Raw genomic sequence first — 94,706 nt, forward strand, 5'->3', positions numbered from 1 at the left:
ACGGACTTGTCGGCGAGCGCGGGCCGGAACCCGCCGAGCCACTCGCCGCGCTCCTGGGCCCGGACGAAGTCGGGGATGCCGCGCAGGGAGGAGAGGACCAGGGTCAGCGTCAGCTCGGCGGTGCTCGCCTCGTGCACCCCGCGCGCATTGCACAGCCGCACGCCCGGCCGCAGGTGGTGCAGGCCCGGCTGCACATGGTCGATCCCGGCCGACAGCGTCTGTACGACCTCGACGGAGACCATCTCCGGCAGCGGGCGCACACCGATGCCGGAGGGCTTCATGTAGGGCACGACGTAGAAGCAGCAGTCGGCCGGGTCGCCGGGAAAGGGCTGGTCACCGTCCTCGCCGCCGTCCCAGAACAGGTACCGGAGCCCCTCGGGAAGCCCCTCGATCTCCTCCGGCGCGATGGGAAGCCACACGTCTGCAGTCATGGTTGGAGGCTATGTCAGGCGGCTGTGTCAGGTACGCGCGCGTGCAGAGGTTAGGTTGGGGGCCGGGCAGAGGGAGGTTCACGAGCAGGTGGAGCGCAGGACGATCGGCGCGGGGGCACTCGCGATGGGGGCCGTCGGACTCGGGTGCATGCCGATGAGCTGGGCGTACAGCGGGTCGCGGCAGCGGGGCGACGAATCGCTCAGGACCGTGCACCGGGCGCTGGACCTGGGCTCGACCCTCCTGGACACGGCGGACATGTACGGCCCGTTCACCAATGAGCTGCTGCTGGGCCGGGTGCTGAAGGATCGGCGCGCGGACGCCTTCGTGTCCACGAAGGTGGGGCTGCTGGTGGGCGAGCAGCACATCGTGGCCAACGGCCGCCCCGGGTATGTGAGGCGGGCCTGCGACGCCTCCCTGCGCCGGCTCCAGACGGACGTGATCGACCTCTACCAGCTGCACCGCGCCGACCCCGAGGTCCCCGTCGAGGAGACCTGGGGCGCGATGGCCGAGCTGGTCCGGGCCGGCAAGGTGCGGGCGCTGGGCCTGTGCGCGGTGGGCGCGCGCGGCGGCCGCCGCTCCGGGTCGGGGCTGCACGACGGCACGCTGCGCCAGCTGCAGCGGGTGCAGCAGGTGTTCCCGGTGGCCGCGGTGGAGGCGGAGCTGTCGGTGTGGTCGCCGGAGGCGCTCCGGGCGCTGCTGCCGTGGTGCGAGGCGCGGGGCGTGGGTTTCCTCGCCGCGATGCCGCTGGGCAACGGCTTTCTGACCGGCACGCTGACTCCGGGCGAGGGCTTCGAACCCGACGACGTCCGCGCCCGGCATCCCCGTTTCACGGCGGAGATGATGGCGGCCAACCAGCCGATCGTCGCGGGCCTGCGCCGCATCGCGCGCCGCCACGGCGAGCACGTCACCCCGGCCCAGGTGGCCCTGGCCTGGGTCCTGGCCCGGGGCCGCCATGTGATCGCCCTTCCCGGTACCAAGCAGGAGCGGTGGGCCGTGGAGAACGCGGCGGCGACCGGCCTGCGGCTGACCGAGGCCGACCTGGCGGAGGCGGCGGGCCTGCCGGCGGCTCAGGGGTCGTGGGACTGAGGGGCTCCGGGAGGCGGAGACGGTGATCGGCGGATCGGTTCCGGGAACGCGCCCCCGGTCGGCCGACCGGGGCGGCCGAGCCGCCGGGGCGGGTGGCGAGACCGCCGGCCGCCCCGTTCGTCTTCCTGACCTGCCCGGGAGCGGCTCGGCGGGCAGGTGTGCGCGTTCGGTTCCGGCAGAGGGGGCACCCGGGCGGGGCGGGCAGTGTATGAGAAGTGGCACGTGCCGCTGGATGACCGCCTCGAAGGGACCGTGATCGTGCAACGACGAGCTGTGTCGGCCGTGTTGGCCGCGGCCGCCCTCCTGCTGACGGCCGGCTGCTCCTCCGACGGGGCAGGACCCCCTGGCGCCCCCGGGGGGGCGACGGCCACGGGTACGGCACCGGGCACGGCCCCCTCCGGCCACGCCACCGAGACGGCACCGCCGGCCAAGGGCTCGGTGAAGGTGCTGCGCACCGTGACCGAGGGCCTGCGGACACCGTGGGGCCTGGCCCCGCTGCCCGGCGGCGATCTGCTGGTCTCCTCCCGTGACGACGGCACGATCATCCGGATCGACGAGAAGACGGGCCGCAAGACCGAACTGGGCACGGTCTCCGGGGTCTCCCCGGCGGGCGAGGGCGGCCTGCTGGGCATCGCCCTCTCCCCCGGCTACGCCTCGGACCACATGATCTACGCTTACTTCACCTCGGCCTCGGACAACCGCATCGTCCGCATGCTGTACGACGAGCGGAAGCCGCCCGGTGAGCAACTGGGCGCTCCGGACACGGTGTTCAAGGGCATACCCATGGGCCTGATCCACAACGGCGGCCGGATCGCGTTCGGCCCGGACGGCATGCTGTACGCGGGCACCGGCGAGAGCGGCACGGGCGGTCTGGCCCAGGACAGGAAGTCCCTGGGCGGCAAGATCCTGCGCCTGACCCCGGAGGGCGAGGCGGCCCCAGGCAACCCGTTCCCCGGCTCCCCGGTGTATTCCTACGGCCACCGCAACGTCCAGGGCCTGGCCTGGGACGACAGACAGCGCCTGTTCGCCTCGGAGTTCGGCCAGGACACCTGGGACGAGCTGAACGCGATCAAGCCGGGCGCGAACTACGGCTGGCCGAAGGCCGAGGGCAGGTCCTCCGATCCCGCCTTCCAGAACCCGATAGCCCAGTGGCACACCGACGTCGCCTCCCCCAGCGGCATCGCCTACGTCAAGGGCGTGATCTGGATGGCGGGCCTCAGGGGTCAGCGCCTGTGGCGCATCCCGCTCAAGGGCGCGGAGGCCTCGGCGGCACCGCAGGCCTTTCTCACCGGCACGTACGGCCGGCTGCGCACGGTGGTCGCGGCGGGCGGCGACAAGGTGTGGCTGGTGACGAGCAACACGGACGGCCGCGGCCACCCGAAGAAGGGGGACGACCGGGTGCTGGAGGTGGAGGTGAGCTAGGGCCCACCCGACGGCTCAGCCCGTTCGGTGCCCTCGTCCGGGCTCTCCTCCGGCTCCGTCTCGGCGGGCGGTGGCTCCGGCAGGCGGATGACCGCCTTCCCGGAGGCCAGGTCTATCGGGCCCCGGCCGGGGTCGTTGTCGCCCACGTCCTCGCGGGTCAGCTCCAGGCGGTTCTGTTCGTCCCGGGTGTGTTTGCGACCGGGTGCGAACAGTTCCTCGAAGGCGTTGAACACAGCCCCCCCGCTTTCTCCCCCTTGTGGCTTTTCTCCAGCGTAGGTCTCAGCCCGCCGATCCGGCAGTGAGCGTGTCGGCCGGGAACAGCCCCAGCCGGTGCGCCACCGCCGCCGCCTCGCCCCGGCCGGAGACGCCGAGCTTGCTCAGGATGTTGGACACGTGGACGCTCGCGGTCTTCGGGGAGATGAACAGCTCCTCGGCGATCTGACGGTTGGTGCGGCCGGCGGAGACCAGGCGCAGCACGTCCCGCTCCCGGCTGGTGAGGCCGAGGGCCGCGGCCGGATCGGTGGAGCCGAGGGCCTGCCGGGGCGCCCGGGTCAGCGTGAGGCGGGCCCGCTGGGCGAGCCGGGCGACGGCGTCGGCGAGGGACCGGGCGTCGAGGTGGGCGGCGACCGCCGCGGCCAGCCGGAGCAGCTCCACCGCGCGGTCGCGTTCGTCGTCGCCGCCGTCGGCCAGGAGTGCTCCGGCGAGGCGGTGGCGGACCCGGGCGAGCTCGTAGGGGCGGTCCAGGCACTCGAAGGCGGTGACGACCGGCGACCAGTCGTCGGCGGTGTCCATGCCCTCCGCACGGCGCAGCTCGGCGCGGGTCCACCGGTCGTAGGCCTGCCAGAGCGGGGCGCCGGTGGTGAGACCGCGTACGGCTGCGCGCAGCCGGTCGAGGATCTCGGCGCGCCCGGGCTCGGCGGCGGGCAGGGTGCGGGCCTCGGCCTCCGCGGTGGCGGCGGCGCGCAGCAGCGGCCAGCCGTAGCGCTGGGTGCCGGGTGGGAAGCCGTCGTCCAGGGCCCGGAGCAGTTCGGCGCGGGCGTCGGCGATACGGCCCTCCTCGGCGGCGACGCCGAGGGCTACCCGGGCCAGCGGCAGGTAGTGCTGGGGCATGGGGTCGTGGGTGCCGTAGTGGGCGCGGGCGGCGGCGAGTTGGCGGCCCGCCTCGGCGAGGTCACCGCGGGCCAGGGCGAGGTGCGCGAGCCGCAGGGCGCCCTGTCCGCGAGGCTTGGCGCTGTGGCCCACCCGGGTCGCGTCGGCGGCGGTCTCGGCGGCCTCCGCCCAGTCGCCGAGCGCGTAGAGCGCCTCGGACAGGTTGCCCCGTATCCAGGACTCGGAGTCCAGCAGTCCGTGGGTGCGGGCGAAGGCGATGCCCTCGCGCAGGAGGGGAACGGCCTCCCGGTCCTGGCCGATGCTCTGCAGCTGGGAGGGCAGGTTCACATACGCCCGGCCCGCGACCTGGTGCACGCCCTCCGCGAGGGTGTCGTGCAGCACCCGCCGCAACTCCGCCAATCCGGTCTCGGTGTCGCCCGCGTCCACCTCGAGGCAGCCGAGGGTGAGCCGGGCGTGCAGTTCGATGTCACGGGCGCCGACCATGCGCGCGTACTCCACGGCACGCTCGGCGGCGGCGAAGGCGTCGGGTCCGGGCCGGTGCAGCATGGACCAGTTGGCGGCGAGGGCCAGCACCTCGGCGTGCACCTCGGACGGCGGCAGGCCCCGCACCAGGTCCTGCGCGGTGGCCAGTTCCTGCCGGCCGTCGCCGCGGCCCTGGGCCTGCACCAGCCGGGAGCGCTGGATCCAGAACCAGGCGGCGCGCAGGGGGTCGGGCTCCTCCTCCAGGAGGCGCAGTGCCCGCTTGGTGATCTTCAGCGCGCGTTCGCGTTCCCCGCCGAACCGGCCCGCCACCGCCGCCTCGGCCATCAGGTCGAGGTAGCGCAACGGGGCGGTGGCCGGGTCGCAGCCGCACGGAGGGTAGACCTCCGTGTAGTCCACCGGGCGCAGGGCGGAGCGCACCTCCTCCGGGACGCCGTCCCACACCTCCATCGCCCGCTCCAGGAGCCCGAGTTGCTCGGTGTAGGCGTGCCTGCGGCGGGCCACGACGGAGGCGTCCAGGACGGCGGGCAGGGCCTTGGCGGCGTCGTGGGCGTGGTACCAGTAGCTGGCGAGGCGCATCACGCGCGCGTCGGCCGGGACGAGCGTGGGGTCGGCCTCCAGGGCTTGGGCGTAGCGGCGGTTGAGCCGGGAGCGTTCGCCGGGCAGCAGGTCGTCGGCGACGGCCTCGCGGACCAGGGAGTGCCGGAAGCGGTAGCCGTCGCCGGCCGGGGTGACGGTGAGCATGTTGGCGCCGACGGCGGCCCGCAGCGCCTCGATGAGGTCGTCCTCGCCGAGCTGGGCGACGGCGGCGATCAGCCGGTACTCCACGGTGGAGCCGCCCTCGGCGACGACCCGGGCGACCCGCTGGGCGCTCTCGGGCAGCGCCTCGACCCGGACCAGGAGCAGGTCGCGCAGGGAGTCGGTGAGGCCGGTGCAGCAGCCGTCGCAGGCGGCGACGGCGAGTTCCTCGACGAAGAAGGCGTTGCCGTCGGAGCGTTCGAAGATCTCGTCCACCTGCGCGGGGTCCGGTTCGGCGGCGAGGATGCCGGCGATCTGGCGGCCCACCTCCTCGCGGGTGAAGCGGGCGAGTTCGATACGGCGGACGGTGCGCAGCCGGTCGAGTTCGGCGAGCAGGGGGCGCAGCGGGTGGCGGCGGTGGATGTCGTCGGAGCGGTAGCTGGCGAGGACGACGAGCCTGCCTGCGCGCAGGGTACGGAAGAGGTAGGCGAGGAGATGGCGGGTGGAGGCGTCGGCCCAGTGCAGGTCCTCCAGGACGAGCACCACCGGCCGCTGGTCGGCGACCCGTTCCAGCAGCCGGGCGGTGAGTTCGAACAGGCGGGCCATGCCCTGCTCGTCGTGGCGGCCGGCGCCGGCCTCGCCCAGGTCGGGCAGGAGGCGGGCCAGTTCCTCCTCCTGGCCCTGGGCGGCGGCGGCGAACTCCTCGGGCAGGGCGTCGCGCAGGGCGCGCAGCGCGGTGGAGAAGGGCGCGAACGGCAGCCCGTCGGCGCCGATCTCCACGCAGCCGCCGACGGCCACGACCGCGTGCCGGCCGGCGGCCGTGGCGAACTCCTCGACGAGGCGGGTCTTGCCGACCCCGGCCTCACCGCCGAGCAGCAGCGCCTGGGGCTCGCCGGCGCGGGCGCGGGCGAGCGCGTCGTTCAAGGTGTCCAGCTCGTCGGTGCGGCCGACGAACACGGGGCTCACGGACCTGGTCTCCACGGGCCCGAGCATCGCACGAGGCCCGGACGACAGGGCAGCGGTTTTCCACAGGTTCGGTCTGATCGTCGTACCGGTGGCCGGGGCGGTCGCGGCACCGGACGGAAGGGTCGTACGACTGGGATGGGCAGTCGTACGACCCTGGTCCGGCAGGTCCTCCCTAAGGCGGCCGGCCCCCGTACGGTCACCTTCCGGCCCGGCCCCGTCCGTAGGTCCGGTGGTCACGCGGTGCGCGGGGTCCGGTGCGGGCGGGGCCGGTCGGTATGGGACTCGGCGAGCGCGCCGGCGTGGCCGGCGGAGCCCTCGCGGCGGGCGGCGCGGCGGGCCCGGGCGACCTCGCGGGCCAGGCGCGCACGCTCGGCCTCGTGGATCAGCTCGGCGGAGCGCACCTTGTGGTACTCGAACTCGATCATGACGTGTCCTTCGGGGAGAGCCGGTGTCGTGCGTCGCCTTCTGCGATGCCTCCACCTTCGTCTCCCAGGGGGTGCGCCACATCGGGAGAGTTCCGCATCTTGGGGCGGCGTACGGGCCGCACGCACGCGTAAGGGGGCCTCAGGGAGTCCGTAAGGTGCTCTCGGATTCCCTAAGGCCCCTGGGACCTGCGGGTTGTCAGCTTGTCGAGGGCAGGGCGAGCAGGGCGTCGGAGTACTTCAGGACGGCCAGCAGCAGGCCGATGACACCGAGCGAGACGCCGGCCCAGGCGACCGACTTGATCCAGGGCGCCTGCGGGCGGCCGGGCGTGCCGAAAGCGGGCCGGGCGAGCACGACGACACCGGTGAGCAGCGCGGCCAGCGCGAACAGGCCGGCCCACAGGGCGGTGCTGTGCCAGGCGTCGCCGTAGACCGCCTTGATCTGTTTGGCGACGGTCGCCGTGGAGGAGGTGTGCAGCTGGCCGACGAGCTGCTGGCGGGCGCCCGCGACGGTGCCGATCCAGCCGCCGCTGAGCGAGACGAATCCCAGCGCGGCCGAGACGACGGCACCGGCGCCCTGCCCGACTCCGGAGGGCACCTTCTCCTGCGCGGGCTCCTGCTCCTCGGCGGTCTCCTCCTCGGCGGTCTCCCCCTCGACGGCGTCATCCTCGACGGCGTCCGCCTGCCCGGTGCCGTCCGCACGGGCCTCCGCCTGCGCGGCTTCCTCCTCGGTGCCGGCGGCCTCCACCGCCGTCTCGTCGCCCTGCGCCTCGGTGCCGGCCTTGGCGCCTTGCTCTGTCTTCGTAGCCATGCCCGGCACCGTACGGACCCTCTCTGAGAAGTCCCTTAATGATCGTTGTGTGCGGCACGCGCGCGTGCCGCACGCCATTCGGGGGCCAGCACCGCCCAGATCTCGGTGCTGGTGCGCACGCCCCGGTGCGGATAGTTCTCGCGGAGCACGCCCTCGCGGGTCATGCCGAGCCGGCGGGCCACGTTGATGCTGGGCTCGTTGGCGGAGGACACCTGCCACTCCACCCGGTGCATGCCGCGCTCCTCGAAGGCCCAGTCCAGCAGCACACGCATGCCCCGCGTGACCAGCCCGCGCCCCGCCGCCGCCGGTTCCAGCCAGCAGCCCGCCTCGCAGACCCCGCTCGGGGTGTCCCACACCCGGAACAGCAGGCCGCCGACCAGCTTCCCGTCCAGCCAGATGCCGTGCAGACCGCCGGCGTCGGCGGCGCGCTTGTCGGCGTAGGACTTCAGCCAGGAACGCGCGCCCTCCAGGTCGGACACCACGTCCGGCAGTCCGACGTGCCGGCCGATGAACTCCCGCCCCCGGTCGACGTTGGCGAGGACCTCCTCGGCGTGCCAGACCTCCAGGGGCCGCAGCTCGGCGCCGTCGTCACCCAGGGATATCGCGTACATCGCGCTGCTCTTCCTTCCGCAGTTCCGCCACCGAGACCTTCCCGAGCCTCTCATGCGCGGCGCGGCACTCGGGCGGCTCGATGCTGACGTGGGGCAGGCGGCGCTCCAGCCAGGCCGGCAGCCACCAGTTGGCGGCGCCGAGCAGATGCATCAGCGCGGGCACGAGGAGGGTGCGCAGGACGAAGGCGTCCAGGGCGACGGCGGAGGCGAGCCCGATGCCGAACATGGCGATCACGCGGTCGCCGCTGAGGACGAAGGCCAGGAAGACCGAGATCATGATGACCGCGGCGGAGTTGATGACCCGGCTGGTCTCGGCGAGGCCGACGCGGACGGCACGCCGGTTGTCGCCGGTCTCCAGCCACTCCTCGTACATCCGGCTGACCAGGAAGACCTGGTAGTCCATGGAGAGGCCGAAGAGGACGGAGACCATGATCACGGGGAGGAAGGGCTCGATGGGGCCGGCCCGGCCGAGGCCGAGGAGTTCGCTGCCCCAGCCCCACTGGAAGACGGCGACGACGATGCCGAACGCGGCGGCCACGGCGGCGATGTTCATCACGGCGGCCTTCAGCGGGATGCCGAGCGAGCGGAACGCGACGAGCAGCAGCAGACAGCCGAGTCCGATGACCGCGGCGACGAACAGCGGCAGTTTGCCGATGATCACACCCGCGAAGTCGTCGTAGCCGGCGGTGACCCCGCCGACCTGGATGTCGAGCGAGGTGCCGGTCTCCGCGCGCGGCAGCACCTTCGTGCGCAGCCGGTCCACGAGGTCGCTGGTGTCCTGGGACTGCGGTGCGGAGTCGGGGACGACGGTGAGGTAGGCGGTGCCGCCGCCGGTGTCGTAGGTGGCCGGGGTGACGGAGGCGACGCCCGGGGTCGCGCGCAGGGTGGTGTCGAGGTTGTCCAGGGCCAGCCGGTCCTCGGCGCCGCCCACGCGCGTCACCAGCGTGAGTGGCCCGTTGACGCCCGGCCCGAAGCCGTCGGCAAGCAGGTCGTAGGCCTTGCGGGTGGTGGAGGTGCGCGGGTCGTTGCCCTGGTCGGAGGTGCCGAGGTGGAGCGAGAGGGTGGGCAGCGCGAGCAGCGCGATGACGGCGACGGCGAGCGAGCCGAGCAGCTTGGGGTGGCGTTCGACGAACGCCGACCAGCGGGCGGCGAGACCGGTGGGCAGTTCCGGGCGCGGCCCGTGCTCGGCGAGCCGGCGCCGCTCGCGGCGGCTGAGGGCCCGCGGGCCGATGTACGACAGCAGGGCGGGCAGCAGGGTGACGGAGGCCGCGACCGTGAGCAGGACCGTCAGCGAGGCGGCCACGGCGACCCCGTTGAGGAAGCTCAGCCGCAGTATCAACATCCCCAGCAGGGCGATGCACACCGTCGCACCCGCGAAGACGACCGCGCGTCCGGTGGTGGCCACAGCGTTCACGGCGGCCTCGGTGACGCTCAGGCCGCGTTTCAGTCCGCGCCGGTGTCTGGTCACGATGAACAGCGCGTAGTCGATGCCGACGCCGAGGCCGATGAGCATGCCGAGCATGGGCGCGAAGTCGGCGACCGTCATGGCGTGTCCGAGCAGCCCGATGCCGGAGTAGGCGGTGCCGACGCCGACCAGGGCGGTGGCGATGGGCAGGGCCGAGGCGGCGAGCGAGCCGAAGGCGAGGAACAGCACGACGGCCGCGACGAGCACGCCGACCACCTCGGCGGTGTGCTCGCGCGGGGACGCGGTGAGCCCTATGGCGCTGCCGCCCAGTTCCACCTGGAGCCGGTCGCCCTCGGCGGCCCTGGCGGTGCGCACCACGGCCTGCGCCTCGGCCTTGCCGATGTGCTCGGCCTCCTGGGTGAAGGTGACGGTGGCGTAGGCCGTATGCCCGTCGTCGCTGATCCGGTGCGCGCCCTGACGGCCGTAGGGGCTCGTCACGGTGGCCACGCCGGGCAGCGAGGCGATCCGGTCCAGCGTGCGGGTCATGGTCTGTTCGACGTCGGCGGACCGGACGGTGCCGGTCCCGGTGTGCCAGACGACGGTGTCGCTGTCGCCGCCCAGGCCCGGGAAGCTCTCCTTGAGCAGATGCGTGGCGCGGCCGGCCTCGGTTCCGGGGACGTCGTAGGCGTTCGAGTACGACGAACCGGCCACGGCGGCGGCCGAGGTGACCCCGCCGAAGGCCACGAGCCACAGCAGCACGACGATCAGCCGATGCCGGACACACCAACGGGCGAGGTCTGCCACGGACGTGCTCCCAGAAGTGTGATTTGTGGATCTTTGACCGGGAACGATCGTCCATAAACTGAACAGCCCGCAAAGAACGTATGAGTAATTGAAGGACACTCTTTCAGGCGAATGTGATCGTTTGCCGTGATGGTGGGCTTATTCACAGGACTGGGAGAGACATCACAGGAAACTCCGGCGAACTCTGCAGCGTCATAAGGTTCTTGTAAGCGAACGAGGGGCAGCACACCGGGTTCGGCGTGCTGCCCCTCGGGATCGTTCCGCGGTGTCGCTCAGCCCTCGCCGACGCCCAGCTTCTCCAGGATCAGCTGCTTGACGCGGGCCGCGTCGGCCTGACCCCGGGTCGCCTTCATGACCGCGCCGACCAGGGCGCCGGCGGCGGCCACCTTGCCGCCGCGGATCTTGTCCGCGACGCCCGGGTTGCCGGCGATGGCCTCGTCGACGGCGGCGGTCAGCGCGCCCTCGTCGGAGACGACCTTCAGACCGCGCTTGTCGACGACCTCGTCCGGGGTGCCCTCGCCCGCGAGGACGCCCTCGATGACCTGACGGGCCAGCTTGTCGTTCAGGTCGCCCTTCGCGACCAGCTCGGTGACCCGGGCCACCTGCGCGGGCGTGATCGCCAGCTCGTCCAGCGCCTTGCCGGACTCGTTGGCGCTGCGCGCCAGTTCGCCCATCCACCACTTGCGGGCGGAGGCCGCGTCGGCGCCGACGTCGATCGTGGCCACGATCGGGTCCAGCGCGCCGGCGTTGACGATCGCCTGCATGTCGGTGGCCGAGATGCCCCACTCGGCGAGCAGCCGGGTACGGCGGACCAGCGGCAGCTCGGGCAGGGCCGCGCGGATCTCCTCGACCCACTCGCGCGAGGGCGCGACGGGCACGAGGTCGGGCTCCGGGAAGTACCGGTAGTCCTCGGCCTCCTCCTTCGTACGACCGGAGGTGGTGCTGCCGGTGTCCTCGTGGAAGTGGCGGGTCTCCTGGACGACCTTGCCGCCGTCGTTCAGCACGGCGGCGTGCCGCATGACCTCGAAGCGGACCGCGCGCTCCACCGAACGCAGCGAGTTGACGTTCTTGGTCTCGCTGCGGGTACCGAACTTGTCCGCGCCCTTGGGCATCAGCGACAGGTTCACGTCGCAGCGCATCTGGCCCATCTCCATGCGGGCCTCGGACACGCCGAGGGCACGGATGACCTCGCGCAGCTCACGGACGTACGCCTTCGCGACCTCGGGAGCACGCTCGCCGGCGCCGACGATCGGCTTGGTGACGATCTCGATCAGCGGGATGCCGGCGCGGTTGTAGTCGAGCAGCGAGTGCTGCGCGCCGTGGATGCGGCCGGTCGCGCCGCCCACGTGGGTGGACTTGCCGGTGTCCTCCTCCATGTGGGCGCGCTCGATCTCCACGCGGAAGGTCTCGCCGTCCTCCAGCTGCACGTCGAGGTAGCCGTTGAAGGCGATCGGCTCGTCGTACTGGGAGGTCTGGAAGTTCTTCGGCATGTCCGGATAGAAGTAGTTCTTCCGGGCGAAGCGGCACCACTCGGCGATCTCGCAGTTCAGCGCGAGACCGATCCTGATCGCGGACTCGACGCCGGTCTTGTTCATGACCGGGAGCGCGCCGGGCAGGCCGAGGCAGACGGGGCAGGTCTGGGTGTTCGGGTCGGCGCCGAGCGCCGTCGAACAGCCGCAGAACATCTTGGTCTTGGTGCCGAGTTCGACATGGACCTCGAGGCCCATGACGGGGTCGTACGACGCCAGAGCGTCCTCGTACGACACCAGGTCGGTCGTGGTGGTCACGGTGAAAACTTCCCTCTCAGCCCAGCAGGACGTCGTCGTCGCCCAGCCGCTTCAGCTCGCGGTAGAGGATCGCGAGGCCGGTCACGATGGCCACGGCGGAGACCGTGGCGTCGATCAGCCGCAGCGTGTCGTGCTCGGCGCGGGCCTTCTTGATCTGCTTGGCGACACCGACCGCGCCGAACGCGGTGGTGGCCATGGACAGGTACGTACCGGACTTGGACTTCTTGAAGCCCTTGGCCTTGGACAGTGCCTTGCTCACAGCGACGGAGCCTCCTCCAGCAGCGGGTGACCCCACTGTTCCACGAAGGCGGCCTCGACGGCGGCGCCGACCTTGTACAGGCGGTCGTCCTGCATCGCGGGGGCGATGATCTGCAGGCCCACCGGGAGGTTGTCCTCCGGGGCGAGGCCGCAGGGCAGGGACATGGCCGCGTTGCCCGCCAGGTTGGTCGGGATGGTGCACAGGTCCGCGAGGTACATCGCCATCGGGTCGTCGGCTCGCTCGCCGATCGCGAAGGCGGTGGTGGGCGTCGTCGGCGAGACGATGACGTCCACCTGCTCGAAGGCCTTCTCGAAGTCGCGCGTGATGAGCGTGCGGACCTTCTGCGCGGAGCCGTAGTACGCGTCGTAGTAGCCGCTCGACAGGGCGTACGTGCCCAGCATGATGCGGCGCTTCACCTCGGGGCCGAAGCCGGCCTCGCGGGTGAAGGAGGTGACCTCCTCGGCCGAGTGGCTGCCGTCGTCGCCGGTCCGCAGGCCGTAGCGCAGGCCGTCGAAGCGGGCGAGGTTGGAGGAGCACTCGGACGGCGCGATCAGGTAGTACGCCGACAGCGCGAGGTCGAAGGACGGGCAGTCCAGCTCGACGATCTCCGCGCCCAGCTCCTTCAGCAGCTCGACCGACTCGTCGAAGCGCTGGATGACACCGGCCTGGTAGCCCTCGCCGCGGAACTGCTTGACCACGCCGACCCGCATGCCCTGCACGCTGCCGTTGCGGGCGGCCTCGACGACCGGCGGGACCGGGGCGTCGATGGAGGTGGAGTCCATCGGGTCGTGCCCGGCGATGACCTCGTGCAGCAGCGCCGCGTCCAGGACCGTACGGGCACAGGGGCCGCCCTGGTCGAGGGAGGAGGAGAACGCCACCATGCCGTAACGGGACACCGCGCCGTACGTCGGCTTCACGCCGACCGTGCCGGTGACGGCGGCCGGCTGACGGATGGAGCCGCCGGTGTCGGTGCCGATGGCGAGCGGGGCCTGGAAGGAGGCGAGCGCCGCGGAGGAACCGCCGCCGGAGCCGCCGGGGATCTTGGTGAGGTCCCAGGGGTTGCCGGTCGGTCCGTACGCGCTGTTCTCGGTGCTGGACCCCATGGCGAACTCGTCCATGTTGGTCTTGCCGAGGATGACGACGTCGGCGGCCTTGAGCCTCTTGGTCAGGGTCGCGTCGTACGGCGGGATCCACCCCTCAAGGATCTTCGAACCGACGGTCGTGGGCACGCCCTCGGTGGTGAAGATGTCCTTGAGCGCGAGCGGCACGCCGGCGAGGGGGCCGAGCTTCTCCCCTCGCGCCCGCTTCTCGTCCACGGCACGGGCCTGCGCGAGGGCGCCCTCGCGGTCGATGTGCAGGAAGGCGTGCACCTTCTCGTCGACGGCCTCGATCCGGGCGAGGTGGGCCTCGGTGACCTCGACGGCCGTGAGCTCGCCGGCGGCGATCTTCTCGGCGATCTGCGCGGCGGTGAGCTTGATGATGTTGCTGTCCGTCATGACGGTCACTCCTCCCCCAGGATCTGCGGCACCTTGAAACGCTGCTGCTCCTGGGCCGGGGCGCCGGAGAGCGCCTGCTCGGGGGTGAGCGAGGGACGGACCTCGTCCGGGCGCATGACGTTCGTCAGCGGGAGCGGGTGCGAGGTCGGCGGTACGTCTTGGTCGGCGACCTCGCTGACGCGGGCGACCGCGCCGATGATGTCGTCCAGCTGTCCCGCGAAGTGATCGAGCTCTTCGGGCTTCAGCTCCAGACGCGCCAGCCGGGCGAGGTGGGCGACCTCCTCGCGCGTGATGCCAGGCATGCAGCGTTCCTCTGGGGTGAGTGTGTGTGGTTTGGGCGGGGGCTGGTCGTCTCATTCCCGTCGTTCGCCCGAAGGGCGGGTCGCGCGGCGTCTGGTGCGTGCGATCGCAAGGCGCCGGAGCGTCCTCGTGGCGGAGCCACGTGGACGATTCGGCAACGCGGCGAGCGTGCGTGCCAGGCGTCGCGCGACAGACGGGAATGGGACGACTAGCCCCAATCCTATGGGGCGGGGGCGGGTGGCCGTGAAACGGTTTCCCGCGCCCCGCCGCTCACCGGTGCCGGCCCTCCCAGGCCGCGCTCTTCAGGAAGTGGTTGTCGTACAGATCCTGGACCTCGAGGATGCTCTCCGGGGTGGCCTCGCCCAGGCGGATGCGCTGGAGGTGGCGGAAGTACTCGAAGCGCTCCACGCCGGGTGTGATCACGATGAGCAGGTCGGCGTCGGCTCCCGGCACGGCGGCGAAGGCGTGCGGCCGTCCAGGCGGGACGATGACGAGGTCGCCGCGCTCGGCGGTGACGACGTCCTCGCCGGAGAGGATCTCGGCGGCGCCGTCGAGCAGGAAGAACATCTCGGCGGAGTTGTCGTGCCAGTGCGGCTTGGCGCCGTCGGCGCCCGCCTGCAGGGTGACGCGCTGGGTGGACAGGGCGCCGCCGGTCGCGCTGCTGTCGGCCAGCAGACGGACGGTGGTGGGGGCGCGCCCGACGACTTCGGCCTCGGCCTCGCGGACGAGCACGGACTCTTCGAACTTCGGTACGAACAGTGACATGGCTGGTCTCCCCCTGTCGGATGCCGGTCAGACCGCGAAGAGAAGACCGGCGCTGATCAGTACAACGATCGCGGTGGCGAGGTGGATCCCGAACGCGACGGCTTTCGTGCCGCCGTGGCGCAGGACTATCACGGTGTCCACGAGCGGGACGAGCGCCACGCAGACCATGAACCACGCCTCGGCCCGGGCACCGGCGGCGGCCAGCAGGACCAGGCCCAGCAGCCCGAAGGTGCCGTCCCTGAGGCCCTTGATCGACAGGTAGGCGCCGGCGTCACCGCGAGGGTCGGCCGGGACGCCGTAGCCGGCCGCGGCCGGGCCCGGCTGGAACCAGAACCGGTAGCCGAGGAACACACAGAACAGGTCGAGCAGGACAGCCAGGGTGTACGCGGTGACGGTCATGACCCCTCCGGTTTTCTAGCAACGCTATCGGCGAGAGCCAAGCTAGCAGAGCGTCGACAGTTTGGCTAGCACTGCTAGAATTTGACCATGGCGATCCAGAAGCGCCGGGAGCGCGAACGAGCGGAGCGTGAGCGGCTGATCGTGACGGCCGCGCGCGAACTGGCCGAGGCGGAGGGCTGGGACGCGGTGACCACACGCCGGCTGGCCGCCGAGATCGAGTACAGCCAGCCGGTCCTCTACAGCCACTTCAAGGGCAAGGACGCGATCATGGCCGCGGTCGCGGTGCAGGGCTGCACCGACCTGGCGACGGAGCTACGGCAGGCGCGGACGGCGGCGCCGGGCACGCGGGCGGCGCTGATGGCGGTGGCGGAGACGTACACGTCCTTCGCGCGGCGCCGGCCCGCCCTCTACGACGCGATGTTCACCCACCTGGTGGACCTGCCCTTCGCGACGGAACAGGCCCCGGCCCGGCTGCGGGAGGCCTTCGGCGAGCTGCTGGTCGTGGTCGAGCCGATCACGGCCGAGGGCGAGGACCCGGGCTTGCTGACGGAGACATTCTGGGCGGGGTTGCACGGGTTGGTGACGTTGACGAGGAGCGGGCGGTTGCCGGAGCACGCTCACGAGCGACGCCTGGCACTGCTGATCGGCCACTTCGCAGGAGCCTGAGCGCGCTGAAACTACTCGGCGGCCGGCAGAGCCGCACGCGGCCTCTGCCACCCACGGGACCCACGGGCCCGCAGCCAGGCAGTGGTCTCCTCCGGAGGCATGGCGGCAGCGACCAGCCACCCCTGCACGGCATCACACCCCAGATCCCGCAACCGCTCCCACGTCTCGTCGTCCTCCACCCCCTCGGCGACGACGAGCAACCCCAGCGAGTGCGCGAGATCCACCGTGCACCGCACGATCTCCGCGTCCTCGGCGTCCACGGCCAGCCGCGCCACGAACGACCGGTCGATCTTCAGCTCGCTCACCGGCAGCCGCCGCAGATGCACCAGCGACGAGTACCCGGTGCCGAAGTCGTCCAGGGACATCTTCACGCCGTGCCCGGTCAGCGCCGCCAGCGTGTCCGCGGCCCGCTGCGGATCCTCCAGCAGCACATGCTCGGTGATCTCCAGCTGCAAGGCCCCCGGGGGGACCCCGTGCCGGGCCAGCCGCGCGGCGACCGAGCCCGCGAAGCCGGGCGTGTGGACGTCGCGCGGGGAGACGTTGACGGCGACCGGGACCCGCAGCCCCTGCGCCCGCCACTTGGCGACCTGCCCGAGCGCGGTCTCCAGGACGTACTCCGTCAGAAGGGGCATCAGCCCGGAGGACTCGGCGATCGCTATGAACTCGTCCGGCGGGACCTTCCCGCGCTCGGGGTGCACCCAGCGCACCAGCGCCTCCAGGCCGGCGACCTGACCGTCGAAGCGGACCTTGGGCTGGTAGTGCAGCTGCACCTCGCGCGCGTCCAGCGCCCGGCGCAGATCGCCCAGCAGACCGAGCCGGTCCGGGGTGTTGGAGTCCCGCTTGGACTCGTACACCTCGACGCCCGTACGGTCCCTTTTCGCCTGGTACATCGCCACATCGGCCCGCCGCAGCAGCCCTTCGGCGTCCAGGGCGTGGTCGGGGAAGACGGCGACGCCGGCGCTGGCCTCCAGGACGAGGGTGAGCCCGTCGAGGTCCAGCGGGGAGCCCAGCGCGGCGACGAGGCCGCGGGCGATGCGGGTGGCCGAGGTCGTGGAGTCGGCGACGGGCAGTAACACGGCGAACTCGTCGCCGCCGAGCCGCGCGGCCTCCGCTCCGCGCGGCAGGGCGAGCCGCAGCCGGTCTGCTATCTGGAGCAGCAGCCGGTCACCGGCGAGATGGCCGAGGGTGTCGTTCACCGAACGGAAACGGTCGAGGTCGATCAGCATGAGGGCGGAACGGGCGCCGATGCGTTCGGCGTCGTCGAGGGCCGTCCAGATTCGCTCCAGCAGCCACTGCCGGTTGGGCAGCCCGGTCAGCGGGTCGCGCAGCTGCTCCTCGGCACGCGCGCGTGCCATCCACAGAGTGGAGTCCAGGGCGATGAGCGGGATGGCGAACAGCGGGAGCAGCACCGGCTGGGCCTCGGCGACGACGCACAGCAGGGGTGCGATGCCGAGCAGCGCCACGGCGACCAGGCCGTGTCTCACCACGGCGGTGCGGGCCACGGTGGGCACTCCGCCGCCGCGCGGGACGAACAGGTACCACTGCAGGCCGCGGCTGACCGCGAGGTAGGCGCCGGCGGCGAGGACCACCTCGGGTGCGGTGGCGAAGCTCCAGCTGTCGGGGCGCCAGGGCGTCTCGACGCTCGGGACGCGGCCGAACGCGCCGAGCAGCAGCGCCCCGGCGCCGATGCCGAGGATGTCCACCGCACCGTGCAGCACGCCCTGCCGCCAGTGGTGGCGCCGGGCGATGCCGACCAGGACGACGACGGTGAGGCTGACCATGCCGGCCGGCACCCAGCCGTAGAGCAGCAGCACGGCGAGGGTGAGCGCGGCGCCGGAGCCGGTTCCGCGCCACCAGCGGGCGCGGCCCAACATCACGAGGTGGCCGACGATGACACCGGTGAGCAGGGCCAGCGCCCAGCCGACGGCGCCGCTCGGGAAGAGGGCGTGGTGGCCGGAGAAGGCGCGGTAGAAGCCGGCACCGAGGACGAACGCGGCGGCGGCCACGACGGCCGCGGGCAGGGTGGGCCAGGACAGGTGCCGTTCGGGGTCGGCGCCGGTCGGGTCGGGGGCGGGCGCGATGGCCACGGGTATGGGCGGGTGGGCGTCGTTGGCGGCGCCCGGTCCGGCCGCGCGGACGCGACCGCCCGTGCGCCCGTGCGCCCGCCCCGTCCATCGGGGCGCCCGCCAGGTACCCGCGCGCCGGCGCAGGCGCAGCCGTGAGTCGGGGGCGACGCTCTCGGTCGGTTCCATTCCCGTCCCTCTCACAGCCGGCGGTGCCCACGCCACGCGGCCCGATGTCCGACAGCCATCAGCAGCTCCGCGTTGAAGAAACCTTCCTCGCACGCCGGGAGCGCACGGGGATGCCCCCAACCGCAGCTGGGCACGGCAGGTGCACATCTCAACAGTAGGCCGCGGAAGGCTTCCACGGGCACCGGTCGTCGACGGTTGCCCGAAAGCGCCCGGGCCACCCGTATGCAACTGATATGCGCCGATCGGGTGGCCTTCAACCGCTCCTACTCGGCCGGAAGCGCGACTTCGGCCGCCGCTTCGGGACCCCGCTCCAAGAGGACGCCGAAACCGTCCTCGTTCAGGACCGGAACCTTCAATTGCATGGCCTTGTCGTACTTCGATCCCGGGTTGTCACCCACGACGACGAACGAGGTCTTCTTCGACACCGATCCGGTCACCTTGGCGCCCCGGCTCTGCAGGGCCTCCTTGGCGCCGTCGCGGGTGAAGTTCTCCAGCGTGCCGGTGACGACGACCGTGAGCCCCTCCAGCGGGCGCGGGCCCTCGTCCTCGCCGGTCGAGGCGTCCTCCAGCGGGACTCCGGCGGCCTTCCACTTGCGGACGATCTCGCGGTGCCAGTCCTCGGCGAACCACTCCTTGAGCGCGGCGGCGATGATCGGGCCGACGCCGTCGGTGGTGGCGAGCTCTTCCTCGGTGGCCTGTTCGATGCGGTCGACGGAGCGGAACTCGCGGGCGAGAGCCTGCGCGGCGACCGGTCCGACATGCCGGATGGACAGGCCGTTCAGGAAGCGGGCGAGCGGGCGGGACTTGGCGGCCTCGATGTTCTCCAGCAGGGCGAGGGTGTTCTTCTTCGGCTCGCCCTTCTGGTTGGCGAAGACCGTGACGACCTTCTCCTCGCCCGTCTTGGGGTCCCGCTTGGGCAGACCGCTGTCGGGGTCGAGGACGTAGGCCTTGATGGGCAGCAGCCTCTCCACCGTCAGGTCGAACAGGTCGCCCTCGTCCACCAGCGGCGGGTCGGCCGGCTCCAGCGGACGGGTGAGCGCGGCGGCGGCCACCGCGCCGAAGTGCTCGATGTCCAGGCACTCACGGCCCGCGAGATAGGAGACCCGCTCGCGCAACTGGGCCGGGCAGGCACGGGCGTTGGGGCAGCGGAGGTCGATGTCGCCCTCCTTCATGGGCCGGAGCGGGGTGCCGCACTCGGGGCACTCGCCGGGCATCACGAACTCCCGCTCGCTGCCGTCCCTGAGGTCGACCACCGGGCCGAGGATCTCCGGGATGACGTCACCGGCCTTGCGCAGGACGACCGTGTCCCCGATGAGGACGCCCTTGGCCTTGACGACCTCCTGGTTGTGCAGGGTGGCGAACTCGACCTCGCTGCCCGCGACCGTGACCGGCTCGACCTGGGCGTACGGCGTGACCCGGCCGGTGCGGCCGACGCCCACCTTGATGTCGACGAGCTTGGTGTTGACCTCTTCCGGCGCGTACTTGTAGGCGATCGCCCAGCGCGGCGCACGCGCGGTGGAGCCGAGGCGGCCCTGCAGACGGATCTCGTCCAGTTTGACGACGACACCGTCGATCTCGTGCTCCACGGAGTGGCGGTTCTCACCGTAGTGGGCGATGAACGCGCGTACGCCGTCGAGGTCGTCGACCACGCGGTTGTGCGGGGAGGTGGGCAGGCCCCAGGTCTTCAGCAGGTCGTAGGCCTGGGAGAGGCGGGTCAGGCCCGTGAAGCCCTCCAGGGCGCCGATGCCGTGGACGACCATGTGCAGCGGGCGGGTGGCGGTGACCCGCGGGTCCTTCTGGCGCAGCGAACCGGCGGCGGCGTTGCGTGGGTTGGCGAACGGCTTGTCTCCGGCGGCGACCAGGCGTTCGTTCAGTTCGAGGAACTTCTCCATCGGGAAGTAGACCTCGCCGCGGATCTCCACCAGGTCGGGCACCTTGTCGCCCTTGAGGCGGTCCGGGATATCCGTGATCGTGCGGACGTTCTGGGTGATGTCCTCGCCGGTGCGGCCGTCGCCGCGCGTGGCCGCGCGGGTGAGCCGGCCCTTCTCGTAGGTGAGGTTGACCGCGAGGCCGTCCACCTTGAGCTCGCACAGGAAGTGGTAGTCCTGGTCGCCGAGTTCGCGCGCGATGCGCTCGGCCCAGGCGGCCAGCTCCTCGTCGTTGAAGGTGTTGTCCAGCGACAGCATCCGCTGGCGGTGCTCGACCGCGGTGAACTCCGTCGCGTACGACCCCGCGACCTTCTGGGTCGGCGAGTCCGGGGTGCGCAGCTCCGGATACTGCTCCTCCATGGCCTCCAGGGACTTCAGGAGCCTGTCGAACTCGGCGTCGCTGATGACGGGAGCGTCCTTCACGTAGTAACGGAAGCGGTGCTCCTCGATCTGCTCAGCGAGCTGCGCGTGCTTGTCACGTGCCTCGGCGGGCACTGCCGTCTCCGCCTGCTGCTTGTCGCCGGCCACCGTGTTGTCCTCCCGTTACTCTGGGTTGTCCGCGAGGGATCTCGCCGCCCGGACGCAGTGGGCGAGCGCCTGGCGTGCGTAGGCGGGGGACGCCCCCGCCAGACCGCACGCCGGGGTGACCGTGACCGCCTCCGCGAGCAGCCCTGGACGCAGCCCCAGCCTGCGCCACAGCGTCCTGACACCCATGACGCTACCGGCAGGGTCTGACAATGGGCCGTCCGTGCCCGGGACGACACCGGTGAACAGCCGGGTGCCGCCCTCGACGGCCTCGCCGATCGCGTCGTCGTCACGTTCGGTGAGCAGCGAGAAGTCGAAGGAGACGCCGGCCGCGCCCGCCCGCCGCAGCAGGGCGAACGGCACGTCGGGTGCGCAGGAGTGGACGACCACGGGCCCGCCGCCGTGCGCGCCGATGACGTCCCGCAGGGTGGCCTCCACGATCTGCCGGTCCACGGCCCGGTGCGTGCGGTAGCCGCTGGCGGTACGGACCTGTCCGCGCAGGACGGCGGTGAGGGAGGGCTCGTCGAGCTGGAGTACGAGCCGGGCGCCGGGGACGCGTCGCTGAACCTCGGCCAGGTGCAGTCGCAGGCCCTCGGCGAGGGAGGCGGCGAGGTCACGGCAGGCGCCGAGGTCGGAGAGGGCGGCCTCGCCGTTCTTCAGCTCCAGCGCGGCGGCGAGCGTCCACGGGCCCACCGCCTGCACCTTCAGGTCACCCTCGTGCCCCTGGGTGAACTCCTCCAGCGCGTCCAGGTCCTCCCCGAGCCAGGACCGCGCCCGCTTGGTGTCCCGGCCCGGCCGGTCACCGAGGCGCCAGCCGCTGGGCTCCACGCGCGCGTACAGCTCGACGAGCATCCCGGCGGTACGGCCGATCATGTCGGCGCCGGGGCCGCGGGCGGGCAGCTCCGGCAGGAAGGGGAAGTCCTCGAAGCTGCCGGTGACGGTCTTGGCGGCCTCCCGTGCGTCGCCGCCCGGCATGGACCCCACTCCCGTGGCTGGGGCGAACCTGATCTCGCTGTTCTCACTCACCTCGGCAGGGTATGCCGAACACCCAGGGGGCTCCGCCCTCTGGACCCCGATCGCCCCTGGACCCCGATCGCCACGGGCAGCCTCCACGGCGGCCACGACATCTCCTGGGAGAAGTCGCCGTCGGAGTCCAGCAGCGCCACCGTGGGGCTGCCGGGGCAGCGGCGGATGTCGCCGGTGAACTCGCCCGTGGTGGTCAGCGCACGCAGTTCCGCCAGGTCCGGCGGATCGAAGATCTCGCCCACGATCGGCCGCCGGCCGGCGGAGTGCCAAGATCCAGGCTGCCCAGGATCGACGCGCCCTCGGTCCTCGACCGGGCCTCCGCCGGCCGGTCCCGGATCTCGGCACCGCTTGCCGCATTCACCGCCCCGGGCGCACCGTCAGGTCGTTGACCTCCGCGTCCCCGGGCAGGTCCAGGGCCATCAGGATCGTCGTGGCGACCGACTCGGGGTCGATCCACCGCGCGGCGTCGTACTCCTTGCCCTCCTGCTGGTGGACCTTGGCCTGCATGGGGCTGGCCGTGCGGCCGGGGTAGACCGAGGTGACGCGGACGCCGTTGGCGTGCTCCTCGTGGCGCAGGGAGTCGGCGAGGGCCTTCAGGCCGTGCTTGGAGGCGGCGTACGCGGCCCAGCCGGCGTGGGCGCTGAGGCCGGCACCGGAGTTGACGAAGATCACATGGCCGCGGGCCGCACGCAGCTGGGGCAGGAAGTGCCGGGTCAGCTCGGCGGGGGCGATCAGGTTGACGTTGAGCTGGTGGTGCCAGGACTTGGGGGTCAGGTCGCCGACCTCACCCAGGTCGACGACACCGGCGATGTGGAGGAGGGAGTCCACCCGGTCCGGGAGACTCTGGTGCGAGAAGGCCCAGGAGAGCCGGTCGGGGTCGGCCAGGTCGCCTACCAGGGTGCGGGCGCCGGGGAACTCCGCCGCCAGTTCCTTCGCGCGGCCCGCGTCACGCGCGTGCAGGACGAGTTCCGCCCCGCGCGCGTGCAGCCGGCGGGCGACGGCCGCGCCGATGCCGGACCCGGCCCCGGTGATCACATGAGTAGCCATGACCGTCATGCTCGCATCAGCGGATGCCGAGCGACTCCTCCAGGTACGCCAGCGCGCCGACCGGCTCCTCGGCGAAGAACACCAGCTCGGACAGCGGACGGGGCAGGAAACCCTCGTCGTCCATGCGGCGGAACTGCTGCTTGAGGCCGTCGTAGAAGCCCGCGGTGTTCAGCAGGACGACCGGCTTGTCGGTGCGGCCGTGCTTCTTCAGCTCGAGGATCTCGGTGGCCTCGTCCAGCGTGCCGGTGCCGCCCACCATGATCACCACGGCGTCGGCCTTCTCCAGCAGCAGTCTCTTGCGTTCGGCGAGGTCGGCGGCGATGACCATCTCGTCGGCGCCGGGCCGCGCCTTGGTGGCGAGGAACTCCACGGACACGCCCAGCAGCCTGCCGCCGGCCTCGTGCACCCCGTCCGCGACGACCTTCATCAGACCGACGTTGGAACCGCCCCACACCAGGGTGTGACCGGCCTTGCCGAGGAGTTCGGCGAACTCGCGCGCGGGGCGTGTGTAACGCTCGTCGAGATCGGCGGCGGACAGGAAGACACAGATGTTCATGGCCCCCACCGTACGGCCCTCACCGTATGCGGGAAGAAGCACGGGCCCGCCGGTGCTCTTCTGGTATGGCTGAAGGACACACGATCACCATCGACAAGAGCGAGCAGCACGTGCGCGTGGTGCACGGCGACCAGGTGCTCGCGGAGACCGACCGACCGCTGGTGCTGCGCGAGACGGGCTCCCCCGTGCGGTACTACATCCCCGCCGAGGACGTACGCCTCGATCTGCTGACCCCCTCCGAGACGCACACCGTGTGCCCCTTCAAGGGCACGGCGTCCTACTGGTCGCTGCCGGACGCGCCGGACCTGGTGTGGGCGTACCCGGCGCCGAAGCCGGGGGTGGCGGAGATCAAGGATCACTTCTGCTTCTACGACGTCGACGTGTCGTGAGCGATGAGTCCCTGCCGGTACGGCAGTCTGCACCGACATGGACAAGAAGACGACTTCGCGGGACGGAACGGCCCTCGCGTACCAAGTGACCGGTCAGGGACCGACGGTGATCCTGGTGAGCGGCGCGATGTCCACCGGTGGCACCGTGGCGCCCCTGGCGCAGCGACTCGCGGACCGCTGCAGGGCCGTCGTCTACGACCGCCGGGGCCGCGGCGGCAGCGGGGACACGAAGCCGTACGCGGTCGAGCGCGAGGTCGAGGACCTGGCCGCGCTGATCGACGCCGTGGGAGGCGAGGCGGCGCTGTTCGGGGTCTCCTCGGGCGGCGCGCTGGTGCTCGAGGCGGTGGCGAGCGGGCTGCCGGTCGGCAGGGCCGCCGTGTACGAGGTGCCGTACGCGGACTTTCTGGAGGGCGGCGCCGAGCAGGAGGCCACGTACAAGGAACAGCTGAACAAGGCGCTCTCGGAGGGCCGGCACGGGGACGCCGTGGAGCTGTTCCTGCGGCTGACGGGTCTGGCCGAGGAGATGATCCAGCGCGCCCGCCAGTCGCCCATGTGGGCCGGCATGGAGGCCGTCGCGCCGAGCCTCGCCCACGACGACACGGTCATGGGCGACGGGCTGCTCCCCCGGGACCGGCTCGCCGCGATCACCGTACCCGTGCTGGCGGTAGCGGGCGGCGCGAGCCCGGAGTGGATGCGCAAGGCGTCCAGGGAGGTCTCCAGGGCGGTGCCCGACAGCGCGTACCGCGAGTTGGCGGGCCAGACGCACATGGTGGAGCCGGACGTCCTGGGGCCGGTGCTGGCGGAGTTCTTCGCGGGCCGGGCCGGCTAGGGCCGCTCTTCCGGCCAGGACCGCTCTTTCGGATCTGGTCTTTCGGACCCCGCCGGGTCGCGGGGCTACACCGCCGCGGCCGTCGCGCGCGTGGTCGACGCGATCGTCGCCGAACCGACCACGCGCGTGCCGTCGTAGAGCACGATCGCCTGGCCGGGGGCGACGCCGCGGACCGGCTCGGTGAAGCGCACGCGCAGCGCGCCGTCGACGAGTTCCGCGGTGACCTCGGTCTCGCCGCCGTGGGCACGCAGCTGGGCGGTGTAGGTGCCGGGGCCGGTGGGTGCGGTGCCGCACCAGCGGGGCTTGATCGCGGTGAGGGCGGTGACGTCCAGGGCGTCGGCGGGGCCGACGGTGACCGTGTTGGTGACCGGGGAGATGTCCAGGACGTAGCGGGGCTTGCCGTCGGGGGCCGGGGTGCCGATCCTGAGGCCCTTGCGCTGACCGATGGTGAAGCCGTAGGCGCCCTCGTGCGTGCCCAGCCTGGCGCCGGTCTCGTCGACGATGTCGCCCTCGGCCTTGCCGAGCCGCTTCGCGAGGAAGCCCTGGGTGTCGCCGTCGGCGATGAAGCAGATGTCGTGCGAGTCGGGCTTCTTGGCGACCGCGAGACCGCGGCGCTCGGCCTCGGCGCGGATCTCCTCCTTGGTGGTGACCGTGTCGCCGAGCGGGAACATCGCGTGGGCGAGCTGCTTCTCGTCCAGGACACCGAGGACGTACGACTGGTCCTTCGCCATGTCGGAGGCGCGGTGCAGCTCGCGGGTGCTGTCCGGGTTCACGATCACCTTGGCGTAGTGGCCGGTGCAGACCGCGTCGAAGCCGAGGGCCAGCGCCTTGTCGAGCAGCGCGGCGAACTTGATCTTCTCGTTGCAGCGCAGGCACGGGTTGGGGGTGCGGCCGGCCTCGTACTCGGCGATGAAGTCCTCGACCACGTCCTCACGGAAGCGGTCGGCGAGGTCCCAGACGTAGAAGGGGATCCCGATCACGTCGGCCGCGCGGCGGGCGTCACGCGAGTCCTCGATGGTGCAACAGCCCCGCGCGCCCGTCCGGAACGACTGCGGGTTCGCGGAGAGCGCGAGGTGGACGCCGGTGACGTCGTGGCCGGCTTCCGCGGCACGCGCGGCGGCGACGGCGGAGTCGACTCCACCGGACATGGCGGCGAGGACGCGGAGGGGGCGCTGCGGGGTCTCAGTCATAGCCCTTCCAGGGTACGGGGCCGTGGGAACCGGGGCCGCCGGATATCCGTTGACGATCACGAGGGGCGGAACAGGCGGACCGGGCGGACCGGGTGGCAGGGCGCGGACCGGGCGGCAGACCGCGGGCGGGGCGGCGGAGTGCGGACGGGGCAGGAACGGACAGGGGCGGACAGGGGCGGGAACGGACGGGGGCGGAGTTGACTGACGACGGGGCGGGGATGACGGACACGGACCGGCGGCCCGTGGGCGACACGGACCGGCGACTGGGGCGGCGGGCCCTGCTCGTCGGTGGTGCGGCAGCCGCCGTCGGCACGGCCGCGCTGGCCCGCGAGGAGCTGACGCACCTGTGGTGGCGGCTGCCCGGCGTGGAGAAGCCCCGGGTGGCCGGGGCCGTGGACTTCCGGGGCGCGCGCTGGGTGCCGGCCTCCCCGGCGAACTACCGGCGGGCGGACCGGCCCGACGACTACGCGGTCGACCGGGTCGTCATCCATGTCACGCAGGGCGGCTACGCGAGCGCGGTGAAGGTCTTCCAGGACCCGGAGCACGGCGCGGCGGCGCACTACATCGTGCGCAGGGACGGCCGGATCACCCAGCTGATACGGGAGCTGGACGTTGCCTTCCACGCGGGCAACCGGGAGTACAACGAGCGCAGTGTCGGCATCGAGCACGAGGGCTTCGTGGCGGACGCCTCCTCCTTCACGGACGCCATGTACGCGTCCTCGGCCCGGCTGACGGCGGCGATATGCCGCCGGTACGGCATACCCGTGGACCGTGAGCACATCATCGGGCACGTGGAGGTGCCGGGGACGGACCACACCGATCCGGGGCCGCACTGGGACTGGGAGCGATACCTGAAAAAAATCAAGGCCTAGGCTCTTTTTTGTCCGGTATGTGCGGTTCTATCCTGGACTCAGGCCTACGAGACGAGTGAGGGAGCCCAAGCGGAGTAGCCGACTTCAGCGAGAGATACCTGTTCTCCTTGGAAGAGAGGAACACCGTTTCCGCTGGTGCCGACATCGACGCTCGGGCTGAGAGGCCCGAAGGTCTCAGTCGCAAGGACTGGACTGAACCGGAAGGCGACCCCCAGCACCTGATCCGGACAATACCGGCGAAGGGAACCCGCCTCGTAGGTCGCTTTCGTGTCCTCGGCTGAGCTTTGTGTCCTCAGCTGAGCCCGGCCGCCCGGGCGCGCTCCACCGCCGGGCCGATCGCCTTGGCGACCGCCTCGATGTCCGCCTCGGTCGAGGTGTGTCCGAGGGAGAAGCGCAGGGTGCCGCGGGCCAGGTCCGGGTCGGTCCCGGTGGCGAGCAGGACGTGGCTGGGCTGGGCGACCCCCGCCGTACAGGCAGAACCGGTCGAGCACTCGATGCCCTGCGCGTCCAGCAGTAGCAGCAGGGAGTCACCCTCGCAGCCGGGGAAGGTGAAGTGCGCGTTGGCCGGCAGGCGGCCCTCGGATGCCGGGTCACCGCCGAGGATCGCGTCCGGGACGGCGCTGCGGACGGCCGCGATCAACTGGTCGCGCAGGGCGCCGATCTCCCGGGCGAACCACTCCCGCCGCTCCGTGGCGAGGCGGCCGGCGACGGCGAAGGAGGCGACGGCGGGGACGTCGAGGGTTCCGGAGCGGACATGCCGCTCCTGGCCGCCGCCGTGCAGGACGGGTACGGGGGTCTGGTCGCGGCCCAGCAGCAGCGCGCCGATGCCGTACGGGCCACCGATCTTGTGGCCCGAGACGGTCATCGCGGCGAGTCCGGAGGCGGCGAAGTCGACCGGGACCTGACCGACGGCCTGGACCGCGTCGGCGTGCATCGGGATGCCGAACTCGGCGGCGGTCTCGGCGAGTTCACGGACCGGCAGGATCGTACCGATCTCGTTGTTGGCCCACATCACGGTGACCAGGGCGACGTCGTCGGGGTTGCGGGCGATGGCCTCGCGCAGGGCGTCGGGGTGGACGCGGCCGTAGGAGTCGACGGGGAGGTACTCGACCGTCGCGCCCTCGCGCTCGCCGAGCCAGTGGACGGCGTCGAGGACGGCGTGGTGCTCGACGGGGCTGGCCAGGACGCGGGTGCGGGCCGGGTCGGCGGCACGACGGGACCAGTACAGACCCTTCACGGCGAGGTTGTCGGCCTCGGTGCCGCCCGAGGTGAAGACGACCTCGCTGGGGCGGGCGCCGAGCGCTTCGGCGAGGGTTTCGCGGGATTCCTCGACCGTACGGCGGGCCTGCCGGCCGGATGCGTGGAGGGAGGAGGCGTTGCCCGTGATGCTCAGCCGGGCGGTCAGGGCCTCTGCCGCCTCCGGGAGCATGGGGGTGGTCGCGGCGTGGTCGAGGTAAGCCATGGTGTGCTGATTCTACGGCGACTTTGCAGTCGGCCTCGGCCGCCAGGTCGCCCTTGCTCGGGGCGCCTTGTGTGCGCTGCGCGTCGCCCTCGGCCGGGGCGTCTTGCATGGGCTGCACCTGGGCGTGGTGGCGGGGCGCCCTGAGCTGTCGGCCGGTGGTGGGGGCTGGGCCGGGCGGTGAGTCGGGCGTCACACGGCGGCGGCGGCAACGGGGGCGGGGCTTGTACCCCGACAATGACGGCGGCGGGTCGGGTTCTCCCGCGGCGGGGGCGGGGTGGGGCCGAGTCGCGCGCACCACGGCGGTGGCGGGTTGGGCACCCCACGGCGACTCCGGCGGGGCGGCGAGGCGGGGCTCCCGCGGCGGGGCCCGCGATGGGGACAGGGCGGGTGGCCCTACGGCGACGGTCGCGGGTCGGTACCCCCACGATGGCGTGGGTGGGGTGGGTACCCCGCGGCGTGTGTGACGGGGGCCAGTCGGATCCCCGGAGCTTGTGCGGTGGTGGTGACCGGATGTCGTGGGTGGCGGAGCGGTGGGGAGCGGCCGGGTGCCCCGTCGTCCTCGGGGCCGGCTTCCTCAGGCGGTGCCGCCCAGGCTCACAGGCTCCACGACAGCGTGTGGGAGACCTCCATCGCGATGGCCAGGACGGCCAGGTCGGCCACGCCCAGGGTCAGACCCAGGAGGGCACGGCCACGGCGGGCGGTGCCGCGCCAGAGGGCGACGGCGGCCAGGGCGATGGCGATCGGGCCGAGGAAGATGTTGAGGACGAGCAGGCCGAGAAGGCCGAGGATGAAGGACGCCACGGCCATGCCGTCGGCGTCGCGCGCGGCCGGGCGGGCGTCGTTCCCACTGGTGACCGGTGCGGTGAGTTGCATGGTGCTCAGCTCCTGGAAGTCGTGGCGGACGGTCAGTTGGCCGGCGTACGGCGCCGGCGGCCGAGGCGCTCGCGGATCGCGAAGACGCCGAGCCAGACGGCGATGACGGCGGCGACGGCGGCGGTGACGGTCAGCGGTGCGTGGGCCACGGTGCCCAGCACGACACCGAGCAGCATGAGTGCGGCGACGAGGAACAGCATGGGATCAGATCCCCCCTCCGGGATACCTCGTATCGGGCCGGTGTGAAGTTTCGGTGAACAGTTGTAGTAACACTTGTTCACTGACTTCTACTCTAGCGCGCTTCTCGGCTTCCCAATTCCAGAGAACAGTTGTTAACTGGATGACATGAGTCACACCCTCGGCATCCGGCAGGCGCAGAAACAGAAGACCCGGCAGGCGTTCCTCGACGCGGCGCTCGCGCTGCTGGAGGAGCAGAGCCTGAGCAGCCTGGGTCTGCGCGAGGTCACCCGGGCCGTCGGCGTCGCCCCCACCGCGTTCTACCGGCACTTCCGCTCGACCGCCGACCTCGGCGTGGCGCTGGTCGACGAGGCGCTGGGCAGCCTGCACCCGATGGTGCGCACGACGGTGTCCACGGCGGGCGACAGCGAGGAACGCATCAGCCGCGCCATCGAGTTGATCGCCCGGCACGTCGACGACTACCCCGCACACGTCCGGTTCATCGCCCGGGAGCGGCACGGCGGGGTGCAGCCGGTGCGGGAGGCCATCCGGTCCCAACTGGTCCGGTTCGCCGAGGAGGTCAAGGCCGAGCTGGCCAAGGACTCCGAGGCCGCGGGCTGGACCGACGACGACCTGCTGATGCTCGCGCACCTCTACGTCGACCAGATGCTGATCACCGCCTCCCTGTTCCTGGAGGCCCTGGACGCCCCGGCGGAGGAGCGGGAGCGCGTCACCCAGCTCGCCACCCGGCAACTGCGGCTCATCTCCATCGGCCGCGGCCACTGGCTGGACTGACCCGCCCCCGGCACAGGGCAGCGCGCCACGCCCGGTGCGCGCCGCCCCCTTTCGTCGTACGACCCCTGACCCTGGCCCTGGCCTTGGATCAGCCCTGCTGCGCCTGGCCGCCGGCCTGCCCCGCGACCTGTCCCCCGGCCTCTCCCCCACCCGGACCGCCGCAGCCACCGCCCTGACCACCCCCGGAACCGCCCGTGCCACCGGGCGCGCCGCTCGGTGTGCCGGTCGGCTTCACGATTGACCCTCCCGACGGCGCACCCGAGGGCGCACCGGACGGCATCCCGCTCGGCCGGCGGCGGGCGCCGCCCGTGGGCATGCCGGACGGTGCCTGACAGGCCTGCCGCCGACCGGAGTTGCCGCCGGAGGAGGACGAGTCGCCCGAGCCGCACGCGCTCAGCAGCAGCGGGGACAGCGCCAGCAGGACGACGACGGGGACGAGACGGGCACGCTTCATGAGAGTCAGCTCCGGTGAGGATGAGAATGTCCTTGCGGGGCCGCACTCAACCAACGCTCCCTAGGTGGCACTTGGGCCCGCCCTGTCCTTCGGCTGTCGATCCGGGATCAGCTGCCCTCCTGGTACAAGGCCGTGACAGAGCGGGCCGCCGCCAGCAGTTCCGCGCGGGCCTCGGGCGGGTCCAGCAGCTCCACCTGGTCGGAGAACGCCAGGAGTTGGCGGACCGCGCGCAGCACCGGGAAGGTCAGCCGGGCGGTGACCCGGTCGCTCTCGCCGTCGTCGTCGGGCGGGTCCGTCAGCTGCGCGGCGAACAACCGCTGGAACATGTCGAGCCGCTCGCGCCGTACCCGGACGGTGACCTCGATCCCGCCCTGCCGGTCCTCCACCTGGCGGCGCAACACGTCCCAGACATCGGCGAGTTCGACCCCCGGACGGCGCCGTACCGGCTCGTCCAACGGCCGGGCCGAGCGGATCCGGTCGGCCCGGAACAGCCGGGGCGCTCCGCGCCGGTCGGCGACCAGATACCAGACCCCGGCCTTGGCGACCAGGCCGTACGGGTCCACGGTGTACGTCCGCGGCTCCCGCTCCCCGCTGTGCCGGTAGCGCAGCCTGAGGCGCCGGTCGGCGAAGACCGCGTCCTGCAGCACCTCCAGATCGACGGCCTGCTGGGGGCCGCTCTTCCAGCGGGTGGCGTCCACCAGGATGCGGCGGCTGGTCACCTCGGCGGCGGGCCGGTACGGCGCCGGGAGCGCGGCCATCACCTTGCGCAGGGCCGAGCCGAGGGCCGCGTCGAGGCCGAGCGCGGCGTGGGCGCCCTGGGTGGCCAGGATGAACAGGGCGCGGGACTCGTCGGCGGTCAGCCCGGTGACGTCGGTACGGAAGCCGGCGAGGAGCTCGATGCCGCCGTGCCGGCCGCGCTCGGCGTACACCGGGACGCCGGAGGCCGACAGCGCCTCGATGTCCCGGTAGATGGTGCGGACCGATACCTCCAGCCGGTCGGCGAGCTCGTGGGCGGGGACACGGCCCCGGGTCTGCAGGAGCAGCAGGATCGACAGCAGCCGGTCGGACTTCACGCGCCCAGAGTCCCGCCCTCGGCGAGCCTCTCGCAAATGTTGACGGGAGGTGTCAGGTTATCCCGCGATCCTCGTTCCACCGACCGACGCAGACGCCGGTCCTGCCGACCGACGCAGACGTCCTCCCGGCTCACGGAGACACGAGAGAGGCACACCATGACCACCACCGGTTTCACCGACCCGCGCCCCGTCTACGCCCGCGCCACCGAGCAGGCGGCGGCCCTCATCAAGACCGTGCGCCCCGAACACCTCACCGCTCCTACCCCCTGTTCCGAGTTCGACGTACGGGCCCTGCTGAGCCACATCGTCGGCGGCAGCCGGCGGATCGCGGTGGTCGGGGAGGGCGGCGATGGGACGGCGGTGGAGCCGACCGCCGACGGGGTCGCGGACGACGGCTGGGCGGCGGCCTACGACGAGGTGCGTATCCGCGTCCTGAAGGCGTGGGAGAGCGACGAGCGGATGACGTCCCCGGTGCGGGTGCCGTGGGGCGAGGTACCGGGCCACGCGGCGCTCTCCGGCTATGTCATGGAGATCGTGACCCACACCTGGGACCTCGCCGAGGCGGTGGGCCACCCGTTCCCGCTCGACCCGGAACCGGCCGGGTTCGCCCTGGCCACCGCCCGCAAGGTCCTGCCGGACTCCCGGCCGCGGGACGCCGAGACGCCCTTCGACGCCCGCCGCGAGGCCCCCGATGGGGCCGACGTCTACACGGAGCTGGCGGCTTGGCTGGGCCGGGCGCCGCTCAGCCGGGCGTGAGCGCGGGATCGCGCCGCCGGCCTTGCGGCCGCCTTCCGGGTGCTGGTCCGTTGTGGCTGGTCGCGCCCACGCGGCGGAGCCGCATATCGATACTGCCCCGCGCCCCTGGGGAGTTGCAGCGGCCGCATCCGCATGCGCGTAGCCTGCGGCCGGAGAAACCGATCACCCGCCGGACGTCCCGTCAGCCCAGCCTCACCCGCGCCAGCTGGCGGGACTGGGCGACCAGGTGGTTCTCGGTGTCCCAGACCTCGGCGTCCTCCTCGAGGAAGCCGCCGGCCAGGTTGCGGGTGGTGATGGAGACCCGCAGCGGGCCGGGGGCCGGGCGGCGGCGGACGTGGACGGTGAGTTCGACGGTCGGGACCCAGCCCTTGAGGCCGAGTTCGAAGGCCGTGGGCGGCAGGGCGTCCACGGCCAGCAGCAGAGACAGGGGGTCGGGATCGCGGCCGTCGGCCAGGCCGAACCAGGCGCGCATCTCACCCCTGCCGGAGGGGGCGCCGAGGGCCCAGCCGAGGGTCGCCGGGTCCAGCTTGAGCATCAGGCGGTCGGCGATGGCCGAGCTGCCCTCGACCGGGGCAGGTCCGTCCTCGGGGCCGAAGCACTGGTCCAGGGACGGGATGGGCGGCGGCGTCGCCGTCGTACGGACGTCGTCGGGGAGGGTGGTGAGGTCGCCGTAGGAGGCGAGGACGCGGATGCGTTCGACCTCGTCGCCCTGGTCGTCGTACTGGTAGAGCGACGCCTGGCCGGTGGAGAGGGTGCGGCCGGTGCGCACGGTCTGGGTGCGGACGACCGCCGGGCCGGGGCGGGAGGCGGTGAGGTAGTGCGCGGAGATGGTGAAGGGGTCCGGGTGCGGAAGGGTGTCCCCGAGGGCCCGGCCCAGCACGGCCAGCAGATAGCCGCCGTTGACGGCGTTGATGATGGTCCAGCCGGCGGAGAGGTCGATGTCGTAGACGCCGGGCTTGCGCCGGGTGACCGCGGTGTCGCGGTCGAACTCGCTGTCGCCGATCACGGCCCGCGACGGGGAGGGTGCGGAAGCTGCTTCTGGCATGGATGAACGGTACAACAAGAAACTACTAAGCGGTAGCTTTCTACTTTGGGCGACCCGGTCCGGATCCCCCTCACGGGTGAGGTTCCGGCAATTTCTAAGTAAGTGTCCGGACACGTCCACAACCTCGGGCCCCGGTTTCCCCTCTATGGGGGCATGAGCCTCACCGGGACTCCGTTCCTCTACACGACCATCGTGCTGGCCGTGGTCGCACTGATACTGCCGCTCGTCCTGTGGTCGCGGGTGCGCGGGCCCAAGCCCCTGCGCACCACGGCCCGCCTGCTGATGCTGCTGTTCGCGCAGGGCACCGCCGTCACACTGATCTTCGTGCTGGTGAACAACCAGAACAACCTGTACGACAACTGGGCCGACCTGCTCGGCACCGGCAACCACGTCCAGCAGGCCCAGGACCTGGGCAGCGACGGCACCGGCGGAATAGCGGTGAAACGGTTGCCCAAGGTCAAGCAGACCTTCACGGCGGCCGACGGTCCCGGCATGCACGCGGCCGGCGGAGTGAAGGTCACCCAGCTCAAGGGCCGGGTCTCCGGGGTGAACGCCGAGGTCTACGTCTGGCTGCCTCCGCAGTACGACGAGCCGGCCTACCGCAACAAGAAGTTCCCGGTGGTGGAGCTGCTGCCGGGCTACCCCGGTTCGGCGAAGGCGTGGTTCGGGTCGATGAAGGCCCATGAGCAGCTGCTGCCGCTGATGAGGAGCGGGCAGGTGGCGCCCTTCATCCTGGTGGCCCCGCGCACCAACCTGCTGGCCGGCGTGGACACCGGCTGCGCCAACATCCCGGGACAGGTCAACGCCGACACCTGGCTCAGCATCGACGTGCCGAAGATGGTCATGGACAACTTCCGGGCCCAGCCGGCGCCGCAGGGCTGGGCCGTCGCCGGCTACTCGGCGGGCGCGCACTGCGCGGTCAAGCTGGCCGTGGCCCACCCGGACCGCTACCGGGCGGCCGTGAGCCTGTCCGGCTACAACGACCCGATCGGCGAGCGCAACTCCCTCGCCGCGCAGACCCCGGTCCTGCGTGCCGAGAACAACCCCTACCTGCTGCTGAAGAAGGCCGCGGTGCCGCCCCGGATCGCGCTCTACATCTCCGGTGAGACCGGCGACGGCTATCAGGCGGGCGTGGCCCTCGAGGCCATCGCCAAGGCGCCCACGACCGTGCACGTGGTGTTCCTGCCGCGCAGCGCGGGCGGCCACAACATGGCGCTGTGGCGGCCGCAGGTCGACACGGTGTTCCGCTGGCTGACCCTCCAGATGGGCCAGAACCACGCCAGGGGCCGGGACCGGTCTCTTACCGGATCCACCGGTTCTCTTACCGGCACCGCCGCCGGAGCCAGCGCTGCCGGGGCCACCGGAACCGGCAGCACCAAAATCACCGGCACTACTCCTCAGTCACCGTCGACCGGCGGTTCCACGCGCGCGGAGCTCGCCAGTGGAACCGCATCGCGAGCAGGCGCAGCACAAAAGCGGTGACGGCCGCGAGCCCACTGGTGAGGGGGGTCAGGGCGTCATAGCGGATGCACAGCACCACCATCGTGGCGCCGACGATCGCTGGGACCGCGTACAGATCGCGGTCCCAGCGCAGCAGTGAGGGCACCTCGTTGGCCAGCACGTCCCGCAGCACACCGCCGCCGACGGCCGTGGCGAGGCCCAGGGTCGCCGACGCGGTCAGGTTGAGGCCGTAGCTGTACGCCTTCGTCGTACCGCTGACGCAGAACAGGCCGAGGCCGGCCGCGTCGAAGACCAGCACCCCCGTCTGGATGCGCTCCACGTGCGGGTGCAGGAAGAAGACGACCAGCGCGGCGAGCAGCGGGGTGAGGAAGTACCCGAGGTCGGTGAAGGCGGCCGGGGGCACGGCTCCGATGACCAGGTCGCGGAACAGCCCTCCGCCCAGCGCGGTCACCTCGGCGAGGACGGCGATGCCGAAGACGTCGAAGTTCTTCCGGACGGCCAGCAGCGCACCGGAGATCGCGAACACGAAGATGCCGATGACATCGAGCGTGTGCTGGACGGAGGGACTGAAGAGTTGCTGGAGCTGCACCCCTACATTCTCACCCGCCGAGGGGCGTGAACCTTACAAAGCCAGGCTCACAGGGCGGGTTTCCCTGTGGTGAACAGCCAGGTCTGGAAGAGGTCGTCCAGTTGCCGCCCGCTGACGCGCTCGGCGAGGCGGATGAAGTCGGCGGTGTCCGCGTTGCCGTACCGGTGAAGCTTCGTCCAGGCGGGCAGCAGCCTGAAGAAGGCCTCGTCGCCGATCCGCTCCCGGAGCATCTGGAGCGTCATCGCGCCGCGCTGGTAGACGGCGGAGGCGAACATCGTGTCGCGCTGCGGGTCGGCGACCTTGATCTGCCAGAAGGACGAGTCGGCCGGAATGGAGTTGTAGGCGGCCAGGAACGAGTCGTGGGCCGAGCGGGTCCCCTGGTGCTCCGCCCACAGCCACTGGGCGTAGGTGGCGAAGCCCTCGTTCAGCCAGATGTCCTTCCACCGCGCCACGCTCACCGAGTCGCCGAACCACTGGTGGGCGAGCTCGTGCACGATGGTCGTCTCGTTGCGCACGGCCGAGTAGGCGGGCTTGCTCTGCACCTCCAGCGAGAACCCGGCCTCGGGCATGTCGTCCACGATCGCGCCGGTCTCCTCGAACGGGTACGGCCCGAAGATCTTCGACCAGTAGTCGGTGGCGGCGGCGGTGACGGCGTACACGTCGACGCTGTTGCTGTTCTTGAGCACCGGGTCGATCGCGACGTAGACGGGGATGCCGCCGGGGGTCCGCCCGGTGCGCACGTCGAACTTCCCGATGGTGGCGGTCGCGAGGTAGGTCGCCATGGGCCTCGACTCGCGCCAGTGGGTGTACGTCGAGCCGCCCTTGTCGTACGTCGACACGAGCCGGCCGTTGGACACGCCGGTCAGGCCCTCGGGCGCCTTGATCCGGATGTCGTAGGTGGCCTTGTCGGCGGGGTGGTCGCTGGACGGGAACCAGGTGGAGGCGGCGTTGGGCTCGCACGCGACGAAGACGCCGTCGGGGGTCTTCATCCAGCCGTACTTGGAACCGAACACGATGGGCCCGCTGAGGGGCTGGGGTATGCCGCCGTAGGTGACGGCCACCCGGAAGGTGCGGCCCCGGACGATGCCGTGGCGCGGGGTGATGACCAGTTCGTCCCCGGTGCGCGTGAATGCGGCCCGTCTGCCGTCGACTTCGACGCCACTGACGTCCAGCTGCTGGAGGTCCAGGTCGAAGGAGGAGAGGTTCTGGGTGGCGCGCGCGATGAGGGTCGTACGGCCGTCCAGGCGGCCGGTGCCGGGGGCGTAGGCGACGTCGAGGTCGTAGTGGAGCGCGTCGAAGCCGCCGTTGCCGAGATTCGGGAAGTAGGGGTCGCCGATGCCGGGGGCGCCGGGGGTGGGGGCGGGCGCGGCGGCGATGACGAGTAAGGAGACCGCCGCGGTCGCGAGGGTCCCCAGACGTGCCGAACGGGAGAGTGCCATCAGTCGTCCCTTTCGAGCGTGTACCGATCAGTGGTCGGACACGGACGACTGTGCGCTCTCCCGTTCGGGCATGTACATGACTTTGCCCAGTTGTCATGTGCTACTTGTCGGTTGACTCCTGGGAGTCGGGGTCGGAGGCCTCGGCGGACGCCTCAGCGGTCTCCTCCGAGGACGCCACCTCGGAGGCCGTCTCCTCAGCGGCAGTCTCCTCCGAGGCGGTCTCCCCCGAGGCGGTCTCCCCCGAGGCCGCATCCTCCGAGGTTGCCTCGGCCAGCTCCGCCGCCACCGCCGCCGACGTCTCCGCCGACTCCGCGAGGACCTCGTCCGAGACCAGCTCGGCCGCCTCCTTGGCCGCGGAGAGCAGAACCGTGTCCTGCGGAGCCTGGTCCTCGAAGTTCTCCGGGTGGTGGCAGGCGACCCGCTGGCCGGGCTTCAGCTCCAGCAGCGCCGGCTCGGTGGTCCGGCAGATCTCCGTGGCCTTCCAGCACCGGGTGTGGAAGCGGCAGCCCGAGGGCGGCGAGATCGGCGAGGGCACGTCACCCTTGAGCAGGATGCGCTCGCTCTTCGCGTTCTTCCGCTTCGGGTCCGGGATCGGCACCGCCGACATCAGCGCCTTGGTGTACGGGTGCATCGGCGCCTTGTACAGCGAGTCCCGGTCGGCGAGCTCCACGACCTTGCCGAGGTACATCACCGCGATCCGGTCCGAGACGTGCCGGACGACCGAGAGGTCGTGCGCGATGATCACGTACGTCAGGCCCAGCTCCTCCTGGAGGTCGTCCAGCAGGTTCACGACCTGCGCCTGGATCGACACGTCCAGCGCGGACACCGGCTCGTCGGCGACCACCAGCTTCGGCTTCAGGGCGAGCGCGCGGGCGATGCCGATGCGCTGGCGCTGACCGCCGGAGAACTCGTGCGGGTAGCGGTTGTAGTGCTCGGGGTTGAGACCGACCACCGACAGCAGCCGCTGCACCTCCTTCTTGATGCCGCCCTCGGGCTCGACGCCCTGGAGCTTGAAGGGCGCGCCGACGATCGTGCCGACGGTGTGGCGCGGGTTCAGCGACCCGTACGGGTCCTGGAAGATCATCTGCATGTCGCGGCGCATCGAGCGCATGCCGCCGACCCCGAGATGCGTGATGTCCGTGCCCTCGAACTCGACCTTGCCGGCGGTCGGTTCCAGGAGACGCGTGATCAGCCGGCCCATGGTCGACTTGCCGCAGCCGGACTCGCCCACGACGCCCAGGGTCTCGCCCTTGCGGACCTCGAAGTCGATGCCGTCGACGGCGCGCACCGCCCCTACCTGCCGCTGCAGCAGGCCCTTGCGGATCGGGAAGTGCTTCTGGAGCCCGGTCACCTTCAGCAGGATGTCGCCGTCGGCGACGGCGGTGTCCTCGCTGGTGGTGGCACCGTCACTCTGCGCGGGGATGCTCACTTTTTCGTCGCTCACAGCTTCGGCGCAATCTCTTCGGTCCAGATACGCTCCCGCTGCTCCTGCGTCATGTGGCAGGCCGCCCAGTGTCCGCTGCCGACCTCGGTCAGCTCGGGGCGGACCGTGCGGGTGACGTTGTCCTTCGGGAGGTCCGCGTACGGGCAGCGCGGGTTGAAGGCGCAGCCGGACGGGACGTTGATGAGGGAGGGCGGGGAGCCCTTGATCGGGTTGAGCCGTTCGGTCTCCTCCCGGTCCAGCCGCGGCATCGAACCGAGCAGGCCCCAGGTGTAGGGGTGGCGGGGCGCGGAGAAGACCTCCTCGGCCGCTCCACGCTCAATGCACCGGCCGCCGTACATGACCAGCAGGTCGTCGGCCATCTCGGCTACCACACCGAGATCGTGCGTGATCATGATGACCGCGGAGCCGAACTCCTTCTGCAGATCCCGGATCAGGTCCAGGATCTGCGCCTGCACGGTGACGTCCAGGGCGGTGGTCGGCTCGTCGGCGATGAGCAGCTCGGGGTTGTTCACCAGCGCCATCGCGATCATCGCGCGCTGGCGCATACCGCCGGAGAACTCGTGCGGGTAGCCGTCCACGCGCTTGTCCGGCTCCGGGATGCCCACGCGGTCCAGCATCTCGATCGCCCGCTGCCTGGCGACCTTCTTGTTGACGTTGTGGTGGACCCGGTAGGCCTCGACGATCTGCGCCCCGACCGTGTAGTAGGGGTGCATCGCGGACAGCGGGTCCTGGAAGATCATCGCCATTTTGCGGCCACGCATCCGCCGGACGTCGTCCGGGTCGGCTCCGATCAGTTCCTGTCCGTCCAGCCACACCTCCCCGGAGACCCGGGCGTTGGTCGCCGAGCGGTGCAGACCCATCACGCCGAGCGAGGTGACGGACTTGCCGGAACCGGACTCACCGACGATGCCCAGGGTCTTGCCCCGCTGCACGTCGAAGCTGACCCCGTCCACCGACTTGACCAGGCCGTCGTCGGTTTTGAAGTGGATGCGCAGATCGCGTACGGAGAGGAACGCGTCGTCGGCGTCGGAGGGGGCGGAGTCGGCCGGTTCGCCGAGCGCCGCCTTGTCGAGCTTGCTCACGAGTACCTCACGCGGGGGTCGATGGCGGCGTACACCAAGTCGACGATGAGATTGCTGAAGACGATGAAGAATGCGGCGACCAGGGTCACGCCCATCACGATGGGCAGGTCGTTGTCCTGGATGGCCTGGATCGAGTAGGCGCCGATGCCCTTCAGGGAGAAGACCGTCTCGGTGAGTACCGCGGTACCGATCAGGGTGCCGAAGTCAATGCCGAAGATGGTGACGATGGGGGTCAGGGTGGCCCGCAGACCGTGCTTCGTCACGACCGTGCGCTCCTTGAGGCCCTTGGCACGGGCCGTCCGGATGTAGTCCTCACTCATCGTCTCCAGCATGCCCGCCCGGGTGAGTCGGGCATATGTGGCGGAGAAGAGGAACGCGAGGCTTATCCAGGGCAGCAGCAGATGCCAGGCCCACTGGCCCGGGTTCTGGGTGAACGGCACGTAGTCCGTGCTGTCCCAGATGGGCCACTGGTAGATGAACAGGGCGTTGATGACCTGTCCGGTGAAGAAGATCGGGAGCGAGACGCCGGCCAGCGCGATGAACATCGAGATGCGGTCGATCGGCTTGCCCTTGCGCAGCGCCGAGATGACACCGGTCGTCACACCGAAGATCACCCAGATCACCGCCGCACCGACGGCCAGCGAGAAGGACACGGGGATCTTTTGCTCGAGCTGGGGCCACACCTCGATGTGACTCTTGAAGGAGTACCCGAAGCAGGGGGCGTTGCAGTGCGTCGCATCGGGGCCGAACTTGTAGTCGGCGCCCACGAACAGGCCCTTGATGTAGTGCCAGAACTGGACGTAGATGGGCTGGTCGAGACCCAGGTTGTGCTTGATCGCGGCGATGGACGCGGGGTTGGCGTCCTTGCCGACGTACTGGGTGGCCAGCTGGGTGGCTGTCTGGCCGCCCAGGCGGGGGACCAGGAAGAAGATGGCGAAGGTGACTGCGCTGACCACCAGCAGCAGTACCAATGCGCCGAAGACGCGTCGGATGATGTACGCAGCCACAGCTGTGCGGCTCCGGGTGGCCGGGGCGGTGTGTGTCCGCCCCGGCCACCCGGTGCCTTCACCTGCCTTTCAGGGGTATCCGGCCTGCTGTTACTTCGAGGAGCTCAGCAGCAGGTAGTCGTACATGCCGAGGTACGCCTGCGTGACCGTGACGTTGGTCGCGGACGTGGGCCTGATCAGCAGGTTCTTGCGGTAGATCAGCGGAACGACCGAGGCGTTGTCGGCGACCATCTTGTCGATGTCGCCCCAGGCCTTGGTGCGGGCCGCGGAGTCGGTGTTGCCGATGGCCGCCTTCAGAGCAGCGTTGATCTTCGGGTCGTTCAGCTCCATCAGGTTGTTGCCGCCCGAGGGCTTGATGGCGCTGCCGTCGATGATCTGGTCCAGGAAGCCGTAGCCGGTCGGCCAGTCGGCGCCCCACGCCATCATCATCATGCCGAGCTTGTGCTGGTGGACGTAGCTCGGGACACCGGCGAAGTTGGAGAAGTACTTGCCGGACGGGAACTGCTTGATGTCGACGTTGATGCCGGCGGCCTTCAGGGAGTTCTGGATGGCCGTGGCGCCCGCGATCTCGGCAGGACGGTCGGAACGGGCCGTCAGCGTGGTCGAGAAGCCGTTCGGCTTGCCGCACAGCTTCAGCTCGGCCTTGGCCTTGGCCACGTCACCCTTGTGGCCCGCGGTCGGGTACTCGTCGAACTTGGTGTAGCCGTTGACGGACGGCGGCAGCAGCGTGGTGGCCACGTCACCCTTCGGCGAACCACCCATGGCGTCGATCACCGACTGCTTGTCGGTCGCCCACTGCACGGCCTTGCGGCAGTGCACGTTGTCGAACGGCGCGACGTGCAGGTTCAGCGCCATGTAACCGGTGGCGCCAGCGTAGGAGTTGTCCGTCTGCTTGGCGTACTTGCCGTTCAGGATCTTCGGCTGGGTCTGCGGCTGCACACCGGCGCCCGCGATGTCGGCCGTGATCTTGTCAGCCAGCAGGTCGTTGTCGATCGAGACCGGGTTGACCTTGAACTTGACGTTGATCTTGTCCGGCAGCGCCTTGCGGATCGGGTCCGTCTTCGGGTCCCAGTTCGGGTTGCGGACGAGGGTGGCGCTGGCGCCCTCCTCGTACGACGAGAACTTGTAGGGGCCGGAGGACACGATGTGCTGGACGTACTTCGCACCGTCGTCCTTCGCCTGCGGCACGGGGGCCGTCTGGGAGAAGGTCGCCAGGTAGTCGAAGTCGGCGAACGGCTGGTTCAGGTGGAAGACGATCGTGCGGTCGTCCGGGGTGGCGATGGAGTCCAGGCCCTTCTTGTCCTTGTACGGGCCCTTGTACTTGTCACCGCCCTGCAGGTACGCCTTGAAGTACGTCGGGCCGTTGGACAGGGCCTCGGGCGCGAAGTTGGAGCGCTCGATGGCGTACTTGACGTCCTTGGACGTGATCGGGGTGCCGTCGTCGAACTTCAGGCCCGAACGCAGGTGGTAGGTCCAGGTCTTGGCGTCCTTGCTGGGCGTGCCCAGGGACTCCGCGAGGTCCGGGACGACCGTGAGGCCGTCCTTGCCGGCGGCCGGCTTGAACGTGACGAGCGTCCGCGCGTACAGGCGCGAGAAGTTCTGCACGAAGCCGTAGTAGGTGTTGCCCGGGTCCAGGGAGTCCGGCACGTCCGAGTCTTCCAGGTTGACCGTGCCCCCCTTCTTGCTCGACGCGTTGACGATGGAGTCCAGCGCCGCGTCCTTGCTTCCGTTGCCGCCACTGCTGCTCTTGCCGCCCCCGCCGCCGCACGCGGCCGCGCCCAGGGAGAGCACCGTGACCGATGCCACGGCGGCGATAACCCTTCTCGTCTTCACGTTGAGGAAGACCCCCTCTATCGATGGATCACTTGCTGCGAGGATCGAGCGCATCACGCAGCCCGTCACCCAGCAGATTGAAGGCCAGGACGGTGATGAAGATCGCCAGTCCGGGCACGAACATGTACTGCGGATCTGCGGTGTAGAGATCCACGGCGTTGCTGAGCATGCCGCCCCAGGAGGCCTGCGGCGGGGCGATGCCGACTCCGAGGAAGCTCAGCGCAGCCTCGAAGAGGATGTTCGTCGGGATGATCAGCGTCGAGTAGACGAGGATCGGCGCGACGAGGTTGGGGAGGAGCTCGCGGAACAGGATGTACGGGCCGCGGGCTCCCAGACTGGTGGCGGCCTCGACGAACTCCCGCCTGCGCAGGGTCATCGTCTGGGCGCGCACGATGCGGCCGATGTACGGCCAGCTGAAGAAGCCGATCACGAAGATCAGCACGGAGATCCGCAGCGGCAGGCCGTTGAGCCCGAAGAAGCCGTCCTGCACCGAGGCCGAGATGGCGATGGCGAACAGCAGCAGCGGGAACGCCAGGAAGGTGTCCATCAGCTTGCTGATGATGCTGTCGACCCAGCCGCCGTAGTAGCCGGCGATGACGCCGAGCACGGTGCCGATGACCACCGAGAGGAGGGTGGCGCCTCCGGCGACCACGAGGGAGACCCAGGAGCCGTCGATGATACGGGCGAGCATGTCGCGGCCGTACTGCGGCTCCACACCCAGCGGGTGAGCCCAGCTCATGCCACCCCAGGCACCCTTGGGCGCCAGCAGCGCGGGGTCGATGAGGTCCTGGTGGAACTTGTCCGGGTCGAGTCCGAAGATCCACTCGATCGGCTTGGCGAGCACCGCCATCAGCACGAGCAGAATGACGACGACCCCGCCCGCCACGGCCACCTTGTCCCGCTTGAACCGGGTCCAGGCGATCTGGCTGAGTGAACGCCCTTCGATCTGGCTCTTCGTGGCCCCGGCGAGCACGGACTCGGGAGGCGCTGCAGCCTCTTCCCCGGTGGTCTCGATCGGTGCGGTCACAGTTGACCTGACCCCTCTCGCCGGTGGTGACCGGCCTTTGTCCGCCGCTGTGGGCGGCTTGGTTCACTTACCTGCGCCGGCCGCACGTTGGTGACGGCCCCAGAGATCCAGCTGATTCCGTGACTGGTTCGATCACAGGATCGATGGTCTCGCGTCTTGAGAGGCGAGTCTTCAACGCGCTCTCGATCACGCGCCAGGCCTGATGGAGAAAGTATGCGTAAACGTGATGCCGCCTAGGGGATTCCGTTATCCGAACAGGGAAGATCGACTGCCGGACGGGGACATCGGCGGACGCCCTACATCGAACCGGGCGGACATACAGGGTAGTTGAGGACAAGACACTCCGCGGTGACCTGCATCACAGCGGCTGAGCGCTCAGTAGGACCGAGGACCCGTGTACCCGTACCCGGGGCCCGCCGCGGGCGCCGGGGCCGCATGCGCCTCGCGGTCGTAGAAGGGGCGGGCGTTCGCCCGCATCCAGATCACGACCGGGTCGTAGTCGTCGGTCAGCGCGACCGTGGAAACCGGCAGGCCCTCCGGCACCGCGCCCACGGACTGCTGCATCATCGCGCGCACCGAGTCGACCGCGGCCGGGGAGGTGTCGTACACGTCCAGGCCGATGGCGAGGTACGGCGCGCCGAGCGCCGGCTGCACCCAGGCGCGGCGCAGGGAGCGCAGGGCCGGGGTGCGGTGGGCGTTCTGTGCGAGGAGGGCGTAGAACTCGGGGATCTCGATGCCGGGCTCGGTCAGCCGGAGGGGGCCCGCGGGCTGGCGGTCCAGGCCCGTGGCGATGCGGCGCAGATCCAGCCAGGGGATGCCGACGCCGCCGCCGGGCGCGTGCGGGTTGAGCCAGAGGCCGTAGTGGTCGGGGTAGAGGGTGCGGGCCAGGTCGAGTCCGTCGACGAGCTCGTACGACCGGTTCCAGCCGCTGGCCGAGAGCTCCTGGGCGGAGGTGACGCAGGGGGCGTAGTGGAAGCCTTCCACCTCCATGTTCCCGTACTGGGCGTCCGGGGAGCCGGCCTGGCCGTGCCACAGGAGCATCCAGATCTGGCCGGAGGAGGGGGTGGCGAGGGCACGGAGCAGGGCCTCGTAGGCGTCGTAGCGGCCGGGGGTGACCTGGCGCAGCGTGTGTTCCACGCCGACGCTGCCGCTGTGGCTCGCGCTCACCTGTCGTGCCCTTCTCTTTTCTGTGCCCCGCGTTTGGGGACAGCTTAAGCGCCGAACGGGGTGCCGCCTTGGGTGCGTGCACGGGTGCGGGTGCGTTGTGGCTTGTCGCGCCCCGCGGCGGAGCCGCATATCGGACACAGCCCCGCGCCCCTCAGGCCCGCTGCCCTCCGGCCCGCTGATCAGTGACCGTACTGATAGAAGGGGCGGACGTTCGACTTCAGCCACTCGGACACCGGGTCGTCCGTCACGTCCATGAGGACCAGGTTGACCGGCCACTTGACCGGGACTTTGCCGAGGGCTCTGCCGAGGGCCTGGAGGGGGAGCGTGCGGAGGTCGCCCTCCCACTGGGAGAGCTCGACGCCCACGAACATCACCGGGTCGTCCGTCTCGATCGCGGCGAGGCAGCGACGGGCGGTGCGGACCACGCCGGTCTCGGCGAACTCGGCGGACGCGGCGGAGAGGAAGTCGACCGGGTCGTCCTGCCAGTCGGGCTCGAAGAGGCGGACCCGGGCGCCGGTGTTCGGGCCGTCCAGCGGGGTACGGCCGGCCCGGCACAGCTCGGCCACCGCCGCGGGCGGAAGCGGGATGCCGACCAGCGCGTCGGGGTTCACCGCGATGCCGACCTGCGGGGGCAGGCCGCGGGCGAACTCCACGGCGGGGGCGATGGTGTACGACATGTGGGAGCCGGCCGCCTGGCGCAGCTGCTCCTCGGAGCTGAACACCGGGACGTACGCCTGGCCGTCGATGTCCAGCGTGGGCAGGTCGAGCGGGCCGCTGTCCGGGCCGCCGCCGGCCGGGAGCGGGATCCAGAGCAGGCTCCGGCCCAGCACCTCGATGATCCGGCCGGCCGCGGCGGGTATGCCGAGGGAGGCCGAGAGCACCTCCTCCAGCTCGTTGCCGGGCCAGCCGCCGTGCGGCTGGGGGTGCGCCTGTGCCGGGAAGTCCGCGGGAACGTCCGCCGGGAAGTCCATCTGCCTACCGCCTGCTGAGAACCACTGCTGTGTCCCTGAAGGCTAGCGGGTGGCTGTGACAGGGCCTCATCTTGTGAAGCCTCGTCCCACGAAGGTGATCCGCTGGAGCGCGTCCGCCGCCGGGCGGTCCAGCAGCACCGCCGAGCCGCAGCCCGCGGGCGGCTCACCGCGCTCGACCGCGCCGAGCAGCCGGGCGGTCGTACGGCGGTGGCGGCGAAAGGCATGGGCGGAGACGCCCCGGCCGCGCTCGCGCTGCCCCTCGCGCGCGGTCTCGGCGGTGACGTCGAGCAGCAGCAGATGGAGGGTGCCGCCACGGCGGCGGGCCTCCCGGGCGAGCCAGGCGCGCACCCATGACTGGGTGCCGCAGTCGTGCACGACGACGCCCTCTCCGGTGCGCAGGGCGCGGCGCAGTCCGGCGTAGTGGGCGAGGCGGACCAATGGGCGGTAGAGGGCGTAGGGGAGGAAGCGGGGGGCGCGGGCGTCCCAGCGGTCGCGGGTGTCCTGGGAGTCGATGCGGGGGCCTGCGACCGCGCGGTGCATCAGGGTGGACTTGCCGCTGCCGGGCAGGCCGGTGATCACGACCAGGTCGCGGGGGCCGAAGACGAGGGCGCGCGGGCCGCGGCCGGCGCGGTCGCGCAGGTCACGGACGACCGGGGCCGGGGCGCGGCGTTGCCCCGGCACCGTGATGCCGGTGGTGGCGGTGGCGTACACCGCGGTCCTGTTCACCGTGATCGTCCTCCCCTGTCGGCCCGGTAATCTTCATTCCCGCACTACGTAAAGAGAAGGTAATGGACGATGTCGCCGACGGGGTCCGGGTCCTGCCACAGGTCGGTTACAAAAGCCCGCTCGCCGTGCGATGATGTGGCCGCCAACTGCATACCGGCCGCTTGAATCCGCGCGGGAGAGTCCCCAGCAGCCTTCGTTGGGGCGCCGAAGGAGCAAGTCCCTCCCTTGAATCTCTCAGGCCCCGTTACCGCGCGGGCGAGGCACATCTGAAAAGCGGGCCGCTGCGACAGTGGCTCCACCCAAGGTGCAAGCCGTGATCGTCCCTGTGGCGGTCCTGGCGAACCTCTCAGGTTCCGATGACAGATGGGGAGGAACGTTCCTCGCCCGTCCTGCTTTGCCCTGGGAGACGACCGACCGATGAGCAGCACTGAACTCCGTCACACCGCGCTCGATGCCGTGCATCGCTCGCTCGGTGCGACGATGACCGACTTCGCCGGCTGGGACATGCCGCTGCGCTACGGCTCCGAGCGCGACGAGCACCTCGCCGTACGGACGAAGGCGGGTCTCTTCGACCTCTCCCACATGGGCGAGATCACCGTCACCGGCGACGGGGCGGCCGCCCTCCTGAACCACGCCCTGGTCGGCAACATCGCCTCCGTCGGCGTGGGCCGCGCCCGTTACACCATGATCTGCCAGGCCGACGGCGGCATCCTGGACGACCTGATCGTCTACCGGCTCGCCGAGACCGAGTACATGGTCGTCGCCAACGCCTCCAATGCCCAGGTGGTGCTGGACGCCCTCGTCGAGCGTTCCGCCGGCTTCGACGCCGAGGTGCGCGACGACCGGGACGCGTACGCGCTGATCGCCGTCCAGGGCCCTCAGTCCCCCGGCATCCTGAAGTCCCTCACCGACGCCGACCTGGACGGCCTGAAGTACTACGCCGGCCTGCCCGGCACGGTCGCCGGCGTCCCGGCGCTGATCGCCCGCACCGGATACACCGGCGAGGACGGCTTCGAGCTGTTCGTGAAGCCGGAGCACGCGGTCGAGCTGTGGCAGGCGCTGACCAAGGCCGGCGAGGGCGTCGGCCTGGTCCCCTGCGGCCTGTCCTGCCGGGACACGCTGCGCCTGGAGGCGGGCATGCCGCTGTACGGGCACGAGCTGACCACCTCGCTCACCCCCTTCGACGCGGGGCTCGGCCGGGTGGTGAAGTTCGAGAAGGAGGGCGACTTCGTCGGGCGCGAGGCGCTCACCGAGGCCGCCGCCAAGGCCGAGCAGAACCCGCCGCGAGTGCTCGTCGGCCTGATCGCCGAGGGCCGACGGGTGCCGCGCGCCGGGTACGCGGTCGTCGCCGGCGGCGAGGTGATCGGCGAGGTCACCTCCGGCGCCCCCTCCCCCACCCTGGGCAAGCCGATCGCCATGGCGTACGTCGACGCGGCGCACGCGGCCCCGGGCACCGAGGGTGTCGGCGTGGACGTCCGGGGCAGCCACGAGCCGTACGAGGTCGTGGCGCTGCCGTTCTACAAGCGCCAGAACTAGACACTGGGCGCGGTCACTGTGTGACCCAGCGCACGTTTCCGCTGCTCATCAGCGGTCTCAGCAGTCCCCCCTTCATCAGCACTCCCGCGCGTACAGGAGAATTCAGGCCATGAGCAACCCCCAGCAGCTGCGCTACAGCAAGGAGCACGAGTGGCTGTCGCCCGCCGAGGACGGCGTGTCGACGGTCGGCATCACCGAGTTCGCGGCCAACGCGCTCGGCGACGTCGTCTACGCCCAGCTCCCCGAGGTCGGCTCCACGGTGTCCGCGGGCGAGACCTGCGGCGAGCTGGAGTCGACCAAGTCGGTCTCCGACCTGTACTCGCCCGTCTCCGGTGAGGTCACCGAAGTCAACGAGGACGTCGTCAACGACCCGTCGCTGGTGAACTCGGCCCCCTTCGAGGGCGGCTGGCTGTTCAAGGTGCGCGTCACGGAGGAGCCGGCCGACCTGCTCTCCGCCGACGAGTACACCGCCCAGAACGCCGGCTGAGGAGTCGTAGCCGTATGACCGTCCTGAACACGTCCCTGCACGAGCTGGACCCGGAGATCGCCGCAGCGGTCGACGCCGAGCTCGGCCGCCAGCAGTCCACGCTGGAGATGATCGCCTCCGAGAACTTCGCGCCGCTCGCGGTGATGGAGGCGCAGGGCTCCGTCCTCACCAACAAGTACGCCGAGGGCTACCCGGGCCGCCGCTACTACGGCGGCTGCGAGCACGTCGACGTCGCCGAGCAGATCGCCATCGACCGGGTCAAGGAGCTGTTCGGCGCCGAGTACGCCAACGTCCAGCCCCACTCCGGTGCCTCCGCCAACCAGGCGGCCCTGTTCGCCCTGGCCCAGCCCGGGGACACCATCCTCGGCCTGGACCTCGCGCACGGGGGCCACCTGACCCACGGCATGCGCCTGAACTTCTCCGGCAAGCAGTTCGACGTGGTCGCCTACCACGTGGACGCCGAGACCGGCCTGGTCGACATGGCCGAGGTCGAGCGGCTCGCCAAGGAGCACCGCCCGAAGGTGATCATCGCGGGCTGGTCGGCGTACCCGCGTGAGCTGGACTTCGCCGCCTTCCGCCGGATCGCGGACGAGGTGGAGGCCTACCTGTGGGTCGACATGGCGCACTTCGCGGGCCTGGTCGCGGCCGGTCTGCACGCGAACCCGGTGCCGTACGCCGACGTGGTCACCTCCACCACGCACAAGACGCTGGGCGGTCCGCGCGGCGGCATCATCCTCGCCCGCGGCAAGGACTTCGCGAAGAAGCTGAACTCCGCCGTCTTCCCGGGCTTCCAGGGCGGTCCCCTGGAGCACGTGATCGCGGCCAAGGCGGTCTCCTTCAAGGTCGCCGCGAGCGAGGAGTTCAAGGAGCGCCAGCGTCGTACAGTGGAGGGCGCCCGCATCCTCGCCGAGCGTCTGACGGCGGCCGACGCCCGCGAGGCCGGCGTGAACGTCCTGTCCGGCGGCACGGACGTGCACCTGATCCTTGTCGACCTGCGCGCGTCCGAGCTGGACGGGCAGCAGGCCGAGGACCGCCTCCACGAGGTCGGCATCACGGTCAACCGCAACGCGGTCCCGAACGACCCCCGCCCGCCGATGGTCACCTCGGGCCTGCGGATCGGCACGCCCGCCCTCGCGACCCGCGGCTTCACGGCCGAGGACTTCGCCGAGGTCGCGGACGTGATCGCCGAGGCGCTGAAGGCGCCGTCTCCCTTCGGGGCGGCCGACGCCGAGGCCCTCAAGGCGCGCGTGAAGGCGCTCGCCGACAAGCACCCGCTGTACCCGGGCCTGAACAAGTAGGCCCGGACACGTAAGTCCCCGGTGGGGCGCCCGACGGAGATCCCGGAGGGTGCCCCGCCACCCCCTGTCTTGAGGAGTGACCGTGGCCATCTCGGTCTTCGACCTGTTCTCGATCGGCATCGGCCCGTCCAGCTCCCACACGGTCGGCCCGATGCGCGCGGCGCGCATGTTCGCGCGGCGGCTGCGCAACGAAGGGCTGCTGGAAAAGACCTCCTCCGTCCGCACGGAGCTGTACGGCTCCCTGGGCGCGACCGGTCACGGCCACGGCACCCCGAAGGCCGTCCTGCTCGGCCTGACCGGCGACTCACCGCGCACGGTGGACGTGGAGACGGCGGACGCGCGCGTGGAGGCGATCAAGGCCGAGGGCCGGATCAGTCTCCTCGGCGAACGCGAGATCGCGTTCGACTTCGACAAGGATCTCGTGCTGCACCGCCGCAAGGCCCTGCCGTACCACGCCAACGGCATGACGATATGGGCGTACGACGGCTCCGGGGCGGAACTGCTCTCGAAGACGTACTACTCGGTCGGCGGCGGCTTCGTCGTGGACGAGGACGCGGTCGGCGCGGACCGGATCAAGCTGGACGACACGGTCCTGAAGTACTCCTTCCGCACGGGCGACGAGCTGCTGCGCCTGACGAAGGAGACGGGCCTGTCGATCTCCTCCCTGATGCTGGAGAACGAGCGGGCCTGGCGCACGGAGGACGAGATCCGCGCGGGCCTGCTGGAGATCTGGCGGGTGATGCGCGAGTGCGTGAAGCGTGGCATGTCCCGCGAGGGCATCCTGCCGGGCGGCCTGAAGGTGCGCCGCCGCGCGGCCGTCTCCGCCCGCCAGCTGCGCGCCGAGGGCGACCCGCTGGCCCACGCGATGGAGTGGATCACGCTCTACGCCATGGCGGTCAACGAGGAGAACGCGGCCGGCGGCCGGGTCGTGACCGCCCCGACGAACGGCGCGGCCGGCATCATCCCCGCGGTCCTGCACTACTACATCAACTTCGTCCCCGGCGCCGACGAGGACGGCGTGGTCCGCTTCCTCCTCGCCGCCGGCGCGATCGGCATGCTCTTCAAGGAGAACGCCTCCATCTCCGGCGCCGAGGTCGGCTGCCAGGGCGAGGTCGGCTCCGCCTGCTCGATGGCCGCGGGCGCGCTGGCCGAGGTCCTCGGCGGCTCCCCCGAGCAGGTGGAGAACGCCGCCGAGATCGGCATGGAGCACAACCTCGGCCTGACCTGCGACCCGGTCGGCGGCCTGGTCCAGATCCCGTGCATCGAGCGCAACGGCATGGCCGCGGTGAAGGCGGTCACCGCGGCGAAGATGGCCATGCGCGGCGACGGCTCCCACAAGGTGTCCCTGGACAAGGTCATCAAGACCATGAAGGACACCGGCGCGGACATGTCCGTGAAGTACAAGGAGACGGCCCGGGGCGGGCTGGCGGTGAACATCATCGAGTGCTGACGGGGTCAGGTCAGGTCAGGTCCGGGCCAGCAGCAGGTCCTCGCCGGTCGACGGGCGCAGGCCGTCGGGGCGGCCGCTGAAGTAGCGGGCGGCGAGGGAGGTGCCCGGGATGTGCTGGGCGTCCTGGAAGCCGGCCTCGCGGGCCAGGGCGAGCATCTCGTCCGGGGTGTGGAAGCTGAGGAACGGCGTGCCGGAGGACCGGGCGCCCGCCTCGCTCGCTCTGAGGCCGGCGCGGTCGCGCTCGTCCACGAGGTGCTCCGGCAGCAGAAAGGTCAGGGCGAGGGTCGAGCCGGGTGCCAGCAGGGCGATCCGGCGCAGGGTGGCCGCCGTGGCCTCCTTGGTGAGGTACATGGTGACGCCGGTGGAGGCGATGACCGCCGGCCGGCCGGGGTCGAATCCGGCAGCGGTGAGACGGTCCGGCCAGGACTCGGCGTCCGCCTCGAAGTCCACCGGCACCAGGTGCAGCCGGCCGGGGACGCCGTAGCCGAGTTCGGTGAGGCGCCGGCGCTTCCAGTGCTGCGTGCCGGGCTGGTCGACCTCGAAGACGTGCACCCGGGACGCGGCCTGTGGCCTGCGCTGGGCGAAGGTGTCGAGGCCGGCGCCGAGCAGGACGTACTGGTCGACGCCCCGGTCCGCCTGCTCGGCGACCAGGTCCTCGATGAAGCGGGCGCGGGCCACCATGGCGGCCCGGAAGCCGCGGGTGGCGTCCGGGTCCATGTCCGGGCGGTCGCGCCAGTCGTCCCCGGGGTCCACGAGCCGCAGACCGATCTCGTCCGCCAGGACGTGGGGCGGCGGATCGACGTGGACGTGCATCGCCCGCCACAGGGCGCACCGCACGGCGGTGTTGTCCGGTGTCCCGGTTCGCTCGTCGGTCATGGCGCCGCCTCCCGTTCCCGTCACTTCGCCGCGGGGGCCTGCAGGCTCCACAGCCGCCCGTCGGGGTCGCGGACCGTCATCATCCGGGTTCCGAAGTGGGTGTCCTCGAACGGCGTGACCACCTCGACGGACGGATCGGCGCGGAACGCGTCCGCGTCCGGCACCTTCAGCACGATCTGCGTCTGCGGCTCGCGGTCCTCGGCGATGAACACGTACGGCCCGTCGCCGCACCGGAACTGGCCGGAGTTGTGGTCGGTCGCGAATTCCAGGTCGTAACCGAGCGCCTGGAAGAACTTCGCCGCCTTTCCCCAGTTGTGGGTCTCCAGGAACACCGCCTCGATGCCCTCGGTCGCCATGTCAGCTCTCCTTCTCGGTCGACTGCTGTTCCTGCCCCTGGGCGTCGTCGAGGTAGGCGCGCAGCGCTTCTGCGACCAGTGCCGACAAGGACGTGCCCGACTCGATGGCGCGGTACTTGACCTGCTTGATCAGTCCGATCGGCAGGTACACGTTGAACTGCTTGACTTCCTCATCACCCACACCTTGAGGCTAGCATGCTAGCAATCTAGCCACCAGTGGTGACAGGTCGCCCGACGGCCGGAGAGTGGCTGATGTTCCTTCAGGGGCTACCGCGCAGTAACCGCTCGCTCCTACGCTGCCGCCAACTCGGCGACAGCGAAGGGAAGTTGAGCAATGGGCGCGGTGAGACGACTGGCGGCACTCGTGGGTGCCGGTGCTCTGCTGATGGTGGGGCCGGGCAACGCGAACGCGGCGGCGCCGAAGTTCTCCGAGACGACGGCGATCGGGACGCACAACGCGTACGACAAGGCCAAGTACACCTACTTCGCACAGGCGCTGGACTCCGGCGCCTCACTGCTGGAGCTGGACGTGTACGTGGACAGCCTCAGTCACCGCTGGCGGGTCAGCCACAGCAATCCGCTGGGCGACGACAACAACTGCGAGGCGGCGAAGACCCCGAGCGAGCTGTACAGCAAGAACCGCGACCAGGACTTCGGCAGCTGCCTGGACAACATCGCGGCCTGGAACCAGCTCCACCCCGACCACCCGCCGATCGTCTTCAAGATCGAGATGAAGGTGGGCTTCAACAACAACGCGAACATGGGTCCGGACGAGTTCGACACACTCATCGGCCAGAAGCTCGGCGGCAGCGTCTACACGCCGTCCGACCTGCTGGGCACCTCGTACTCCACGCTGGACGCGGCCGCGAAGGCCAACGCCTGGCCCAGCCGCGACTCCCTCAAGGGCAAGTTCCTCTTCGAGGTGATCCCCGGCACCGTGGAGATGAACAACCCCTTCGACCACTACTGGACGGACCAGGAGTACGGCGACCACCTGCGCGACCTGTACGCGGCCGGAAACATCTCGCAGGCCGAGGCCTTCCCCGCGGTGCTGGGCGCGGCGAACGGCGACCCGCGCGCGAGCCGCTGGACCTCCGACACCTCGATCCGCCCGTGGTTCGTGTTCTTCGACGGTGACGCGGCGACGTACGTGAACAACGGCTACGACACGTCGTTCTACTCCACGAACCACTACATCTCGATCATGACCGACGCCAACAACGTCTCCCCCGCGATCTCCTCCACCGACCCGACGGACGCCGAAGTCGCCGCCCGGCTGGCCCTGCTGGCCAAGGACCACGCGAGCCTCATCACCTCCGACTGGTCGGCGAAGCCGGCGTCGGTCCTCAGTTCGGTGGTCACCCGGAGCTGACGTTCCCCCGTCCGGGACGGATCGGGCGTGCCATCGTGGGGCATCACTCAACCAGCAACTCCTCTCCCCACCGGCACATCTAGGAGTCCCCACATGCTCCGCGGCATCGACGTCAGCGCGTATCAGTCGTCCTCGTACGACACGAGCGGCCTCTCCTTCGCCTTCATCAAGGCGACGGAGGGCCGCTCGTACGTCAACCCCCACGCCACGGCCCAGGCGAAGACCGCCCGCGACGCCGGCCTGGTCGTCGGCTTCTACCACTTCCTGTGGCCGGGCAACCTCACCGCCCAGGCCGAGCACTTCGTGACCGCCGCCCCGTCCAGGGCGGGCGACATCCTCGCCGTCGACTGGGAGACCACCGGCGACGGCACCCACGCGAGCAACGCGGAGAAGGACACCTTCATCAAGAAGGTGAAGCAGCTGAGGCCACACCACCGGGTCGTGCTCTACGCGAACAGGGACTTCTGGTTGCGCGTCGACACGACCTCCTACGCGGGCGACGGCCTCTGGATCGCCGACTACGTCACCGCCGGCCACCCCCGCATCAAGGCGAAGTGGCTGTTCCACCAGTACACGAGCGAGCCCCACGACAAGGACGTGGCCGCCTTCGCGAGCAAGGCAGCACTCAAGGACTGGGCCGACGGCGCATAGACATCGATGGGAGCCAAGCCTCTGGCCCTCCGGTGCCGCGCGTAATGAGTCCTGCACATCCCTTTCGTCATCGGATACCTGTCGGAGGACCGGTCGCACGACCACCCGTCCCCACTCGCCCTGCACATCACCACGCGGTCCCCCGCAGCCGTACTGGGGGCCGTACGCGGGGAGCGGAAGGCGGTTGGCGTCAGCCGCGGAAGCCGGCCGGCCGTTCGGGGGACGCCCCCGCGAGGGCCTTCTTCACTCCTTCCGCGTCCGCGCGGAGGCCGTAGACGGGGGTGCCGGGCTGTTGGCGCCAGGAGTCGTCGAGGCCGCCCGTGTCGACCGTGTCGAAGCCGAGTTCGTCGATGAGGGCGCGGACCTTCGCCTTGGCCGCCTCGTCGTCGCCGGCGACCGGGAGGGCGATGCGCTCGGGGTCGCCCGCGGGGCGGTGGCGGTCCAGGATGTCCTGGGCGTAGGTGCCGTTGAAGGCCTTGATCACCGGGTGGCCGAGGTGTCGCTCGGTCCAGCGGCTCTCGGTCAGGCCTTCGTCCTCGATGGCCGCGATCCGGCCGTCGCGCTCGCGTGGGTAGTAGTTGCCGGTGTCGATCACCGCGGCCCCCTCGGCGGCGCCGTCCAGCAGGCCGGAGGGGAGGTTCGGGACCGCCTTGAGCGGGACGGTGACGACCACCACCTGGGCGCCCTGGGCGGCGTCCTCCGCGCGGACCGGGGTCGCTCCGGTCTCCTCGGCCAGTTCCGCCAGCGTCTCGGGGCCGCGGGAGTTGGCCACGGACACGTCGTGGCCGAGGGCCGTGAGCCGCCGGGTGAGGTTGCCGCCGATGTTGCCCGCGCCGATGATGCCGATCTTCATGACTGGCCTCCGGGGTCGTTGTATGCGTGTGCATGCGTGTGCGGAGGCGACAACCCCTTGGGTGCGGGTGCTATTCCGTCGTTTGCGCCGATCGGGCGAGGCGCCCGCTCCGGCGCGTTCACGGCCGTACGACGATCTTGCCGGGCCGTCGTACACCTCGGCGATCACCCGGCGCAGGCCGCCGTGGACCCCGCTCCCCCGCGACGGGTCACGGCACGGCGAAGGGGGCCCTCCCGGGTGGGAGGGCCCCCTCTCGGCATGTCACTTGCTCAGGTAGGCCCAGAACTCGTCGAAGGACAGGACCTTGTCTCCGTTGAGGTCGCGCTGCCTGATGATGGCCTCGGCGACGGTCTCCGTGACGTTCCAGTCACCCTCCTGAGCCAGGGCGGACTTGAACTCGGCGGCGGTGATGAATCCGTCACCGTCCGCGTCGATCCGCTGGAACTGCTTGCGTGCTTCCTCGATGTCCGCCACCGATCCGCCCCTTTTGGTCGTGTTTCTCATGCCGTGCTGGCGTACTGACGCTGGTCAGATTAACGGCCCGGCCAGGCCTTCAGCGCCGCGACCACCCAGCCGAACTCCGCCTGGAACCTCGGCGGCTCCTGCTCGCCCTTGATCAGGGAGGCCAACTCCCGGTAGCGGACGACCTCGTTGCCGAGGTCGATACGGCGGAGCACGGCCGTGCGGTCGGTGTCCGCGCCGAGCAGTTCGGTCAGGACGGCGTCCGCCTCGGGCGACTGCGGGGTCACCCCGCGGTCCTGCGCGGCGCCGACCAGCTCGACCAGCCGCTTGAAGAACATCGCCGAGGCGCCGGCCGGGGTGTCCGGCGTGCGGTCGGCGGCGTTGAACTCGATCATCCGGCGCATCGCGGCCCGGAAGTCCGGGTTCTGCAGCAGTTCCGCCAGCTCCACCCAGGCGTCGACCTGCTCCGGGGTGGGGTCGTCCGGCAGGCTCACGCCGATGCTGCGGGTCCGCTCGCGGATCCAGGGGTCGGCCGTGTCCAGCCCCTGGAAGATCTCCTCCACGAAGTCGTCCACGATCCGCTGCCGCTCGGCGGCGGACAGTCGCGCCAGCTTGTTCATCAGGGTCATCTCCTCGGCGGTCGAGCCTCGTCGGGCTACCGTCGACAGCACCGCGCGGGTCACCTTCAGCGACCGGATCTGCGCGTCCAGGGCCGCGACGTGCGTGGCCGCGACCTCGGCGACCGTCCGCTCCCCGGCCAGCACCCTGCGCACGTCGCCCAGGCCGAGCCCGAGCTCGCGCAGGGTGCGGATCAGCTCCAGGCGGGCCACGGCGGCGCTGTCGTAGAGCCGGTAGCCGCCGGAGGAGCGGGTCACCGGGGTGAGGACGCCCTCGTCGGACCAGTAGCGGATGGTGCGCACGGTCAGCCCGGTGGCCCGGGCCAGCTCGCCGATGGTGAGGAGTCCGGTGCCGTCTTCGGTCATGTCGGCGAGTCTGGGCCTTCCAGTGGGTGGAGACTCAAGGAGCGGGCCCGCGGGCCCGCTCCTCGGGCGTCGGTGCGACGGTGCCCGTCAGTGCCACGGCTGGTAGTACGGATTGCTCTCGCAGTCGCTCATGATCTCGACCTTGGTCTTCTTGTCGACCGGGCAGACCCCGATGATGTACTGCCGGGCGATCCCGCCGGGGAAGGCGACCTCGACCTGGTCGGCCCATTTGTGGGTGTCGCCGATGGTCTTGTTGACGTCGATGCCTCCCGGGGCGTCGACGTAGTAGTTGTAGCCCGACTTGTACCAGGTCTTGTACAGGTCGTGGTCGTACGTCGTCGACACGTACGGGGACGGCTGGTTGACCAGGACGTACTGTTCGATGTCGTACTGGCCGCCCACCACGTCCCTGGGACGGAAGCCCTGCTCGAAGACGGTCGCCGGGCCGCGGCTGTCGCTGCGGTAGAGCGTGCCGCAGGTGGTGCGCCAGGCGGGTGCCGGGGTGATCCGGTCGAGGTCCACGTTCCGGTCCGCGGCGGCCTTGAGCTTGTCCTCGAACCGGGGGCAGGCCGGTGCGACCGCCCTCGCGGGCGCGGCGGCCGCGTGCGGGGTCGTGGGGGCGGTGGCGGCCGTGGTGGCGAGGACGGCGCCGAGGGACAGGACGGCGGCGGCGGTGCGGCGCCGCAGACGGGTGATGATCATGCGCAGCACGATGTCGGCCGACCGGCCGTCGCGCGTGGATCGTCACCCGATCGTCGGCGTGTCCAACTGCCGTACGGTCAGCGGAAGATACCGGTGTGTCCGAGCGAGTAGCGGCCCGGCTGCGGGTAGACGGCGAGGCCGTGCGGGCCGCTGCCGACCCTGATGCGGGCCAGTTCCTTCCCGGTGCGGGTGTCGATGGCGTACACCTCGGCGTTGTAGCGGCCGGACAGCCACAGCACCGTGCCGTCGGTGGAGACGCCACCCATGTCGGGGCTGCCGCCGCCGGGCAGGTGCCACTTCTTGACGAGTCGGTTCTCGGCGAAGTCGAAGAGGGAGATGGTGCCCTCGCCCCGGTTGGAGATGTACATCACGCGGGAGTCGCGGCTGATGTAGAGGCCGTGGGCGCCCCTGCCGGTGTAGAGGAGGTGGGGCCGGGTGAACTTGTCGCCGTCGAGGATCCACACGCCGTTCGCCGCCATGTCGGCGATGTAGAACAGCTTGCCGTCCGGGGAGATCTTGACGTCCTGCGGCATCGCGCCCGCGTACGGCAGCCGCTCCTGGCGGACGACCTTCATCTGCGCGGTGTCGACCTTGAGGATCTCGCCGCTGAACTCGCAGGAGACGATGAAGTAGCGGCCGTCCGGGGAGAAGTCGGCGTGGTTGACGCCGTAGCAGCTGACCGGCACGGCCTTGACGACCTTCATGGTGTGCGCGTCACGGAAGACCAGTTGGCGGTCTCTGGAGGCCATGACGACGGCGTACTTGCCGTCGGGTGTGAAGTACAGGTTGTACGGGTCGTGCACGGCGACCGGCTTGCCGGCCTTGCCGGTCCTCGGGTCGATCGGGGTGAGGCTGTCGCCGAGGTCGTTGTTGACCCAGAGGGTCTTCAGGTCCCAGGAGGGCACGACGTGCTGGGGCTGGTGGCCGACCGGGATGGTGTCGATGACCTTGTAGGTCTCCGGGTCGATGACGGTGACGGTGTTGGAGTTGGTGTTGGGTACGTACACCCGGGACGGGAAGTCCTTGACGACCGGCGAGAGCTGGTTCGGGCGGTCGGCGGAGTAGAGGTCCTTGGGATTCTCGACCGGCGGCATCCCGGGCAGTACGTTCACCTGCCGCTTGCCACCCCCGGGTTGGGCCGGCGCCTTGCTGGCCAAGGCCTCGTTCCTGTGGTGCTGAGACCCCTGACTGCACGCGGACAGCAGCGTCAGGGCGGTGAGGGCGGTACCGGCGGCCAGCAGGCGGGCGGCTTTCGTGGTTCGCATCAGCTCAGCAGCTCCGTGGTGGTGACCGCGCGCAGTCCGCGACGGTCGAGTTCGTGGAGGAGGTCGGGCAGGGCGGCGACCGTGTCCGGGTACCCGAAGTGCAGGCTCACCACCGACCCGTTCCGCACGTCGGCGAGAACCTTGCGGGTGACGGCGGCGGCGCCGGGGCGGGTGTAGTCGAGCGAGTCGACGTCGTACGACAGCACGTGCGGGTAGCCGGCGGTGCGGGCGAGCCGGGCGACCAGCGGGGAGGCGGTCGGCGAGCGGGAGGGGCGGAACCAGGTGCCGATGGAACCGGTGAGCCGCTTCAGCCGGTCCGCGCAGTCGGTGATCTCCTTGCGGGCGTCCGCCTCGGCGAGGGCGTTGACCGCGATGTGGTGCTGGGTGTGGTTGCCGAGGTCGTGGCCGCCGTCGAGGATCCGCCGGGCGATGTCGGGGTGTTCGTCCAGCCAGGTGCCGACGGCGAGCACGGTGAGCCGGGCGCGGGCCTTCTCGGCCTCGGTGAGCAGGGAGTGGGCGAGCTTCGGGTCGCCCTGGCCGTGGAAGGTGAGCGCGACCTGGGGGCGGGTGCGCGGGCCGTGGGTGATCTGGGCGGGCTGACCGGGATAGGCGCGGGGGGCGGGGGCGGGACCGCCGGCCGCGGGATGCCTGGCGGGCGCGGCGGACGGAGACGCTGCGGAAGGGGATGCGTCGGGCGGGGCGGTCCGGCCCGTACCGCAACCCGCGGCGAGCGCACCGCCGGCAGCGAGTCCGGCGCCCGCGCGCAGCACCCCGCGTCGGTTGGTCGTGGTCACCCGCACCATTTAAGGGGCGTTAGGTAAGAAAACCGTCGATTGGCCCGAAAGGTGGACGAATTCGGGTCGCCGTAGGAGCGCGGGGCATGCCCTCGCTACCGGTCGGCCACCCTCATCTCGAACCACGTCGTCTTGCCCCTGGGCAGCAGATCGACTCCCCACCGGTCCGAGAGCCTGTCGACCAGGAACAGGCCCCGGCCGCTGACGTCCATCTCCTGGACCGGCATCAGGCAGGGCAGGCCGCGCGAGGGGTCGCGGACCTCCACCCGGATCCAGCCGGGGCGGCGGCGCATCCGGAGGCCGAAGACCCGGGCGCCGGTGTGCCGTACGGCGTTGCCGACGAGTTCGGACACGAGTAAGACGGCGTCCTCGGTCAGCTTGGGACTGAGCCGCCAGGTGCGCAGTACCACGACCTGGGCGAGCCGGCGGGCGGTTGCCGCGGACTCCGGGCGGGACGGCAGCGGTACCTCCGCCTCCGTCGGGTTGCCGAACAGTTCGAGCGCCTTGAGCGCCTGTTCGTCCTCGACCGCGGGCGACCAGCGCGCCGCGGCCGCACGGCTGTGTCCCCGCGGCTGTTCGATGCCCTCCAGCCCCGCCATGCCCCCATGATGGCGGCCCGGAGGCGTCTTGGGGGCCGTTCCGGAGGAATACGCCCCTTGCACGCCCCCGTTCCCCGCCGAGCGATCGGCATATGCCGACGGCATGTCACTCGCCAGTACGGCCCGGCTGACCTGCGCAGACGGCTCACTTCCGGGCAATCGTCGGACTCCCTCGACGAGGCAGGCTTAAGGTTGCCTTAAGGCTCCCATAAACCGCCCCATCGAGGGACCCGGACGAGACGACGCGTCAATTGCAAGGGCCCCCATGGGAGTTACGGGGATGTTCACATGACTGACGACGACCGGAACTCAGAGGAACTTCGCCTTGCCGGGGCCCTCCTCCACGAAGCTGCGCATGCCGGTCGCGCGGTCCTCGGTGGCGAACAGACCCGCGAACCAGTTGCGTTCGACGGCGAGGCCGGTGTCGATGTCGGTCTCCAGGCCGGTGTCGACGGACTCCTTCGCCGCGCGCAGGGCGATCGCCGGGCCCTGGGCGAGCTTCGCGGCCCAGGCGTGCGCCTGCTCGTACACCTCGGCGGCCGGGACGACCCGGTCCACCAGGCCGATCGCGAGGGCCTCGTCGGCCCTGACCTGACGGCCGGTGAAGATGAGGTCCTTGGCCTTGGACGGGCCGACCAGCCGGGGCAGCCGCTGGGTGCCGCCGGCGCCCGGGATCAGGCCGAGCAGGATCTCGGGCTGGCCGAGCTTGGCGTTGTCGGCGGCGATCCGGTAGTCGGCGCACAGGGCCAGTTCGCAGCCGCCGCCGAGGGCGTAGCCGGTGATGGCGGCGACGACGGGCTTGGGGATGCGGGCCACGGCGGTGAAGGAGTCCTGCAGGGCGCGGGCGCGCAGGATCATCCCGGTGTGGTCCATGTTCTGCATTTCCTTGATGTCCGCGCCCGCCGCGAACACCCGCTCGCCGCCGTAGATCACCACGGCGCGCACGTCGTCGCGGCGCGTGGCCTCCTCGGCGAGCTCCTTCAGCCGGTCCTGGGTGGCCACGTCCAGCGCGTTCATCGGCGGCCGGTCCAGACGCAGGGTTCCGACGCCTTCGGCGACTTCGAGAGTGACGGTCATGGAAAGCAGGTTAACGGTCACTAACGACAGCGGGCCCGGTGCCGTAGGTCACAGCACCGGGCCGTACGTCGTTCGGGGACTACTTCGTCCACTCCGCCCACGACATGTTCCAGCCGTTGAACCCGTTCGCCGGGTCCACCGTGCGGTCGTGGGAGTTCTTCACGATCACCACGTCGCCGATGATCGAGTGGTTGAACATCCAGGCCGCCGGCGTGGAGCTGTCGTAGCCGCCGCGCACGTCGCGCAGGCCGACGCAGCCGTGGCTGGCGTTGTAGTTGCCGAATGCGCCGCCGCCCCAGTAGTTGCCGTGCAGGAAGGTGCCGGAGGTGGTCAGCCGCATGGCGTGCGGGACGTCCTTGATGTCGTACTCGCCGCCGTAGCCGACCGTCTCGCCGTTCATGCGGGTGACCGTCAGCTTCTCGCTGATGACCATCTGGCCGTTCCAGGTGTCGTAACCGGGCTTGCCGGTGGTGACCGGGATGGTCTTGATGACCTTGCCGTCCTGGGTGACCTTCATCGTGTGCTTCTTGGCGTCCACGACGGAGACCTGGTTGCGGCCGATGGTGAATTTGATGGTCTTGTGCTGCTTGCCGTAGACGCCGTCGCGGCCCTCGACCCCGTCGAGGTTCAGGTCGACGGTGACCTTGGTGCCTTCCTTCCAGTACTTCTCGGGGCGGAAGTCCAGGCGGTCGTTGCCGAACCAGTGGCCCTCGACGTCGACGGCGGGCTCGGTCCTGATCCTGACGGCCTTCTCGACGGCCTGCGGGTTCGTGATGCCCCGCGTGAAGTTGACGGAGAACGGCATGCCGACTCCGACGGTGGAGCCGTCCTCGGGGGTGAAGTAGCCGAGGAAGGTGTTCTTCGGGGTCAGCGTGGTGAACGTGGAGTCCTCGGCGGCCTCGCGGCCCTCGGAGTCCTTGGCGACCGCGTGCACCGTGTACTTGGTGGAGGCGGCCAGATGGGTCGACGGCGTCCAGGACGCGCCCCCGCCGGTGATGGTGCCGGCGACCGTGGCGCCCTTGGCGTCCTTGACGGTGACCTCGGACAGCTTGCCCTTGGCGACGCCCACCTTGAGCGCGCCGCTGGTGTCGACGCCGGTGGCACCGGACTTGGGCGAGATGGTGACGGCGGCGGTGGACTGCTGCTTGCCCTGCTGGGTGCTGGTCTCCTTGCCCTTGGCATCCGCCCCCTTGCCGCCGCCCCCGCCGCAGGCCGCGAGGGAGAGCACCAGGGCGCCGGATATGAGGACCAGCCCCATTCGGCCTCGCCCCTTCATATCGGTCGTTCGCCTCCGGGGCGCTCCAGCCTGCGGCTCACTCCCCGGCCCCGTCGCCGACGCCCCCGATATAGGCCGCACGTTCAAGTTGTTCTCCCCTCGCCGGACCTGGTCAGGCCCGCTCCCCACCACATTGGTGCGCGCATATTAACCGCCTGGTTTTGAGCGGGGTGTCAGGCGAATGTCACCGTTCCGTCGCAACTTCCGCCCGCACCGCCGCCCGAACCCCGGCCCCTCACCTGGTTATTTCACCGCGCTGCCCGCTTTCCACTCCTCCCAGGTCATGTTCCACCCGCCGAGTCCGTTGTCGGGGGCGACCGTTTTCTCCGTGCTGCCCACGACGTCGATGACGTCCCCGACGAGACTGCGGTCGAAGAACCAGCCGGCCGGGGTGGCGGAGCTGCCGCCCTTGACGTCCCTGAGTCCCACGCAGCCGTGGCTGACGTTGACGTGCCCGGGCGCGTCCGGCGACCAGTAGTTGCCGTGCACGAAGGTGCCGGAGTCGGTGAGCTTCATGGCGTGCGGGACGTCGGGGATGTCGTACTCGCCGCCGAAGCCGACCGTGCGGCCGTTCATGCGGGTGACGGCCAGCATGGCCATCACCACCATCTTGCCGTTGTAGGTGGGGTTCTCCGGGGCGCCCGCGGTGATCGGCACGGTGGCGAGCAGCCGGCCGTCCCGGCGTACCCGCATGGTGTGCCGGACGGCGTCGACCACGGAGATCTGGCTGCGGCCGACGGTGAAGGCGAAGGTCTTGTCCTGCAACCCGTAGACGCCGGGCGCTCCTTGGACGTCCCGCAGGTTCAGGTCGACGGTGACCTCGGTGCCGGGCTTCCAGTACTGCTCGGGGCGGAAGTCGAGGCGGCTGTCGCCGAACCAGTGCGGGCGGATCTCGACGGGCGGCTGTGCGCTGACCCGGACGGCGCGTTCGACGGCGGCCCGGTCGGTGATCGGCCGGCTGAAGCCGAGGGAGACGATCATGCCGGTGCCGACGACGGCGCGGTTCTCGGGGGTGACGTAGCCGATGAACCGCCGGCCGGGGACGAGCGTGGTGAAGGTGGTGTGCCGGGCCGCGCGGCGGCCGTCCGCGTCCCGTGCCACGACGTCGACGGTGTACGTGGCGGCGAGCGCCAGCCGGTCCTCGTCCGGCTGCCAGGTCCGGCCGTCGTCGCCGATGTGCCCGGGGACCGGGGAGTCCTGCGCGTCCTGCGACCTGACGACGGTCACCTTCTGCAGGCGCCCGTCGGGCACCTCGATCCGCAGCCGCTGGTCGGGGCGCACGGCCTTGCTGTCGTCGCCGGGGGTGACGTGGATGACGTCCTCGGCTGCCGGGGGTCTGCCCGGGGCTCCGTCCAGCCCGAGCAGTCCGGAGCCTCCCGAGGAGCATCCTGCCAGCAGTGTCGCCCATGTCAGTGCGGCGGCCAGCGCGGCCCCAGTGCGCCGCGCGCGTCCTTGTACGTGCCTCACGCGCGGCTCAACGACCGGGCCGCTCCGGGGAAACGTGAGTGCGACGCACGCACTGGGCAGAACAGAGGGAAGGACGACACGCTGGGGAGCCGCCGCGCCCGCGCCGGAGGGGGCGCCTTCTGGGATCGGGTCCACGGAAAGGGACGTACGAGCGCCGATCCAGAGGGCGCCCCCGACCGTCGGGGCGCAGCCGTGCCGGGCGACCGAGGGTGCTGCGGGGCAGCCTCGGCTCTTCGGCACGGCCGGTTGCGCCGCCCCGGGGCCGAGCCGCCACTGAAAGAGGGGCCGACAGGTGACGAGCGCAGCCGAGCAGCGGGCACCGGCCGGGGAGCCGGCCGCGGGGACCGGGCAGCACCCGGCCGTGGTGAACGGCGCCCGGCGGGCCGCCGTGCCGGCCCCGGTGGTGTGGCCGGGCGCCCCGACACCGCTGGGGGCCCGGTTCCGGGTCGGCCCGGACGGGGTCGCGGGCACCAACTTCGCGCTGTGGGCGGCCGGTGCGGAGGCGGTCCGGGTCTGCCTGTTCGACGGGACGGGACGCGAGACGCAAATCCCGCTGACCGAGCTGACGCACGAGATCTGGCACGGTTTCGTGCCGGGCGTGATGCCGGGGCAGCGCTACGGCTACCGGGTGGACGGCCGCTGGGACCCCTGGACCGGCGCCCGCTGGAACCCGGCCAAGCTGCTGCTGGACCCGTACGCGCGGGCGGTGGACGGTGAGTTCGGGCTCCCGCCCGAGGTGTACGGGCATGTGCGGGACTGGCCCCAGCAGCAGGTGGCGGACACCGTGCGCGACGACCGGGACTCGGCGCCGTACGTCCCGAAGGGGGTCGTCGTCGACGATGACGACGACTGGGAGGACGACCGCCGGCCGAAGACCCCGTGGGCCGACTCCGTCATCTACGAGCTGCACGTACGCGGCTTCACCAAGCTGCACCCCGGCATCCCGCGGGAGCTGCGCGGCACCTACGCCGGCCTGGCGCACCCGGCGGCGATCGAGCACCTGGTGAAGCTGGGCGTCACGGCCGTCGAGCTGCTCCCCGTCCACCAGTTCGCGCACGAGGACCACCTGCTGCGCCGGGGCCTGCGCAACTACTGGGGCTACAACTCCATCGGCTACTTCGCCCCGCACGCCGCCTACGCGGCCTCCGGTACGACGGGCCAGCAGGTCGGCGAGTTCAAGCGGATGGTGCGCGCGCTGCACGCGGCCGGCATCGAGGTCGTCCTCGACGTGGTCTACAACCACACGGCGGAGGCGGGCGAACTGGGCCCGACCCTGTCCCTGAAGGGCATCGACAACCGCGGCTACTACCGGCTCCAGGACGACGCCCGCCGGTACGCCGACTACACCGGCTGCGGCAACACCCTGCACGTCGTCCAGCCCCAGGTGCTGCGCCTGATCACCGACTCGCTGCGCTACTGGGTGACGGAGATGGGCGTGGACGGCTTCCGCTTCGACCTCGCGGCGGCGCTGGCCCGCTCGATGCACGACGTCGACATGCTCTCCCCGTTCCTGGCGGTGATCGCCCAGGACCCGGTGCTCAGGCGCGTCAAGCTGATCGCCGAACCGTGGGACATCGGCTCGGGCGGCTACCAGGTGGGCGCCTTCCCACCACTGTGGACGGAGTGGAACGACCGCTATCGCAACGCCGTCCGGGACTTCTGGCGGCACGCCCTGCCGGACGTCCGCGAGATGGGCTACCGCCTGTCCGGCTCCAGCGACCTGTACGCCTGGGGCGGCCGGCGCCCGTACGCCTCGGTCAACTTCGTCACCGCGCACGACGGGTTCACCCTGCGCGACCTGGTGTCGTACGCGCGCAAGCACAACGGGGCCAACGGCGAGGACAACCGCGACGGCACCGACGACAACCGCTCCTGGAACTGCGGGGTGGAGGGCGAGACGCAGGACGAGCGGGTCAGGGCCCTGCGCCGCCGTCAGCTGCGCAACCTGCTGACCACGCTCCTGCTCTCCACCGGTGTGCCCATGCTGGTGGCCGGCGACGAACTCGGCCGCACCCAGCGCGGCAACAACAACGCCTACTGCCAGGACAACGAGATCAGCTGGCTGGACTGGTCCCTGCTGGACGACCCCGGCTGGCGGCCCCTGTTCGAGCTGACCTCCCGGCTGATCGCCCTGCGCCACCGGCATCCGGTGCTGCGCCGCCGCGCCTTCTTCTCCGGCCGCGCCCACTCGGCGGACGGACTGCGCGACCTGGCCTGGTTCACCGCGCGGGGCGCGGAGATGACCGAGGGCGACTGGTACGCCCCCGCGGCCACGCTCGGCATGTACCTCTCGGGCCGGGACATCCCGGGCCGCGACGAACGGGGCGCACCGGTCGCGGACGACAGCTTTCTCGCGGTCCTGCACGCGGGCGAGGACCCGACGGTCTTCGTGCTGCCGGGCCGGCCCTGGGCGGAGCGGTACGAGGTGCTCGTGGACACCTCGCGGGAGGACCAGGCGGAGGCACCGGGCACGGTCCATCCGGCGGGCGCGGAGATCACGGTGCCCGGGCGTGCGGTGCTGCTGCTGAGGGTGGTCTGAGCCTGCGTGGCGGTGAGAGTGGGCTGATCCTGCGGGACGGCTGTGCGTGACGCGGATCACGCCGGACCGGTGCAGCGTTCCCGGGCCTCCAGAGTCTTACTCCTGGTGTGAACAGCCGGCGAGGACGGGGACCGTGAGGATGGAGCAGGTTCGGGCGGGTGAGTACGACGCGTTCGTCGCGGCCCGCTGGTCGGTGTTGTTCCATCTGGCCCGACTGCTCACCGGAGGGGACCGGCACCGCGCCGAGGACCTGTTGCAGGAGTCCTTGGTCAAGCTGTGGTTCGTCTGGCCCAAGGTCGCCGACCAGGCGCCGGAGGCCTATGTGCGCAAGGTGCTGGCACGGGCCGCGGCCCGTTCGGCCCGCCGGCGCTGGTGGGGCGAGCGGCCCGTGGAGGAACTGCCCGAGGTGGCGGCGGCCGGCGATGTGGCGGCCGCGGTGGCCGAGCGCTCCCGGCTGGAGGCGGCGCTCGCGCACTTGAGTCCGCAGCAGCGGGCCGCGGTCGTGCTGCGCTACTACCAGGACCTGCCCGACCGGCAGGTCGCGGAGATTCTGGGCTGTCCGGTGGGCACCGCCCGGTCCCACGCCGCGCGCGGGGTGGCCCGGCTGCGCCGGCTGCTGGCCGACGTCATCGAGCCGGTGGGGTGAGGGGGACCGTGAAGCACGTGGACGACACCGAGCACATGGATCACTTCGAGCGGCAGCTGACGCGGCTCATGCACAGCACGCAGGAACCGGTGTGCTACGAGCCCCGGCACCGGGAGGCGCTGCACGCGGGCGTGCGCACCCGGCGCCGGGTGCGCACGGCACGCCGGGCGGCCGGTTCCGTGCTGGCGGTGGCCGGGCTCGGCCTCGGCCTGTTCCTGTGGCCGCACGGCCACACCGACGACCGGCCCACCGCCCCGCACCCCCGGCCGGCGACCAGCCCGACCCCCCTGCCGACCACCTCGCCCAGCACGTCACCGAGTTCGTCGGAGCCGCCGAGCGGGCCGCCGTCCACGACCACGACCACGGACTCCCCGACGCCGGACCAGAGCTCCGCCACCTCCAACCCACCCACCGGAAGCACGAGTTCGGTCTCCGCCGGCGGCGGCCCGCCGTCCGCCACGGCCACCGTGACCTCCGGCGGCACCGCCGCCACCCCGCCGCCCTCGGCCACGGCGAGCGACCCGGCCGACCCGTCGTACACCCCCTCGTCGGTGGTCAGCCCGACCGACTGAACCCGCACCACCCCTCCCGCCCCGCGTGCCTTCGGCATGCCCGAACAACAAGAACAAACGGGGAAGAACGTGATGAAACTCCGACCGAGCCGTCGCTCGGCCACGACGCCGGCGCCCCGCCGCGCACCCCTGCCGTCACACGCGGGCGAGCCCGTCCTGGACCTGGTCGTACCGGTGTTCAACGAGGAGAAGGACCTGGAGCCGAACGTCCGGCGGCTGCACACGCATCTGCGGGACACCTTCCCCTACCCGTTCCGGATCACCATCGCCGACAACGCGAGCACCGACGGCACCCCGCGCATCGCCGCCCGGCTCGCCGGGGAACTGTCCGGGGTGGTCGCGCTGAGGCTGCCGGTCAAGGGCCGCGGCCGGGCGCTCAGGGCAGCCTGGTCGGGCTCCCGGGCGCCCGTGCTGGCGTACCTGGACGTGGACCTGTCCACCGGGCTCGCCGCGCTGCTGCCGCTGGTCGCGCCGCTGATATCCGGCCACTCCGACCTGGCCATCGGCACCCGGCTCGCGCCCGGCGCACGGGTGGTGCGCGGCGCCAAGCGCGAGGTCATCTCCCGCTGTTACAACGTCCTGCTGCGCTGCACGCTCGCCGTCGGCTTCTCCGACGCGCAGTGCGGCTTCAAGGCGGTGCGCCGCGAGGTCGCCGAGCGACTGCTGCCGCAGGTGCGGGACGGGGAGTGGTTCTTCGACACCGAACTGCTGGTGCTGGCGGAGCGGGCGCGCCTGAGGATCCACGAGGTACCGGTGGACTGGGTCGACGATCCCGACAGCAGTGTCGACATCGTCGCCACCGCGCTGGCGGACCTGCGCGGGATCGCCCGGATGCTGCGGACACCGGCCCGCCGCGGTCGCCGTACCGGACCGGTCGCGCCATGACGGCGACGATGCCCCGGATGCGGGGGCCGGTGCAGGCCGCCTCGGGTTCCCGACTGCGGGCCGCCGCCCGCCGGCACAGCCCCGTGCTCGCGCTGTTCGGCACGCTGAAGATGACCGGTTTCCTCTCCTTCCTGTACCTGCTGTCCTCGGCCGGGGACTACCGCACCAAGGACCCGCGGTTCGGCGGCGGAGCGCACGCCTGGGACGTGCTGGCCACCTGGGACGGCTGGTGGTACCAGCAGATCGCCCTGCACGGCTACGACCCGAGGCTGGTCCCGGTTCCGGGCGCCACCGGTCTGATCACGCTGGAGGGCAACTCGGCGGCGTTCTTCCCGCTGTACCCGGCCCTGATGCGGATGGTCATGGCCGTCACCGGCCTCGGCCCGTACGGCGCCGGCCTGCTGGTGTCGATCCTCGCCTCCTTCGCCGCCGCGCTGGGCATCTACGCGATCGCGGAGCGGTTCGGCGGGCGGCGGGCCGGACTCGCCGCGGCCGGGCTGTGGGCGGTGTGGCCGGGCTCGGGCGTGGAGTGGGCGGTCTACTCCGACTCGCTCTACGTGGCCCTGGCCGCCTGGACCTGTCACGCCGTCATGGCCCGCCGCTGGCTGACCGCCGGGGTCCTCGCCTTCGCGGCCGGCCTCAACCGGCCCACGGCCGCCGCGCTGATCGCCGGGGTCGGCGTGGCCGCGCTGCTGTCGCTGCGCCGCCGCGAGAACGACAGCCTGCGTCCGCTGCTCGCGGCGGCCCTGGCCCCGCTCGGTCTGCTCGGCTATCTGCTCTGGGTCGGCGACCGCATGGGCGACCTGGGCGGCTACTTCACGCTGCAGTCGGGGGCCTGGGCGCACGAGTTCGACCACGGCAGGCAGACCCTGGAGGTGCTGACGTCCGTGCCGGTGGGCCACTTCGGCGGCTACCTGTTCGCGTACCCGTTCGCGGACGTCATCGGCGTCGGTGTGGTCCTGCTGGCCGTCGCCCTGCTCCCCCTGCTGCTGCGGCTGCGTCCGCCGGCGGTGCTGGTCGTGCACACCGTCCTCACCCTCGCCCTGGTCCTCGGCAGCCAGCAGATCTTCGCGAACGTCTCCCGCTATCTGCTGCCCTGCTTTCCGCTGTTCCTGCCGCTCGCGGTCGCGATGCGCCGGCTGGGTCCGCTCGTGCTGTGCACCCTGCTCGGCATCGCCGCGCTCGCTTCCGGCTCGTACGCGGGGTACGTCCTGTTCGAGCTGGGGGTGCCGTGATCCGGCGCCCCCAGCCCGGCGGGGAGTGGACCGCTCAGCTCAGGCCGAGGCTGGACAGGGCGGTCGTCCAGTCGGTCATGATGGCGTTCTGGGCGTCGGAGAGGCTGACGTCACCGGCGCAGACGGCCTTCTTCAGCTTGTTCTCGACGGTGTCCTTGTCCGAGGAGGTCTCGTCGCCGTAGTGCGGCTCGGGCCAGAGGTTCTCCTCGCTCCTCGGGGCGCCGCCCAGTTCGAGCGGGACGAAGTGGTCCTCCTCGTAGTCGGAGAGACTGGTGTCGGAGTAGCCGTACTCGGCGATCTGCTGCTTCTTCAGCGCGGTGGTGTACGAGCTGGGCGGCCGTACGGTCCCGGTCCAGCCGGAGACGCAGATGGTCGAGTCGATGGTGTCCTGGGTGACGTCGGGGTTGAGGGCCCCGGGCGTGCAGACCGGGTCGGGCAGGGGGAGGTAGCCCTGGCTGCAACTGGCGGCGTGGGCGGAGCCGGTGGTGAGGGTGAGGCCCGCTGCGGCGAGGGCGAGGCTGGAGAGGGTGGTCACCAGAGGGCGCGCTATTCGGGACATGTGGGGGTCTCCCGGTGCGGTGCCCGGCAGAAGTCCGGGCGGTCGTGAGCATGACAGCACCGGGATCATCTATGCGAGTAGACCTCTTTGCCCGACCGAGGGCCCCTTTGGTTGAACGTTTATTCACGCGAGAGCAGGGCGTGGCGAGGCCTTGACGCGGGCTTGACATCGGGCCCGGCGGGGAGGCGTGGAGGCGCGCCGACGACGGCGTGATCGCTCGTCAACCACCCACCATAGCCTGCGTGAACGCCCGCTGAACCAGCAACTACGCCAGACTGTCCCGCCACGCCCTGTGCAGATCCGCGAACCGTCCCGTGCCGCCGATCAGTTCGTCCGGGCGGCCGTCCTCGACGATCCGGCCGTGCTCCATCACCAGCACCCGGTCCGCGATCTCCACGGTCGACAGCCGGTGCGCGATCACCACGGCCGTACGGCCCCGCAGCACCGTCGACATCGCCCGCTGCACGGCCCGCTCGCCCGGGATGTCCAGCGAACTGGTCGCCTCGTCCAGGATCAGCACCGCCGGGTCGGCGAGCAACGCGCGGGCGAAGGCCACCAGTTGGCGCTGCCCGGCCGAGATGCGCCCGCCGCGCTTGCGGACGTCGGTGTCGTAGCCGTCGGGCAGGGCGCTGATGAACTCGTGCGCGCCGATCGCCTTGGCCGCCTGCTCGATCTCCGCACGGGAGGCGTCGGGCCGGCCGATGGCGATGTTGTCGGCGACCGTGCCGGAGAACAGGAACGCCTCCTGGGTCACCATGACCACACCGCGGCGCAGCTCCGGCACGGGCAGCTCGCGCAGATCCACACCGTCCAGCAGCACCCGGCCGCCGGAGGGGTCGTAGAAGCGGGCGAGGAGCTTGGCGAGGGTGGACTTGCCGGCGCCCGTGGAGCCGACCACGGCGACCGTCTGCCCGGCCGGCAGGGTCAGGTCGAAGCGGGGCAGCACCTCGCCGCCGGTGCGGTAGCCGAACCGGACCCGCTCGAAGACGACCTCACGGCCCGGGAAGTCCCCCTTCAGCGGGGGGAGTTCACACGGCACCGCCGGTTCCGGCACGGACGGGCGCTGTGCCAGCAGCCCGGCGACCTTCTCCAGGGAGGCGGCGGCCGACTGGTAGGAGTTCAGGAACATCCCGAGCCGGTCGATCGGGTCGTACAGCCGGCGCAGATACAGCACCGACGCCGCCAGCACACCCAGCTCCAGCGAGCCGGACGCCACCCGGTAGGCGCCCCACAGCACGATCCCCGCGACCGCCGTGTTGGCCACCAGCCGGGAGCCGACCACGTAGCGGGCCATCTCCAGCAGCGCGTCCCCGTTCGTCCGCTCGTGCCGCCGGTTGAGCACGGCGAACTCGGCGTCGTTGGCCGCCTCCCGGCGGAATGCGCGCACCGGGCGGATGCCGTTCATCGTCTCCACGAACTTCACGATCACCGCCGCGATCGCCGTCGACCGCGCCCGGTACACCCGCCCCGCACGCCGCTGGTAGATCCGCACGAGCAGATACAGCGGCACGAACGAGGCCACCGCGACCGCGCCCAGAGACAGGTCCAGCCACAACAGCATCGCCGAGATGTAGACGAAGGACAGCACGACGGTCACCAGCTCCTGCAGCCCGTCGTCGAGCAGCTCGCGCAGCGACTCGACGTCCGTGGTGGAGCGGGAGATCAGCCGTCCGGACGTGTACCGCTCGTGGAAGTCGATGCTCAGCGCCTGCGCGTGCCGGAAGATCCGGCCCCGCAGATCGAGCAGCACGTCCTGGCTGACCCGGGCGGAGGCCTGGATGAACGCGAACTGCAGCACGCCGGAGGCGAGGGCGCACAGCAGATAGCCGACGGCGACCGCGATCAGCGGACCGTGCCGGTGGTCCCGGAACGCCGGTACGGCGGTGTCGATGGCGTACGCCACCAGCAGCGGACCCAGCTGCACCGCCGCCTGCTGGAACAGCAGCAGGAGCATGGTCACCACGGCCCGGGCCTTCAGCGGTGCGAGCAGGGAGCGCAGCAGCGCGGCCGTGGCGCCGGGCGGGGCGGGCAGGACGTCCCGGTCGAAGACGTCGCCGGACTCACCGCCGTCGCCCGCGCCGTGCGGGCCGGGGAGTTCGTCGTCCTCGGCGGTGGACGTGGCGGCGGTCGTGGTGGTCAACGGGGGTCCTCCGGCTCCTCGACGTCTCCGGACATCAGATGCGCGTACTCGGTGTTGGTGCGCAGCAGTTCGTGGTGGGTGCCGACGGCGGCGATCCGGCCGCCCGAGAGCAGGGCGACCCGGTCGGCGAGCAGCACCGTCGACGGGCGGTGGGCCACGATCAGCGCGGTGGTGTCGGCGAGGACCTGCCGCAGCGCGGCCTCGACGGCGGCCTCCGTGTGCACGTCCAGGGCGGACAGCGGGTCGTCCAGCACCAGGAACCGCGGTCTGCCGACCACCGCGCGGGCCAGTGCGAGGCGCTGCCGCTGGCCGCCGGAGAGGCTGAGGCCCTGCTCGCCGACGCGGGTGTCGGTGCCCTGCGGGAGGGCGTGCGCGAAGTCGGCCTGCGCGACGGCGAGCGCGCGGTCGAGGTCCGGCTCTCCGGCGCCCTCCGGGGCGCCCATCAGGACGTTCTCGCCGACGCTCGTGGAGAACAGCGTGGGTTCCTCGAAGGCGACGGCGACCTTGGCGCGCAGTTCCTCGCGGGGCATCGCCCCGATGTCGACGCCGTCGAGGGTGATACGGCCCGAGGTGACCTCGTGCAGGCGTGGGACCAGCGCGGTGAGGGTGGTCTTCCCGCTGCCGGTGGCTCCGACGAGGGCCATGGATTCGCCGGGGCGGACGTGGAGGTCGATGCGGGTGAGCAGGGGTGGGGAGCCGGGGGGTGCGTCGGGGTAGCGGAACTGGACGTTCTCGAAACGGAGTCCGGTGTCGCCCGCGGCGCCCGCGGGAGGACGGCCCGCGACTGCGGGGTCCTCCGGCACCTCGTCCATCACCTCGAAGTACCGTTCCGTGGCCGTCGCCGCCTCCTGGCTCATCGCCAGCAGGAAGCCGATCGAGTCCACGGGCCACCGCAGCGCAAGTGCCGTGCTCAGAAAGGCGACCAGGGTGCCCGCCGACAGCCCCCCGTCGGCCACCCGGACGGCGCCCAGCACCAGCGCCGCCCCGATCGCCAGCTCGGGCAGCGTCACGATGACACCCCAGATCGTGGCGAGCAGCCGCGCCTTGCGCAGCTCCGTGCCGCGCAGGGTGAGCGCCAGCTCGCGGAACGCCCGCGCCTGGCTGCGGTGCCGGCCGAAGCCCTTGATGATGCGGATGCCGAGCACGCTCTCCTCGACCACCGTCGTCAGATCGCCGACCTGGTCCTGGGCGCGCCGCGCCACCACGGCGTACCGCCGCTCGAAGACCGCGCAGGTCCACATCACCGGGATGGCCGGCCCGAGGATGACCAGGCCCAGCACCCAGTCCTGCATCAGCATGATCACCACGCCGACCAGGATCGTGACCCCGTTGACCAGCAGGAACGTCAGCGGGAAGGCGAGGAACATGCGCAGCAGCATCAGGTCCGTCGTGCCGCGCGACAGCAGCTGGCCGGAGGCCCAGCGGTCGTGGAAGGCGACGGGCAGCCGCTGCAGACGGCCGTAGAGACCGGACCGCATCTCCGCCTCGACGTGCGACAGCGGGCGGGCCACCAGCCAGCGCCGTATGCCGAACAGGACCGCCTCGGCGATCCCGAGCAGGAGCAGGTACAGCGCCCCGAGCCACACTCCGGCCGGGTCCCGGTCGGCGACCGGCCCGTCCACGATCCACTTCAGGACGAGCGGGATCACCAGCCCGGTGCAGGAGGCGACGATCGCGACGAACGCGGCCGTGAACAGCCGCGCCCGCACGGGGCGGACGTACGGCCACAGCCGCAGCAGGGTGCGAACGGCGGAACGGTCCTCGGTGGTTGCACGTGTCGTGGGCATCACTCGCGAGCGTACGGACCGGCACTGACATCGCCCACTGAGTTTCGGCCGGAACCGGGTCCGCCGTTGGTCCTACGACCTGCGTGTTCGACCGATCGGACGGGGGTTTCGCACGAGGGGTCGTAGGCCCGGGTCAACCGATCGGACGATGCCGCTTCGAGCGGGGCGGCCGATGTGCCGGGCCCCGCCCGCCCGGGATTCTCGAGGCATGTCATCCGTCATCGAAGTCACCGATCTGCGCAAGTCGTACGGGGGCCGGGCCGTCGTCGACGGGGTCTCCTTCGCCGTCGAGGAGGGCGAGATCTTCGGGATCCTCGGCCCGAACGGCGCCGGCAAGACCACCACCGTGGAGTGCGTCGAGGGGCTGCGCGAGCCCGACGGGGGTCGGGTCCGGGTCGCCGGACTCGATCCGGTCGCCGAGCACGAGAAGGTCACCCGGGTGCTCGGCGCCCAGTTGCAGCAGAGCGAGCTGCAGCCCAAGCTCACCGTCCGCGAGGCCCTCGAGCTGTACGCCTCCTTCCATGAGAGTCCGCTCGACTGGGCGCCCCTCGCCGAGCGCCTCGGGCTCGCTCCCAAGCTCTCCACGCGGTTCGCCAAGCTGTCCGGCGGGCAGCGCCAGCGCCTGTTCATCGCGCTGGCGCTGATCGGCGATCCCAGGGTCGTGGTGCTCGACGAGCTCACCACCGGGCTGGATCCGCGGGCCCGGCGGGACACCTGGGAGCTGATCGAGGACGTCCGCGACCGCGGGGTCACCGTCCTCCTCGTGACGCACTTCATGGAGGAGGCGCAGCGGCTGTGCGACCGGATCGCGGTGATCGACAAGGGGCGGATGGCCGCCCTGGACACCCCGGCCGGGCTCATCCGCCGGTCGGCGGGCGCCACCGTCATCAGCTTCACCCCGTCGGCGCCCCTGGACGACCACGACCTCGCCGCCCTTCCCGCCCTCGCCTCGATCGAGCGCAGGGACGGCCGGTTCACGCTCTCCGGCACCGACGAGACCGTGAACGCGGTCATCACCCTGCTCGCCCGGCACCGCATCACCGCCCATCAGCTGCGCGTCGTGGACGCGACCCTCGACGACGCGTTCCTCGACCTGACCAAGGAGGAAGCGGTATGAACACCGCCGTACTGCGCACCGAGTTCCGCCTGTTCCGCCGCGAACCCGGCGCCGTGTTCTGGATCTTCCTGTTCCCGACGCTGCTCCTGGTGATCCTCGGCTCGATCCCGTCGTTCCGGGAGGCCGACAAGTCCCTCGGCGGGCTGCGGCCGGTCGACGCCTACGTGCCCATCGCCGTGCTGATCGCCCTGATCATGTCGGGGGTGCAGTCGCTGCCCCAGGTCCTGACCGGGCACCGGGAGCGGGGCATCCTGCGCCGGATGCGGCTCACCCCGGTACGGCCCTCCGCCCTGCTGTCCGCGCAGATGGTCGTCCAGGGAACGGTGGCGCTGGCCTCGGCGCTGCTCGCGCTCGTCGTCGGCCGGCTCGCCTTCGACGTGACGCTGCCCGAGCAGCCGGCCGGGTATCTGCTGGCGCTGCTGCTCGCGACCGGGTCGGCCCTCGCTCTCGGCTCCGTCGTCTCGGCGCTGTCCCGCACCACGAAGATCGCGAGCGCGATCGGCTCGGCGGTGTTCTTCCCGATGATGTTCTGCGCGGGCGTGTGGCTGCCGGTGCAGGAGATGCCGCACGCGCTGGCGCGCGTGGTGCAGCTCACCCCGTTCGGCGCGGCCGCCCGCGCCCTGAACGAGGCCGCCGCCGGACACTGGCCGGGCTGGGACCACCTGGGCGTGCTCGCGGCCTGGGCGGTGCTGCTGACGGCGGGGGCGGCCCGCTGGTTCCGCTGGGAGTGAACGGGCCGTGCCGGACACTGGTGCCATGACGAGCGCCACGCACCAGCAGCCCCGGGCCTCCTTCGACACGTGGGGGCCGTGGGCGCTGCTGGCCGCCGGTGTCGTCGCCGCGGCGCTCTCCGCCCGCGCGGTCGGCATGGACCGGCCCGGGATGGTCGTCTCGGCCGTCCTCGTGCCCGTGGCTGCCGTGCTGCAGCTGTGCTGGGGATGGGTGAAGCGGAAGCGGCCGGGGCCGAGCCGGACCGGTGTCTGCCTCTACCTGCTGCGCTGGGCCATCGCCTTCGTACTGACCTGGGCCAACCCGTTCTTCGCCTTCTACGCCGTGACCGGCTACTACACCGCGCCCCGGGAGCTGCCGCGCCGCCTGGTGCTGCCCGGTCTCTTCCTGACCGCCGTCACCATGGCCGGCAGCGAGGTGGGCGGCTGGCCGCCGCACGGACCGGTCCTGTGGCTCGGCTTCTTCCTCGTCCTGGCCGTCAACATGGGCATGGTCAGCGTGTTCACCCGGTACGCCCAGCAGGAGCAGGAACGCGCCCGCGTCCAGGCCGAGACCATCGACGAACTGGAGCGCACCAACACGGCGTTGCAGCAGGCCCTGGACGAGAACGCCGCCCTGCACGCCCAACTCCTCCTCCAGGCGAGGGAGGCGGGCGTCGCGGACGAGCGCCGCCGGCTCGCCGCCGAGATCCACGACACCATCGCCCAGGGCCTGACCGGGATCATCGCCCAGCTCCAGGTCGTCGCCAACGCCCCCGACCTGACCACCGCCCGCACCCACCTGGAGCGTGCCTCCGCGCTCGCCCGGCACAGCCTCGGCGAGGCCCGCCGCTCGGTGCACAACCTGGCCCCGGTCGCCCTCGCCACCGACGGACTGCCGGAGGCGCTGAAGAAGACGGTCGCCGAGTGGGGCGAACGCACCGCAACCCGGGCCCAGTTCACGGTCACCGGCACCACCGAGCAGCTGCACGACGAGGTCGCGGCGACCCTGCTGCGCATCGCGCAGGAGGCCCTGTCCAACGCGGCCCGGCACGCCCGCCCGACCCGGGTCGGGGTGACCCTGTCCTTCATGGGCGACGAGGTCACGCTGGACATCCGCGACGACGGCACCGGCTTCGACCCGGCCGCCCTGCCGGAGCGCACCCACCGTGGCGGCTTCGGACTGGACGGCATGCGGGCCCGCGCCGAACGCATCGCCGGCTCCCTCACGGTCGAGTCGGAGCCGGGGCACGGCACGGCGGTGTCGGCTCGCGTACCCTTGGTCCGCGATGACCGCTGAGCCCGCCATCACCCTCCTGATCGTCGACGACCATCCCGTGGTCCGCGACGGCCTGCGCGGCATGTTCGAGTCCGCCCCGGGTTTCCGGGTGCTCGGGGAAGCGGCGGACGGTGCCGAAGCGGTGGCCCGGGCCGCGGCCCTGGACCCGGACGTCATCCTCATGGACCTGCGGATGCCGGGCGGCTCGGGCGTCGACGCGATCCGCGAGCTGAGCCGCCGCGGCGCCCGCGCGAAGGTGCTGGTGCTCACCACCTACGACACCGACTCCGACACCCTGCCCGCGATCGAGGCGGGCGCGACCGGCTACCTCCTCAAGGACGCCCCTCGCGACGAGTTGTTCACCGCCGTCCGCGCCGCTGCCGAGGGCCGTACGGTCCTCTCCCCGGCCGTCGCCTCCCGCCTGGTGCACGCGGTCCGCACGCCGCGCACCCCGGCGGGCGAGCCGCTCTCGACCCGCGAGCGCGAGGTCCTGACCCTGGTGGCCAGGGGCACGTCGAACCGCGAGATCGCCCGCGAACTCTTCATCAGCGAGGCCACGGTGAAGACCCACCTCACCCATCTGTACGCCAAGCTCGGCGTCAACGACCGGGCGGCGGCGGTGGCGGCGGGCTACGACCGGGGCATCCTCGGATAGGGCGCCTCTTTCATCGGACAGGCCCGCTCTTTTATTGGCTGGAGCGGCCGTCGCCGCCCCCGATAGGTTCGGCGTTTCCCGAGTTCCACGTTTCCCAAGGCGGGGCCGAGCCGATCGGGGGATGGATGATCGACGCGTACGAGGATCCGGGCCGCGCGGACACGCGCGGCGGCTGGCGCTATCTGTGGTGGCTGGTGCTGCGCCAGCCGGGGCGGTCGGTCGCCGGGGCGCTGCTGGGCAGTGTGTGGATGGTGCTGCTGGCCGCACAGCCGTATCTGATGGCGCGGGCCGTGGACGAGGGGCTGGTGCCGGGGCGGCCGGGGGTGCTGGCAGCGTGGACCGGGGTGATGTTCGTGCTCGGGTCGGTGAACGCCTGGCTGAGCATCATGCGGCACCGCACGATGACCCGGGTGCGGATGGACGCCTACTTCCGCACGGTGAAGGTGGTCGTGGGGCAGGTGGTACGGCTCGGGGCCGCGCTGCAGCGCCGGGCCGGGGCCGGTGAGGTGGTGACGATCGGGGTCGGCGACGTGCACACCGTCGCGCAGTCGCTGACCGTGGTCGGCCCGGGCGTCGGCTCGGCCGTGGTCTACGTCGTGGTGGCGGGCCTGCTGCTGGCGGTCTCGACGCCGCTGGCCGCCGTCGTCCTGCTCGGGCTGCCGGTGATCGCGCTGGTCACCGGGCCGCTGACGCTGCGGCTGCAGGGCGCGGAGACCGCGTACCGGGAACGGCAGGGCGTGCTGGCCGCGCGCATCGGCGACCTCGCGGGCGGGCTGCGCGTCCTCAACGGCCTGGGTGGCAAGGGACTGTTCGCGGACGCCTTCCGGCAGGACTCGCAGCGGCTGCGCGCGCAGGGCTACCGGGTGGGCTCGGTGGCCAGCTGGGTGCAGGCGCTCGGCGTGGGCCTGCCCACCCTGTTCCTGGCCGTGGTGACCTGGCTCGCGGCGCGGCTCGCCGCCCAAGGGGCCATCACCATCGGCGAGTTGGTGTCCGTGTACGGCTATGTGGCCGTACTGATCGGCCCTGTCGCCTTCTTCGTGCAGATGGCCTACGACCTCAACCGGGGCGTGGTGGCCGCGCGCCGGGTGGTGGGGCTGCTGCGGCTGGAGCCGGAGCCGGACGTGGGCACGCTGCCGGCGCCCGAGGGACCCGCCGAGCTGCACGATCCGGCGTCGGGAGTGCGGCTGGTGCCCGGCCGGCTGACCGCGCTGGCCACGGCCCGGCCCGCCGAGGCCGCCGCCGTGGTGGACCGGCTCGGCCGCTTCGGGCCGACCGACGCCACCTGGGGCGGGGTACGGCTGGACGACGTCCCGCTGGCGGACGTGCGCGGGCGGATCCTGGTCGCGGACAACGAGGCCGACCTGTTCGCCGGGCCGCTGCGGGAGGTCGTGGCCGCCGGGCACGGCGCCGGCGAGGCGGAGCTCGGCCGGGCGCTGTACGCGGCGGCCGCCGAGGACGTCGTACGCGGGCTGCCGGAGGGCCCGGACTCGCCGGTGTCCGGCCAGGGCCGCAGCCTGTCCGGGGGCCAGCGGCAACGGGTGCGTCTGGTACGGGCGTTGCTCGCCGACCCCGAGGTGCTGCTCGCGGTCGAACCGACCTCGGCCCTGGACGCGCACACCGAGGCGACGGTCGCGCGACGACTGCGCCAGGCACGGGAGGGCCGAACGACGCTGGTGACGTCCACCTCGCCGCTGATCCTGGACCACGCGGACACGGTCGTGTTCCTGGTCGACGGAAAGGTCACCGCCAGCGGACCACACCGCCGGCTGCTCGCCACGGACCCGGGCTACCGGGCACTCGTGGCCCGCGACACGGAGGGGATCGTACGGTGACGGTGACGGCGACGGCGACGAGGGATCGTGACAGCGAGCGCGGGCCGGGTGTGCGGGCTGCCGCCATGCGTAAGGGCCCCAGCGCCGCCGACGGTCAAGGGACCGCATCGAGGGCGACCGCCCCAGGACCGAACAGCCGGACACGAACACTCCGGAACACGGAAGGAGCCGTACGGTGACGGGGGCTGAAGGCCTGCTGCCGGTCGCGGACCGGGCTCGGGTACGGCGGGCCGCGCTGCGGCTGGTGCGGGCCGACGGGCGGGCGTTCGCGGCCGCGCTGCTGGTGAACGCGCTGGCGGCGGGGGCGGGGCTGGTCGGGCCGTGGCTGGTCGGGCGGATCGTCGACGAGGTGCGGGGCGGGCAGGGGGTCGGCGCGGTGGACCGGCTCGCGCCGTGGATCCTGGTGTGCGCGCTGGCCCAGTTGCTGCTGGCCCGGTGGGCGCGGTTCGTGGGGTACCGGTTCGGGGAGCGGACGCTGGCCCGGGTGCGCGAGGAGTACGTCGAGCGGGTGCTGGCGCTGCCCGCGTCCGTGGTGGAGCGGGCCGGCACCGGCGATCTGACGGCGCGCGGCACGGCGGATGTGGCGATCGTCGGCACCACACTGCGGGACGTCGGCCCGGAGCTGCTGGTGTGCACGGTGCAGGCGCTGTTCGTGCTGGTCGCGGTGTTCGCGCTCAATCCGCTGCTGGGGGCGTTCGGGCTGCTCGGGCTGACCCCGATCTGGCTGGCGCTGCGCTGGTATCTCCGGCGGGCCCGGGACGGCTATCTCGCCGAGGGCGCGGCCACGTCCCAGGTCGCGGAGATCGTCGCCTCGACGGCGGCCGGGGCACGGACGGTCGAGGCGTTCGGGCTGAGCGAGCGGCGGGTGGCGGCGAGCCGGGACGCGCTGGAGCAGTCCCGCCGTACCCGCTTCTACACGCTGTTCCTGCGGACGGTGTTCTTCCCGGCCGTCGAGGTGACGTACACCGTGCCCGTAGCGGGCGTGCTGCTGCTCGGCGGCTGGCTGCACCAGCGGGGCGCGGTCGGAGTCGGCGCGGTGGTGGCCGCGGCACTGTACCTGCGACAGTTCACCGAGCCGCTGGACCAGATCCTGATGCGCGTGGAGCAACTGCAGAGCAGCAGCGCCTCGTTCGCCCGCGTGGAGGGGCTGGCACAGGCACCGCGCGGGGAGACCGGCGGCGCGGAAAGGGTGGCGTGGGCGAACGCCGTCGGTGCGGTACGGGCGGCGGGCGGGGAGACCGGCGACGGGGTACGGGTGACTCGCGGGGAGACCGGCGACCGGGCACGAGTGGCTCGCGGGGAGACGGGCAACCCGGCGCGGGCGGCACGCTGGAAGGCCGGCGACCCGATGCGGGCGACTCGCGGCGAAACCGACGGCCCGGCGCAAGCGACGCGCAGGAAGACCGACGACCCGACGCAGGCAGCGCGCAGCGAGAACAGCCATCCGGCGCAGGCGGACCGCGGCGAGACCGACGACCCGACGCGGACGACGCGCAGCGAGACCGACGACCCGACGCAGGCAGCGCGCAGCGAGAACAGCCATCTGGCGCAGGCGACTCGCGGCGAGACCGACGGCCCGGCGCAGACGACGCGCAGGAAGACCGACGACCCGACGCAGGCAGCGCGCAGCGAGATCAGCGATCCGGCGCGGGCGGACCGCGGCGAGACCGACGACCCGGCGCAGGCGGACCGCGGCGAGGCCGACGACCCGGCGCGAGCGACGCGCAGGAAGACCGACGACCCGACGCAGGCAGCGCGCAGCGAGATCAGCCATCCGGCGCGGGCGGACCGCGGCGAGGCTGACGACCCGGCGCGGGCGACGCGTGGCGAAACCGGGGCCGGCTCCCCCGTCCCGGTCGACGACCGGATCGACGTGCGCGGGGTCCGGTACGCCTATGAGCGTGGCGGCGAGGTGCTGCGCGGGGTGGATCTGACGGTGCGGCCCGGGGAGCGGCTGGCGGTGGTCGGTCCCTCCGGCGCCGGGAAGACGACGCTCAGCAGACTCCTCGCGGGCATCGACCGGCCGGGGACGGGCACGGTGACGGTGGGCGGGGTGCCGGTGGCCGAGCTGGAGCCGGAGGTGCTGCGCCGCCAGGTGGTCCTGGTCACGCAGGAGCACCATGTGTTCCTCGGCACCGTCCGCGACAACCTGCTGATCGCCGAGCCGCAGGCCACGGACGCCGACCTGTGGGCCGCGCTCGCGACGGTCGGGGCCGACGACTGGGTCCGGGACCTGCCGGACGGGCTCAACACCCCGCTGGGTGCGGACGGCTGCTCCACCGATGGCTCCCAGGCCCAGCAACTCGCCCTGGCCCGGGTGGTGCTGGCCGACCCGCACACCCTGATCCTCGACGAGGCGACCGCCCTGCTGGACCCGACGACGGCCCGGCACGCCGAACGCGCCCTCGCCGCAGTCCTGGAGGGCCGTACGGTCATCGCCATCGCCCACCGCCTCCACACGGCCCACGACGCCGACCGGGTGGCGGTCATGGAGAACGGCCTGCTGACGGAACTGGGCACCCACGAGGACCTGGTGACGGCCGACGGCGCCTACGCGGCCCTGTGGCGGACCTGGCACGGGGACACCGGCGGGCATTCCGACTCCCCTGTCGGGGAAGAGGCTTCATGATCTACGACGTCCTCACCACACGTCCACTGTCCACGGCCGCCCTGTGGGTACTGCACATCCACGTCCAGGAGTCGGTCCGGCCGCAGCTGCCGCCGGCGTCCCCGGCCGGGGTCGTCACCCGGGCCCGCTTGTACGGTCCCGACGACGAGGTGCCCCGCTATCGGATCGCCGCGATCGAAAAGCCCGTGACCGAACTGCCGAGGACACGGGTCATGCGCATCTCCGAGGTGGTGGGCGACCATCGGGTCGCCACGCCACTCACGGACGAATTCGACGCGCAGGCCCGCCTGCTGGCACCCCTGCAGGCCGACACCACCGGTACACCGCTGTGTCACGCCTGCTCCGGCCTGGGCGCCGACTGATTGGACGCCCTGTCCGTCGCGCACACCGTCCACGACGCCGACGCGCTCCACACGGAATCGGACAACCGCGCCCGCGCACACGGCCGGTGGTGGGACCGCCGCCCCGAACCTCTGGCCTGGTGACCAGTCCGTATATCGAACATGAACATCCGGTCAACGAACCTTTTCCGGCCAAGTTTGTGACGCGATCCTGACAAGCACACCGATCCCCTGTCACTCTTCCCAAGCCGACTCACAGCAACCCCACAGTCACACCTGCTCGTGCGAGCCGGCCTGCACATGGTTCCGCGTACCGCCCAGTTCTGCCCGGACGTCCCAACCCACCGTCCGGTCTCCCCTGGCCGTGCGACCCGCGGCCACGCAGAAGGAGTCAGTGTTGAGCAGCAGTTCCTCTCGCAGACGCACCCCCCACGCGTCCCACCGGCGCACCGCCACCGTCGCCCTCGCCGGCGTCGCCGCCCTGATCGCCGCCGCCGTCCAGTCCGGCGCGGCCGACGCCGCACCGGCGAAGCCCCAGCCCGGCCAGATCAACAAGGAACATGTGGCCGTGCGGCTCACGCCCTCGCAGCGCGTCGAGCTGATACGCCACGCCGACGGCGCGTTGGCCGCCACCGCCCGCTCCCTCGGCCTCGGCGCCAAGGAGAAGCTGGTCGTCAAGGACGTCGTCAAAGACGCCGACGGCACCCTGCACACCCGCTACGAGCGCACCTACGCCGGCCTTCCGGTGCTCGGCGGCGACCTGGTCGTGGACAGCAACGGGTCCGGCAAGACCATGGACGTCATCAAGGCCACCGGCGCCACCGTGAAGGTCGCCGGTCTCACCCCCGCGGTGTCGAAGGCCGCCGCCGAGAAGCAGGCCGTACAGCGGGCCGAGGCCAGGGGCGGCACCAAGTCGGCCGCCGACTCCGTCCGCAAGGTGATCTGGGCGGCGACCGGCAGGCCCGTCCTGGCCTACGAGACGGTCGTCGGCGGCCTGCAGGACGACGGCACCCCGAACCAGCTGCACGTCATCACCGACGCCGCCACCGGCAAGAAGCTCTACGAGTACCAGGGCATCGAGACCGGCGTCGGCAACACCCAGTACAGCGGCCAGGTGAACCTGACCACGACCCAGTCGGGCTCGACGTACACGCTGACCGACGGGGCGCGCGGCGGCCACAAGACGTACAACCTGAACCACGGCAGCTCGGGCACCGGCACACTGTTCTCCCAGAGCAACGACACCTGGGGCAACGGCACCACGTCCAACGCGGCCACCGCCGGCGCGGACGCCCACTACGGCGCGCAGGAGACCTGGGACTTCTACAAGAACACCTTCGGGCGCAGCGGCATCCGCAACGACGGGGTCGGCGCCTACTCCCGCGTCCACTACGGCAACGCGTACGTCAACGCCTTCTGGGACGACGGCTGCTTCTGCATGACCTACGGCGACGGCTCCAACAACGCCGACCCGCTGACCTCGCTGGACGTGGCCGGTCACGAGATGAGCCACGGCGTCACCGCCAACACCGCGGGCCTGGACTACAGCGGTGAGTCCGGCGGCCTGAACGAGGCCACCAGCGACATCATGGGCACCGGCGTGGAGTTCTACGCCAACAACAGCTCCGACCCCGGTGACTACCTCATCGGCGAGAAGATCAACATCAACGGCGACGGCACCCCGCTGCGCTACATGGACAAGCCCAGCAAGGACGGCGGCTCCGCGGACAGCTGGTACTCCGGCGTCGGCGACCTGGACGTCCACTACTCGTCCGGCGTCGCCAACCACTTCTTCTACCTCCTGTCCGAGGGCAGCGGCACCAAGGTGATCAACGGTGTCAGCTACGACTCGCCGACGGCGGACGGGCTTCCGGTCACCGGCATCGGCCGGGACAAGGCGCTGCAGATCTGGTACCGGGCGCTCACCACCAAGTTCACCTCCACCACCGACTACGCCGGCGCCCGCACCGGCACCCTCGCCGCGGCCGGTGAGCTGTACGGCACCTCCAGCACCGAGTACAAGGCGGTGCAGGACGCCTGGGCGGGCGTGGCGGTCGGTGCGCGCTCCGACGGCGGCGGAGGAGGCGGAGGCGGCGGTACGACGTACGAGAGCAGCACCCCCGTCGCCATCCCGGACAACGGCCCGGCCGTCACCTCGAGCATCACGGTCTCCGGCCGGACCGGGAACGCGCCGAGCAACCTCCAGGTGTACGTCGACATCACGCACACCTGGCGGGGTGACCTGGTGATCGACCTCGTCGGCCCGTCGGGCACCGCCCACCGCCTGAAGAACTTCAGTTCCTCGGACTCGGCGGACAACGTGAAGCAGACCTACACGGTCAACGCCTCCGCCGAACCGGCCAACGGCACCTGGAAGTTGAGGGTGCAGGATCAAGCCACGTACGACACCGGGACGATCAACGGCTGGAAGCTGACGTTCCCGTAAATCGACCGCCAATTGCCCGGGAACCGGGCGCCGTTCGAGGGTCCGGCACCCTCGGACGGCACCGGTTAACACGCTTGCAACGTTTCCCGGACAGTCGCGTTCCGGCCAACATCACTTCAGGGGCCTGACATGTACGCGCCCTTGATTTTACCCTTCCTTCACCCGCCGCAGAGCTTCACCCCACCTCACCGGCCAGTAACCCCACGCTGTCCGGACTCCCCACGAGAAGGAGCTTGCGTGACCCCCCGCTATGCGCGTCACAAGCGCGCCACTCTGGTCATCGCCACCGCCGTCGCCGCCGGAGCCCTGCTCTCCACCGGTCTGACCACCACCGCGACCGCCGCCGGCAAGAGCAGCGCGACCCTCGCCGCCGCCCCCGCCGCGCTGTCCGACTCGGCCCGCATCTCCCTGATACAGAAGGCGCAGGCCGACGCTGCCAAGACGGCGCAGCAACTCGGCCTCGGCGCCAAGGAGAAGCTGGTCGTCAAGGACGTCGTCAAGGATGCCGACGGCACCGTCCACACCCGCTACGAGCGCACCTACGCCGGCCTTCCGGTGCTCGGCGGCGACCTGGTCGTCCACACGGCCGAGTCGGGCAAGGCCGAGGGCGTCACCAAGGCGACCAAGGCGACCATCAAGGTGGCCTCACTCAAGCCGCAGATCACCGCCGCCAAGGCCGAGAAGCAGGCGGTGTCCGCCGCCAGGACCCTCGGCTCCGCCACGACCACCGCGGACGGCGCCCGCAAGGTGATCTGGGCCGGCTCCGGCAAGCCCGTCCTCGCCTACGAGACGGTCGTCGGCGGCCTGCAGGACGACGGCACCCCGAACCAGCTGCACGTCATCACCGACGCCGCCACCGGCAAGAAGCTCTTCGAGTACCAGGGCATCGAGAACGCGACCGGCACCGGCAAGACCCTGTACTCCGGCACCGTCAGCCTCACCACCACGCAGTCGGGCTCGTCGTACAACCTGACCGACGCCTCCCGCGGCGGTCACAAGACCTACAACCTGGCCCGCAAGACGTCGGGCAAGGGCACCCTGGTCGCCAACTCGACCAACACCTTCGGCACCGGCACCGCCTCCAGCTCCTCCAGCGACCAGACGGCCGCCGCCGACGCCGCGTACGGCGCCCAGGAGACCTGGGACTTCTACAAGAGCACCTTCGGCCGCAGCGGCATCAAGAACGACGGTGTCGGCGCCTACTCCCGTGTGCACTACGGCAGCAACTACGTCAACGCCTTCTGGGACGACAGCTGCTTCTGCATGACCTACGGCGACGGCAGCAGCAACACCCACCCGCTGACCTCGCTCGACGTGGCCGGCCACGAGATGAGCCACGGCGTCACCGCCAACACCGCGGGCCTGGACTACAGCGGTGAGTCCGGCGGCCTGAACGAGGCCACCTCGGACATCTTCGGCACGGGCGTGGAGTTCTACGCGAACAACGCCTCCGACCCCGGTGACTACCTCATCGGCGAGAAGATCAACATCAACGGCGACGGCACCCCGCTGCGCTACATGGACAAGCCCAGCAAGGACGGCGGCAGCGCCGACTACTGGTCCTCGTCCGTGGGCAACCTCGACGTCCACTACTCCTCGGGCGTCGCGAACCACTTCTTCTACCTCCTCTCGGAGGGCAGCGGTTCGAAGACGATCAACGGGGTGACGTACAACTCGCCCACCTCCAACGGCTCCACGGTCACCGGCATCGGCCGCGCCAAGGCGCTGCAGATCTGGTACAAGGCGCTGACGACGTACTTCACGTCGACGACGAACTACAAGGCGGCCCGCACGGGCACGCTGAGCGCGGCGGCGGCGCTGTACGGCTCCGGCAGCACCGAGTACAACGCGGTGGCCGCGGCCTGGTCGGCGGTCAACGTCAGCTGACGCGCACGTAGCCGAGCACGGGCGGCACCCGGGAGGAGGACCTTCCGGGTGCCGCCCTACCCTTGTGACCCATGTCCTCGGCGCCCTTCACCTACGAACCCGTCGGCGCGACCCGCGACGACCTGACGTACTGCCCGCCCGGCTTCCACCCGATGCTCGTCCGCACCCGCCTCGGCGAGGGCCACAAACTCTTCCGCCGGGCGGCCGAGGCGCTCCTGACCTGGGAGATGCACCGCGCCCTGGGCGTGGGCATCGACGCGTCCGCCGACCGCGCGGCTCCGGACGTCGACGTCACGGTCACCCTGGCGGGAGTCATCAAGGCCCCCTGCCGCGTCGTCTGGACGACGGACGAACCCCGCCGGGCCGGCTGGGCCTACGGCACCCTCCAGGGCCACCCCGAATGCGGCGAGGAGGCCTTCGTGGTCGACCGCACGGGCGACGGCACGGTCTGGCTGACGGTGGCGGCCTTCAGCAAGGGGGCCAAGTGGTACGCGAAGGCGGGCGGCCCTGCGACCCGAAGCTTGCAGCACGCGTACGCCCGCCGCTGCGGGACAGTGCTGCGCAGGCTGTGCGCGGAGTTCGACGAGACCTGATTGTCGGACGACAGCGAGAACGACCTCGCCGCGGTGGCCCTCACGTTCGCATACAGAATCCGCAACGCATCCCATCGATCAGGCAGCTGGAGGCACAGGCGCACCCGCACCGCAAATCTTCACGGCCCGCCCGAGGCGCCCACCGCACGCTTTGACGTGTCCCCTACCAGGGTCTGCTACGTTCACCGAGATCAGCGCATACGGGGGCGGAACACGTTCATGGCGTGGGACGAGTGGGTAACGGCCCTCAGGCAGCGACGACCTGGCAGGAGCGGCTCGCGGCCGTGTCCGCGGTTCTCGGCCTGCTGCTGGTCCTGGCGCTGCTCATGACGGTCTACTGGCTGTACGCCCCGGACCCGGCCGGCGGAGACGACTGCTCGGGTCTGCACCCGCTTCTGCCGTAGAACGCACCGGGATCGGAAATCAGGCCACCCGTTCACCTTCCGTTCCGAGACCACAGAGGGCGACAACGGCGCTACTGCACGAAGCGCTCGACTGGACCAGGAATCGGACCCACCAAGGTGACGACTGGCAGATCTGTTCCATCACAGACCCTCGGCCGCCAGCCCGATCTGCACATCCACCGGACTTGCCTGACACAGGCCTGCCAATCACCCGGCGCCTACCGAACGCACGCCGCCAAACCCACCCGGCGTGCCTACGAGAGGCGACCGCGCCTCACCGACGGGACGGAGACAGCGGGCCCAGAGGCCCGGTACCGGTCAGGGCCACTGCCCTTCCGGGCCGCTCGCTCGCTTCTTCCCCGTGCTGGAGCGAGGTGGGTCAAGGGTGGCCCGCAGGGCCATCGCCGAAGGCGACGCGCAGCGCCCTTGACGCACCTCGCGGAAGTACGACACTGGCCGAGAAGCGAGCGGCCCGACGGCTACTTGTTCACTCCTCGGTGAACAACTCCGTCGCGTTCGTGGCGTGTACGGCTCGCTGGGCCCATGCCTCAAGCTGGTCCAGGTCCGTGCAGGCCATCACACGCTCACGGACGGAGGTGGGAACGGAGACGCCGCGCCATTCCAGGATGCGCAGGGTCATCTCCTGACGGTCCTGAATCCGGCCCTCCTCCCGTACCTGTTCCGCCAGCGGGTGTCGCCAGAAGTACTGGATCGCCGTCATCAAATCCCTCCACATCTGCTTCGCCTGGGGATCGGCCAGGCAGGAGTCGACGAACTGCACGAAGACTGCGGCACTGTCGGGGTCGATGGTCCGCAGGGCGGCGGCCAGGGATTCCAGTATGGCCGCAGCCTGCGGTCCACGCCCGTGTGTCATGGCCGAGAGCACCGCAAGGGGGACGTCCTTCTCGGCCTGCCGCTCATCCGCGATCACCGGCACGTTGTCCGGCCCCAGCACCAGCGGCCGTACCGTCAGCGACTCCCAGCCCGGAAAGCCGAGCCGGATCGGGCGCGCGGCCCACCGCGCCGTGGAGCTGCTCTGGGTGATGACGATGAGCACCGGCTCGCAGCGGTACTTCTCGTACAGATAGGACAGGTAGTACGGCCAGCTGCCCCGTTTCCGCTCGTCCACCTTTCCCTGTGACTCCACCACCAGCAGATACGTGCCCTCGTCCGTCTCCGCCCGCAGCAGCGTGTCCACACGGCGCTCGACCGGTTCGATCTCCGTCAGGTCGATGTTCAGCGCCGCGATCTCCCGAGGCTCGGGGAACGGCACGCGCAGCACCTTCTGTAACGCCTTCGTCAGCAGCGTCGGATCCTTCTGGAAGATCCGGTGCAACGCCTCATGCGACGAGCCGACCATCAGCTCTCCTTTCCATCGCGATGATCAACGAGCTAGGCCGCCGCAAGTTCGCACCACACGAACTTCCCCCGGTCCCCGAACCGCGCCGTCGGCTGCCACCCCCAGTACTGCGCGCACGCCTTCACCAACCCCAGCCCCCTCCCCTCCTCCTCCAACTCCGCCACCTGCTCCAGCGGACGCGGCGGATCCGGCGGCGCGGGATCGCTGTCCCACGCCCCGATCCACACGGTGCCCTCCAAGGTTCGGCGCACCCTCAGCGCCGCCGGCCCCTTCGTGTGCCGTACCGCGTTCGACACCAGCTCCGCCGCCAGCAGCTCCGCCGTGTCCACCAGACCGATCAGCCCGTGCAGGGTCAGGATCAGGCGCAGGGTGCGGCGGCACACCGTCACCGCTCTGACGTCGTTCGGAATGTAGAGGGTGTAGTCCCAGGACTCGGTGGGCTCGTTTTCAGGCATGCGTCATCAACTCCGGTCAGTGAGTGGGGATTTCGCGCGGTGGCATTGCCGCAGCCGTCACGGCAGGACGACACGGTGCACTTCCGCTGCGTGTGCGCTACGTCACCGACGGTAGATCTAAATCTAGGGACGCGGCAAGCTGATCGCGTAATCTGACGCCGAACGAGTCGCGCAACAGGCGTGTGAGGAGAGCCGGTCGATGGTGAAGAGGCGCGAACCAACGGCACGCCAGATGCGCCTGGCAACTGAACTGCGCAGACTCCGTGAGGCGGCGGGTCTCAACTCCCGCCAGGCGGCCGCGTTGCTCGGCGTGGCCCCCGCCCAGATCACCCATATCGAGTCGGCGCTCGCGGGCGTGAGCGAGCAGCGACTCCGCCGCCTCGCCTCCCACTACGCCTGCACCGACGAGGAGTTCATCGATTCCCTGGTGGTGATGGCCACCGACCGGACATACGGCTGGTGGGAGGAGTTCCGGGGTTCGCTGCCCAACTCGTTCCTGGACTTGGCCGAACTTGACCACCACGCCACGTTCCTGCGCGAGGTGGCCATCCTGTATGTGCCGGGCCTGGTGCAGACGGAGGACTATGCCCGCGCGGTCTTCTGCGCTCGCGTACCGGAACTGACTCATGACGAGCTCGAGTTGCGTGTCCAGCACCGCATGCGGCGGCAGCAGCTCACCATCCCGTACGAGCTGGTTGTCCATGAGGCGGCCCTACGCATCAGAGTCAGCGACCGCGCCGCCTCCCGGGCCCAGCTGGGCAAGCTGCTGGAACGCTCGGAATCGGACGAGGTCACCGTACGGGTCATCCCCTTCGACCTGGACGGCTTCGCCAGAGCCGCCAGCTCCATGACGTACGTCGGTGGCTCTGTTCCCAAGCTGGACACGGTCGTGCGTGACGTACCCCACGGCTCGGCCTTCATCGACTCCGAAGCACAGCTCAGCGCCTTTCGAACGCGTTTCCGTAAGGTGGAGGCCGTATCGCTCGACCCGGACCGGTCGCGCGACTTCATCCACAAACTGGCGCAAGAGCTGTGAGGCATCCCATGGGCACCCCCGACAACTGGCGGAAGTCGTCCTACTCGGGCCCCGACGACGGCAACAACTGCGTGGAAATAGCCACCACCGCCACCCACACCGCCATCCGCGACTCCAAGGACCCGGCCGCCGGCACCCTCACCGTCCCGGCCGGATCCTTCGCGCTCCTCATCGACGCCCTGAAGAAGGCGCCGTAGCGGGACCTCAGCAGCCCCCTACCGCAACAACACCCCCGCCCCCTCCGCCCCCTCCACCGACGGCACCGCCAGCAGCCCCATCTCCGCGCTCGACGCCAGCAAGCGGTGCGTGGGGAGGATGCGGACCGTGTAGCCGTAGGGGCCCGTGCGGTCCAGGGCGAGGGGGCCCTCGTACAGGAGGCGGCCCTCCAGGTCCGGGGCGCCGGCCGGCTTCAGCGGGACCACCGTCGCGTCCGTGATGTGGTCCTCCGCGTCCACCCGGCCCGACACCGCCTGGACCTCCACGTCGTCCGGGGTCAGCGAGCCGAGGGCGACCCGCACCCGTAGGCCCACCGTCGTGCCCAACTCCGCGGTGGCCGTCGGCGCCGTCGTCTCCACATGGTCGACGCTCACCGCGGACCAGGCCGCCCGGACCCGGGACTTCCAGGCGGCCAGATCGCTCGCCGTGTCCGGGGTCAGGGCGCGGTGGGCCCGCGCGGCGGGGACGTAGAGGCGGTCGACGTACTCGCGGACCATGCGGCCGGCCAGCACCTTGGGGCCGAGCAGGGTGAGGGTCTGGCGGACCATCTGGATCCAGCGGTCGGGCAGGCCTCCCCGGCCGCGCTCGTAGAAGCGCGGAGTCACCCGCTGCTCCAGCAGGTCGTAGAGCGCCGCCGCCTCGATGTCGTCGCGGCGGTCCGGGTCCGTGCCCGCGCCGTCCGCCGTCGGGATGGCCCAGCCGAAGTCCGGCTGGAACCATTCGTTCCACCAGCCGTCCAGGACGGAGAGGTTCAGACAGCCGTTCAGGGCGGCCTTCATGCCGGACGTGCCGCACGCCTCCAGGGGGCGCAGGGGGTTGTTCAGCCAGATGTCACAGCCGGGGTAGAGCTTCTGCGCCATCGCCATGCCGTAGTCGGGGAGGAAGACGATGCGGTGGCGGACCCGGGGGTCGTCGGCGAAGCGGACCAGTTCCTGGACGAGGCGCTTGCCGCTGTCGTCCGCCGGGTGTGCCTTGCCCGCGACGACGATCTGGATCGGGCGCTCGGGATGGAGCAACAGTTCCATCAGGCGGTCCCGGTCGCGGAGCATCAGCGTCAGGCGTTTGTAGGAGGGGACCCGGCGCGCGAAGCCGATCGTCAGGACGTCCGGGTCCAGGACACCGTCGATCCAGCCCAACTCGGCGTTTCCCGCGCCCCGTTGCCGCCAGGACGCGCGCAGTCGGTCCCTCACCTCCAGCACCAGCTGTTCGCGCAGGGAGCGGCGCAGCTCCCAGATCTCCTGGTCCTCGATCTCCGCCACCGAGTCCCAGCGCTCGGAGCCGCCGACGGTGAGCGCGTCCTCGGCCCGCTCGGAGCCGACCTGCCGGGCGCCGAGGCGCAGCACCTCCGGGGCCACCCAGGTCGGCGCGTGCACCCCGTTGGTGACGGAGGTGATCGGCACCTCCTCGGCGTCGAATCCCGGCCACAGGCCCGCGAACATCTCCCGGCTGACCTGACCGTGCAGCAGGGACACGCCGTTCGCCCGCTGGGCCAGCCGCAGTCCCATCACGGCCATGTTGAACAGGTTCGGCTCGCCGCCCGGGTACGTCTCCATCCCCAGGGTCAGAATCCGCTGCACATCGATGCCGGGAAGCTCGGCGTCCGCCCCGAAGTGCCGGGCGACCAGCTCCCGGTCGAAGCGGTCGATGCCGGCCGGGACGGGGGTGTGGGTGGTGAAGACCGTGCCGCCGCGCACCGCCTCCAGGGCAGAGGCGAAGTCAAGGCCCCGCTCGCACAGTTCGGCGATCCGCTCCAGGCCCAGGAAACCCGCGTGCCCCTCGTTGGTGTGGAACACCTCCGGCTCCGGGTGCCCGGTGAGCCGGCAGTACGTCCGCACCGCCCGGACACCCCCTATCCCGAGCAGCATCTCCTGCAGCAGCCGGTGCTCGCTGCCGCCGCCGTAGAGCCGGTCGGTCACCCCGCGTTCGCCGAGGTCGTTCTCCTCCACGTCCGAGTCGAGCAGCAGCAGCGGCACCCGGCCGACCTGGGCCAGCCAGATCCGGGCGTGCAGCGCCTTGCCGCCGGGCAGCGCGAGGGAGACCTGCGCCAGGGTGCCGTCGGGCTCCTTCAGCTGGGTGAGGGGCAACTCGTTGGGGTCGAGCACCGGGTAGTGCTCCTGCTGCCAGCCGTCGCGGGACAGGGTCTGCCGGAAGTACCCGTGCCGGTACAGCAGGCCGACACCGATCAGGGGTACGCCCAGGTCGCTGGCGGCCTTGAGATGGTCCCCCGCCAGGATGCCGAGGCCGCCGGAGTACTGGGGCAGCGCGGCCGTGATGCCGAACTCCGGGGAGAAGTAGGCGATGGCCGCGGGCATGCCGTCCGCCTGGGTCTGGTACCAGCGGTCGCCGGTCAGATAGTCGTCGAGGTCGTCGGCGACGGCGGTGAGGCGGCGCAGGAAGCGCCGGTCGGCGGCCAGCTCGGTCAGCCGCGCCGGCCGTACCCGGCCCAGTATCCGCACCGGGTCGCCCCCGGCGGCGGCCCATGCCTCGGGGTCCACGGACTGGAACAGATCGCGCGTTTCCGCATGCCAGGACCAGCGCAGATTGCGCGCCAGGTCGCTCAGCGGCCGGAGAGGTTCGGGGAGAACGGGACGGACGGTGAACCGACGGATCGCCTTCACACTTCCACCTCGGACGCGTTGCGGAGTGAGACGCACGGCGCTGTACGTCTCGTCGTCAACCTCGACGGTAGTGGTTACCCGGGCGTCGGTGGGGAGGCGCCCGGCGGGGGTGTCGGGGCGTCAAGGGGTGGCCTGCGGGCACTCGGTAAAAAGGGGCCGGTCTTGTGGGTGGACATACGCGGGAGTAGTTAACAAAGTTCCGGATTGCCCACCCGAACAGGATGGGAAGGCTCCTCCGGTACGACCCCACAGGCGTCCCACAGCAGTTCCGCAGGACCCACCTCCCCACATCCATCCGCCCACACCCACGTTGACGCGGACAGGAGCGGTCATGCCCGCCACGCACCATTCGTCAGCACCCCCGACAAGCAGCAAGGACACGGCGGCGGCAGAGCCGACGGCCGAGCCGGCCGCGAGGAAACCGGCCAGGAAGACAGCTGAGAAACCGGCCAAGAAGACGGCCAGGAAAACAACGGGCAAGAAATCCGCAAAGGCCGTCGCCGACGTGCCCGGCCCGGCCGGCCCCGCCGACCCCGCGTCCGCCTACGGGGAGAGCGCCCTCGGCCGTATCCCCGTCCTCGACGTACGCCCCGTGGTGCAGCGCGGGCGCAGGCCGGCCAAGGCGGTGACCGGTGAGTCGTTCGAGGTGTCCGCCACCGTCTTCCGGGAGGGGCACGACGCCGTCGCGGCGAACGTGGTGCTGCGCGACCCGGCCGGCCGGCCCGGACCGTGGACGCCGATGCGCGAACTCGCCCCGGGCACCGACCGCTGGGGCGCCACCGTCACCGCGGGCGAGCCCGGCCGCTGGACGTACACGGTGGAGGCCTGGTCCGACCCGGTCGCCACCTGGCGGCACCACGCCGGGATCAAGATCCCGGCGGGCATCGACACCGGACTGGTCCTGGCGGAGGGCGCCCGGCTGTACGAGCGGGCGGCCGCCGCAGTCCCCGAAGAGCAGAAGCAGGTCGTACGGGACGCGGTGGCGGCCCTGCGGAACGAGAACCGCCCCGTCGCCTGGCGCCTCGCGGCGGCGCTGGCACCGGAGGTGACCGGCCTGCTGGACCGCTATCCGTTGCGGGAGCTGGTCACCGCCTCCGAGCCGATGCCGCTGCTGGTGGAGCGGGAACGGGCCCTGTACGGCTCCTGGTACGAGTTCTTCCCGCGCTCGGAGGGCACCGCCGAGGAGCCGCACGGCACCTTCCGCACGGCCGCGCGCCGGCTGGAGGCGATCGCGGACATGGGCTTCGACGTGGTCTACCTCCCGCCCGTTCACCCCATCGGTACGACGTTCCGCAAGGGGCGCAACAACA

General features: G+C 71.2%; 88 protein-coding genes, 1 pseudogene and 2 riboswitches (1 of these 91 only partly in view). Of the genes and pseudogenes, 34 read left to right on the forward strand and 55 right to left on the reverse strand.

Features of this window, described 5'->3' with window-relative positions:
- Window positions 1-431, reverse strand: the start of a protein-coding gene (locus SRB17_RS37455; RefSeq protein WP_153545394.1) for a 2-hydroxyacid dehydrogenase. It extends 523 nt beyond the left edge of the window; the window shows 431 of its 954 coding nt (coding positions 1-431); its start codon is at window positions 429-431; its stop codon lies beyond the left edge, outside the window.
- Window positions 432-519: 88 nt separating this feature from the next.
- Here SRB17_RS37455 and SRB17_RS37460 point away from each other — a divergent pair, with 88 nt between their 5' ends.
- Both SRB17_RS37460 and SRB17_RS37465 read left to right on the forward strand, forming a co-directional pair.
- Entirely contained in the window at window positions 520-1,518 is a 999-nt protein-coding gene (locus tag SRB17_RS37460; protein WP_323377036.1) for an aldo/keto reductase, read from the forward strand.
- Window positions 1,519-1,791: 273 nt separating this feature from the next.
- Window positions 1,792-2,940 (forward strand): PQQ-dependent sugar dehydrogenase, encoded by a 1,149-nt coding sequence (locus SRB17_RS37465; RefSeq protein WP_323377092.1) that lies wholly within the window; start codon window positions 1,792-1,794, stop codon window positions 2,938-2,940.
- Here SRB17_RS37465 and SRB17_RS37470 read toward each other — a convergent pair.
- The 12 genes from SRB17_RS37470 to SRB17_RS37525 form a co-directional block, all read right to left on the reverse strand.
- Complete coding sequence (locus SRB17_RS37470; RefSeq protein WP_323377038.1) at window positions 2,937-3,173, reverse strand: DUF6191 domain-containing protein; 237 nt, start codon at window positions 3,171-3,173, stop codon at window positions 2,937-2,939. The two genes, SRB17_RS37465 and SRB17_RS37470, sit on opposite strands and share 4 nt — an antisense overlap.
- A 46-nt stretch (window positions 3,174-3,219) precedes the next feature.
- The gene (locus SRB17_RS37475) at window positions 3,220-6,261 is read right to left on the reverse strand and encodes a helix-turn-helix transcriptional regulator (protein WP_153545399.1); all 3,042 of its coding nucleotides are present in this window, start codon (window positions 6,259-6,261) and stop codon (window positions 3,220-3,222) included.
- Window positions 6,262-6,467: 206 nt separating this feature from the next.
- Window positions 6,468-6,659, reverse strand: coding sequence for a hypothetical protein (locus SRB17_RS37480; RefSeq protein WP_153545400.1), 192 nt, complete (start codon window positions 6,657-6,659; stop codon window positions 6,468-6,470).
- A 196-nt stretch (window positions 6,660-6,855) separates the two neighbouring features.
- Entirely contained in the window at window positions 6,856-7,467 is a 612-nt protein-coding gene (locus SRB17_RS37485) for a hypothetical protein (RefSeq protein ID WP_153545402.1), read from the reverse strand.
- Between the two features lie 35 nt (window positions 7,468-7,502).
- Window positions 7,503-8,078: a GNAT family N-acetyltransferase gene (locus tag SRB17_RS37490; RefSeq protein WP_153545404.1), complete on the reverse strand. Its 576-nt coding sequence runs from the start codon at window positions 8,076-8,078 to the stop codon at window positions 7,503-7,505.
- Window positions 8,056-10,287 carry an MMPL family transporter gene (locus tag SRB17_RS37495; RefSeq protein ID WP_323377041.1) on the reverse strand — a complete coding sequence of 744 codons (2,232 nt, stop codon included), beginning with the start codon at window positions 10,285-10,287 and terminating at the stop codon, window positions 8,056-8,058. The genes SRB17_RS37490 and SRB17_RS37495 overlap by 23 nt, the downstream gene beginning before the upstream one ends.
- A 272-nt stretch (window positions 10,288-10,559) precedes the next feature.
- On the reverse strand, window positions 10,560-12,074 hold the full coding sequence (gene gatB, locus SRB17_RS37500) for an Asp-tRNA(Asn)/Glu-tRNA(Gln) amidotransferase subunit GatB (protein WP_323377043.1): 1,515 nt from the start codon (window positions 12,072-12,074) through the stop codon (window positions 10,560-10,562).
- A gap of 16 nt (window positions 12,075-12,090) precedes the next feature.
- Entirely contained in the window at window positions 12,091-12,333 is a 243-nt protein-coding gene (locus SRB17_RS37505; RefSeq protein ID WP_323377045.1) for a hypothetical protein, read from the reverse strand.
- The gene (gene gatA / locus SRB17_RS37510) at window positions 12,330-13,829 is read right to left on the reverse strand and encodes an Asp-tRNA(Asn)/Glu-tRNA(Gln) amidotransferase subunit GatA (RefSeq protein WP_153545406.1); all 1,500 of its coding nucleotides are present in this window, start codon (window positions 13,827-13,829) and stop codon (window positions 12,330-12,332) included. The genes SRB17_RS37505 and gatA overlap by 4 nt, the downstream gene beginning before the upstream one ends.
- Window positions 13,830-13,834: 5 nt before the next feature.
- Window positions 13,835-14,131, reverse strand: a complete 297-nt coding sequence (gene gatC / locus SRB17_RS37515) for an Asp-tRNA(Asn)/Glu-tRNA(Gln) amidotransferase subunit GatC (RefSeq protein WP_004925108.1) — start codon at window positions 14,129-14,131, stop codon at window positions 13,835-13,837.
- 268 nt (window positions 14,132-14,399) lie between these two features.
- Window positions 14,400-14,894 (reverse strand): cupin domain-containing protein, encoded by a 495-nt coding sequence (locus SRB17_RS37520; RefSeq protein ID WP_153545408.1) that lies wholly within the window; start codon window positions 14,892-14,894, stop codon window positions 14,400-14,402.
- A gap of 27 nt (window positions 14,895-14,921) precedes the next feature.
- Complete coding sequence (locus SRB17_RS37525; RefSeq protein WP_153545410.1) at window positions 14,922-15,293, reverse strand: DUF4267 domain-containing protein; 372 nt, start codon at window positions 15,291-15,293, stop codon at window positions 14,922-14,924.
- Window positions 15,294-15,380: 87 nt separating this feature from the next.
- Between SRB17_RS37525 and SRB17_RS37530 the strand changes: the two genes are divergently transcribed.
- On the forward strand, window positions 15,381-15,959 hold the full coding sequence (locus SRB17_RS37530; RefSeq protein WP_153545412.1) for a TetR/AcrR family transcriptional regulator: 579 nt from the start codon (window positions 15,381-15,383) through the stop codon (window positions 15,957-15,959).
- An 11-nt stretch (window positions 15,960-15,970) separates the two neighbouring features.
- Here SRB17_RS37530 and SRB17_RS37535 read toward each other — a convergent pair whose 3' ends face one another.
- The 6 genes from SRB17_RS37535 to SRB17_RS37560 form a co-directional block, all read right to left on the reverse strand.
- Window positions 15,971-18,211, reverse strand: a complete 2,241-nt coding sequence (locus SRB17_RS37535) for a putative bifunctional diguanylate cyclase/phosphodiesterase (protein ID WP_153545414.1) — start codon at window positions 18,209-18,211, stop codon at window positions 15,971-15,973.
- Between the two features lie 263 nt (window positions 18,212-18,474).
- Entirely contained in the window at window positions 18,475-20,667 is a 2,193-nt protein-coding gene (ligA, locus tag SRB17_RS37540) for an NAD-dependent DNA ligase LigA (RefSeq protein ID WP_323377051.1), read from the reverse strand.
- A 15-nt stretch (window positions 20,668-20,682) separates the two neighbouring features.
- Entirely contained in the window at window positions 20,683-21,690 is a 1,008-nt protein-coding gene (locus tag SRB17_RS37545; RefSeq protein ID WP_323377053.1) for a methionine synthase, read from the reverse strand.
- Complete coding sequence (locus SRB17_RS37550; protein WP_153545416.1) at window positions 21,687-21,932, reverse strand: hypothetical protein; 246 nt, start codon at window positions 21,930-21,932, stop codon at window positions 21,687-21,689. Before SRB17_RS37550 ends, SRB17_RS37545 begins: the two co-directional genes overlap by 4 nt.
- Window positions 21,933-22,047: 115 nt before the next feature.
- Window positions 22,048-22,746: an SDR family oxidoreductase gene (locus SRB17_RS37555; RefSeq protein WP_153545418.1), complete on the reverse strand. Its 699-nt coding sequence runs from the start codon at window positions 22,744-22,746 to the stop codon at window positions 22,048-22,050.
- Between the two features lie 7 nt (window positions 22,747-22,753).
- Complete coding sequence (locus SRB17_RS37560) at window positions 22,754-23,293, reverse strand: TIGR00730 family Rossman fold protein (protein ID WP_153545420.1); 540 nt, start codon at window positions 23,291-23,293, stop codon at window positions 22,754-22,756.
- Between the two features lie 65 nt (window positions 23,294-23,358).
- Between SRB17_RS37560 and SRB17_RS37565 the strand changes: the two genes are divergently transcribed.
- Together SRB17_RS37565 and SRB17_RS37570 are read left to right on the forward strand one after the other, a co-directional pair.
- Window positions 23,359-23,682, forward strand: coding sequence for a DUF427 domain-containing protein (locus SRB17_RS37565; protein ID WP_153545422.1), 324 nt, complete (start codon window positions 23,359-23,361; stop codon window positions 23,680-23,682).
- A gap of 37 nt (window positions 23,683-23,719) precedes the next feature.
- Window positions 23,720-24,511, forward strand: coding sequence for an alpha/beta fold hydrolase (locus SRB17_RS37570; RefSeq protein ID WP_153545424.1), 792 nt, complete (start codon window positions 23,720-23,722; stop codon window positions 24,509-24,511).
- Window positions 24,512-24,576: 65 nt separating this feature from the next.
- On the opposite strand, the gene mnmA is transcribed toward SRB17_RS37570, so the two are convergent.
- Window positions 24,577-25,701, reverse strand: coding sequence for a tRNA 2-thiouridine(34) synthase MnmA (gene mnmA, locus SRB17_RS37575; protein WP_153545426.1), 1,125 nt, complete (start codon window positions 25,699-25,701; stop codon window positions 24,577-24,579).
- A 218-nt stretch (window positions 25,702-25,919) separates the two neighbouring features.
- On the opposite strand from mnmA, the gene SRB17_RS37580 reads away from it, so the two are divergent.
- A complete protein-coding gene (locus SRB17_RS37580) occupies window positions 25,920-26,573 on the forward strand; it encodes an N-acetylmuramoyl-L-alanine amidase (protein WP_153545428.1) in 654 nt (217 codons plus the stop codon).
- A gap of 47 nt (window positions 26,574-26,620) precedes the next feature.
- Window positions 26,621-26,835: riboswitch (TPP riboswitch) on the forward strand.
- Window positions 26,836-26,865: 30 nt separating this feature from the next.
- Here SRB17_RS37580 and SRB17_RS37585 read toward each other — a convergent pair.
- The 3 genes from SRB17_RS37585 to SRB17_RS45620 all read right to left on the reverse strand — a co-directional run bounded on the left by SRB17_RS37585 (window position 26,866) and on the right by SRB17_RS45620 (window position 29,108).
- Window positions 26,866-28,035 carry a cysteine desulfurase family protein gene (locus SRB17_RS37585; RefSeq protein WP_153545430.1) on the reverse strand — a complete coding sequence of 390 codons (1,170 nt, stop codon included), beginning with the start codon at window positions 28,033-28,035 and terminating at the stop codon, window positions 26,866-26,868.
- A gap of 594 nt (window positions 28,036-28,629) precedes the next feature.
- Window positions 28,630-28,908: a DUF4190 domain-containing protein gene (locus SRB17_RS37590; RefSeq protein ID WP_153545432.1), complete on the reverse strand. Its 279-nt coding sequence runs from the start codon at window positions 28,906-28,908 to the stop codon at window positions 28,630-28,632.
- Window positions 28,909-28,940: 32 nt separating this feature from the next.
- Window positions 28,941-29,108 carry a hypothetical protein gene (locus tag SRB17_RS45620; protein ID WP_194294248.1) on the reverse strand — a complete coding sequence of 56 codons (168 nt, stop codon included), beginning with the start codon at window positions 29,106-29,108 and terminating at the stop codon, window positions 28,941-28,943.
- A gap of 145 nt (window positions 29,109-29,253) precedes the next feature.
- On the opposite strand from SRB17_RS45620, the gene SRB17_RS37595 reads away from it, so the two are divergent.
- Entirely contained in the window at window positions 29,254-29,880 is a 627-nt protein-coding gene (locus SRB17_RS37595) for a TetR family transcriptional regulator (RefSeq protein WP_153545434.1), read from the forward strand.
- Between the two features lie 88 nt (window positions 29,881-29,968).
- On the opposite strand, the gene SRB17_RS47760 is transcribed toward SRB17_RS37595, so the two are convergent.
- Both SRB17_RS47760 and SRB17_RS37605 read right to left on the reverse strand, forming a co-directional pair.
- Window positions 29,969-30,334 carry a hypothetical protein gene (locus SRB17_RS47760; protein ID WP_153545436.1) on the reverse strand — a complete coding sequence of 122 codons (366 nt, stop codon included), beginning with the start codon at window positions 30,332-30,334 and terminating at the stop codon, window positions 29,969-29,971.
- Window positions 30,335-30,441: 107 nt separating this feature from the next.
- The gene (locus SRB17_RS37605; protein ID WP_323377056.1) at window positions 30,442-31,407 is read right to left on the reverse strand and encodes a YafY family protein; all 966 of its coding nucleotides are present in this window, start codon (window positions 31,405-31,407) and stop codon (window positions 30,442-30,444) included.
- A gap of 156 nt (window positions 31,408-31,563) precedes the next feature.
- Between SRB17_RS37605 and SRB17_RS37610 the strand changes: the two genes are divergently transcribed.
- Window positions 31,564-32,163 carry a TIGR03086 family metal-binding protein gene (locus SRB17_RS37610; RefSeq protein WP_153545440.1) on the forward strand — a complete coding sequence of 200 codons (600 nt, stop codon included), beginning with the start codon at window positions 31,564-31,566 and terminating at the stop codon, window positions 32,161-32,163.
- A gap of 181 nt (window positions 32,164-32,344) precedes the next feature.
- On the opposite strand, the gene SRB17_RS37615 is transcribed toward SRB17_RS37610, so the two are convergent.
- The gene (locus tag SRB17_RS37615; protein ID WP_153545442.1) at window positions 32,345-33,208 is read right to left on the reverse strand and encodes a thioesterase family protein; all 864 of its coding nucleotides are present in this window, start codon (window positions 33,206-33,208) and stop codon (window positions 32,345-32,347) included.
- Window positions 33,209-33,361: 153 nt separating this feature from the next.
- Between SRB17_RS37615 and SRB17_RS37620 the strand changes: the two genes are divergently transcribed.
- Window positions 33,362-34,690, forward strand: a complete 1,329-nt coding sequence (locus SRB17_RS37620) for an alpha/beta hydrolase (protein ID WP_153545444.1) — start codon at window positions 33,362-33,364, stop codon at window positions 34,688-34,690.
- Here SRB17_RS37620 and SRB17_RS37625 read toward each other — a convergent pair.
- From SRB17_RS37625 to SRB17_RS37670, 10 genes are all read right to left on the reverse strand, one after another.
- On the reverse strand, window positions 34,599-35,258 hold the full coding sequence (locus SRB17_RS37625) for a trimeric intracellular cation channel family protein (protein ID WP_323377058.1): 660 nt from the start codon (window positions 35,256-35,258) through the stop codon (window positions 34,599-34,601). The genes SRB17_RS37620 and SRB17_RS37625 overlap by 92 nt on opposite strands.
- Window positions 35,259-35,305: 47 nt before the next feature.
- On the reverse strand, window positions 35,306-36,697 hold the full coding sequence (locus SRB17_RS37630; protein WP_153545446.1) for a M1 family metallopeptidase: 1,392 nt from the start codon (window positions 36,695-36,697) through the stop codon (window positions 35,306-35,308).
- A gap of 100 nt (window positions 36,698-36,797) precedes the next feature.
- Window positions 36,798-38,126 carry a dipeptide ABC transporter ATP-binding protein gene (locus SRB17_RS37635; RefSeq protein ID WP_323377060.1) on the reverse strand — a complete coding sequence of 443 codons (1,329 nt, stop codon included), beginning with the start codon at window positions 38,124-38,126 and terminating at the stop codon, window positions 36,798-36,800.
- Between the two features lie 11 nt (window positions 38,127-38,137).
- On the reverse strand, window positions 38,138-39,223 hold the full coding sequence (locus tag SRB17_RS37640; protein WP_323377062.1) for an ABC transporter ATP-binding protein: 1,086 nt from the start codon (window positions 39,221-39,223) through the stop codon (window positions 38,138-38,140).
- Window positions 39,220-40,230 carry an ABC transporter permease gene (locus tag SRB17_RS37645; protein ID WP_323377064.1) on the reverse strand — a complete coding sequence of 337 codons (1,011 nt, stop codon included), beginning with the start codon at window positions 40,228-40,230 and terminating at the stop codon, window positions 39,220-39,222. Before SRB17_RS37645 ends, SRB17_RS37640 begins: the two co-directional genes overlap by 4 nt.
- 90 nt (window positions 40,231-40,320) lie before the next feature.
- Window positions 40,321-42,063 (reverse strand): ABC transporter substrate-binding protein, encoded by a 1,743-nt coding sequence (locus SRB17_RS37650; RefSeq protein WP_416237119.1) that lies wholly within the window; start codon window positions 42,061-42,063, stop codon window positions 40,321-40,323.
- A 28-nt stretch (window positions 42,064-42,091) separates the two neighbouring features.
- Window positions 42,092-43,090, reverse strand: a complete 999-nt coding sequence (locus SRB17_RS37655) for an ABC transporter permease (RefSeq protein WP_323377066.1) — start codon at window positions 43,088-43,090, stop codon at window positions 42,092-42,094.
- Window positions 43,091-43,465: 375 nt separating this feature from the next.
- Window positions 43,466-44,257, reverse strand: coding sequence for an enhanced serine sensitivity protein SseB C-terminal domain-containing protein (locus SRB17_RS37660; RefSeq protein ID WP_323377068.1), 792 nt, complete (start codon window positions 44,255-44,257; stop codon window positions 43,466-43,468).
- 179 nt (window positions 44,258-44,436) lie between these two features.
- Window positions 44,437-45,228 (reverse strand): enhanced serine sensitivity protein SseB, encoded by a 792-nt coding sequence (locus tag SRB17_RS37665; protein WP_153545450.1) that lies wholly within the window; start codon window positions 45,226-45,228, stop codon window positions 44,437-44,439.
- Between the two features lie 66 nt (window positions 45,229-45,294).
- Window positions 45,295-45,954 carry an AAA family ATPase gene (locus tag SRB17_RS37670; protein ID WP_323377069.1) on the reverse strand — a complete coding sequence of 220 codons (660 nt, stop codon included), beginning with the start codon at window positions 45,952-45,954 and terminating at the stop codon, window positions 45,295-45,297.
- Window positions 45,955-46,116: 162 nt separating this feature from the next.
- Window positions 46,117-46,214, forward strand: a riboswitch (glycine riboswitch).
- Between the two features lie 157 nt (window positions 46,215-46,371).
- On the opposite strand from SRB17_RS37670, the gene gcvT reads away from it, so the two are divergent.
- The 4 genes from gcvT to SRB17_RS37690 all read left to right on the forward strand — a co-directional run bounded on the left by gcvT (window position 46,372) and on the right by SRB17_RS37690 (window position 50,725).
- On the forward strand, window positions 46,372-47,490 hold the full coding sequence (gcvT, locus tag SRB17_RS37675) for a glycine cleavage system aminomethyltransferase GcvT (RefSeq protein ID WP_153545452.1): 1,119 nt from the start codon (window positions 46,372-46,374) through the stop codon (window positions 47,488-47,490).
- Between the two features lie 109 nt (window positions 47,491-47,599).
- On the forward strand, window positions 47,600-47,977 hold the full coding sequence (gcvH, locus tag SRB17_RS37680; RefSeq protein ID WP_153545454.1) for a glycine cleavage system protein GcvH: 378 nt from the start codon (window positions 47,600-47,602) through the stop codon (window positions 47,975-47,977).
- A 14-nt stretch (window positions 47,978-47,991) separates the two neighbouring features.
- A complete protein-coding gene (gene glyA, locus SRB17_RS37685; RefSeq protein ID WP_153545456.1) occupies window positions 47,992-49,275 on the forward strand; it encodes a serine hydroxymethyltransferase in 1,284 nt (427 codons plus the stop codon).
- An 82-nt stretch (window positions 49,276-49,357) separates the two neighbouring features.
- A complete protein-coding gene (locus SRB17_RS37690) occupies window positions 49,358-50,725 on the forward strand; it encodes an L-serine ammonia-lyase (RefSeq protein ID WP_323377071.1) in 1,368 nt (455 codons plus the stop codon).
- Between the two features lie 15 nt (window positions 50,726-50,740).
- Here the strand turns inward: SRB17_RS37690 and SRB17_RS37695 are convergent, their stop codons facing one another.
- The 3 genes from SRB17_RS37695 to SRB17_RS37705 are packed head-to-tail and all read right to left on the reverse strand — an operon-like array spanning window position 50,741 to window position 52,138.
- A complete protein-coding gene (locus SRB17_RS37695; protein ID WP_153545458.1) occupies window positions 50,741-51,601 on the reverse strand; it encodes a class I SAM-dependent methyltransferase in 861 nt (286 codons plus the stop codon).
- A 20-nt stretch (window positions 51,602-51,621) separates the two neighbouring features.
- Complete coding sequence (locus SRB17_RS37700) at window positions 51,622-51,957, reverse strand: VOC family protein (protein ID WP_153545460.1); 336 nt, start codon at window positions 51,955-51,957, stop codon at window positions 51,622-51,624.
- Window position 51,958: 1 nt separating this feature from the next.
- Window positions 51,959-52,138: a CopG family transcriptional regulator gene (locus tag SRB17_RS37705; RefSeq protein ID WP_323377073.1), complete on the reverse strand. Its 180-nt coding sequence runs from the start codon at window positions 52,136-52,138 to the stop codon at window positions 51,959-51,961.
- A 153-nt stretch (window positions 52,139-52,291) separates the two neighbouring features.
- Here SRB17_RS37705 and SRB17_RS37710 point away from each other — a divergent pair, with 153 nt between their 5' ends.
- Together SRB17_RS37710 and SRB17_RS37715 are read left to right on the forward strand one after the other, a co-directional pair.
- Window positions 52,292-53,329, forward strand: coding sequence for a phosphatidylinositol-specific phospholipase C domain-containing protein (locus tag SRB17_RS37710; protein WP_153545462.1), 1,038 nt, complete (start codon window positions 52,292-52,294; stop codon window positions 53,327-53,329).
- 93 nt (window positions 53,330-53,422) lie between these two features.
- On the forward strand, window positions 53,423-53,980 hold the full coding sequence (locus SRB17_RS37715) for a GH25 family lysozyme (RefSeq protein ID WP_153545464.1): 558 nt from the start codon (window positions 53,423-53,425) through the stop codon (window positions 53,978-53,980).
- 190 nt (window positions 53,981-54,170) lie between these two features.
- Here the strand turns inward: SRB17_RS37715 and SRB17_RS37720 are convergent, their stop codons facing one another.
- The 10 genes from SRB17_RS37720 to SRB17_RS37765 form a co-directional block, all read right to left on the reverse strand.
- Window positions 54,171-54,833, reverse strand: coding sequence for an NADPH-dependent F420 reductase (locus SRB17_RS37720; RefSeq protein WP_153545466.1), 663 nt, complete (start codon window positions 54,831-54,833; stop codon window positions 54,171-54,173).
- A gap of 261 nt (window positions 54,834-55,094) precedes the next feature.
- A complete protein-coding gene (locus tag SRB17_RS37725) occupies window positions 55,095-55,307 on the reverse strand; it encodes an EF-hand domain-containing protein (RefSeq protein ID WP_323377094.1) in 213 nt (70 codons plus the stop codon).
- 59 nt (window positions 55,308-55,366) lie between these two features.
- Window positions 55,367-56,278, reverse strand: a complete 912-nt coding sequence (locus SRB17_RS37730; RefSeq protein WP_153545470.1) for a MerR family transcriptional regulator — start codon at window positions 56,276-56,278, stop codon at window positions 55,367-55,369.
- 87 nt (window positions 56,279-56,365) lie between these two features.
- Entirely contained in the window at window positions 56,366-56,980 is a 615-nt protein-coding gene (locus tag SRB17_RS37735; RefSeq protein ID WP_153545472.1) for an ADP-ribosyltransferase, read from the reverse strand.
- Between the two features lie 77 nt (window positions 56,981-57,057).
- Window positions 57,058-58,245 carry a beta-propeller fold lactonase family protein gene (locus tag SRB17_RS37740; protein ID WP_153545474.1) on the reverse strand — a complete coding sequence of 396 codons (1,188 nt, stop codon included), beginning with the start codon at window positions 58,243-58,245 and terminating at the stop codon, window positions 57,058-57,060.
- Window positions 58,245-59,048: a polysaccharide deacetylase family protein gene (locus SRB17_RS37745; RefSeq protein WP_153545476.1), complete on the reverse strand. Its 804-nt coding sequence runs from the start codon at window positions 59,046-59,048 to the stop codon at window positions 58,245-58,247. The genes SRB17_RS37740 and SRB17_RS37745 overlap by 1 nt, the downstream gene beginning before the upstream one ends.
- Window positions 59,049-59,134: 86 nt before the next feature.
- Complete coding sequence (locus SRB17_RS37750) at window positions 59,135-59,638, reverse strand: ATP-binding protein (RefSeq protein ID WP_153545478.1); 504 nt, start codon at window positions 59,636-59,638, stop codon at window positions 59,135-59,137.
- A gap of 309 nt (window positions 59,639-59,947) precedes the next feature.
- Window positions 59,948-60,715: an enoyl-CoA hydratase/isomerase family protein gene (locus SRB17_RS37755; RefSeq protein WP_153545480.1), complete on the reverse strand. Its 768-nt coding sequence runs from the start codon at window positions 60,713-60,715 to the stop codon at window positions 59,948-59,950.
- A 79-nt stretch (window positions 60,716-60,794) separates the two neighbouring features.
- Complete coding sequence (locus tag SRB17_RS37760; protein ID WP_153545482.1) at window positions 60,795-61,973, reverse strand: L,D-transpeptidase; 1,179 nt, start codon at window positions 61,971-61,973, stop codon at window positions 60,795-60,797.
- A 261-nt stretch (window positions 61,974-62,234) separates the two neighbouring features.
- Complete coding sequence (locus tag SRB17_RS37765) at window positions 62,235-63,458, reverse strand: L,D-transpeptidase (protein WP_323377078.1); 1,224 nt, start codon at window positions 63,456-63,458, stop codon at window positions 62,235-62,237.
- A 292-nt stretch (window positions 63,459-63,750) separates the two neighbouring features.
- On the opposite strand from SRB17_RS37765, the gene glgX reads away from it, so the two are divergent.
- The 5 genes and pseudogenes from glgX (at window position 63,751) to SRB17_RS37790 (ending at window position 69,335) form a co-directional block, all read left to right on the forward strand.
- Window positions 63,751-65,997, forward strand: a complete 2,247-nt coding sequence (glgX, locus tag SRB17_RS37770; protein WP_323377079.1) for a glycogen debranching protein GlgX — start codon at window positions 63,751-63,753, stop codon at window positions 65,995-65,997.
- Between the two features lie 139 nt (window positions 65,998-66,136).
- Window positions 66,137-66,643 carry a SigE family RNA polymerase sigma factor gene (locus SRB17_RS37775; protein WP_153545635.1) on the forward strand — a complete coding sequence of 169 codons (507 nt, stop codon included), beginning with the start codon at window positions 66,137-66,139 and terminating at the stop codon, window positions 66,641-66,643.
- A 17-nt stretch (window positions 66,644-66,660) separates the two neighbouring features.
- Window positions 66,661-67,215 carry a hypothetical protein gene (locus SRB17_RS37780; protein WP_323377080.1) on the forward strand — a complete coding sequence of 185 codons (555 nt, stop codon included), beginning with the start codon at window positions 66,661-66,663 and terminating at the stop codon, window positions 67,213-67,215.
- Window positions 67,216-67,287: 72 nt separating this feature from the next.
- A pseudogene (locus tag SRB17_RS37785) lies at window positions 67,288-68,067 on the forward strand (dolichyl-phosphate beta-glucosyltransferase); the annotation flags it as partial.
- 29 nt (window positions 68,068-68,096) lie between these two features.
- The gene (locus SRB17_RS37790; RefSeq protein WP_153545486.1) at window positions 68,097-69,335 is read left to right on the forward strand and encodes a glycosyltransferase family 39 protein; all 1,239 of its coding nucleotides are present in this window, start codon (window positions 68,097-68,099) and stop codon (window positions 69,333-69,335) included.
- A 34-nt stretch (window positions 69,336-69,369) separates the two neighbouring features.
- Here SRB17_RS37790 and SRB17_RS37795 read toward each other — a convergent pair whose 3' ends face one another.
- The 3 genes from SRB17_RS37795 to SRB17_RS37805 form a co-directional block, all read right to left on the reverse strand.
- Window positions 69,370-69,894, reverse strand: coding sequence for a hypothetical protein (locus SRB17_RS37795; protein ID WP_153545488.1), 525 nt, complete (start codon window positions 69,892-69,894; stop codon window positions 69,370-69,372).
- Between the two features lie 265 nt (window positions 69,895-70,159).
- Window positions 70,160-72,034, reverse strand: a complete 1,875-nt coding sequence (locus SRB17_RS37800) for an ABC transporter ATP-binding protein (protein ID WP_153545490.1) — start codon at window positions 72,032-72,034, stop codon at window positions 70,160-70,162.
- The gene (locus tag SRB17_RS37805; RefSeq protein ID WP_153545492.1) at window positions 72,031-73,821 is read right to left on the reverse strand and encodes an ABC transporter ATP-binding protein; all 1,791 of its coding nucleotides are present in this window, start codon (window positions 73,819-73,821) and stop codon (window positions 72,031-72,033) included. The genes SRB17_RS37800 and SRB17_RS37805 overlap by 4 nt, the downstream gene beginning before the upstream one ends.
- 208 nt (window positions 73,822-74,029) lie before the next feature.
- Here SRB17_RS37805 and SRB17_RS37810 point away from each other — a divergent pair, with 208 nt between their 5' ends.
- The 11 genes from SRB17_RS37810 to SRB17_RS37865 all read left to right on the forward strand — a co-directional run bounded on the left by SRB17_RS37810 (window position 74,030) and on the right by SRB17_RS37865 (window position 87,711).
- Window positions 74,030-74,938, forward strand: coding sequence for an ABC transporter ATP-binding protein (locus SRB17_RS37810; RefSeq protein ID WP_153545494.1), 909 nt, complete (start codon window positions 74,030-74,032; stop codon window positions 74,936-74,938).
- A complete protein-coding gene (locus SRB17_RS37815) occupies window positions 74,935-75,669 on the forward strand; it encodes an ABC transporter permease (RefSeq protein ID WP_153545496.1) in 735 nt (244 codons plus the stop codon). The genes SRB17_RS37810 and SRB17_RS37815 overlap by 4 nt, the downstream gene beginning before the upstream one ends.
- A gap of 25 nt (window positions 75,670-75,694) precedes the next feature.
- Window positions 75,695-76,945: a sensor histidine kinase gene (locus SRB17_RS37820; protein ID WP_153545498.1), complete on the forward strand. Its 1,251-nt coding sequence runs from the start codon at window positions 75,695-75,697 to the stop codon at window positions 76,943-76,945.
- Window positions 76,935-77,579 carry a response regulator gene (locus tag SRB17_RS37825; RefSeq protein WP_153545500.1) on the forward strand — a complete coding sequence of 215 codons (645 nt, stop codon included), beginning with the start codon at window positions 76,935-76,937 and terminating at the stop codon, window positions 77,577-77,579. Before SRB17_RS37820 ends, SRB17_RS37825 begins: the two co-directional genes overlap by 11 nt.
- A gap of 125 nt (window positions 77,580-77,704) precedes the next feature.
- On the forward strand, window positions 77,705-79,411 hold the full coding sequence (locus SRB17_RS37830) for an ABC transporter ATP-binding protein (protein ID WP_153545502.1): 1,707 nt from the start codon (window positions 77,705-77,707) through the stop codon (window positions 79,409-79,411).
- A gap of 175 nt (window positions 79,412-79,586) precedes the next feature.
- Window positions 79,587-82,040 carry an ABC transporter transmembrane domain-containing protein gene (locus SRB17_RS46895; protein ID WP_323377082.1) on the forward strand — a complete coding sequence of 818 codons (2,454 nt, stop codon included), beginning with the start codon at window positions 79,587-79,589 and terminating at the stop codon, window positions 82,038-82,040.
- Window positions 82,037-82,402 (forward strand): hypothetical protein, encoded by a 366-nt coding sequence (locus SRB17_RS37845; RefSeq protein ID WP_153545504.1) that lies wholly within the window; start codon window positions 82,037-82,039, stop codon window positions 82,400-82,402. The genes SRB17_RS46895 and SRB17_RS37845 overlap by 4 nt, the downstream gene beginning before the upstream one ends.
- 376 nt (window positions 82,403-82,778) lie before the next feature.
- Window positions 82,779-84,827: a M4 family metallopeptidase gene (locus SRB17_RS37850; protein ID WP_153545506.1), complete on the forward strand. Its 2,049-nt coding sequence runs from the start codon at window positions 82,779-82,781 to the stop codon at window positions 84,825-84,827.
- A 237-nt stretch (window positions 84,828-85,064) separates the two neighbouring features.
- Entirely contained in the window at window positions 85,065-86,714 is a 1,650-nt protein-coding gene (locus SRB17_RS37855) for a M4 family metallopeptidase (protein WP_323377083.1), read from the forward strand.
- Between the two features lie 71 nt (window positions 86,715-86,785).
- Window positions 86,786-87,307, forward strand: coding sequence for a DUF1990 domain-containing protein (locus SRB17_RS37860; RefSeq protein WP_153545510.1), 522 nt, complete (start codon window positions 86,786-86,788; stop codon window positions 87,305-87,307).
- Window positions 87,308-87,531: 224 nt separating this feature from the next.
- The gene (locus tag SRB17_RS37865) at window positions 87,532-87,711 is read left to right on the forward strand and encodes a hypothetical protein (RefSeq protein WP_153545512.1); all 180 of its coding nucleotides are present in this window, start codon (window positions 87,532-87,534) and stop codon (window positions 87,709-87,711) included.
- Window positions 87,712-88,198: 487 nt separating this feature from the next.
- Here the strand turns inward: SRB17_RS37865 and SRB17_RS37870 are convergent, their stop codons facing one another.
- On the reverse strand, window positions 88,199-89,071 hold the full coding sequence (locus SRB17_RS37870; RefSeq protein ID WP_153545514.1) for a hypothetical protein: 873 nt from the start codon (window positions 89,069-89,071) through the stop codon (window positions 88,199-88,201).
- A gap of 32 nt (window positions 89,072-89,103) precedes the next feature.
- Window positions 89,104-89,526 carry an ATP-binding protein gene (locus tag SRB17_RS37875; protein WP_153545516.1) on the reverse strand — a complete coding sequence of 141 codons (423 nt, stop codon included), beginning with the start codon at window positions 89,524-89,526 and terminating at the stop codon, window positions 89,104-89,106.
- Between the two features lie 199 nt (window positions 89,527-89,725).
- On the opposite strand from SRB17_RS37875, the gene SRB17_RS37880 reads away from it, so the two are divergent.
- Both SRB17_RS37880 and SRB17_RS37885 read left to right on the forward strand, forming a co-directional pair.
- A complete protein-coding gene (locus tag SRB17_RS37880; RefSeq protein ID WP_153545518.1) occupies window positions 89,726-90,562 on the forward strand; it encodes a helix-turn-helix domain-containing protein in 837 nt (278 codons plus the stop codon).
- Between the two features lie 8 nt (window positions 90,563-90,570).
- Window positions 90,571-90,759 (forward strand): DUF397 domain-containing protein, encoded by a 189-nt coding sequence (locus SRB17_RS37885; RefSeq protein ID WP_153545520.1) that lies wholly within the window; start codon window positions 90,571-90,573, stop codon window positions 90,757-90,759.
- Between the two features lie 18 nt (window positions 90,760-90,777).
- On the opposite strand, the gene SRB17_RS37890 is transcribed toward SRB17_RS37885, so the two are convergent.
- Window positions 90,778-93,396: a glycosyltransferase family 1 protein gene (locus tag SRB17_RS37890; RefSeq protein WP_323377085.1), complete on the reverse strand. Its 2,619-nt coding sequence runs from the start codon at window positions 93,394-93,396 to the stop codon at window positions 90,778-90,780.
- Between the two features lie 331 nt (window positions 93,397-93,727).
- On the opposite strand from SRB17_RS37890, the gene SRB17_RS37895 reads away from it, so the two are divergent.
- Window positions 93,728-94,706 (forward strand): maltotransferase domain-containing protein (locus SRB17_RS37895; protein ID WP_153545522.1); only part of this gene is annotated, 979 nt, incomplete at its 3' end.

This window comes from Streptomyces sp. RB17 (genome assembly GCF_009604455.1).
GTDB lineage: Bacteria > Actinomycetota > Actinomycetes > Streptomycetales > Streptomycetaceae > Streptomyces.

Excerpts from the sequence above, each read along its gene's own strand:
- SRB17_RS37475 (WP_153545399.1), bottom strand. The coding sequence starts at position 6,261 with ATGCTCGGGCCCGTGGAGACCAGGTCCGTGAGCCCCGTGTTCGTCGGC.
- SRB17_RS37480 (WP_153545400.1), bottom strand. The coding sequence starts at position 6,659 with ATGATCGAGTTCGAGTACCACAAGGTGCGCTCCGCCGAGCTGATCCAC.
- SRB17_RS37485 (WP_153545402.1), bottom strand. The coding sequence starts at position 7,467 with ATGGCTACGAAGACAGAGCAAGGCGCCAAGGCCGGCACCGAGGCGCAG.
- SRB17_RS37490 (WP_153545404.1), bottom strand. The coding sequence starts at position 8,078 with ATGTACGCGATATCCCTGGGTGACGACGGCGCCGAGCTGCGGCCCCTG.
- gatA (WP_153545406.1), bottom strand. The coding sequence starts at position 13,829 with ATGACGGACAGCAACATCATCAAGCTCACCGCCGCGCAGATCGCCGAG.
- gatC (WP_004925108.1), bottom strand. The coding sequence starts at position 14,131 with ATGCCTGGCATCACGCGCGAGGAGGTCGCCCACCTCGCCCGGCTGGCG.
- SRB17_RS37520 (WP_153545408.1), bottom strand. The coding sequence starts at position 14,894 with ATGTCACTGTTCGTACCGAAGTTCGAAGAGTCCGTGCTCGTCCGCGAG.
- SRB17_RS37525 (WP_153545410.1), bottom strand. The coding sequence starts at position 15,293 with ATGACCGTCACCGCGTACACCCTGGCTGTCCTGCTCGACCTGTTCTGT.
- SRB17_RS37530 (WP_153545412.1), top strand. The coding sequence starts at position 15,381 with ATGGCGATCCAGAAGCGCCGGGAGCGCGAACGAGCGGAGCGTGAGCGG.
- SRB17_RS37535 (WP_153545414.1), bottom strand. The coding sequence starts at position 18,211 with ATGGAACCGACCGAGAGCGTCGCCCCCGACTCACGGCTGCGCCTGCGC.
- SRB17_RS37555 (WP_153545418.1), bottom strand. The coding sequence starts at position 22,746 with ATGACGGTCATGGCTACTCATGTGATCACCGGGGCCGGGTCCGGCATC.
- SRB17_RS37560 (WP_153545420.1), bottom strand. The coding sequence starts at position 23,293 with ATGAACATCTGTGTCTTCCTGTCCGCCGCCGATCTCGACGAGCGTTAC.
- SRB17_RS37565 (WP_153545422.1), top strand. The coding sequence starts at position 23,359 with ATGGCTGAAGGACACACGATCACCATCGACAAGAGCGAGCAGCACGTG.
- SRB17_RS37570 (WP_153545424.1), top strand. The coding sequence starts at position 23,720 with ATGGACAAGAAGACGACTTCGCGGGACGGAACGGCCCTCGCGTACCAA.
- mnmA (WP_153545426.1), bottom strand. The coding sequence starts at position 25,701 with ATGACTGAGACCCCGCAGCGCCCCCTCCGCGTCCTCGCCGCCATGTCC.
- SRB17_RS37580 (WP_153545428.1), top strand. The coding sequence starts at position 25,920 with ATGACGGACACGGACCGGCGGCCCGTGGGCGACACGGACCGGCGACTG.
- SRB17_RS37585 (WP_153545430.1), bottom strand. The coding sequence starts at position 28,035 with ATGGCTTACCTCGACCACGCCGCGACCACCCCCATGCTCCCGGAGGCG.
- SRB17_RS37590 (WP_153545432.1), bottom strand. The coding sequence starts at position 28,908 with ATGCAACTCACCGCACCGGTCACCAGTGGGAACGACGCCCGCCCGGCC.
- SRB17_RS45620 (WP_194294248.1), bottom strand. The coding sequence starts at position 29,108 with ATGCTGTTCCTCGTCGCCGCACTCATGCTGCTCGGTGTCGTGCTGGGC.
- SRB17_RS37595 (WP_153545434.1), top strand. The coding sequence starts at position 29,254 with ATGAGTCACACCCTCGGCATCCGGCAGGCGCAGAAACAGAAGACCCGG.
- SRB17_RS47760 (WP_153545436.1), bottom strand. The coding sequence starts at position 30,334 with ATGAAGCGTGCCCGTCTCGTCCCCGTCGTCGTCCTGCTGGCGCTGTCC.
- SRB17_RS37610 (WP_153545440.1), top strand. The coding sequence starts at position 31,564 with ATGACCACCACCGGTTTCACCGACCCGCGCCCCGTCTACGCCCGCGCC.
- SRB17_RS37615 (WP_153545442.1), bottom strand. The coding sequence starts at position 33,208 with ATGCCAGAAGCAGCTTCCGCACCCTCCCCGTCGCGGGCCGTGATCGGC.
- SRB17_RS37620 (WP_153545444.1), top strand. The coding sequence starts at position 33,362 with ATGAGCCTCACCGGGACTCCGTTCCTCTACACGACCATCGTGCTGGCC.
- SRB17_RS37630 (WP_153545446.1), bottom strand. The coding sequence starts at position 36,697 with ATGGCACTCTCCCGTTCGGCACGTCTGGGGACCCTCGCGACCGCGGCG.
- SRB17_RS37665 (WP_153545450.1), bottom strand. The coding sequence starts at position 45,228 with ATGGACTTCCCGGCGGACGTTCCCGCGGACTTCCCGGCACAGGCGCAC.
- gcvT (WP_153545452.1), top strand. The coding sequence starts at position 46,372 with ATGAGCAGCACTGAACTCCGTCACACCGCGCTCGATGCCGTGCATCGC.
- gcvH (WP_153545454.1), top strand. The coding sequence starts at position 47,600 with ATGAGCAACCCCCAGCAGCTGCGCTACAGCAAGGAGCACGAGTGGCTG.
- glyA (WP_153545456.1), top strand. The coding sequence starts at position 47,992 with ATGACCGTCCTGAACACGTCCCTGCACGAGCTGGACCCGGAGATCGCC.
- SRB17_RS37695 (WP_153545458.1), bottom strand. The coding sequence starts at position 51,601 with ATGACCGACGAGCGAACCGGGACACCGGACAACACCGCCGTGCGGTGC.
- SRB17_RS37700 (WP_153545460.1), bottom strand. The coding sequence starts at position 51,957 with ATGGCGACCGAGGGCATCGAGGCGGTGTTCCTGGAGACCCACAACTGG.
- SRB17_RS37710 (WP_153545462.1), top strand. The coding sequence starts at position 52,292 with ATGGGCGCGGTGAGACGACTGGCGGCACTCGTGGGTGCCGGTGCTCTG.
- SRB17_RS37715 (WP_153545464.1), top strand. The coding sequence starts at position 53,423 with ATGCTCCGCGGCATCGACGTCAGCGCGTATCAGTCGTCCTCGTACGAC.
- SRB17_RS37720 (WP_153545466.1), bottom strand. The coding sequence starts at position 54,833 with ATGAAGATCGGCATCATCGGCGCGGGCAACATCGGCGGCAACCTCACC.
- SRB17_RS37730 (WP_153545470.1), bottom strand. The coding sequence starts at position 56,278 with ATGACCGAAGACGGCACCGGACTCCTCACCATCGGCGAGCTGGCCCGG.
- SRB17_RS37735 (WP_153545472.1), bottom strand. The coding sequence starts at position 56,980 with ATGATCATCACCCGTCTGCGGCGCCGCACCGCCGCCGCCGTCCTGTCC.
- SRB17_RS37740 (WP_153545474.1), bottom strand. The coding sequence starts at position 58,245 with ATGCGAACCACGAAAGCCGCCCGCCTGCTGGCCGCCGGTACCGCCCTC.
- SRB17_RS37745 (WP_153545476.1), bottom strand. The coding sequence starts at position 59,048 with ATGGTGCGGGTGACCACGACCAACCGACGCGGGGTGCTGCGCGCGGGC.
- SRB17_RS37750 (WP_153545478.1), bottom strand. The coding sequence starts at position 59,638 with ATGGCGGGGCTGGAGGGCATCGAACAGCCGCGGGGACACAGCCGTGCG.
- SRB17_RS37755 (WP_153545480.1), bottom strand. The coding sequence starts at position 60,715 with ATGACCGTCACTCTCGAAGTCGCCGAAGGCGTCGGAACCCTGCGTCTG.
- SRB17_RS37760 (WP_153545482.1), bottom strand. The coding sequence starts at position 61,973 with ATGGGGCTGGTCCTCATATCCGGCGCCCTGGTGCTCTCCCTCGCGGCC.
- SRB17_RS37775 (WP_153545635.1), top strand. The coding sequence starts at position 66,137 with ATGGAGCAGGTTCGGGCGGGTGAGTACGACGCGTTCGTCGCGGCCCGC.
- SRB17_RS37790 (WP_153545486.1), top strand. The coding sequence starts at position 68,097 with ATGACGGCGACGATGCCCCGGATGCGGGGGCCGGTGCAGGCCGCCTCG.
- SRB17_RS37795 (WP_153545488.1), bottom strand. The coding sequence starts at position 69,894 with ATGTCCCGAATAGCGCGCCCTCTGGTGACCACCCTCTCCAGCCTCGCC.
- SRB17_RS37805 (WP_153545492.1), bottom strand. The coding sequence starts at position 73,821 with ATGCCCACGACACGTGCAACCACCGAGGACCGTTCCGCCGTTCGCACC.
- SRB17_RS37810 (WP_153545494.1), top strand. The coding sequence starts at position 74,030 with ATGTCATCCGTCATCGAAGTCACCGATCTGCGCAAGTCGTACGGGGGC.
- SRB17_RS37815 (WP_153545496.1), top strand. The coding sequence starts at position 74,935 with ATGAACACCGCCGTACTGCGCACCGAGTTCCGCCTGTTCCGCCGCGAA.
- SRB17_RS37820 (WP_153545498.1), top strand. The coding sequence starts at position 75,695 with ATGACGAGCGCCACGCACCAGCAGCCCCGGGCCTCCTTCGACACGTGG.
- SRB17_RS37825 (WP_153545500.1), top strand. The coding sequence starts at position 76,935 with ATGACCGCTGAGCCCGCCATCACCCTCCTGATCGTCGACGACCATCCC.
- SRB17_RS37830 (WP_153545502.1), top strand. The coding sequence starts at position 77,705 with ATGATCGACGCGTACGAGGATCCGGGCCGCGCGGACACGCGCGGCGGC.
- SRB17_RS37845 (WP_153545504.1), top strand. The coding sequence starts at position 82,037 with ATGATCTACGACGTCCTCACCACACGTCCACTGTCCACGGCCGCCCTG.
- SRB17_RS37860 (WP_153545510.1), top strand. The coding sequence starts at position 86,786 with ATGTCCTCGGCGCCCTTCACCTACGAACCCGTCGGCGCGACCCGCGAC.
- SRB17_RS37870 (WP_153545514.1), bottom strand. The coding sequence starts at position 89,071 with ATGGTCGGCTCGTCGCATGAGGCGTTGCACCGGATCTTCCAGAAGGAT.
- SRB17_RS37875 (WP_153545516.1), bottom strand. The coding sequence starts at position 89,526 with ATGCCTGAAAACGAGCCCACCGAGTCCTGGGACTACACCCTCTACATT.
- SRB17_RS37880 (WP_153545518.1), top strand. The coding sequence starts at position 89,726 with ATGGTGAAGAGGCGCGAACCAACGGCACGCCAGATGCGCCTGGCAACT.
- SRB17_RS37885 (WP_153545520.1), top strand. The coding sequence starts at position 90,571 with ATGGGCACCCCCGACAACTGGCGGAAGTCGTCCTACTCGGGCCCCGAC.